Annotated in this window: 106 protein-coding genes and 5 tRNA genes (1 of these 111 only partly in view); 81 read left to right on the top strand and 30 right to left on the bottom strand. The window is 60.4% G+C overall.

Annotated elements, in window-relative coordinates; genetic code table 11:
• The 6 genes from ABQX22_RS08320 to ABQX22_RS08295 form a co-directional block, all read right to left on the bottom strand.
• Positions 1-1,182, bottom strand: partial view of an ABC transporter substrate-binding protein gene (locus ABQX22_RS08320; protein ID WP_349798360.1) — the 5' portion only. 318 nt of this gene lie to the left of the window's left edge; 1,182 of the gene's 1,500 nt are visible here — the first part of the coding sequence; the start codon lies at positions 1,180-1,182; its stop codon lies off the left edge, out of view.
• A complete protein-coding gene (locus tag ABQX22_RS08315) occupies positions 1,179-2,300 on the bottom strand; it encodes an ABC transporter ATP-binding protein (RefSeq protein ID WP_349798359.1) in 1,122 nt (373 codons plus the stop codon). Before ABQX22_RS08315 ends, ABQX22_RS08320 begins: the two co-directional genes overlap by 4 nt.
• The gene (locus tag ABQX22_RS08310; RefSeq protein ID WP_349798358.1) at positions 2,297-3,304 is read right to left on the bottom strand and encodes an ABC transporter ATP-binding protein; all 1,008 of its coding nucleotides are present in this window, start codon (positions 3,302-3,304) and stop codon (positions 2,297-2,299) included. The genes ABQX22_RS08315 and ABQX22_RS08310 overlap by 4 nt, the downstream gene beginning before the upstream one ends.
• Positions 3,301-4,041: a FadR/GntR family transcriptional regulator gene (locus ABQX22_RS08305; protein ID WP_349798356.1), complete on the bottom strand. Its 741-nt coding sequence runs from the start codon at positions 4,039-4,041 to the stop codon at positions 3,301-3,303. The genes ABQX22_RS08310 and ABQX22_RS08305 overlap by 4 nt, the downstream gene beginning before the upstream one ends.
• 484 nt (positions 4,042-4,525) lie before the next feature.
• Positions 4,526-5,329 carry a 2,5-didehydrogluconate reductase DkgB gene (dkgB, locus tag ABQX22_RS08300; RefSeq protein WP_349798354.1) on the bottom strand — a complete coding sequence of 268 codons (804 nt, stop codon included), beginning with the start codon at positions 5,327-5,329 and terminating at the stop codon, positions 4,526-4,528.
• Positions 5,330-5,497: 168 nt separating this feature from the next.
• Positions 5,498-6,070 carry a DUF1003 domain-containing protein gene (locus tag ABQX22_RS08295; RefSeq protein ID WP_349798352.1) on the bottom strand — a complete coding sequence of 191 codons (573 nt, stop codon included), beginning with the start codon at positions 6,068-6,070 and terminating at the stop codon, positions 5,498-5,500.
• A gap of 145 nt (positions 6,071-6,215) precedes the next feature.
• On the opposite strand from ABQX22_RS08295, the gene ABQX22_RS08290 reads away from it, so the two are divergent.
• Complete coding sequence (locus ABQX22_RS08290; RefSeq protein WP_349798350.1) at positions 6,216-7,745, top strand: cryptochrome/photolyase family protein; 1,530 nt, start codon at positions 6,216-6,218, stop codon at positions 7,743-7,745.
• A gap of 144 nt (positions 7,746-7,889) precedes the next feature.
• Here ABQX22_RS08290 and ABQX22_RS08285 read toward each other — a convergent pair whose 3' ends face one another.
• The 3 genes from ABQX22_RS08285 to ABQX22_RS08275 form a co-directional block, all read right to left on the bottom strand.
• Positions 7,890-8,096, bottom strand: a complete 207-nt coding sequence (locus ABQX22_RS08285) for a hypothetical protein (RefSeq protein ID WP_349798346.1) — start codon at positions 8,094-8,096, stop codon at positions 7,890-7,892.
• Between the two features lie 123 nt (positions 8,097-8,219).
• Positions 8,220-8,702 carry a GreA/GreB family elongation factor gene (locus ABQX22_RS08280; protein ID WP_349798344.1) on the bottom strand — a complete coding sequence of 161 codons (483 nt, stop codon included), beginning with the start codon at positions 8,700-8,702 and terminating at the stop codon, positions 8,220-8,222.
• A gap of 39 nt (positions 8,703-8,741) precedes the next feature.
• Entirely contained in the window at positions 8,742-9,143 is a 402-nt protein-coding gene (locus tag ABQX22_RS08275; RefSeq protein ID WP_349798342.1) for a hypothetical protein, read from the bottom strand.
• Positions 9,144-9,273: 130 nt separating this feature from the next.
• On the opposite strand from ABQX22_RS08275, the gene earP reads away from it, so the two are divergent.
• Positions 9,274-10,407: an elongation factor P maturation arginine rhamnosyltransferase EarP gene (earP, locus tag ABQX22_RS08270; RefSeq protein WP_349798340.1), complete on the top strand. Its 1,134-nt coding sequence runs from the start codon at positions 9,274-9,276 to the stop codon at positions 10,405-10,407.
• A gap of 87 nt (positions 10,408-10,494) precedes the next feature.
• Positions 10,495-11,064: an elongation factor P gene (locus tag ABQX22_RS08265; protein ID WP_349798338.1), complete on the top strand. Its 570-nt coding sequence runs from the start codon at positions 10,495-10,497 to the stop codon at positions 11,062-11,064.
• 95 nt (positions 11,065-11,159) lie between these two features.
• On the opposite strand, the gene ABQX22_RS08260 is transcribed toward ABQX22_RS08265, so the two are convergent.
• From ABQX22_RS08260 to ABQX22_RS08250, 3 genes are all read right to left on the bottom strand, one after another.
• The gene (locus tag ABQX22_RS08260; protein ID WP_349798336.1) at positions 11,160-12,179 is read right to left on the bottom strand and encodes an alpha/beta hydrolase; all 1,020 of its coding nucleotides are present in this window, start codon (positions 12,177-12,179) and stop codon (positions 11,160-11,162) included.
• A gap of 30 nt (positions 12,180-12,209) precedes the next feature.
• On the bottom strand, positions 12,210-12,629 hold the full coding sequence (locus ABQX22_RS08255) for an organic hydroperoxide resistance protein (protein WP_349798334.1): 420 nt from the start codon (positions 12,627-12,629) through the stop codon (positions 12,210-12,212).
• Between the two features lie 234 nt (positions 12,630-12,863).
• The gene (locus ABQX22_RS08250) at positions 12,864-13,337 is read right to left on the bottom strand and encodes a MarR family winged helix-turn-helix transcriptional regulator (protein WP_349798332.1); all 474 of its coding nucleotides are present in this window, start codon (positions 13,335-13,337) and stop codon (positions 12,864-12,866) included.
• A gap of 225 nt (positions 13,338-13,562) precedes the next feature.
• On the opposite strand from ABQX22_RS08250, the gene ABQX22_RS08245 reads away from it, so the two are divergent.
• Entirely contained in the window at positions 13,563-14,309 is a 747-nt protein-coding gene (locus ABQX22_RS08245) for a sulfite exporter TauE/SafE family protein (protein ID WP_349798330.1), read from the top strand.
• Between the two features lie 3 nt (positions 14,310-14,312).
• Here ABQX22_RS08245 and ABQX22_RS08240 read toward each other — a convergent pair whose 3' ends face one another.
• Positions 14,313-15,167, bottom strand: a complete 855-nt coding sequence (locus tag ABQX22_RS08240; RefSeq protein WP_349798328.1) for a LysR substrate-binding domain-containing protein — start codon at positions 15,165-15,167, stop codon at positions 14,313-14,315.
• Between the two features lie 97 nt (positions 15,168-15,264).
• Here ABQX22_RS08240 and ABQX22_RS08235 point away from each other — a divergent pair, with 97 nt between their 5' ends.
• Positions 15,265-15,498, top strand: a complete 234-nt coding sequence (locus ABQX22_RS08235; RefSeq protein WP_349798326.1) for a DUF1127 domain-containing protein — start codon at positions 15,265-15,267, stop codon at positions 15,496-15,498.
• Between the two features lie 50 nt (positions 15,499-15,548).
• Positions 15,549-16,796 carry a winged helix-turn-helix domain-containing protein gene (locus ABQX22_RS08230; RefSeq protein WP_349798324.1) on the top strand — a complete coding sequence of 416 codons (1,248 nt, stop codon included), beginning with the start codon at positions 15,549-15,551 and terminating at the stop codon, positions 16,794-16,796.
• A 105-nt stretch (positions 16,797-16,901) separates the two neighbouring features.
• Here the strand turns inward: ABQX22_RS08230 and ABQX22_RS08225 are convergent, their stop codons facing one another.
• Complete coding sequence (locus tag ABQX22_RS08225) at positions 16,902-18,248, bottom strand: class II 3-deoxy-7-phosphoheptulonate synthase (RefSeq protein ID WP_349798323.1); 1,347 nt, start codon at positions 18,246-18,248, stop codon at positions 16,902-16,904.
• 253 nt (positions 18,249-18,501) lie between these two features.
• Between ABQX22_RS08225 and ABQX22_RS08220 the strand changes: the two genes are divergently transcribed.
• The gene (locus ABQX22_RS08220; RefSeq protein ID WP_349798321.1) at positions 18,502-19,257 is read left to right on the top strand and encodes a spermidine synthase; all 756 of its coding nucleotides are present in this window, start codon (positions 18,502-18,504) and stop codon (positions 19,255-19,257) included.
• On the opposite strand, the gene ABQX22_RS08215 is transcribed toward ABQX22_RS08220, so the two are convergent.
• Positions 19,254-20,045 carry a crotonase/enoyl-CoA hydratase family protein gene (locus tag ABQX22_RS08215; protein ID WP_349798320.1) on the bottom strand — a complete coding sequence of 264 codons (792 nt, stop codon included), beginning with the start codon at positions 20,043-20,045 and terminating at the stop codon, positions 19,254-19,256. The two genes, ABQX22_RS08220 and ABQX22_RS08215, sit on opposite strands and share 4 nt — an antisense overlap.
• Positions 20,046-20,459: 414 nt before the next feature.
• On the opposite strand from ABQX22_RS08215, the gene ABQX22_RS08210 reads away from it, so the two are divergent.
• Positions 20,460-22,148: a DEAD/DEAH box helicase gene (locus ABQX22_RS08210; protein ID WP_349798318.1), complete on the top strand. Its 1,689-nt coding sequence runs from the start codon at positions 20,460-20,462 to the stop codon at positions 22,146-22,148.
• 177 nt (positions 22,149-22,325) lie between these two features.
• Here the strand turns inward: ABQX22_RS08210 and ABQX22_RS08205 are convergent, their stop codons facing one another.
• Complete coding sequence (locus ABQX22_RS08205; protein WP_349798317.1) at positions 22,326-23,093, bottom strand: DODA-type extradiol aromatic ring-opening family dioxygenase; 768 nt, start codon at positions 23,091-23,093, stop codon at positions 22,326-22,328.
• A 103-nt stretch (positions 23,094-23,196) separates the two neighbouring features.
• Between ABQX22_RS08205 and ABQX22_RS08200 the strand changes: the two genes are divergently transcribed.
• Positions 23,197-23,853, top strand: a complete 657-nt coding sequence (locus ABQX22_RS08200; RefSeq protein WP_349798315.1) for a thiopurine S-methyltransferase — start codon at positions 23,197-23,199, stop codon at positions 23,851-23,853.
• Positions 23,854-23,917: 64 nt separating this feature from the next.
• On the opposite strand, the gene htpX is transcribed toward ABQX22_RS08200, so the two are convergent.
• Complete coding sequence (gene htpX / locus ABQX22_RS08195) at positions 23,918-24,805, bottom strand: protease HtpX (RefSeq protein ID WP_349798313.1); 888 nt, start codon at positions 24,803-24,805, stop codon at positions 23,918-23,920.
• A gap of 233 nt (positions 24,806-25,038) precedes the next feature.
• Positions 25,039-26,250 carry a pyridoxal phosphate-dependent aminotransferase gene (locus ABQX22_RS08190; RefSeq protein WP_349798311.1) on the bottom strand — a complete coding sequence of 404 codons (1,212 nt, stop codon included), beginning with the start codon at positions 26,248-26,250 and terminating at the stop codon, positions 25,039-25,041.
• 193 nt (positions 26,251-26,443) lie between these two features.
• Between ABQX22_RS08190 and msrB the strand changes: the two genes are divergently transcribed.
• Entirely contained in the window at positions 26,444-26,839 is a 396-nt protein-coding gene (gene msrB / locus ABQX22_RS08185; RefSeq protein WP_349798309.1) for a peptide-methionine (R)-S-oxide reductase MsrB, read from the top strand.
• Between the two features lie 111 nt (positions 26,840-26,950).
• Positions 26,951-27,436, top strand: coding sequence for a glutathione peroxidase (locus tag ABQX22_RS08180; protein WP_349798308.1), 486 nt, complete (start codon positions 26,951-26,953; stop codon positions 27,434-27,436).
• Positions 27,437-27,530: 94 nt separating this feature from the next.
• On the opposite strand, the gene ABQX22_RS08175 is transcribed toward ABQX22_RS08180, so the two are convergent.
• Entirely contained in the window at positions 27,531-29,852 is a 2,322-nt protein-coding gene (locus tag ABQX22_RS08175; protein ID WP_349798306.1) for a hybrid sensor histidine kinase/response regulator, read from the bottom strand.
• Positions 29,853-29,937: 85 nt separating this feature from the next.
• Here ABQX22_RS08175 and ABQX22_RS08170 point away from each other — a divergent pair, with 85 nt between their 5' ends.
• Together ABQX22_RS08170 and ABQX22_RS08165 are read left to right on the top strand one after the other, a co-directional pair.
• On the top strand, positions 29,938-30,831 hold the full coding sequence (locus ABQX22_RS08170) for an ATP-binding protein (RefSeq protein WP_349798304.1): 894 nt from the start codon (positions 29,938-29,940) through the stop codon (positions 30,829-30,831).
• Positions 30,828-31,310, top strand: coding sequence for a GAF domain-containing protein (locus ABQX22_RS08165; protein WP_441005254.1), 483 nt, complete (start codon positions 30,828-30,830; stop codon positions 31,308-31,310). Before ABQX22_RS08170 ends, ABQX22_RS08165 begins: the two co-directional genes overlap by 4 nt.
• 52 nt (positions 31,311-31,362) lie before the next feature.
• On the opposite strand, the gene ABQX22_RS08160 is transcribed toward ABQX22_RS08165, so the two are convergent.
• Positions 31,363-32,136, bottom strand: coding sequence for a hypothetical protein (locus tag ABQX22_RS08160; RefSeq protein ID WP_349798302.1), 774 nt, complete (start codon positions 32,134-32,136; stop codon positions 31,363-31,365).
• Positions 32,137-32,401: 265 nt separating this feature from the next.
• Here ABQX22_RS08160 and ABQX22_RS08155 point away from each other — a divergent pair.
• The 26 genes from ABQX22_RS08155 (at position 32,402) to tssE (ending at position 60,990) form a co-directional block, all read left to right on the top strand.
• Positions 32,402-32,477, top strand: a tRNA-Glu gene (locus ABQX22_RS08155).
• Between the two features lie 4 nt (positions 32,478-32,481).
• Positions 32,482-32,557: transfer RNA gene (locus ABQX22_RS08150), tRNA-Gly, on the top strand.
• Between the two features lie 101 nt (positions 32,558-32,658).
• A tRNA-Glu gene (locus ABQX22_RS08145) sits at positions 32,659-32,734 on the top strand.
• Between the two features lie 4 nt (positions 32,735-32,738).
• Positions 32,739-32,814: transfer RNA gene (locus tag ABQX22_RS08140), tRNA-Gly, on the top strand.
• A 585-nt stretch (positions 32,815-33,399) separates the two neighbouring features.
• Positions 33,400-33,903 (top strand): type VI secretion system contractile sheath small subunit, encoded by a 504-nt coding sequence (gene tssB / locus ABQX22_RS08135; protein WP_349798300.1) that lies wholly within the window; start codon positions 33,400-33,402, stop codon positions 33,901-33,903.
• 34 nt (positions 33,904-33,937) lie between these two features.
• On the top strand, positions 33,938-35,476 hold the full coding sequence (tssC, locus tag ABQX22_RS08130) for a type VI secretion system contractile sheath large subunit (protein WP_349798298.1): 1,539 nt from the start codon (positions 33,938-33,940) through the stop codon (positions 35,474-35,476).
• Between the two features lie 24 nt (positions 35,477-35,500).
• Entirely contained in the window at positions 35,501-36,856 is a 1,356-nt protein-coding gene (tssK, locus tag ABQX22_RS08125) for a type VI secretion system baseplate subunit TssK (protein WP_349798297.1), read from the top strand.
• A complete protein-coding gene (gene tssL / locus ABQX22_RS08120) occupies positions 36,853-37,533 on the top strand; it encodes a type VI secretion system protein TssL, short form (RefSeq protein ID WP_349798295.1) in 681 nt (226 codons plus the stop codon). Before tssK ends, tssL begins: the two co-directional genes overlap by 4 nt.
• Positions 37,534-37,639: 106 nt before the next feature.
• Entirely contained in the window at positions 37,640-39,265 is a 1,626-nt protein-coding gene (locus tag ABQX22_RS08115; RefSeq protein ID WP_349798293.1) for an OmpA family protein, read from the top strand.
• A gap of 18 nt (positions 39,266-39,283) precedes the next feature.
• The gene (locus ABQX22_RS08110; RefSeq protein ID WP_349798291.1) at positions 39,284-39,775 is read left to right on the top strand and encodes an Hcp family type VI secretion system effector; all 492 of its coding nucleotides are present in this window, start codon (positions 39,284-39,286) and stop codon (positions 39,773-39,775) included.
• A gap of 147 nt (positions 39,776-39,922) precedes the next feature.
• Positions 39,923-42,556: a type VI secretion system ATPase TssH gene (gene tssH, locus ABQX22_RS08105; protein WP_349798290.1), complete on the top strand. Its 2,634-nt coding sequence runs from the start codon at positions 39,923-39,925 to the stop codon at positions 42,554-42,556.
• A gap of 2 nt (positions 42,557-42,558) precedes the next feature.
• On the top strand, positions 42,559-45,435 hold the full coding sequence (locus ABQX22_RS08100) for a type VI secretion system Vgr family protein (RefSeq protein ID WP_349798288.1): 2,877 nt from the start codon (positions 42,559-42,561) through the stop codon (positions 45,433-45,435).
• Entirely contained in the window at positions 45,432-45,857 is a 426-nt protein-coding gene (locus tag ABQX22_RS08095; RefSeq protein ID WP_349798286.1) for a hypothetical protein, read from the top strand. The genes ABQX22_RS08100 and ABQX22_RS08095 overlap by 4 nt, the downstream gene beginning before the upstream one ends.
• 124 nt (positions 45,858-45,981) lie before the next feature.
• Positions 45,982-48,027: a lipase family protein gene (locus tag ABQX22_RS08090; protein WP_349798285.1), complete on the top strand. Its 2,046-nt coding sequence runs from the start codon at positions 45,982-45,984 to the stop codon at positions 48,025-48,027.
• A 28-nt stretch (positions 48,028-48,055) separates the two neighbouring features.
• Positions 48,056-48,835 (top strand): hypothetical protein, encoded by a 780-nt coding sequence (locus ABQX22_RS08085; RefSeq protein ID WP_349798283.1) that lies wholly within the window; start codon positions 48,056-48,058, stop codon positions 48,833-48,835.
• Positions 48,832-49,605 carry a hypothetical protein gene (locus ABQX22_RS08080; protein ID WP_349798281.1) on the top strand — a complete coding sequence of 258 codons (774 nt, stop codon included), beginning with the start codon at positions 48,832-48,834 and terminating at the stop codon, positions 49,603-49,605. The genes ABQX22_RS08085 and ABQX22_RS08080 overlap by 4 nt, the downstream gene beginning before the upstream one ends.
• On the top strand, positions 49,602-50,375 hold the full coding sequence (locus tag ABQX22_RS08075; RefSeq protein WP_349798279.1) for a hypothetical protein: 774 nt from the start codon (positions 49,602-49,604) through the stop codon (positions 50,373-50,375). Before ABQX22_RS08080 ends, ABQX22_RS08075 begins: the two co-directional genes overlap by 4 nt.
• A 44-nt stretch (positions 50,376-50,419) precedes the next feature.
• The gene (locus tag ABQX22_RS08070) at positions 50,420-50,752 is read left to right on the top strand and encodes a hypothetical protein (RefSeq protein ID WP_349798277.1); all 333 of its coding nucleotides are present in this window, start codon (positions 50,420-50,422) and stop codon (positions 50,750-50,752) included.
• A gap of 77 nt (positions 50,753-50,829) precedes the next feature.
• Positions 50,830-51,096, top strand: coding sequence for a PAAR domain-containing protein (locus tag ABQX22_RS08065; protein WP_349798275.1), 267 nt, complete (start codon positions 50,830-50,832; stop codon positions 51,094-51,096).
• 72 nt (positions 51,097-51,168) lie between these two features.
• Positions 51,169-52,257, top strand: coding sequence for a hypothetical protein (locus ABQX22_RS08060; RefSeq protein WP_349798273.1), 1,089 nt, complete (start codon positions 51,169-51,171; stop codon positions 52,255-52,257).
• Between the two features lie 305 nt (positions 52,258-52,562).
• Positions 52,563-55,610, top strand: coding sequence for an ImcF-related family protein (locus ABQX22_RS08055; protein WP_349798271.1), 3,048 nt, complete (start codon positions 52,563-52,565; stop codon positions 55,608-55,610).
• Positions 55,607-57,187 (top strand): type VI secretion system protein TssA, encoded by a 1,581-nt coding sequence (gene tssA / locus ABQX22_RS08050; protein ID WP_349798269.1) that lies wholly within the window; start codon positions 55,607-55,609, stop codon positions 57,185-57,187. Before ABQX22_RS08055 ends, tssA begins: the two co-directional genes overlap by 4 nt.
• 24 nt (positions 57,188-57,211) lie before the next feature.
• Complete coding sequence (gene tssF, locus ABQX22_RS08045; protein WP_349798268.1) at positions 57,212-58,975, top strand: type VI secretion system baseplate subunit TssF; 1,764 nt, start codon at positions 57,212-57,214, stop codon at positions 58,973-58,975.
• On the top strand, positions 58,939-60,036 hold the full coding sequence (gene tssG / locus ABQX22_RS08040) for a type VI secretion system baseplate subunit TssG (RefSeq protein WP_349798266.1): 1,098 nt from the start codon (positions 58,939-58,941) through the stop codon (positions 60,034-60,036). The genes tssF and tssG overlap by 37 nt, the downstream gene beginning before the upstream one ends.
• A complete protein-coding gene (tssJ, locus tag ABQX22_RS08035) occupies positions 60,017-60,553 on the top strand; it encodes a type VI secretion system lipoprotein TssJ (protein WP_349798264.1) in 537 nt (178 codons plus the stop codon). Before tssG ends, tssJ begins: the two co-directional genes overlap by 20 nt.
• A gap of 2 nt (positions 60,554-60,555) precedes the next feature.
• On the top strand, positions 60,556-60,990 hold the full coding sequence (gene tssE / locus ABQX22_RS08030) for a type VI secretion system baseplate subunit TssE (RefSeq protein WP_349798262.1): 435 nt from the start codon (positions 60,556-60,558) through the stop codon (positions 60,988-60,990).
• Here the strand turns inward: tssE and ABQX22_RS08025 are convergent.
• The 3 genes from ABQX22_RS08025 to ABQX22_RS08015 form a co-directional block, all read right to left on the bottom strand.
• Entirely contained in the window at positions 60,987-61,994 is a 1,008-nt protein-coding gene (locus tag ABQX22_RS08025) for an ABC transporter substrate-binding protein (RefSeq protein WP_349798260.1), read from the bottom strand. The genes tssE and ABQX22_RS08025 overlap by 4 nt on opposite strands.
• A 111-nt stretch (positions 61,995-62,105) precedes the next feature.
• Positions 62,106-63,704 (bottom strand): rhodanese homology domain-containing protein, encoded by a 1,599-nt coding sequence (locus tag ABQX22_RS08020; RefSeq protein ID WP_349798258.1) that lies wholly within the window; start codon positions 63,702-63,704, stop codon positions 62,106-62,108.
• Positions 63,701-64,309 (bottom strand): hypothetical protein, encoded by a 609-nt coding sequence (locus tag ABQX22_RS08015; protein WP_349798256.1) that lies wholly within the window; start codon positions 64,307-64,309, stop codon positions 63,701-63,703. Before ABQX22_RS08015 ends, ABQX22_RS08020 begins: the two co-directional genes overlap by 4 nt.
• A 288-nt stretch (positions 64,310-64,597) precedes the next feature.
• Here ABQX22_RS08015 and ABQX22_RS08010 point away from each other — a divergent pair, with 288 nt between their 5' ends.
• Positions 64,598-65,503: a LysR family transcriptional regulator gene (locus tag ABQX22_RS08010; RefSeq protein WP_349798254.1), complete on the top strand. Its 906-nt coding sequence runs from the start codon at positions 64,598-64,600 to the stop codon at positions 65,501-65,503.
• 37 nt (positions 65,504-65,540) lie between these two features.
• On the opposite strand, the gene ABQX22_RS08005 is transcribed toward ABQX22_RS08010, so the two are convergent.
• The 4 genes from ABQX22_RS08005 to ABQX22_RS07990 form a co-directional block, all read right to left on the bottom strand.
• Positions 65,541-66,629 (bottom strand): LLM class flavin-dependent oxidoreductase, encoded by a 1,089-nt coding sequence (locus ABQX22_RS08005; protein WP_349798253.1) that lies wholly within the window; start codon positions 66,627-66,629, stop codon positions 65,541-65,543.
• Between the two features lie 305 nt (positions 66,630-66,934).
• Positions 66,935-67,345, bottom strand: coding sequence for a PA2817 family protein (locus tag ABQX22_RS08000; protein WP_349798251.1), 411 nt, complete (start codon positions 67,343-67,345; stop codon positions 66,935-66,937).
• Between the two features lie 248 nt (positions 67,346-67,593).
• Positions 67,594-67,794 (bottom strand): hypothetical protein, encoded by a 201-nt coding sequence (locus ABQX22_RS07995; protein ID WP_349798249.1) that lies wholly within the window; start codon positions 67,792-67,794, stop codon positions 67,594-67,596.
• Positions 67,795-67,983: 189 nt separating this feature from the next.
• Entirely contained in the window at positions 67,984-70,431 is a 2,448-nt protein-coding gene (locus ABQX22_RS07990; protein ID WP_349798247.1) for an acyl-CoA dehydrogenase, read from the bottom strand.
• 386 nt (positions 70,432-70,817) lie between these two features.
• Here ABQX22_RS07990 and ABQX22_RS07985 point away from each other — a divergent pair, with 386 nt between their 5' ends.
• Positions 70,818-71,750, top strand: coding sequence for an ABC transporter ATP-binding protein (locus ABQX22_RS07985; protein WP_349798246.1), 933 nt, complete (start codon positions 70,818-70,820; stop codon positions 71,748-71,750).
• Positions 71,747-72,526 carry an ABC transporter permease gene (locus ABQX22_RS07980; protein WP_349798244.1) on the top strand — a complete coding sequence of 260 codons (780 nt, stop codon included), beginning with the start codon at positions 71,747-71,749 and terminating at the stop codon, positions 72,524-72,526. The genes ABQX22_RS07985 and ABQX22_RS07980 overlap by 4 nt, the downstream gene beginning before the upstream one ends.
• Positions 72,527-72,619: 93 nt before the next feature.
• On the opposite strand, the gene ABQX22_RS07975 is transcribed toward ABQX22_RS07980, so the two are convergent.
• Positions 72,620-73,150, bottom strand: coding sequence for a DUF2062 domain-containing protein (locus ABQX22_RS07975; protein ID WP_349798242.1), 531 nt, complete (start codon positions 73,148-73,150; stop codon positions 72,620-72,622).
• A 152-nt stretch (positions 73,151-73,302) separates the two neighbouring features.
• Between ABQX22_RS07975 and ABQX22_RS07970 the strand changes: the two genes are divergently transcribed.
• The 8 genes from ABQX22_RS07970 (at position 73,303) to ABQX22_RS07935 (ending at position 80,399) form a co-directional block, all read left to right on the top strand.
• On the top strand, positions 73,303-75,519 hold the full coding sequence (locus tag ABQX22_RS07970; protein WP_349798240.1) for a DNA internalization-related competence protein ComEC/Rec2: 2,217 nt from the start codon (positions 73,303-73,305) through the stop codon (positions 75,517-75,519).
• Between the two features lie 114 nt (positions 75,520-75,633).
• Entirely contained in the window at positions 75,634-76,278 is a 645-nt protein-coding gene (locus ABQX22_RS07965) for a MotA/TolQ/ExbB proton channel family protein (protein WP_349798238.1), read from the top strand.
• On the top strand, positions 76,275-76,706 hold the full coding sequence (locus ABQX22_RS07960; RefSeq protein ID WP_349798236.1) for an ExbD/TolR family protein: 432 nt from the start codon (positions 76,275-76,277) through the stop codon (positions 76,704-76,706). The genes ABQX22_RS07965 and ABQX22_RS07960 overlap by 4 nt, the downstream gene beginning before the upstream one ends.
• Positions 76,706-77,701 carry a tetraacyldisaccharide 4'-kinase gene (lpxK, locus tag ABQX22_RS07955; RefSeq protein ID WP_349798234.1) on the top strand — a complete coding sequence of 332 codons (996 nt, stop codon included), beginning with the start codon at positions 76,706-76,708 and terminating at the stop codon, positions 77,699-77,701. Before ABQX22_RS07960 ends, lpxK begins: the two co-directional genes overlap by 1 nt.
• 17 nt (positions 77,702-77,718) lie before the next feature.
• A complete protein-coding gene (locus ABQX22_RS07950) occupies positions 77,719-77,904 on the top strand; it encodes a Trm112 family protein (RefSeq protein WP_349798232.1) in 186 nt (61 codons plus the stop codon).
• Positions 77,901-78,665 (top strand): 3-deoxy-manno-octulosonate cytidylyltransferase, encoded by a 765-nt coding sequence (gene kdsB / locus ABQX22_RS07945; RefSeq protein ID WP_349798230.1) that lies wholly within the window; start codon positions 77,901-77,903, stop codon positions 78,663-78,665. The genes ABQX22_RS07950 and kdsB overlap by 4 nt, the downstream gene beginning before the upstream one ends.
• 46 nt (positions 78,666-78,711) lie before the next feature.
• Positions 78,712-79,731 (top strand): UDP-N-acetylmuramate dehydrogenase, encoded by a 1,020-nt coding sequence (gene murB / locus ABQX22_RS07940; RefSeq protein ID WP_349798228.1) that lies wholly within the window; start codon positions 78,712-78,714, stop codon positions 79,729-79,731.
• A gap of 71 nt (positions 79,732-79,802) precedes the next feature.
• Positions 79,803-80,399: a nucleotidyltransferase family protein gene (locus ABQX22_RS07935; protein ID WP_349798226.1), complete on the top strand. Its 597-nt coding sequence runs from the start codon at positions 79,803-79,805 to the stop codon at positions 80,397-80,399.
• A 67-nt stretch (positions 80,400-80,466) separates the two neighbouring features.
• On the opposite strand, the gene rne is transcribed toward ABQX22_RS07935, so the two are convergent.
• Positions 80,467-83,742, bottom strand: a complete 3,276-nt coding sequence (gene rne, locus ABQX22_RS07930; RefSeq protein ID WP_441005253.1) for a ribonuclease E — start codon at positions 83,740-83,742, stop codon at positions 80,467-80,469.
• A gap of 714 nt (positions 83,743-84,456) precedes the next feature.
• On the opposite strand from rne, the gene rluC reads away from it, so the two are divergent.
• Genes rluC through sppA form a run of 3 tightly spaced genes read left to right on the top strand, consistent with a single transcriptional unit; the run spans position 84,457 to position 87,095 of the window.
• On the top strand, positions 84,457-85,413 hold the full coding sequence (gene rluC, locus ABQX22_RS07925) for a 23S rRNA pseudouridine(955/2504/2580) synthase RluC (RefSeq protein WP_349798222.1): 957 nt from the start codon (positions 84,457-84,459) through the stop codon (positions 85,411-85,413).
• Positions 85,403-86,083 (top strand): HAD-IA family hydrolase, encoded by a 681-nt coding sequence (locus ABQX22_RS07920; RefSeq protein ID WP_349798220.1) that lies wholly within the window; start codon positions 85,403-85,405, stop codon positions 86,081-86,083. Before rluC ends, ABQX22_RS07920 begins: the two co-directional genes overlap by 11 nt.
• A gap of 7 nt (positions 86,084-86,090) precedes the next feature.
• The gene (gene sppA, locus ABQX22_RS07915) at positions 86,091-87,095 is read left to right on the top strand and encodes a signal peptide peptidase SppA (protein ID WP_349798218.1); all 1,005 of its coding nucleotides are present in this window, start codon (positions 86,091-86,093) and stop codon (positions 87,093-87,095) included.
• A gap of 54 nt (positions 87,096-87,149) precedes the next feature.
• Here the strand turns inward: sppA and ABQX22_RS07910 are convergent, their stop codons facing one another.
• Positions 87,150-87,728 (bottom strand): Maf family protein, encoded by a 579-nt coding sequence (locus ABQX22_RS07910; protein ID WP_349798216.1) that lies wholly within the window; start codon positions 87,726-87,728, stop codon positions 87,150-87,152.
• A gap of 106 nt (positions 87,729-87,834) precedes the next feature.
• Between ABQX22_RS07910 and ABQX22_RS07905 the strand changes: the two genes are divergently transcribed.
• From ABQX22_RS07905 to ABQX22_RS07770, 28 genes are all read left to right on the top strand, one after another.
• The gene (locus tag ABQX22_RS07905) at positions 87,835-88,362 is read left to right on the top strand and encodes a YceD family protein (RefSeq protein WP_349798215.1); all 528 of its coding nucleotides are present in this window, start codon (positions 87,835-87,837) and stop codon (positions 88,360-88,362) included.
• A 13-nt stretch (positions 88,363-88,375) separates the two neighbouring features.
• Entirely contained in the window at positions 88,376-88,558 is a 183-nt protein-coding gene (gene rpmF, locus ABQX22_RS07900) for a 50S ribosomal protein L32 (RefSeq protein WP_002552688.1), read from the top strand.
• A 4-nt stretch (positions 88,559-88,562) separates the two neighbouring features.
• Positions 88,563-89,570 carry a phosphate acyltransferase PlsX gene (gene plsX / locus ABQX22_RS07895; RefSeq protein WP_349798209.1) on the top strand — a complete coding sequence of 336 codons (1,008 nt, stop codon included), beginning with the start codon at positions 88,563-88,565 and terminating at the stop codon, positions 89,568-89,570.
• A gap of 147 nt (positions 89,571-89,717) precedes the next feature.
• A complete protein-coding gene (gene fabD / locus ABQX22_RS07890; RefSeq protein WP_349798207.1) occupies positions 89,718-90,656 on the top strand; it encodes an ACP S-malonyltransferase in 939 nt (312 codons plus the stop codon).
• 16 nt (positions 90,657-90,672) lie between these two features.
• On the top strand, positions 90,673-91,413 hold the full coding sequence (fabG, locus tag ABQX22_RS07885; protein ID WP_349798205.1) for a 3-oxoacyl-ACP reductase FabG: 741 nt from the start codon (positions 90,673-90,675) through the stop codon (positions 91,411-91,413).
• Positions 91,414-91,598: 185 nt separating this feature from the next.
• The gene (gene acpP, locus ABQX22_RS07880; protein ID WP_081567453.1) at positions 91,599-91,835 is read left to right on the top strand and encodes an acyl carrier protein; all 237 of its coding nucleotides are present in this window, start codon (positions 91,599-91,601) and stop codon (positions 91,833-91,835) included.
• Between the two features lie 109 nt (positions 91,836-91,944).
• The gene (gene fabF / locus ABQX22_RS07875) at positions 91,945-93,189 is read left to right on the top strand and encodes a beta-ketoacyl-ACP synthase II (protein ID WP_349798202.1); all 1,245 of its coding nucleotides are present in this window, start codon (positions 91,945-91,947) and stop codon (positions 93,187-93,189) included.
• Positions 93,186-94,004 (top strand): aminodeoxychorismate lyase, encoded by an 819-nt coding sequence (gene pabC, locus ABQX22_RS07870; RefSeq protein ID WP_349798200.1) that lies wholly within the window; start codon positions 93,186-93,188, stop codon positions 94,002-94,004. Before fabF ends, pabC begins: the two co-directional genes overlap by 4 nt.
• 3 nt (positions 94,005-94,007) lie before the next feature.
• Entirely contained in the window at positions 94,008-95,228 is a 1,221-nt protein-coding gene (gene mltG / locus ABQX22_RS07865) for an endolytic transglycosylase MltG (protein WP_349798199.1), read from the top strand.
• 19 nt (positions 95,229-95,247) lie between these two features.
• Complete coding sequence (gene tmk / locus ABQX22_RS07860; RefSeq protein WP_349798197.1) at positions 95,248-95,892, top strand: dTMP kinase; 645 nt, start codon at positions 95,248-95,250, stop codon at positions 95,890-95,892.
• Positions 95,885-96,871: a DNA polymerase III subunit delta' gene (locus tag ABQX22_RS07855; RefSeq protein WP_349798195.1), complete on the top strand. Its 987-nt coding sequence runs from the start codon at positions 95,885-95,887 to the stop codon at positions 96,869-96,871. Before tmk ends, ABQX22_RS07855 begins: the two co-directional genes overlap by 8 nt.
• 48 nt (positions 96,872-96,919) lie before the next feature.
• Positions 96,920-97,276, top strand: coding sequence for a PilZ domain-containing protein (locus ABQX22_RS07850; protein WP_349798193.1), 357 nt, complete (start codon positions 96,920-96,922; stop codon positions 97,274-97,276).
• Between the two features lie 14 nt (positions 97,277-97,290).
• A complete protein-coding gene (locus ABQX22_RS07845) occupies positions 97,291-98,076 on the top strand; it encodes a TatD family hydrolase (RefSeq protein WP_349798191.1) in 786 nt (261 codons plus the stop codon).
• A 485-nt stretch (positions 98,077-98,561) separates the two neighbouring features.
• Entirely contained in the window at positions 98,562-99,224 is a 663-nt protein-coding gene (locus ABQX22_RS07840) for a TetR/AcrR family transcriptional regulator (RefSeq protein WP_349798189.1), read from the top strand.
• A gap of 70 nt (positions 99,225-99,294) precedes the next feature.
• Positions 99,295-99,900, top strand: coding sequence for a DUF4823 domain-containing protein (locus ABQX22_RS07835; protein ID WP_349798187.1), 606 nt, complete (start codon positions 99,295-99,297; stop codon positions 99,898-99,900).
• Between the two features lie 9 nt (positions 99,901-99,909).
• The gene (locus ABQX22_RS07830; RefSeq protein ID WP_349798185.1) at positions 99,910-100,473 is read left to right on the top strand and encodes a DUF1285 domain-containing protein; all 564 of its coding nucleotides are present in this window, start codon (positions 99,910-99,912) and stop codon (positions 100,471-100,473) included.
• Between the two features lie 113 nt (positions 100,474-100,586).
• Positions 100,587-101,597, top strand: coding sequence for an aspartate-semialdehyde dehydrogenase (locus tag ABQX22_RS07825; RefSeq protein WP_349798183.1), 1,011 nt, complete (start codon positions 100,587-100,589; stop codon positions 101,595-101,597).
• 117 nt (positions 101,598-101,714) lie between these two features.
• Positions 101,715-104,528 (top strand): FimV/HubP family polar landmark protein, encoded by a 2,814-nt coding sequence (locus ABQX22_RS07820; RefSeq protein WP_349798181.1) that lies wholly within the window; start codon positions 101,715-101,717, stop codon positions 104,526-104,528.
• A gap of 166 nt (positions 104,529-104,694) precedes the next feature.
• Positions 104,695-105,519, top strand: a complete 825-nt coding sequence (gene truA, locus ABQX22_RS07815) for a tRNA pseudouridine(38-40) synthase TruA (protein ID WP_349798179.1) — start codon at positions 104,695-104,697, stop codon at positions 105,517-105,519.
• A 62-nt stretch (positions 105,520-105,581) separates the two neighbouring features.
• A complete protein-coding gene (locus tag ABQX22_RS07810; protein WP_349798177.1) occupies positions 105,582-106,202 on the top strand; it encodes a phosphoribosylanthranilate isomerase in 621 nt (206 codons plus the stop codon).
• Between the two features lie 291 nt (positions 106,203-106,493).
• Positions 106,494-107,414 (top strand): acetyl-CoA carboxylase, carboxyltransferase subunit beta, encoded by a 921-nt coding sequence (gene accD / locus ABQX22_RS07805; RefSeq protein ID WP_349798175.1) that lies wholly within the window; start codon positions 106,494-106,496, stop codon positions 107,412-107,414.
• Positions 107,411-108,715, top strand: coding sequence for a bifunctional tetrahydrofolate synthase/dihydrofolate synthase (folC, locus tag ABQX22_RS07800; RefSeq protein ID WP_349798173.1), 1,305 nt, complete (start codon positions 107,411-107,413; stop codon positions 108,713-108,715). Before accD ends, folC begins: the two co-directional genes overlap by 4 nt.
• Entirely contained in the window at positions 108,702-109,364 is a 663-nt protein-coding gene (locus ABQX22_RS07795; protein ID WP_349798171.1) for an SPOR domain-containing protein, read from the top strand. Before folC ends, ABQX22_RS07795 begins: the two co-directional genes overlap by 14 nt.
• A 234-nt stretch (positions 109,365-109,598) precedes the next feature.
• Positions 109,599-110,186 carry a CvpA family protein gene (locus ABQX22_RS07790; protein WP_349798170.1) on the top strand — a complete coding sequence of 196 codons (588 nt, stop codon included), beginning with the start codon at positions 109,599-109,601 and terminating at the stop codon, positions 110,184-110,186.
• A gap of 12 nt (positions 110,187-110,198) precedes the next feature.
• Positions 110,199-111,707, top strand: coding sequence for an amidophosphoribosyltransferase (purF, locus tag ABQX22_RS07785; protein ID WP_349798168.1), 1,509 nt, complete (start codon positions 110,199-110,201; stop codon positions 111,705-111,707).
• A 21-nt stretch (positions 111,708-111,728) separates the two neighbouring features.
• Positions 111,729-112,940: an O-succinylhomoserine sulfhydrylase gene (locus ABQX22_RS07780; RefSeq protein WP_349798166.1), complete on the top strand. Its 1,212-nt coding sequence runs from the start codon at positions 111,729-111,731 to the stop codon at positions 112,938-112,940.
• 19 nt (positions 112,941-112,959) lie between these two features.
• A complete protein-coding gene (locus ABQX22_RS07775; RefSeq protein WP_349798164.1) occupies positions 112,960-113,736 on the top strand; it encodes an SDR family oxidoreductase in 777 nt (258 codons plus the stop codon).
• Between the two features lie 180 nt (positions 113,737-113,916).
• Positions 113,917-113,989 (top strand) — tRNA-Val (locus ABQX22_RS07770).
• Positions 113,990-113,991 lie beyond the last annotated feature (2 nt).

Here is a 113,991-nt window from a genome sequence, read left to right as displayed (position 1 = left end):
GAAGTTGCCGGACTGTTGTTCGCTGAGCAGCGTGGCGTATTCGGTGGCCACCAGATTGACTTTGAAACCCGCTTCTTCCGCCATGGCCTGAATGATCTGACCCACCTGCTGAGCAATCGGGTTGTTGGCGACTTTCAGCTCTACTTCCAGCGGCATCTTCACGCCGGCTTCGGTCAGCAGTTTTTTGCTTTTCTCTACATCGCGTGCCGGGATCGGCAGGCTCTTGTCGTAATACGGGCTGCTGGTGGGGAAGGGCTGGGCGCTTGGGGCGAACAGGCCTTCGAACACCACCTGGTTGATCGCGTCGCGGTCGATGGCCAGTTCAAAGGCCTGCCGCACGCGCTTGTCCTGACCCACCGGGGTTTTCGAGCGCTCACCGTTGTTGGTGTTGTACATCAGCTGCATGTAGCCCAGGCCCGGGGTGTTGAAGACCTGCAGTTTGCTGTCGGCCTTGGCAGTCTTCACGTCGGTGGGGGCTACACGTTCGATGATGTCCAGGTCACCCGAACGCAGGTTGGCCAGACGCACCGAGGTGTCGGGAATCGGCAGGAAAATCACTTTGTCGAAGTGGTACGCCTGCTTGTTCCAGTAGTTGTCGAAGCGCTCCAGCACGATGCGATCCTGCTGCACGCGCTGAACGAATTTGTACGGGCCGGAGCAGATCGGCTTGGAGCCGACTTCAGTGGCCGAGGCTTTGGGCGCGAGCATCATGCCGGCGCGGTCGGACAGCTGGGAAATCAGCGTGGCGTCCGGCTGCTTGACCTTGATCGCGACAGTTTTCGCATCGATGACGTCCACGCTCTCCACTGACGACAGCTCGCTCTTGCGCAGCGAGTCCGGCAGGGTGCGGGCGCGGTCGAGGTTGAACTTCACGGCGGCAGCGTCGAACACTTCGCCATCGTGGAACGTCACGCCTTCACGCAGGGTCATGGTCAGCGTCTTGCCGTCCTCGCTCCAGTTCCAGGCGGTGGCCAGTTGCGGCACGTATTTGAGCTGCGGGTTGATGTCCACCAGCTTGTCACACAGCGCGGTGTAGACCAGACGGCCCGAGTAGGTGCGCGAGCGATGCGGGTCGAGCACGTCCGGGTCATCCTGAATGCCGATGCGCAGCGTGGATTCGGCAAAAGCAGCGTTCGCAGCGAGGAGCAACAGCGTTCCCGTCATCAGTTTGGCGAATTTCATGGCTGACTCTCCAGAGATAGGGCTTGATGGCTTTTAAACAGATTCAGGCGTTGGCTATAGGCCGCGCTGGGCGTGGGCACCATCAGCGAGCCGGCGCCGGCGTTGGCGATCTCGCGCCAGTAATGGCAGGCGACCTGACGCTCGGCTTCGACGGTTTCAAACACCGGCTTCACGTCGCGACACAGCGGCTTGGCGTGGGGGCAGCGGGTGTGAAAGCGGCAGCCGGACGGCGGCTTGCTGGGGCTGGGCATGTCGCCGCCGAGCACCGGACGCGGGTGACGCAGATCGGGGTGGCTGACCGGCACAGCGGCCATCAGCGCCTGGGTATAAGGGTGGAACGGCGTCTCGAACAGCGCATTGACCGGCGCCAGTTCAACGATCTCGCCCAGGTACATTACGGCCACGCGGTCGCTCATGTGGCGGATGACCGCCAGGCCGTGGGCCACAATCACCAGGGTCAGACCAAACTGATGCTTGAGGTCTTCCAGCAGATTGACCACCTGGGCCTGCACCGACACGTCCAGCGCCGAGACCGGCTCGTCGCCCAGGATCAGCTTCGGTTCGGACGCCAGGGCGCGGGCGATGCCGATGCGTTGCCGCTGGCCGCCGGAAAACTCGTGGGGATAGCGGCTGCCGTGTTCCGGGGCCAGGCCCACGGTGCGCAGCAGTTCAGCGACTTTGTCCTGACGGGCGCTGCGGCTGTCGTCCAGGTGCAGCCAGATGGGCTCGCCGACGATGGCTTCGACGCTCATGCGCGGGTTGAGCGAGGCGAACGGGTCCTGAAAGATGATCTGCAGGTCACGCCGCGCCTGACGCAACTTCTCCGGCGCCAGGTTGGCCAGGTTGCGGCCTTCGTAAATCACGTCGCCGGCAGTGGGTTTGAGCAGGTTCAGCAGCACCCGGCCCAGGGTCGACTTGCCCGAACCGGACTCGCCCACCAGCGCCAGGGTTTCGCCCCTGCGCACGGCCAGCGACACTTCGTTGACCGCTTGCACCGGTGGCTTCTTGCGTTGAAACAGACCCGCTTCGCTGCTGAAATGCTTGCTGACGGCGATGCTTTCCAGAATCGTCGTCTGCGTGTCAGGCAACGGGTTGATGCCAGGTTCGGGCAGGCTCATGCGCTGACTCCCAGGTGCTGTTCCAGTGGAACGCGGATGCAGGCGGCAAAGTGGCCGGGCGACACTTCCACCAACGGTGGACGGGCCTCGCGGCACGCGGCGATGACGAACGGGCAGCGACCGGCAAAGCGGCAGCCGCCGGGCATTTCAGCCGGTGTCGGGACCCGGCCGTTGATGGTCGCCAGCCGACCCTCGCGCGGGCCAATGGACGGCATCGAGCCCATCAGGCCGATGGTGTAGGGGTGCTGCGGATCGTCGAACAGGGTCTTGACCGAGCCGCTTTCCACCACTTGCCCGGCGTACATCACCATCACCTCGTCGGCCACCTCGGCGACCACACCCAGGTCGTGGGTGATCAGGATCATCGAGGTGCCGGTCTCGGCCTGCAGGTTGCCGATCAACGACAGGATCTGCGCCTGGATGGTCACGTCCAGCGCCGTGGTGGGCTCGTCGGCGATGATCAGCGCCGGGTCGTTGGCCAGCGCCATGGCGATCATCGCCCGCTGGCGCATGCCACCCGACAGTTCATGGGGGTAGGCATCCAGACGCTGGGCAGCATCCGGTACGCGGACCTTTTCCAGCATCTGCAGCGCGCGCTGGCGGGCGTCCTTGCTGGACAGGCCTTGATGGCGGATCACGCTTTCGGCGATCTGGTCACCGATGGTGAACACCGGATTGAGCGAGGTCATCGGCTCCTGGAAAATCATCGCCATGCGGTTGCCGCGCACGTCCAGCAAACGGTCGTCGGACATGCCCAGCAAGGTTTCGTCCAGCAGGCTCGACGCGCTGGCGCTCACGTTCGCGGTGTCGGGCAGCAAGCCCATCAGCGCCATGGACGTCACGCTTTTGCCACAGCCGGACTCGCCGACAATGGCCAGCGTCTGCCCCGGCTGCACCTTGAACGACACGGCGTCCACGACGTTGGCCGGGGCGCCCTTGAAGCGCACGGTCAGGTCCGTGACGCTCAGGACCGGGTGTTGGGTGTCGGGATGCTGCTGGCTCATAAGCTCGCCTCAAGATCCTGATGAATAACGTTGTCCAGCGCCTGTTGCAACGCGCGCAGATGGCCGCGCATCGCGCTCGCGGCCTTGACCGGGTCGCGGCTTTCGATGGCAACGACGATATCGTCGTGGTCGTGGCTGTAGGTGCTCAGCCGGTCGGTGTTGCGCGCCCGTTGTCGCAAGTCGCGCCAGACCGGATCGAGCCGGATGGCGTCGAGCATTTCGAAGATGTCCAGCATCAAGCGATTGCCCGCAGCTTCCGCGATGCCGCGATGCAGCGCGCTGTCCCACAGCTCAATGCCTTCGGGGTCGAGTTCATCGGCGGTCTGCTGGCGCGTGGTGCGCTCGGCGAGGCGCCGCAGAATCGCCATTTGCTCGCCGCTGGCCCGTACCGCTGCAAGCGAAGCCAGCGCCGGTTCCAGATGCAGCCGCGCTTCCATGACCTCGCTGAAATTGGTCCGGCTCGACAGCTTGGCAAAACTCATGGACGCGCTAGGCGGGGTTGGGCCGACAAAGGTGCCTTTGCCCTGACGTCGCCAGATCTGGCCTTCGGCTTCCAGCACCGCCAGCGCACGACGGATCGCCCGTCGGCTGACGCCAAAATCCACCGCCAGATCGCGCTCGGTGGGCAATGGCCGCTGGGGGAACGCCGCCTGCTGCGCCACCATCTGCCGCAAGGCATCCAGGGCCAGCTTTGACGCGTTGTCGTGAGCCAGGTCAGTCTCGAACCTTTCCATCATGGTTTCTCGTGACAAGCTGAAAGAGTGTGCAGACACAGAAGCAAACCCCTGAGCCGCAATACAGGAAGGGCTGCAATAGCGATGCCAATCTCAATTGGTTCAGTATGTTTCGGCTGGGTGGGCAGGGCGTTTCACCGCTAGCGGCGAGGTCCGAGCCAATCGCGCAATGGTTCGGAAGGCTGGTTCAGCAGGGGAGGTGATTGGTTCGTGCTGGGGTGAACCAATTTTATGCAGGTATCAGCAAAGTGCCTGATTTTGGTTCGATTGCGTTGTTATGGGGCAGATACCGGTCTTGATCTTGATTCTGGCCGGAGGCCGTGGGAGCTCGGCTTGCCAGCGATCTGCCGGGAACCGGCAGTCAACATGACAACGCGATAACCGCCAGCTGCTGTGTGAACAGTTGTGCTGCCGCTACGCGGCAGATCGCCGGCAAGCCAGGCTCGCACGCCCTCCGGGCAGAATCAGATATCAGCGCTGTCCGACATCAATCCCACTCAGGCTTGAGGTGCTCCGGGCTGGCCAGGCGGTGGCCGCGATCCAGGGTGGCGATCCGGGCCATGTCTTCATCGGTCAATTTCAGCTGGGTGGCCTTCAAGTTGCTTTCCAGGTTGGCGCGCTTGGTCGACGACGGAATGACCGCGTAACCCAGTTGCAGCGCCCAGGCCAGCGTCACTTGCGCGGTGGTCGCGTTGTGGGCTTTTGCGATCTGTTCGATGACCGGATCTTTCAGCACTTCGCCGTAGGCCAGGGTCATGTACGACGTAATCTGAATGCCGTTCTGCTGTGCGAATTCCACCACCTTGCGGTTCTGCAGGTAGGGGTGCACTTCGATCTGGTTGGTGGCGATGTTCTCGGCACCGACGGCGGCGATGGCTTCTTTCATCAATGCGATGGTGAAGTTGGAAATACCGATCTGTTTGGTCAGGCCTTGCTGCTTGGCTTCGAGCAGCGCGCCCATGAACTCGGCAACCGGAACGGCACCTTTGGGCGACGGCCAGTGAATCAGCGTCAGGTCCACAGCGTCGGTCTGCAGTTTCGACAGGCTCTCCTTGAGGCTGGGGATCAGCTTGTCGGCGGCGAAATTGTCGGTCCAGATCTTGGTGGTGATGAACAAATCCTTGCGTGGCACGCCGCTGTCAGCAATAGCTTCGCCCACTTCGGCTTCGTTGCCGTAGATTTGCGCGGTGTCGATGACGCGGTAACCGAGGTCCAGGGCATTGCTCACCGAATCGATGACCACTTGGTCTTTCAAACGGAAGGTGCCGAGGCCGAATACGGGGACAGTCATTGAATGCTCCATCAGGGGTATGTGAGCAATCAGAGGCCCAGTATCTCGGTTCGTTCGGTTCAGGCGCCACAACCCTGTAGGCGCGAACTTGTTCGCGAAGCCGTGCGTTTCAGATGCCAAGGTGAATGATTCGCCAACAAGTTGGCTCCTACAGAGGCTGGCGCCACATTAAACACTCGGTGACGGGCGATTTTCCTTCTTCACAAAATGCTGATGCATGTCGGCCGTCAGCGTTTCGATTCGCTCGCTCAGCTCCTTGGTCAGTTGCGTCAGTTTGGTGTTCTGCTCAAGCAGTTCGAGCATCTGCGCGGTGTTGTGGGCGGCGCGGGTCAGGCGCTCTTCGTTGGCCACCGCAAGCGCTTCGCGGTGCTGGGCGTCAGCATCGGCGTTGGCTTTGTCCCGGGCGGCCTGACGGGTCTGCGCCAGCAGGATCAGCGGTGCGGCGTAGGCCGATTGCAGGCTGAACGCCAGGTTCAGCAGGATGAACGGGTAGACGTCAAACTTCACCAGCCCGGTCATGTTGGCCACGACCCACAGCACCACCAGTGCGGTTTGTGCGCCCAGAAAAGTAGGCGTGCCGAAGAACCGCGCGAACGCTTCGGCCTTGAGCGCGAAGGCGTCGTTGCCGAAGGTCGGCATCAGGTGCTCATGACCCTTGTGAAAACGCAGGTGATCGACCGTTGGCGTCGGTTTGGACGATGCAGGTGCGGGGGCTGAAGCGTCAGGTGCTGCGGTGGTCATGGCGGTTTCCTGTTACCCGAATGTGCCCTCACTATAGGCGCGCCGAATGCGCCGTTGTATCCACTTGTTGCGCCATCGCCTGAACCGCTGCTGAACGCTGCGCGTTTACGTGGGCTCTAAGGGTTTTCCCTGCCGTGATGATCCCATGACGACCCTGCGCCTGATCCTCGGGGATCAACTCAATCCGTGCCACAGCTGGTTCGAGCAATCACGGACCGATGTGGTGTACGTGCTGATGGAAATCCGTCAGGAAACCGATTACGTGCTGCACCACGCGCAGAAGATCATCGCGATCTTCGCCGGGATGCGCGACCTGGCGCGACAGTTGAAGGAGCAGGGCCACCGGGTGCGCTACCTGCACATCGATGACGCGCACAATCGCCAGTCGCTGCCGGACAATCTGGACGGGTTGATCGAGCACTATCAGGCCACCTGTTTCGAATACCAGGCCCCCGACGAATACCGGTTGGACCAGCAATTGGCCGGCTACTGCGCGCAGCAGACCGTCGACTGCCGGATGGTCGACAGCGAGCACTTCTACAGCGCCCGGGATGAAGCAGCGCGGCAATTCAGCGGACGCGCCCAGTGGCTGATGGAAAACTTCTACCGAACGATGCGCACCCGCCACGGTGTGCTGATGGACGCGAATAAGCGGCCGTCAGGCGGGCAGTGGAATTACGATCACGACAACCGCAAGCGCTGGCCCGGCACGCCGTTCGAGCCCGAAGACCTGCGCCCGCGCCACGATCATTCGGCGCTGTGGCGCACGATTGTTGCGGCCGGTGTCGGCAGTTTCGGCGAACCGCAGGCGGAGCGCTTCGCCTGGCCGTTGAACCGCGACGAAGCGCTTGAGCAACTCAAGGATTTCATCGAACTGGCGTTGCCGCATTTTGGCGATTATCAGGACGCCATGAGCACCCAGGCGTGGCGGTTGTTCCATTCGCAGCTGTCGTTTGCGATGAACACCAAGATGCTCAACCCACGGGAGGTGATAGACAGCGCCGAAGCGGCCTACCGCGCGAGTGCGGCGCCACTGGCGGCAGTGGAGGGCTTCATCCGGCAGATTCTCGGCTGGCGCGAATACGTGCGCGGCGTTTACTGGGCGCAGATGCCCGGCTACGACCTGCTCAACGCCTTCGGCCATGAGGCGCCGTTGCCGTCGTATTTCTGGGACGGCAAAACCCGCATGCGCTGCATGGCCCACGCGCTGGGCAGTTCCCTGGAACACGCCCACGCGCATCACATTCAGCGGCTCATGGTAATCGGTAATTTTGCGCTGTTGGCCGGGCTCGACCCGGCGCAGGTGCACCAGTGGTACCTGGGGGTGTACATCGATGCATTCGAATGGGTGGAGCTGCCGAACACGCTGGGCATGAGCCAGTTCGCCGATGGCGGAGTGCTGGCGACCAAGCCTTATGTGTCGAGCGCGGCGTACATCGACCGGATGAGTGACTACTGCAAGGGCTGTCATTACGACAAGAAGCTGCGGATCGGCGAGCGGGCCTGCCCTTATAACGCGCTGTACTGGGACTTTTTCCAGCGCAACAAGGTGAAGCTGGAAGGCAACCACCGGCTGGGCATGGTGTATCGCACGCTGGCCAGGATGGGGGAGGTCGACGTTATCGCGTTGCAGACGCAGGCCGCCACGTGGCGTGGGGATCTGGATGCGCTGTGAGCGCCATATTTTGTAGGAGCGCGCTTGCCCGCGAAAAATTCTTCAGGGCGATAGACGTGCGTTGGGTGTCAGGACGCAATCGCGGGCAAGCGCGCTCCTACAAAGCCGGCATTCGGCTCGGGAAGTAGTAACGTCAATTCGACCTCAATCCACCGGCTCCGGATACAGCGGTTTGGTCTGCTGCATGATGGTGGCGTAGTCGAACACATACTGGCGCCCTGCATGGCTGGTCAGGCGCAGTCTGTCGATCAATAGTCGCTCTTTCTTGTTCAGGTATCTCAACCCTTTGTGGTCACTGGACTTGAGGCGATCACGTTCATGGGCGTCAGGGAAAGTGATGACGTTCGTCATGAAATATCTCCTTTTAATGGGTCCTGTCTCCCGGCTCCATCTTCCGGGTTCACCGTTTGTGTTGCGACGGCCCACCTTACCCACAAAAACTCTGGCGCTTCAACCCTGCAACGGATCAACGGGTCAAAGGATTTGTACGATATTGAACGACTGCCGGGTGCCATTGACGCTGATGTCCAGTTCATCACCTGCGAGCTTGCCCAGCAGGTTCTGGCCCAAAGGGGCCTTGGCGGTGATCACCGTGATCAGGGTCTCTTGGTGACGGACTTTCAGCCCGGCGGCGTCCGGTCCGAGAAACAGCTGCTGAGGCTGCCCGTGGTCCGATTCCAGGGTAATCAGGTCGCCCGCGCGAATGCCGCGCTGCTCATCGTGGGGTTCCAGCACCAGGGCCTGGAAACGCTGCAGCGACTGGCGAATTTCTTCCACCCGGCGTGCCTGACCGGCCGCCAGATAAGACGCCTCCAGGCCCAGCGTGTCGTACTTGTTCTCCGCGATGTTCTCTTCGTGGGTCGCGGTTTCATACGCGGTTTGCGCAGCCCGGGTGGCGACGTCGAGGTCGACTTTCAGCGTGTCGATGATCTGTTGCAAAACCTGTTGCTTGGTCATGGGCATGGATTCTTGCTGTGCGCGCTGGTGTGCATGGGCTCAGCCGCAGAATTGATAAACACTGGCGCGGCTCTTCTCGCTGGGCGCGGTCCGGTCCTGCTGCATCCAGAACTGGCATTTTGGGCCGTTGAACGACTTCTGACGTTCGGCCTGTTCAGCGTCCTGGGCCTGGCGCTGTTCGCTGTCGCGCAGGATCTGCTTGTACTGATCGAACATCGGGGCGTCGGGTGGCGCCGGCGCCTTGGGCGCAGTGGGCGCGGTCAGTTGAGTCGCGGCGTTTTCCAGCGCCCGGGTCTGCTCGGCAGGCAGCAGTTTGAACAGCAACAGCCCGGTCAGGGCAATCGCCATACATCCGAGCCAGATGCCCAGGGCAATGCTGAGCACCAGTTTCAGCGGATGGACCGTGACCGACAGTTCGCGGCGGCGTATCGAGGTAGGCATGACAGACTCCGGACTTGGCATGTGGCTGGATGGACGCGTGATGCGCACGATTGTCGCACGTCCGGGGGCTGGTGATCGTGCGCGGTTATGACGGACAATCCGCACTTTTGAACATCCACAAGGAGCCGGGATGAAAGCCTCTTGGGATATTTTCTGCACCGTTGTGGATAACTTTGGCGACGTCGGCGTGACCTACCGATTGGCGCGCCAACTGGTGGCCGAGCACGGCTTCGAGGTGCGGCTGTGGATCGACGACTTGTCGGCGTTCGCCCGCTTGCGCCCCGGCGCCGACCCTGCGGCCGATCAGCAAGACCTGGACGGCGTGCGTATTTGCCATTGGCCCAGGGAGTGGCGGCCGGTGGAACTGCCGGATGTGGTTATTGAAGCCTTTGCCTGTCGCCTGCCGGCCGCTTACATCGACACGATGCTCGCCAGCGCCAAACGGCCGCTGTGGTTCAACCTCGAGTACTTGAGCGCGGAGGACTGGGTGGCGGGCTGCCACGGTTTGCCCTCGGTTCAGTCTTCGGGCCTGCGCAAATACTTTTTCTTCCCGGGCTTCACCGGCAAGACTGGCGGGCTGTTGCGTGAAGCGCGGCTGCTGGAGCGGCGGCAGGCGTTTCAGACCGATCCCGTGACGCAGCAGGCGTTTCTGCAACAACTGGGCATCGTCCCTGAAACCGGTGCGCGACTGATGTCGCTGTTTGCCTATGAGCACGCGGGCCTGGGCACCTGGCTGGACGCGCTGGCGTTCGATGAGCACAAAACCCATCTGCTGGTGCCCGAAGGACGGGTGTTGGGTGATGTCCAGCGCTGGCTGGGTGTCGATGAACTCAAGGCCGGCGAACTGAATCAGCGTAACGCCCTGACGATTCAGGTGTTGCCGTTCGTGCGCCAGGAGGATTACGACCAGCTACTGTGGTGCTGTAAGTTCAATGTGGTGCGCGGCGAGGATTCGTTCATTCGTGCGCTCTGGGCTGGCAGCCCGCTGATATGGCACATCTATGAGCAGGACGATGACGCGCACTGGGCCAAGCTCGACGCGTTTCTGACGCTGTACCGCGTGGGGCTGTCCGAGCCTGCGGGGCATGCGCTGGCTCAGGTCTGGCACCAGTGGAATGCGGGGCAGGGCATGGGCCAAAGCTGGAAAACGCTGGCGGAACACTGGCCAGAACTGACTGCCCACGCCGAGCGCTGGTGTCTGGAACAGGCATTGCAGGACGATCTGACGACTGCGCTAGTAAGCTTTTATCGAAATTCGCTATGATACGCGGCCTTGTATTAAGCCCTGTACGAAAAGTGGCTTTTCGTACAGGGCTTAGAAAGAACCTTCATCCAAATTCGGATACTCGTAATGAAAACTGGTAAAGAACTCAAACCCGGTACTGTGATCAAGCTGGAAAACGATCCTTGGCTGGTTCAGAAAGCTGAATTCACCAAGTCGGGCCGTAACAGCGCGATCATGAAGACCAAGCTGAAGAACCTGCTGACCGGCTACAAGACCGAAATCGTCTACAGCGCCGACGACAAGCTGGAAGACGTGATCCTCGACCGCAAAGAAGCGACCCTGTCCTTCATCAGCGGCGACACTTACACGTTCATGGACACCACTGACTACACCATGTACGAGCTGAACGCCGAAGACATCGAAGCCGTTCTGCCTTTCGTTGAAGAAGGCATGACCGACGTCTGCGAAGCGATCTTCTTCGAAGACCGTCTGGTTTCCGTAGAACTGCCGACCACCATCGTGCGCGTCGTCGACTACACCGAAGGTTCCGCTCGCGGTGACACCTCCGGCAAAGTGATGAAGCCTGCCAAGCTGAGCAACGGTACCGAACTGCAAGTGGCTGACTTCGTTGAAATCGGCGACCGCATCGAAATCGACACCCGTGACGGCGGTTCCTACAAAGGCCGTGCTAAATAAGCACCCTGTTGTAACGCTGGAACGCAAAAAGCCCCGGCTCGCGAGAGTCGGGGCTTTTTCTTGTCTGCGTTCTGGCGTTGCCGCCACTGCATCTCTTACTTCAGATGAACCTTCAATTCCTGGGAGGCCTGCAACATTGCAGAGCGCACTTCCGGGACCTGGCTGATCACGTTCAACAAACCGTAGTCATGGATCATCCCGTTGTAGCGCACAGCAGTCACCGGCACACCGGCCTGATCCAGCTTGCGGGCGTAGGCTTCGCCTTCGTCACGCAGCACGTCGGAACCGGCAGTCTGCACTAGCGCGGGTGGCAGGCCTTTCAACTGATCAAGGGTCGCGCGAAGAGGCGAAGCATAAATCTCCTCGCGCTGCTTGGGATCAGTGGTGTAGTTGTCCCAGAACCACTTCATCATGTTGCGGGTGAGGAAGTGGCCCTCGGCGAACTGGTTGTAGGAACCGGTATCGAAGTTGGCGTCGGTCACCGGCCACAACAGCACCTGATACCTGATCGCTGGCGTTCCTTTGTCCTTGGCCATCAGGCTCACGACGGCAGCCATGTTGCCGCCGACACTGTTACCTGCGACTGCCAGGCGTTTGCCGTCGACATTGATCTCCTTGCCATGCTCAGCCACCCATTTGGTTGCTGCGTAAGCCTGGTTGATCGCTGTCGGGTAATGCGCTTCAGGCGAAGGCGTGTAGTTGACGAACACCGCCACCGCACCGGAGCCCTCTACCAGATCGCGCACCAGACGCTCGTGGGTCGGGTAGTCCCCAAGGACCCAGCCACCGCCGTGGAAGAACATGAACACTGGCAAGACCCCTTTGACCCCGGCTGGCCGGACGATGGTCAGGCTGATCGGCTGGCCATCGGCAGTGATGGTCTTCTGGCTGACATCGGCCTTGGGCAGCGTCAGTTTCACTCCGGACTGTGCGCCGGTCAGCACCGCGCGGGCATCCTTGGGTGACAACTGCTCGATCGGCTTGCCGGTGCCGGCATTGAGCGCATCGAGGAACGCCTGCGTGTTGTGTTCAACGCCCGTATCAGTGGCGGCGAACGCGTTGCCGATGGACAGCGCGAGAAGCGAGCCAGTCAGAATCTTGCCAAATGTGTTCATGTTCTACTCCTTCGTGGTCGGGGCGGGCGGTTAGACGGTGACGTGCAGACGCACGTCGACGTTGCCGCGAGTGGCGTTGGAGTACGGGCAGACCTGGTGAGCGGCGTCGACCAGCGCTTGGGCATCAGCCTGTTCCAGACCTGGCAGATTGATGTTCAGGTCGATGTCCAGACCGAAGCCGCCAGGGATCTGGCCGATGCCGACATGCGCGGTGATCGAGGTGTCCGCCGGCAGGCTGCGCTTGCTTTGACCCGCAACGAATTTCAGTGCACCGATAAAGCAGGCCGAGTAGCCGGAAGCGAACAGTTGCTCAGGGTTGGTGCCGTCGCCGCCCGCGCCGCCCAGTTCTTTCGGCGTGCTCAGTTTGACGTCGAGGGCGTTGTCGCTGGAAACAGCACGGCCATCACGGCCACCGGTAGCGGTAGCGACTGCGGTATAGAGAACTTGCATGGTGAATTCCTCGTAGGCGGGTTTAGGATGGGCAGTTGCAATTAGTGCTAAATGTTTGCGCGCTAAGCAATTGCAGCGAATGTAGTCCGCTATTAGCTTGTGCGCAAGCTAATTTTGGACTTTTGGGTGTGGCACGCCCTGTAGGTACTGGCGAAGGCTGCGATTACGGAGGGTCAGATAACCCGGAATCGCAGCGTTACACTGCTCGGCAGCGCCTACAGAAGCTGTGCGAAATTAAAGACTGGCCTGAAGGTGATCGCGAAACTCGATCAAATCCTGCTGCATGCGCTGCATTTTCTCGGCGGTAGACCCGCTGGTCACCAGGATGCATTCGGGAATGCTCTCGGCCAATTGCCGCAGCCCCTTGCCTTTTTCAGTCAGGAAAAGCTGCACCACGCGCTCGTCTGCCTTGCTGCGCACGCGGTCGAGGATACCGTCAGCTTCGAGTCGCTTGAGCAGGGGCGTCAGCGAACCCGGATCGGTCAGCAGGCGCGTGCTGATTTCTCCCACAGTAATGCCATCCCGTTCCCACAACACCATCAGCGCCAGATACTGGGGATACGTCACGTTCAGGGCCTGAAGCAGGGGTTTGTAGACTTTGGTCAGCATCAGGGAGGTGGAATACAGCGCAAAACACAGCTGGTTATCGAGCAGTAAAGCCTCGCAAACACCCTCAGCTGGGGCAGTGGAGCTCTCGTCAGCCTTCATTGGCAGCTCTCCATAACAAGATTTAATCCCTAATTTAGTACCGTGATGTTTATTGCACCAGATAAATTCCACATTCGCGCTGAATGGTGATGTTCCGTTCCCCGCCAGTTGATGACATTTGCTGAAGAAACGTCCTGCGTGACGTGAGGATCGAGCCACTTTCGGATTTCCATCGCCGCAACGACTGGTTAGCATGCGCGCAGCATTTTTACGAAGGAGTCGGGTGTGATCGAGCTGGTGATGTACCTGTTGCTGGGCGCTGCGGTCGGCACGCTGGGTGGTCTGTTCGGGATCGGTGGCGGGCTGGTGGCCATCCCTGCACTGGGCGTGTTGTTTGGGCTGGACCAGCAGGAGGCGCAAGGCACGGCATTGCTCATGGTCCTGCCCAACGTGTTGCTGGCGCTGTGGCGCTACAACCAGCGCAACCGGATTTCGGTGCGCAACGCGATGATGTTGATCGTGCCCAGCTTCATCATGTCCTGGCTCACGTCGCTGTGGGCCGTGCGACTGGACCCGCAAACCATGCGCATCGGGTTTGTCGGGTTTCTGGTGGTGTTGACGCTGTTCAATCTGATCCAGATGTACTGGCGCAAGGGCCAGTCCGCACCGCACTTGCGCCACGGCCAATGGCTGTGGGTGTTGGGCCTGGGCTCCGGTGTCACGGCGGGGCTGTTTGGCGTGGGTGGCGGGGTGATCGCCACGCCGATCCTGACCGCCGTGTTCGGCGCCACGCAGGTGGCGGCACAAGGTCTGGCGCTGGCGCTCGCCGCGCCGAGTACCACCATCACCCTGGCCACCTACTCGCTGCACGGCCATGTGAATTGGGCCATGGGCCTGCCGATGGCCATCGGCGGGATGGCCAGTATCAGTTGGGGCGTGGGGCTGGCGCACAGCCTCCCGGAGCGCACGCTGCGCTGGATGTTCTGTGTGTTTCTGGTGCTCTGCGCGATCATGCTGCTGTTTCGTCTTTGACCGTCACAGCTTGAAACCCTCGGCAATGTGCTCGGCCAAACATTCAGTGATAGGCGACGGGTCGTTGGGGTTGCGCAACAGGACGATGCTCGCCGAGGGCAGCGTCGGCAGGTTTTCCTGTTCGCCGAGAATTCGCAGGTCCGGCGTGATCAGACTCTGCAACTGCGCGGTGACCGCCAGCCCGGCGCTGACCACCGCCATGATCGCCGACAGGCTCGCGCTGGTGTAGGCGATCCGGTAGTCACGCTCCATGGCGTCCAGCGCATTCACCGCCCATGAGCGACAGAAGCAATCGGTGTTGAACATGGCCAGCGGCAGCGGCGTCTGCTCGTGCGGGCAAAACCCGACCGCTTCGGCCCACACGAACCGTTCCTGACGCAGGATCTGGCCGATTTCCTTGCCCGGCTCGCGGGTGACGATGCTCAAGTCCAGGTCCTGACGCTGCAGCAGTTGGCTGGAGGATTCGCAGTGCACTTCCACCTGCACCAGCGGATACGCCTGGGCGAAGCGCGACAGAATGCCCGGCAAAAACCGCATCACGTAATCATCCGGCGTCCCGATCTTCACCGTGCCCACCATGTGCGGCTCGCGCAGGGTGTTGAAGACTTCGCTGTGCAACTTGAGGATGCGCCGGGCATAGCCCAGCAGCACCTGGCCCTCGGCGGTCAGGTTCAGCGTGCGGCCGTCCTTCTGGAAAAGCGGGCGCTGCACCACGTCGTCTTCCAGCCGTTTCATTTGCATGCTGACTGCCGACTGCGTGCGGTTGACCACTTCGCCGGCGCGGGTGAAACCGCCCTGATCGGCGATGGCGACGAAGGTACGCAGCAGTTCGCTGTCGATACTCGGGTAGGTGGCCATACATCAATCTCCCAGATGCAGTGCATCATAAACATTCGTTGGATTGATCTTAGTTGCAGCGCGAGAATCTCGCCATCCCCACTTGGAGGGCAACAAGATGAAAAGTCAAAAAGGTTATGTGCTGGTACTGAAAACCCTGTCGCGCGACTCGGTTGTCCACCGGTCGTTGACATCGCTCACGGCGCAGCTCTCGCGCTGGTATCACCTCTACCAGGAGCGTCGGCTGCTGGCGAAGCTGAGCGATGATGCCCTGAAGGACATTGGTTTGAGCCGTGCCGATATCCAGCAGGAATCCGAGCGTCCATTCTGGGACGATCCGATGAAACACTGACAGGCGTGGCGCTGATCAGGTAGGTTTGCACATCGATCAGGAGAACCTGAATGACGGTGCAACCGGCAGTTCAGCAAGCGCTTTCCCTCAAACAGGCACGTCGCGTGGCGCTCGCCGCCCAGGGATTCAACGGGCGGCAGCCGCCGGCGACCATCAAGGCCAACCATGTCGTGCAATTGATCGAGCGCCTGGGCGTGCTGCAGATCGATTCGGTCAACGCAGTGGTGCGCTCGCATTACCTTCCGCTGTTTTCCCGCCTCGGCAACTACTCCCGCACGCTCCTGGATCAGGCGGCGTGGAGTCAGGGCCGGCACCGCAAACTGTTTGAATACTGGGGCCACGAAGCCTCGTTGCTGCCGGTCGCGTTGTACCCGCTGATGCGCTGGCGCATGCAACGGGCGTCGCAAGGCCAGGGGATTTATCAAGGCATGGCCAAGTTCGGCCGCGAGCACCCGACAGTGATTGCGCAGGTGTTGCAGACGGTTCGCGAGCGCGGCGCACTGGGTGCCGGCAGCCTCAGCACCCGTCAGGAGCGCGCCGGACCCTGGTGGGACTGGAGCGCAGAAAAGCAAGCGCTGGAGTGGTTGTTCGCGGCAGGCGAAGTGACCGTGGCCGGGCGGCGCGGCTTCGAGCGTCTGTACGATTTGCCCGAGCGGGTATTGCCGCCTGCGGTGCTCGATCATCCGGACATCACGGGGGCGGAGGCGCAACGCGGTCTGCTGTTGCACGCGGTCAAGGCGCTGGGCGTCGGCACCGAAAAGGACATCCGCGATTACTTCCGCCAGGACCCTGCGCCCGCCAAAGCCGGCCTCGCCGAATTACTGGAATCCGGCGCCATCGAGCAGGTGAGCGTGCAAAGCTGGAAGCAGCCAGCGTACGTGCTGCCGGGGCTCAAAATCCCGCGCAAGGTCGAGGCCAGCGCCTTGCTGTCGCCGTTCGATTCCTTGATCTGGGAACGCGCGCGCACCGAACGGCTGTTCGATTTCCGTTACCGCCTCGAGATCTACACGCCACAGGACCGGCGCATCTACGGCTATTACGTGTTGCCGTTCCTGTATAACGAGCACATCGCCGCCCGGATCGATCTGCGGGCCGAACGCGCGGCCGGGCGCCTGGCGGTGCACGCGGTACACGAAGAAGACAAGGGGCTGGACGAGGAGGGCATGCAGGCCCTGGCGCGAAACCTTCGGCAACTGGCTGACTGGCTGGGCTTGCCGGAGGTGCAGATCAATTGCCAGCGGACCAGTGCGGCGCGGTTGCGGGTGGCGTTTTTGAGTAGTGCAATGCAAGCCCTGTAGGAGCGCGCTTGCCCGCGATGGCAATGTGTCAGGTTCATCTTTGTCGACTGACCTGACGCTATCGCGGGCAAGCGCGCTCCTACAGAAGAGGGAGGTGTTCGGTGATTACCGCCGCACATCCTTCAACGTCTCGGCAATCAGAAAAGCCAGTTCCAGCGACTGGTCAGCGTTCATCCGTGGATCACAATGGGTGTGGTACCGGTCCGACAGGCCATCTTCGGTAATCGGACGCGCACCGCCGATGCATTCGGTGACGTTCTGGCCGGTCATCTCGATGTGAATCCCGCCGGCGTAAGTGCCTTCGGCCTGATGCACCTGGAAGAACTGCTTCACTTCGCCGAGGATCTGCGCGAAGTCCCGGGTTTTGTAACCGCTGCTGGCCTTGATCGTGTTGCCGTGCATCGGGTCGGAGCTCCACAGCACCTTCTTGCCCTCGCGCTCCACGGCACGAATCAGCCCCGGCAAATGATCGGCGACCTTGTTGGCGCCCATCCGCGCGATCAGGTTGAGACGGCCGGGGTCGTTGTCGGGATTGAGGATGTCGATCAGCCGAATCAGGTCGTCGGTGTTCATGCTCGGCCCGACTTTCACCCCGATCGGGTTCTTCACGCCGCGCAGGAATTCAACGTGGGCACCGTCGAGCTGACGGGTGCGGTCGCCAATCCACAGCATGTGCGCAGAGCAGTCGTAGAAATCCTGGGTCAGGCTGTCGCGCCGCACGAAGGCTTCTTCGTAGTTCAGCAACAGCGCTTCGTGGGCCGTGAAAAAGCTAGTCTCGCGCAGCTGCGGCGAGCTGTCCATGCCGCAAGCCCGCATGAAGGCCAGGGTTTCGTCGATGCGGTCCGCCAGTTGGCTGTATTTATCCGACAGCGCCGAACCGGCGATGAAGTCCAGGTTCCACTGGTGCACTTGATGCAGGTCAGCGAACCCGCCCTGGGCGAACGCCCGCAGCAGATTCAGCGTTGCGGTGGACTGGTGATAGGCCTGCAACAGGCGATCTGGGTCCGGCACGCGGCTTTTTTCGTCGAAACCAATGCCGTTGACGATATCGCCACGGTACGCAGGGAAGGTCACGCCATCGATGGTTTCATCGTTGGAGGAGCGCGGCTTGGCGAACTGGCCGGCCATGCGCCCGACCTTCACCACCGGGCAGCCCGCCGCAAACGTCATGACAATGGCCATCTGCAGCAGCACTTTGAAGGTGTCGCGGATTTTTGCGGCCGAGAACTCAAAGAAGCTTTCGGCGCAGTCGCCACCCTGGAGCAGGAACGCGCGGCCCTCGGTGACCTCGGCAAACTGTCGGCGCAACTCGCGCGCTTCACCGGCAAACACCAGCGGCGGGTAGCTCGCCAGGGTCTGTTCAACCCGCAACACGTGTGCCGCATCGGGGTATTGAGGTTGCTGCTGGATAGGCAAGGCCCGCCAGCTGTCGGGGCTCCAGGGTTGGCTCATCATGAACTCGAAGTCAGTGCGATCGGACGCTCATGTTAGCAGGCCGGATTCGGTGAACGCTAAATTGTAGGAGCGCGCTTGCCCGCGATGGCGTTGTGTCTGTTTCACAATGATTGACCGGCCGGACGCTATCGCGGGCAAGCGCGCTCCTACAGGCTTTTTCTCTGCACGCGCTTGCCTGAGGCGGCGGCACCGAGGACAATTCGCGCCTTCGCGCTCGGGATCGAGTGCTCGCCAGGCGATAGGAGCTGTAATGACTGAGGAGCGCGTAGAGCGCGTGCTGGCTGAAGTGCATGATGACTTCGGCATGATTCGCGTGCTTGAGGTGGACGAGTACCGTTTCCTCGAATTCGGTGATGCCATCGAGCAGAGCTGCACGTTCACGGCCGATCCCGCCTGGCTGGAATACGATTACACCCGCGCCATGCTGATCGGCGCGTTGTGTCACGAAGCGCCGGACAGCGCGCTGTTCCTGGGGCTGGGCGCCGGGACCCTGACCCAGGCGTGCATGAAGTTTCTGCCGCTGGAAGACGTCGAAGCCATCGAACTGCGCCCGGACGTTCCGCGTCTGGCCATGGAATACATGGGGCTGGCAGACGATCCGCGGTTGTACATTCGGGTCGGCGATGCCCTCGAGTTGCTGGCCAGCGCCGAATCCGCCGACCTTATCTTCGTCGACCTGTACACCGACACCGGCCCGGGCGTCGGGCACCTGGCGTGGAATTTCCTCGAAAACTGCCAGCAACGGCTCAACCCCGGCGGCTGGCTGGTGATCAATCAGTGGGCTTCCGATGACGGCAAGCCGCTGGGTGCTGCGTTATTGCGTGGGCTTTACCACCGGCATTACTGGGAGTTGCCGGTCAAGGAAGGCAACGTGATCCTCATTGTGCCGGCTGACCTTGAGCAAACCCTGGACTTTGATGCTCTCACCGCGCGTGCTGAACACCTCGCGCCGCAGCTGGGCTATTCGCTGTCGTCGCTGATCAAGGTCCTGCGCCCGGCCAGCTAGTGGCCGGTGAAGTGCGGGGGACGGTGCTCCAGCAGTGCGGTGAGGCCCTCGCTGGCGTCCTTGCTGCCGATCACCTGTTTGACCAGCGCCGGTAATGCCAGCGCGGCCGCCGCTTCGCCTTCCAGCACAGCCTGCCGCGACGAGGCCAGCGTGGCCCTGATCCCCAGCGGCGCGCGGTCGGCGATGTGTTGCGCCAGGCGCAGTGCCGAGGGCAGCAGGTCTTCGCTGGCCATCACCTCCTGCACCAGACCCATGCGGCAGGCTTCGTGGGCATCGAACTCATCACCGGTCAGCAGCCAGCGCATGGCGTTGCCCCAGCCCGCGATCTGATGCAGGCGCAGCGTCGCGCCGCCGAACGCGAACACTCCTCGCTGCACTTCCAGGTGCGAAAAGCGCGTATTGCTGGCGCAGAGATTGATGTCCGAGGCCAGCATCAATTCGATGCCCAGGGTCAGGCAGTAGCCTTGTGCGGCGGCAATCACCGGCTTGCTGACCCTCGGTCCTACGCCTAAACCCCATGGATCGTACCCGCCCTGCGGCACTTTCCAGCCTTCGCTCAGTGCCGGACCCGCTTCAGCGAGGTCCAGGCCAGCGGTGAAATGCTCGCCATGGGCAAACAGCACCGCGACCCGCGCCTGGTCATCGCGTTCGAATTCGCCGTAGGCCAGGCTCAACTGGTTGAGCATCTCCATGTTGAATGCATTGCGCTTGGCGACGCGATCAAGCCCGATAAGCATAATCGCGCCATGCCGCTCACGGCTGACGTTGCCGCTGATAGGGGAGGTCATGTCTGAAATTCCTGCGCGCTATGGATCTGGAAAGGGGCTGACTGGCTCGATAGGTGAAACGATTAAGCTGGAACACCCGTGATACCGGCCTTTAGAAAAGTAGACACTGTCCGAAGTTTGCGCAAAGCCTGTGACAGTTGGACGCAGCACCCGATTTGCCCCGAAAAAAACCCTCACATTTTTGCGCAATTCCGGTATAGTGCGCGCCGGCCTTTAAGAGGGCCCTCGCCACGGTATTGGTCTCCGAAGCCATCTTCGGACCCTCGTTCGCTTGCGAACTATCCTTGACGATCCATTCATCAATACGTTTTCGCAAATCCCCGCCGACAAAGCAGCCAGGGTGACTCTAGGGTCTTACACGGCACGCGCAGCTTTGGAACATGGGTCTTTGCGGATGCACTCAGAGGCAGACCCATGACCCAGGAAACCGGCGGCTTCGCCGCTCTTGAACTTCACCCGAACATTGTTGCAGCCGTTATCGCTACCGGCTACGAAGAGCCATCGGCTATTCAGCAGCAATCGATCCCTATCATTCTTGCCGGTCACGACATGATTGGCCAGGCGCAGACCGGTACCGGTAAAACCGCTGCCTTCGCGCTGCCGATCCTGCACCGCATCGATCCGACCAAGCGCGAGCCGCAAGCGCTGATCCTCGCGCCGACTCGCGAGCTGGCCCTGCAAGTGGCCACCGCGTTCGAAACCTACGCCAAGCAAATGCCGGGCGTCACCGTTGTGGCTGTCTACGGCGGTGCGCCGATGGGCCCACAGCTGAAAGCGATCCGTAACGGCGCGCAAATCGTCGTCGCTACCCCGGGTCGTCTGTGCGACCACCTGCGTCGCGACGAAAAAGTCCTGGCGACCGTGAACCACCTGGTGCTCGACGAAGCGGACGAAATGCTCAAGCTCGGCTTCATGGACGACCTCGAAGTCATCTTCAAGGCCATGCCTGAAACCCGTCAGACCGTTCTGTTCTCGGCCACCTTGCCGCAGTCGATCCGTGCGATCGCCGAGCGTCACCTGCGTGACCCGAAGCACGTCAAGATCCAGAGCAAGACCCAGACCGTTACCGCGATCGAACAGGCTCACCTGCTGGTTCACGCTGACCAGAAGACCTCGGCCGTATTGAGCCTGCTGGAAGTCGAAGACTTCGACGCACTGATCATGTTCGTGCGCACCAAGCAAGCGACCCTGGACCTGGCCAGCGCTCTTGAAGCCAAAGGCTACAAGGCTGCCGCGCTGAACGGCGACATCGCCCAGAACCAGCGTGAACGCGTCATCGACTCCCTCAAGGATGGCCGTCTGGACATCGTTGTAGCGACCGATGTGGCTGCTCGTGGTCTCGACGTTCCGCGTATCACCCACGTGTTCAACGTGGACATGCCTTACGACCCGGAAGCCTACGTTCACCGTATCGGTCGTACCGGCCGTGCAGGTCGCGAAGGTCGCGCACTGTTGCTGGTAACGCCGCGCGAGCGTCGCATGCTGCAAGTGATCGAGCGCATGACCGGTCAGAAAATCGCTGAAGTCCGCCTTCCGGATGGCCAGGCCGTTCTCGATGCACGCATCAAGAAACTGACCAACAGCCTGTCGCCGCTGGTTGCTGATGCCGAATCGACTCACGGTGAGTTGCTGGATCGCCTGACTGCAGACATCGGTTGCAGCCCGCGCGCTCTGGCCGCTGCGCTGCTGCGCAAGGCTACCAACGGTCAGGCACTGACCCTCGCGGCCATCGAGAAAGAACGTCCACTGGTGCCGAACAGCGCTCCACGTGAGCGTTCGGACCGTTCCGGTTCCGATCGTCCCTCGGGCGACCGTCCGGACCGTGGTGATCGTGAGCGTCGCGCTCCAGTGCCATTGGCTGAAGGCCGTGCTCGCTGCCGCACCGCGCTGGGCGCACGTGATGGTATCGCTGCCAAAAACCTGTTGGGTGCAATCCTCAACGAAGGTGGCCTGGCTCGCGAAGCAATCGGTCGCATCCAGGTGCGTGACAGCTTCAGCCTCGTCGAGCTGCCGGAAGATGGCCTCGAGCGTCTGCTGGCCAAGCTGAAAGACACCCGCGTTGCCGGTAAGCAGTTGAAGCTGCGTCGCTATCGCGAAGACTGATCTGCCTTGAGCTGATCGTCTGAAATAAAAAATCCCCGACTGGTTCGGGGATTTTTTTGTCTGCGCGGACTGTAGGAGCGCGCTTGCCCGCGATGGCTTCACTGCATCAGACACATTGGTATCGTCTGATCTGTTTTTCGCGGGCAAGCGCGCTCCTACAAAAGGGGCGCTCAGGCATCACCCAAACCGATAGATATCCATCCCCAGCGCACCCATCGTGAACCCTTGATGCGCAATGCCGAACTCGCCCCCCGAGCCACGGGCGAAATACAGCGGCAATAGATGCTCGTCACTCGGATGGTTACGCGCAGCTTTGGGCGCCTGGCGTCGGTAGTCATGCAGCGCCTCTTCGTCATTGGCTGACAGCTTTTCGATCATCCAGTCCCGGAACGCTTTCGCCCAAGGTTCGACGCTTTCAGGGCCGGCGTGCCAGTCCAGCTCGCGCAGGTTATGGGTGATGCTGCCGGAGCCAATCACCAGGACCTGTTCTTCACGCAACCGGGCGAGTGCCTTGCCCACCCGGGTTTGAAATGCAGGCCCCAGGCGCGAGGGCAGGGAAACCTGAACCACCGGAATGTCCGCCTGCGGGTACATCAACGAAAGCGGCACCCACACGCCGTGATCCAGCGGGCGGGTTGTCTCTATCCGGGCGGGAAGTCCGCTCGCAGCCAGCAACTCCACCACGTGGCCGCTGAGGTCCGGCAAGCCCTTGGCGGGGTACTGCACGGCGAACAGCGCAGGCGGGAAGCCACCGAAGTCGTGCCATGTCTCGGGTGCCGGGTTGCCGTTCACCAGCAGCTCATCGCTTTCCCAGTGCGCCGACATGATCACGATCGCCCGGGGGCGGGGCAGCTCGGCCGCCAGACGTTCCAGGGCAGGGCCGCTGGCGCCGGGTTCCAGCGCGAGCATGGGCGAGCCGTGTGAGATGAAAAGGCTGGGGAACATGTCGGCCATCCTGATAGGTAAGATGCGCCATGATCAGGCAGATCATGGATATCAATCTAATATAAGTTTTCGCGCGGTTTGATCGATTTATCAGGAGCGTTCCATGCAACCCGACTTTTGGCATCAGCGCTGGGCCACGGACCAGATTGGCTTTCATCAGCCTCAGGTGAACCCGCACCTGCAACGATTCTGGCCAGAGCTGGGTGTCAAGAAGGGGGAGCGCGTGTTCGTCCCGCTGTGCGGCAAAAGCGTCGACCTGACCTGGTTGCTGGACCAAGGCCTGTTCGTGGTCGGTGTCGAGCTCTCGGAGAAAGCCATCGAGGTTTATTTCGCTGAACACGACGTGCAACCGCAGGTAGAGGAGCGAGGAGCTTTCAAGGTGTTCAGCCATGAACGGTGCGCGCTGTGGTGCGGGGACTTTTTCAAGCTCACCGCCGGGCATATCGGCGCGTGTTCAGTGGTGTATGACCGTGCGGCGCTGATTGCCTTGCCACCTGACATGCGCTGGCGCTATGTCGAGCACCTCAATAGGCTCCTGCCGGCCGATTGCCGCGGGCTGTTGATCACGCTGGACTACGATCAGTCCCAGGTGGCGGGCCCGCCGTTCAGCGTTGCCGAGGAGGAGGTGATTCAGCTGCTCTCTTCGGAATGGCGTGTGAAACTGATAGCCGAAGAAGATGCGCTACCGACCAGCCGCAAGTTCGTGAATGCCGGCGCGACACGGTTGAGGGAACAGGTCTACACGCTGTTCAGGCGATAAAAAAAGACGAACCGCGGGCAAAAGGAAAGGGCGACCGAGGTCGCCCTTTTTTGCCAGCCGTGGATCAACCGCGACGGCGCAACGCTTCAATGCGGTCTTCGAGCGCAGGGTGGCTCATGAACAGACCGGCCAGACCGTGCTTGAGGCCGCCATTGATGCCGAAGGCGGTCAGGCTGTCCGGCATCTGCACAGGAACGCCTTGTTCCGAACGCAGGCGCTGCAGCGCACTGATCATTGCACCGGTACCGGCAAGGCGGGCACCCGCATCGTCCGCACGGTATTCACGCTTGCGCGAGAACCACATGACGATGGCGCTGGCCAGGAAGCCGAGTACGATTTCAGCGAAGATGGTCGCGATGTAGTACGCGATCCCCTGGCCTTGTTCGTTCTTGAAGATCACTTTATCGACGAAGTTGCCGATGATCCGCGCGAAGAACATGACGAAGGTGTTCACCACGCCTTGTACCAGCGCCAGGGTCACCATGTCGCCATTGGCAACGTGGCCGATTTCATGGGCCAGAACCGCCTTCACTTCATCAGGCGAAAAGCGCTCCAGCAAACCCTGGCTGACCGCGACCAGCGCGTCGTTCTTGTTCCAGCCGGTGGCGAACGCATTGGCCTCGTACGCCGGGAAGATACCCACTTCCGGCATTTTGATGCCAGCGTCCCGGGACAACTGTTCCACGGTTTGTACCAGCCATTGTTCGTGGCGGGTGCGCGGTTGAGTGATGATCTGGGTGCCTGTGCTCATTTTCGCCATCCACTTGGAGATGAACAGCGAGAACAGCGAACCGGCAAACCCGAACACGGCGCAGAAAATAAGCAGCTGATTGAGGTTCAGGTCAACCCCGTTGGCCGCCATGAACCCATTGAAGCCAAACAGGCTCAGGGTGATGCTGGCAATCAGCACGACCGCAAGGTTGGTGGCCAAGAACAGCAAAATGCGCATCATGGTTGAGACGTTCTCCTCGTGAAGAATATGTAACAGGCTGCGGGGTATATAAGGTGATGTCCGCGGCTATTCAACCCGGCGACTATTTCAAACTGTGTCGCCTTGCGTTCCTGGCAGACGACGGACCGAACGTTGTAGGAGCGCGCTTGCCCGCGAAAGCGATCCGTCGGCCACCAACGCACCGGCTGCTGAAATCGCTGTCGCGGGCAAGCGCGCTCATACAAGGCCGACTTTTATTGGCGATAGGACTTGAGGAAGTTACCAATGCGCCCGATCGCCTGCTCCAGATCGTCAACCCGGGGCAGGGTGACGACACGGAAGTGATCAGGCCAAGGCCAGTTGAATGCCGTGCCCTGAACGATCAGCAGCTTTTCGGACAGCAGCAGGTCCAGTGCGAACTTCTCGTCGTTGTGAATCGGGCAGATCTTGGGATCGATGCGCGGGAAGGCGTACAACGCGCCCATCGGTTTAACGCAGCTGACGCCGGGAATGTCGTTGAGCAATTCCCAGGTGCGGTTGCGCTGCTCCAGCAGCCGGCCTGCAGGCAACACCAGATCGTTGATGCTCTGGTAGCCCCCCAATGCCGTCTGAATGGCGTGCTGGCTCGGTACGTTGGCGCACAGGCGCATGTTCGCCAGGATGTCGATGCCTTCGATGTAGCTCTGGGCATTGTGCTTGGGCCCGGAAATCGCGATCCAGCCGGAGCGGAAACCCGCGACCCGGTAGGACTTGGACAACCCGTTGAATGTCAGGCACAGCAAGTCGGGCGCCAGCGATGCGGTGCAAACATGCACGGCGTCGTCGTACAGAATCTTGTCGTAGATCTCGTCGGAAAAAACCACGAGGTTGTGCTGGCGTGCCAGTTCCAGCATGCCCAGCAGCACTTCCCGGGAATACACCGCGCCGGTGGGGTTGTTCGGATTGATGATCACCATGGCCTTGGTGTTGGGCGTGATCTTGGCCTTGATGTCTGCCAGATCGGGCCACCAGTTAGCTTGCTCGTCGCACAGATAATGCACCGGGTTGCCGCCGGACAGGCTCACAGCGGCGGTCCACAGCGGGTAGTCCGGGGCCGGGATCAACACTTCGTCGCCGTTGTTCAGCAGGGCCTGCATCGACATCACGATCAGCTCGGAAACGCCGTTGCCCAGGTAGATGTCTTCGATGCCGACGCCTTCGACCTGCTTTTGCTGGTAGTACTGCATCACCGCTTTGCGCGCGCTGAACAGGCCTTTGGAGTCGCTGTAGCCTTGTGAGGTGGGCAGGTTGCGAATCACGTCCTGAAGGATTTCTTCCGGGGCTTCGAAACCAAAGGGGGCCGGGTTGCCGATGTTCAGCTTGAGGATGCGGTGGCCTTCCTCTTCCAGGCGCTTGGCGTGCTTGAGCACGGGCCCGCGAATGTCGTAACAGACGTTGGCGAGCTTGTTGGATTTGCTGAACTGCATGGTGATTGATCCCGAAAATGGACGACCCGCCGCAGGTGATGAGTGCGGACCGCTGAGCATAACGCCATCAAAATGGGTTTGTGTGCGTGAAACGCGGGTGACAGACTGGCGTTCTGACGAGGCGCAATCATACGTGCCACCCGATCCGTGGAAAAGGCACAGATCGGGCTTTTTCAGTTGTGGAGGTCTACCCGTGGAAAAGCTGGATAAAACCCTGGAAGAGTGGAAGCAGATGCTCGATCCGGAGCAATACAACGTCTGTCGCCTGAAGGCCACCGAACGGCCTTTCAGCGGCAAATACAACAACACCAAGACTGACGGCATCTATCACTGCATCTGCTGCAATGAACCGTTGTTTGATTCGACCACCAAGTTCGATTCCGGCTGCGGGTGGCCGAGCTTCTACGCACCCCTTGAAGGCAGCGCGGTGGTTGAAGTGCGTGACGTCAGCCATGGCATGATCCGAACCGAAGTGGTGTGTTCCAAATGTGACGCCCACCTGGGTCATGTGTTTCCAGACGGTCCACCGCCCACCGGCCTGCGTTATTGCATCAACTCGGTTTGTCTGGATCTGGTGCCGCGCACGTAGGTTTTCGGCTGCAGCCCTGCAAGGTGTATGCGTCGGTATGACGGACGACAATCCAATAGCGCGCGCGTCAGTGGCGCGCTAGCCTGGCCACTCTCATTTCGAGGCACTGCCATGAGCGACACATTGCTAAGCATTCCCGTTCAGACGATCAAAGGCGAGCAGAAGACCCTTGCCGATTACGCGGGCAAAGCGATCCTGGTCGTCAACACCGCCAGTAAATGCGGTTTCACGCCTCAGTACAAAGGGCTCGAGCAGCTTTGGCAGCATTACAAGGACCGGGGTCTGGTGGTGCTGGGTTTCCCGTGCAACCAGTTCGGCAAGCAGGAGCCGGGTAACGAAGGGGCCATCTCGGAATTTTGCGAATTGAATTACGGGGTGAGTTTCCCGTTGTTCAAGAAGGTCGACGTCAATGGCGCCCAGGCGCACCCGTTGTTCGTGCACCTGAAGAAGCAAGCGCCGGGCCTGATGGGCTCCGAGCGCATCAAGTGGAACTTCACCAAATTCCTGATCGGCAAAGACGGCCATCTGGTCAAGCGTTACGCGCCGTTGACCAAGCCGGAAGACCTGAAGGCGGATATCGAGAAGTTGCTTGTCTGACTTCTCCTGCTTTCTGTAGGAGCCAACTGGTTAGCAAAGCCGTATTAAGGCGCACCTTGCACACCGTTTCGCGGATACATTCGCTCCTCCAGGGTCAATCCGCCAGCGCTGCAGGGATCCACTGATCCAGCAAGCTGCTCAGCTCCTCACGGTGAAACGGCTTGGCCAGGTAATCGCTCATGCCGGCCGTTTTGCAGCGCTCACGCTCTTCCGGCATCGCGTTGGCCGTCAGTGCAATAATCGGCAGGTCAAGCCATGCGCTGTTCTGCCGAATCAACCGTGTGGCCTCGTAGCCGTCCATCACCGGCATGTTGCAGTCCATCAGCACCAGATCGAAGGTGTCACGGGCAAGCGCCTCCAGGGCCTCGCCGCCGTGACTGCTGATCACCACCTCGCAGCCCAGCTTGCCCAGCATTCCCTTGGCGACCAACTGGTTCACCGGATTATCTTCCACCAGCAAAATCCGCGCGCGGTGAACCCGAGGGTGCTCACGCCGCAAATGCGCGTTGTCGTGATCGTCGTCCGCGCACAGGGTCCGCGCCAACGTCTGATGGAGACTGAGGCGTCCCAACGGTCTGGCCTGCTGTTGCAGCGGCGCCAGCGCGTTGACCTGCTCGCTGGCCATGAAGTTGCCGTAGGCCGTCACTAGCAGAATCGGAACGGACGTCGAGGGCCGGACATCGACCAGGCAATCCGGACAATCGGTGATCAACAGGTCCGGCGTCAGGTCGTGCCGTGCATTGTTGGCGTCGAAATGCTGGTAATCGATACCCCACGCCGGCAACAGTTGGCCAAGCAATTCCACCAGCCCGCTGCCAGGGGTGCTTACTACCACGACCCGACCTTTAAGGGGCGGCAATACGGGAGCTGGAGCATGAGCCGGTAGTGGCAGGTCGACGCGAAAACGGCTGCCGACGCCACGGCGCGATTCGATGCTCAGTTCGCCCCGCATGGCGCCGCACAGATTGTGAGTGAGGGTCAGCCCCAGCCCTGTGCCGCCGAACTGCCGGGTGATCGCGGCTTCGGCCTGAGTGAACGGCTCGAAGATTTTCGCCTGTGCGTCCTGAGCGATGCCAATGCCGGTGTCGCACACTTCAATGCGCACAGTGTCGTCATGCTGGGTCAGGCGCACGTCGACCCGCCCAACCCGGGTGAACTTCAGCGCGTTGGACAGCAGGTTGCTGACGATCTGCCGGACGCGGGTCGGGTCACCCAGTACCAGCGCCGGAAAATTCGGGTCGATCAGACAGGTCAATTCAACGCTGGGCGCTGCATTCTGTGACAGCAGGTTGGCGGTGTCTTCGATCATCGTCCCGAGATCGAACGCAATGCGCTCAAGCTCAAGCTGACCGGCATCGAATTTCGACAGGTCGAGAATATCGTTCAGCAACTCCACCAGCACCTTGCCCGAGTCATGGGCGATCAGCAGTTGCTGACGCTGTTCGGCGCTCAGCGGCCCATCCATGGACAGGGCCAGCATGCCCAGCAAGCCATTGAGCGGCGTGCGGATTTCATGGCTCATGTGCGCCAGAAAAGCCGTGCGTGCATGGGCCATGTCCAGCGCGGTGCTTCGAGCAATCTCCAGCTCTGCGTTGGACTGGCTCAAGCGAATGTTGCTGTTCTCAAGCTCGAGAGTGCGCGCGTAGACGATGTCCTCCAGCTCATTGAGATGCTCGGTCAGACGGTTCTCTGCATCGCGGCGCCTGCCGAATTCGATGGCCACGCTTTCAAACTGTCGGTTGGCGACCTTGACCATCACACCGATTTCATCTTTCTCATGGCCGGGCGGGCAGGGCAGCGGCGTTTGTGTCGGGCTGCGCGAATCCTTGGCGGCCAGTGCACGGATGACCTTGGTCAACGGCTTGGTCAGGGTGAAGTAGTACAGCCCCGTAAGGATCCCAGCCAGCACCAGACTGCGGACGAATCCGTTGAGCAAGGTGATTTCCGCGCGCTGCAAGAAGTGGCTGCCGAAAGCAAAGGTGTCCACATTCAGGTACAGCGTGCCAATGGAATCATTGGGCAAATGGTCGAGAAACAGCTTGTCCTCGAACTCACGGCTTTTGCCGAACAGGTAATCGCTGACGATTCGATAAGGGCTGCGTGCAACCGGCCGGGAGACTGCAGCCAACAGCACATTGTTGTTGTCGGTCAGCCTGGCCGCGACCACCGCAGGCGAGTGCAGCAGTCCCAGGGTCAGTTCTTGAGCCAGTTCCGAGTCGATGTTGTAGGCAATGCGGGAGGCGGGGTTGTGGCTGATTTGCAGCAGAGAGCGAATTTCCCGATCGATCGAAGCGTCTTCGCTGGCATAATCTATGGCAATTTGTAACAGGCTGAGCAGGGTGCCCAACACGAAGCCAATCAGTACGGTCAGGCGTGCCTGCTTGAACGAGAGCCGTTGGGTGATCGCTATTTCCATAAGGCATTGCTACTTCTTGTGTCCTTTCGCTGGCCAAGCATAGCCGATCAGGCGCTGCCTTTAATCAGTAAATCAAGGAGACATTGTGGATTCTCGGTTGAACGCATTTTTGCAACGGGCCGAATCGGTATTGGCCCGACTGGAGCCCTTGTTGCCAGCGGTCCGCGAGCCGGTGGACTGGGGCCATTCGCTGGCTGCGCGCTGGGTGCATGAAGGGCGCGGGGGGTATCTGATGCCGCTGGACGTCACCCTCGACATGCGTCTGTCTGACCTGATCGGCGTTGACCGTCAACGTGAGCAGTTGGGCCGCAATACGCAGCAGTTCATTGACGGGCTCCCTGCCAACCACGCGTTGTTGTGGGGGTCACGGGGGACGGGGAAGTCTTCACTGGTCCGGGCGCTGCTGGCCGAACATGCCAAGGCCGGGCTGCGCCTGATCGAAATCGAGCGTGACCACCTGGGGGATTTGCCTCGTGTGGTCGAGCTGCTGCAAAAACTGCCACAGCGCTTCGTCCTGTTTTGCGACGACCTGTCGTTCGAGTCGGGCGAGGGCGATTACCGCGTGCTGAAAAGCGTGCTCGACGGCTCGCTCGAACAAGCGCCGGACAACGTCCTGCTGTACGCCACCTCCAACCGTCGTCATCTGGTGCCGGAGAAAGAGAGTGACAACGAGCATTGGAAACGCGGCGAAGACGGCGAGCTGCACCCCAGCGAAGCGGTAGAGGACAAGATTGCCCTGTCCGATCGTTTTGGCCTGTGGCTGTCGTTTTACCCGTTCACCCAGGAGCATTTCCTGGACGTGGTCGAGCACTGGGTAGGCGAGCTGGCGAGCAAATCGGGGCTGCAATGGCAGCGCAATGAAGAGTTGGAAATCCTCGCGGTGCGCTGGGCCACTGGTCGCGGCAACCGCAACGGCCGCTGCGCTTACCAGTTCGCCAGGTATTGGGTAGGTCTGAAAATGTTGGAGCAGCAATCGTGATCGATTTGAATGTGGCAGAGAAGGGGCTGGACGGCTACCGGCTGTTGACCGCACAGCTGGAGTCACTGCTGGCCGATGAGCGTGACTTCATCGCCAACGCAGCGCAGTTCTCGGCGTTTCTGTTCAGTCAGCTGGATGATCTGAACTGGGCAGGGTTTTACCTGAACAAAGCTGACGAACTGGTGCTCGGGCCGTTCCAAGGGCAGATTGCCTGCGTACGTATCCCCTTCGGCCGAGGCGTGTGCGGCACCGCAGCCCAGACGCTAACCACCCAGCGCGTCGAGGACGTCCACGCGTTCCCGGGCCATATCGCCTGCGACAGCGCCTCCAACAGTGAGCTGGTGGTGCCGCTGGTCAAGGACGGTCGATTGATTGGTGTACTGGATCTGGACAGCCCGAGTGTCGGGCGTTTCAGCGAGGAGGATCAGGCGGGGATCGAGCAACTGGCCGCGATCTTTCTGAAATCGACGGACTGTTGACTGCTATCAAGCTTCAAGCGGGTCATGCCCACTTGAAGCTTGAAGCTGTTGCTTAGTCGTAAATGGCCTTTTTCTTCCACTCAGCGTCGGCTTCCACGACTTTCAGGCCTGCCGTCAGCTCATTGTTGTCATCTTCGGTGGGCGCGATGGTGTCGAGTACCATTGCGTTGGCGCGGGCCAGTTGGCGTTCCATCGCGGCCAGGTGTGATTTCCAGGGGGCGGGCTCTGCCTGATTGCGCAGATATTGCACCCCGCGCTCGAAGGCGAGGCGCGCCTGACCCGGCTGCTCCTTGGCCATCGCTTGCTGGCCCAGGTTGTTGAAAAACTCGATGTGCAAGACCACCAACAGGTTTCGGATCTCGCGAATCCAGTGTTTGGCTTCGGTGGTTTGCAGGAGGCCGTCGTGGGCGGCGCGGGTGACCTGACCGTGCATGGCTTCCAACAAAAAGCGCACATCCTTGGCCTTGGCTTCGGTCTGAATCGGTGCCGGCGGGTTGCTGACCGTCAGGTTTTCACCTTGCGCCACCAACGCCTTCAATTCCGTTTCGCGCTCTTGAAGGCGAGGGTTGTTCCGACGCTCCAGGTCGAGCAGGCGGTCGACCACGTTCAATTCCAGACGCACCAACAACAATTTGAGCGCGGGCGTCATGAGCTGGCCTGGGAAGGTCTCGGACAACTCGCTGCAGCGTCGCAAGCGGTCGTTGAGTTCCACCAGGTTGCGGGCGCGCTCGACCTTCTTGTTCTCGTTTACGTGGTTCAAGTAGCCAATGGCGATCAGAAGTACGATGCCCGCTACAACCATCAGCGTGATAATGAGTGGTGTCACCGTAAAAGCCTCGATCAAGTAATGTGCGCCGAGTGTAGTGGCTATGCACTATTGCGGAAAGGTGTGACGGTCGGCTCGCCTCTATATAAGCAGGTGCCCCGTCTGTCTGTATCGGCAGCACATGGGCTAAATAAAGTGCGAAGTCATTGATTTGAATAAATTTTCACGTGGGGGTTGACGCCCTACCAAAGCATCCATAGAATGCGCGCCACTTACAGCGTAAAGCACACCGCAGAGCGCAGTAAGTAGTGAATGTTGTACGTGTGTCCCCTTCGTCTAGTGGCCTAGGACACCGCCCTTTCACGGCGGTAACAGGGGTTCGAGTCCCCTAGGGGACGCCAATTTGCGGGAATAGCTCAGTTGGTAGAGCACGACCTTGCCAAGGTCGGGGTCGCGAGTTCGAGTCTCGTTTCCCGCTCCATTTTTAAGCAGCTTTGCTCCCGGGCAGGGTTGAGTGAAACCAGGCAGCATCTTCGGATAATGCTTTGGACACTGGAACATACACCATATGTTTCAGGCAGCGTCCCCTTCGTCTAGTGGCCTAGGACACCGCCCTTTCACGGCGGTAACAGGGGTTCGAGTCCCCTAGGGGACGCCATATTGCGGGAATAGCTCAGTTGGTAGAGCACGACCTTGCCAAGGTCGGGGTCGCGAGTTCGAGTCTCGTTTCCCGCTCCAAATTCACAAGAACGCCGCTCACCAGAGCGGCGTTTTTGTTTGTGCGCGTTTTAGGGTGCCGGCTTTCCCTCCTAAAAATACAGCGTTGGGGCAACCGTGAGCGATCGCTATAGCGCGCGGGATCATGGCCAATGCCGCTTCGTGAACCTCCTTGGCGCATGCACAGCTTTCCTCTCTTCGGCATGCGAATATTTCGAAATAATCACGCTTCATTTTTCGAGTGACAAGTTTTCGCAATACGCCTGAGAAGCCCCATCTAGAAGGGCTGCAGAATAATGCCAGCTCGTATTTCTAGCTATTTTGTTGAAGCGTTCATGAGAATGAAAAGTAAGAGGTTTCCGAAGGTGGATCGGAAACTTCCTAAGTACGTTTTGGGGGATGGAATATTTGATTGTGATATCTCATCATTGCTTCGCGATTCGGCTCCAGTGTCTCCGTATTTTGGTTTGTCAGGCTTAATTCAGCAAAAAATGCGTTGGTAGTTATATCTTTCGATGAAGTTACGTGCCGGGTTCGGCATGACCGGCGCCGTCGGACAAACAGGTATGACTGCAATATCTTCGTCTCTGTGATCCAGGAGGATCTATGGCATCAAACAGCTTCCAGAATGAAGTCCCCAAAGCGCGGGTTAATATCAAGCTTGATTTGCATACCGGAGGAGCACAGAAGAAAGTCGAGTTGCCACTGAAATTGTTGATGATGGGGGACTACAGTAACGGCAAAGAGCAGCGCCCGTTGTCTGAAAGAAAAAAGATCGACATCAACAAGAACAATTTTGACAACGTACTGGCGGAGTTCTCTCCCTGCCTGAAGCTGGCAGTGCAAAACACTCTGGTGGGGGATGATTCAGACACCTCAGTTGATCTGAGCTTCCAGAGCATGCGCGACTTCGAACCTGAGCAAGTGGCGCGCCAGATACCCCAGCTGCGGGCGTTGCTGGCCATGCGTAACCTGTTGCGGGACCTCAAATCCAACCTGTTGGACAACTCAACGTTCCGCCAGGAACTGGAACGCATCCTGAAGGATGATGCATTGAGCGACGAGTTGCGAGCCGAACTCGCTGTACTGGCGCATAAAGAAAGCCTCTGATTAACACCGGTTTATCCACAAGGAAGTTGCCATCATGTCCGCACCACAGTCCTCCGTACAGTCCCACGGCGCTGCAACATTGCCCGAAGAAAGTCAGGGTGTGTATAACGCATTGTTTGCAAAGATAAACTTGAACCCTGTTATATATTTCAGTGGTATAGAAACCTTTCAAAATAGCGAGGCACTGTCGGAAGTGTCCGTTGATGAAAGAGTCACCGCTGCCGTCAGTGTCTTTCTCGATCTTCTTAAACAGTCTGCTCAGAAGGTTGAACGCCTTGATAAAACCCTGCTTGACGAACATATCGCCTCGCTGGACAAGTTGATCAGTGGCCAACTGGACGCAGTGATGCATCATCCGGACTTCCAGCGTGTTGAATCCACTTGGCGCGGCGTTAAATCGTTGATTGATCAGACTGACTTCCGCCAAAACGTCCGTATTGAATTGCTCGATATCAGCAAGGATCACTTGGTGCAGGACTTTGAGGATGCACCGGAAATCGTCCAAAGTGGCTTGTATATCCAGACGTACACGCAGGAATACGACACACCCGGTGGCGAACCGATTGCGGCGGCTGTTTCAAATTACGAATTCAACAGAGGCCCCCAGGACATCGCGCTGCTGCGAAGCATCTCAAAAGTAGCCGCGGCCGCCCACATGCCATTCATTGGTTCGGTCGGCCCGGCGTTTTTCGGCAAGGAGTCGATGGAGGAGGTCGCGGCCATCAAGGACATCGGCAACTACTTCGATCGCGCGGAGTACATCAAATGGAAGTCATTCCGCGACACTGATGATTCCCGCTACATCGGCCTGACCATGCCGCGAGTGCTCGGCCGGCTGCCGTACGGCCCCGACACGATTCCGGTGCGCAGCTTCAATTACGTGGAAAGCGTCAAGGGACCTGACCACGGCAAATACCTGTGGACCAATGCCTCGTTCGCGTTCGCCGCCAACATGGTTAAGAGCTTCATCACCAATGGTTGGTGCGTACAGATTCGCGGCCCTCAGTCTGGCGGTGCCGTCACGGACCTGCCGATTCACCTCTATGACCTGGGGACAGGCAATCAGGTGAAAATTCCGTCGGAAGTGATGATCCCCGAAACCCGTGAGTTCGAATTCGCCAATCTGGGCTTTATTCCACTCTCGTATTACAAAAACCGGGATTACGCCTGCTTCTTCTCGGCCAATTCTTCTCAGAAGCCTGCGTTATACGACACGCCTGACGCGACCGCCAACAGCCGGATCAATGCGCGCCTGCCTTACATCTTCCTGCTTTCACGTATCGCTCACTACCTGAAGTTGATCCAGCGCGAAAACATTGGCACCACCAAGGATCGCCGCATTCTGGAGTTGGAGCTGAACAAGTGGGTCGGCGGGCTGGTGACCGAGATGACAGACCCGGGGGACGACCTCCAGGCCTCGCATCCCTTGCGTGAAGCAAAGGTCACCGTTGAAGACATCGAAGACAACCCCGGTTTTTTCCGCGTGAAGTTGTACGCCGTGCCGCACTTTCAGGTGGAAGGCATGGACGTCAATTTGTCACTGGTTTCACAAATGCCGAAAGCGAAAGCCTGAACCAGTTCGTAGGGAAACGATGCCATGAAAATCGACCGACCTCTGTGGGCCGCAGGGACCTTGCTGTCTCCCCAGCAATTCCAGCAGCAAGCGCGCTGGGAAGCCTGGACCAATGAGTCTCTTGCCCATCTCTCACGGGTACATCCATGGGGAGTCCAGGCTGCCGAGTTCGATCAGGATGCCCTTCGGCTTGGAAAGCTCAAGGCAACCCGGTTGAAACTACGGATGCCCGATGGGACCCAGATCGATACCGACGAGGTCGATCGGTTACCTGCGGCGATGGCACTGGCCGGGCTGGTTCCTACTGACCCGCAAGGGGTTGTTTTGCTCCTTGCGTTGCCGCTTGAGCATGCCAATGGCAACAACTGCCTGTTTGAGGATGCTCACGCGGATCGACCCATACGCTACCGCCGGGTCTGGCGCCAAGTGCAGGACGTTTATGCCGATGAGCAGCAATCGATTGGCGTCGTTGAATATGTGCTGAGCCTGCGTCTGGACACGGACGAAAATGCCGATTACCTGACCTGTCCGATTGGTCGACTGGTGCGTGACGGGCAGGGTGCCTGGACCCTGGACAGCGCTTATGTGCCGCCCCTGCTCAGCTTCGGTGCTCACCCAGGTTTGCTCACGCAACTGGACAATCTCCTGACCCAGCTTTCCGCCAAGCGCCAGCGACTGATGGGCATGCGTCGAGAGAGTAATCAGCGGATGGCTGATTTCGCCGTGGCCGATGTGTCGTTGTTCTGGCTGCTCAACGCGTTGAACACCTATCAACCCGTCCTGGCGGATCTGGTCGCTTATCCCGCGCGACACCCCGAGCAGGTCTATCTGGAACTGGTCAAGCTGGCTGGAGGCTTGCTGACCTTCTCGCTGGAACACGACATCGACAAGATCCCTGCCTACCGGCACGAGCATCTTGAAACCGTATTTCCTCCGTTGGTGCGCACCCTCTCTACGTTACTTGAGGCCAGTCTCCCTTCCAGAGTCATCGCGCTCGACCTGGAGGAGATCGGTGCCAACCGCTGGCAAGTCACCCTTAACGATCCGCGTTTGCGTGAGCCTGACAGCGCAGATTTCTACCTCTCGGTCCGTTGCCGCTTACCCGCCCCGCAGTTGCTAAGTCAGTTTCCACGCTTGTGCAAGGCAGGTACCCCGGATCAAGTCGATCACCTGATCAACGCGGCGCTTGATGGCGTGCCCATGCAGTCACTCAGCCATGTGCCCGCCGCTATTCCGCTTCGTCTGGAGAATCAATACTTCGCCCTTGACCTCGGTCATGCCAAAGGTCAGGCGGTGCTGGCTGAAGGCGTCTGTGCCTTCTACGTTCCCAGCACGTTGACGGACGTCAAGCTTGAGCTGTTTGCGGTGCTGCGATCATGACGCCGATCGGTACCCAGCGTACGGCAGCATCGGTCGATATCGATGCCTTGCTGCAAGACACTTATTTGCTCGTGGTCGAGTTACGCAACGGCGCTTCTCTCCAGGACGGCATAGCGGTTTGGACACTCTGTGTCCGGCAGGTCGAGCACGTGCGTCAGCAGCTCAAAAGCGCTGGTTTGAGTCAGCGCAACATTGATTACATCAGTCACGCCCAATGTGCCCTGCTGGACGAAACTGTCCTCAGCTGCGCAGCACACGACGCTCGGCAAAAATGGGCCGGCGAGTCATTGCAGGTCAAGTTTTTCGGCCGCCATCAGGCCGGTGATTTTGTGTATGAAGAGATGCGCGAAGTACTGCGTGCACCTGCGCCGAATCTACAGGTGCTGACCGTTTTTCAACGCATCCTGATGCTGGGTTTTTGCGGTCGTTACGCCGACAGGAACAATCCCGAGCGCCAACAGCTGCTGCACGCACTCAATGCGCAGGTCGCCCCGTTCGAGCCTGGCCAAGGCGTGACAACGCAAGTAGGGCAGGGCGCCCGCATGCACTATCTGCGGTGGTTAAGATCGCCGGTAGTACATGGCGTAACGGTAAGTCTGCTACTCGTCAGCGCATGGTGGGCACTGGATCGCCTGCTGGGCGGTCTGGTTACCATGCTGTTGCCCGGTCTGACATGAGGGCCTGGCGATGACACGCACAATGCGGCGAATACTCTTGTTATGGACGGCCGCACTCGTCCTGGCTCTATTGATCATCATCCCCCTTTCTGGCGGGACGCGGACCATGGCCGCGTTAGTGGTGGTGTGCCTCGGGATATTGGGCTGGATTCGGGCGGACAGGCGCGCGGCGCATCTGTTCGAATTGTTCAGCCTGCACGACGGGGGTTCGCTGCCGCCAGCGGCTTATCGTCAGCCGGTCATACTGGTGTGCGGCGACAGTTTGTCCGGTCTGTTCGGAGCAGTGCCTGACGAACACCTGGCGGTGCGCACGACCGCTCAAGGCTGCTACATCCGTATCCCTGCGCTGGAAAGATTGCCGGAAATGGCCGCAGGTATAGAAGCGCTTCGGCCGGACTGGAGCGGGCAGCTCAGCGTCATGATCATCGTCAATCCGGGCGAATACTCCGACAACGACGAGTTGTCCTGCCGACTGCGCACCTTCTGCTATCAACTTTCAGTGCTCTTCAAACGTGGCATGACGCTGCCGCTGATGCTGGTGAGCTACTTGCCTTCCTCGCAAGGCGAGGGAGCGTGGTTCACCTGGGAGGATGGACAGCCAGGGCCCACTGTCCGCGTGGATGGCACTGTTGTTACTCTGGCGGATTGGCAACGGCAGGTAGCGACCGAACACACTCACTGCGACCGGTTGCGGTGCAGCGTTCAGTTGAGCAGCGCAGCCGCCTGGCTGGGCGAGACTGTACTGCCTCAGCTGGCGCTTCGTGACGCACTGCCGCTGGCGTGTGCCATAACCTGGGCACCGTCAATGCCCCGGAATGTGTCCGGCAACCTGTGGCAGCAGTGGCTGCAAGGCAAGACAGCGCTGGTTGACGCTAGCCCTGCAGCATTGGAAGAGGGCGCACTTTTAGCCTTTCCCGACCCTCTGTTGCGTCTGTTACCCACCCGTTTTCGTAGCGCCCCGACTCTTCGCATGGGGGTGGTGGCTTTCTGGATATTCGGGCTTGCCTGTCTGGTGGCCATGGGCAGTTCTGCTTGGCAAAACAAGCTGCTGCTCAGACAAGTCACTGACGACCTGCGGCGTTACTCCGTCATTACCGAACCGGAACGTCGGGACCAGCCGGAATTCGCGCAGCGTGAAGAAGCGCTGACGGCGCTCCGCAATGACGCTATTCGTCTGGACAATTACTACCGGCAAGGCGAACCGCTCGCGCTGGGCATGGGGCTGTACCGCGGTGAACTTCTGCGTGTCCCGCTGCTGAACCTGATAGCCAGTCATCGTCAGCCGCCTGCTGCGATGGCGCCAGCACAACCCGGACATCCGGTTCGGCTCGACAGTCTGTCGTTGTTCCGGACGGGGAGTGCTCAGCTCAAGCCGGAGTCGACCAAGGTATTGATCGAGGCGCTGGTCGACATCAAGGCCCAGCCAGGTTGGCTGATCGTCATTACCGGACATACCGATGCTACGGGTGGCGCCCCGCAGAACCTGCAGTTGTCTCTGGCTCGGGCCGCGGCCGTGCGTGACTGGATGCAGCGCATGGGCAGCATCCCCGACAGCTGTTTTGCCATCCAGGGCCTGGGGGCTACCCAACCCGTTGCCCGCAATGACTCCGAAATCGGGCGCACGGCCAACCGTCGCGTCGATATCCGTCTGGTGCCGGAAACAGGGGCGTGCACACCCCTTGCTGCGGCTACCGGACAGACAACCCCAGTCGCATCGCGCGACGTTCAATAACTGAGAAAGGAACCTCATATGGCTATTCCCGTTTACCTGTGGCTCAAAGACGACGGCGGCGCAGAAATCAAGGGCTCCGTGAACGTACAAGCCCGCGAAGGCACCATCGAGGTGGTCGCTCAGGACCACAGCCTGTACATCCCGACGGACAACAACACCGGCAAGTTGACGGGTGCTCGCATCCACACGCCGTTTCAATTCACCAAGGAGATCGATGCCAGCAGTCCTTACCTCTATAAGGCGGTGAGCAGTGGCCAGACGCTCAAGAGTGCTGAATTCAAGTGGTATCGCATTGATGATGCGGGCCAGGAAGTCGAGTACTTCAACACCCTGCTGGAGAACGTAAAGGTCGTAAAAGTCGCGCCGAAAATGCACGACATCAAGGACCCTGCAAAGGAAAAGCACAACCATCTGGAAAACGTCGAACTGCGCTACGAGAAGGTCACCTGGACCTATAAGGACGGCAACATCATTCACTCTGATTCATGGAACGAACGCCAGAGCGCTTGATGCTGAACAGCCAGCGGACCAACCCGTCCGCTGGCTGCTGATGTGCAGGGTTGAGCGTCCGTGCGCGGACGTTCATCCGTGCACACCCGATGTGATGTCCGGTGCTAAACGCCTGACGCATCCAATCCAGAACAAGGAAGTATCCGCATGGCACAGAGTCCCTCCCGTTTGCTTCGCCGTCTTAACCCTCATTGCGCCCAGGCGCTCAGTGCGGCGGCCTCGTTGTGCCAGAGCCGCGGCCACGCCCTGATAAGCATTGAGCATTGGCTGCTCAAATTGCTGGGGCAAGGCGAGGGCGATTTGACCCTCATTGCACGACGCTACGAGTGGGATATCGATGCACTCTGGAGCGGGCTTCTCAGCCATCTCGATACGCTGCCGCGCAGTGTGCAGAGTAAGCCGCAGCTATGTGGCAAGTTGCAGCAGTTGATCAAAAACGCCTGGCTACGCGCATCGCTGGACGACAACAACGACAGCTTGCGCTCGGCGCATCTGCTGGGGGCATTGCTGGAAACGCCCAGCCTGCTGGTCTGTGAATCCGCGTGGCCGCTGCTCAGCCTGACTGAAGCCCAGCTGGACAATCTGTTCGTGCTGCTGGATCAGCATTCCGATGAGCGTCCACCGATACAAGCGTCTATTGCCGCGGGGTGCGCAGATATGGCATCAGCCTCAAGCGAGCCGGCATCGCCCATGGTGAAAGATTCAGCGCTGGAAAAATTCACGCATGACGTGACTGCCAAAGCGCGAGAAGGACAGATCGACCCCGTCTTTGGCCGGGACGATGAGATCCGTCAGGTCATCGATATTCTCAGTCGACGACGCAAGAACAACCCTATCCTCGTCGGCGAACCTGGCGTAGGCAAAACGGCGCTGGTCGAAGGGCTGGCCTTGCGCATCGTTGAAGGGAACGTCCCGGACAGCCTCAAGCCGGTGAGCGTACGCACCCTCGACATGGGGTTGTTGCAGGCGGGAGCGGGGGTGAAGGGCGAGTTCGAACAACGCCTCAAAAATGTGATCGAGGCCGTCCAGCAATCGGAACAGCCGGTGCTGTTGTTCATCGATGAGGCCCATACCTTGATCGGCGCGGGGAATCAGGCGGGCGGCGCCGATGCCGCCAACCTGCTCAAACCTGCGCTGGCGCGTGGTGAACTACGCACGATCGCCGCTACCACCTGGAGCGAATACAAGCAGTACTTCGAACGTGATGCCGCGCTGGAAAGACGCTTTCAGAAGGTCAAGGTCGACGAGCCGGATGATACCCATGCTTGCCTGATGCTGCGCGGCCTCAAGGCCCGATATGCCACTCACCACGGCGTGCACATTCAGGATGCCGCGATCCAGGCGGCGGTCATCCTGTCGCGGCGCTATTTGACTGGGCGACAGTTACCCGACAAAGCGGTGGATCTGCTGGACACCGCCAGTGCCCGGGTGCGCATGAGTCTGGATTGCGAACCGCAAGTGTTGGTCCGGCTCAGGGCCCGGCAAACCGCTCTGGAACTGGAACAGCAGGCGCTGCAGGACGACGCGCGCGTCGGCGGTGCCAGCGACACCGAACGCCTGGCGTTGATCGCCCTCGAGCACATCGATTTACGGCAGCAGCAAGCCGTTCTGGAAGAGCGCTATCAACTCGAACGGAACCTGACCCTTCAGTTGCTGAGTGCGCGTCAGGCCGACGCGCCCTGCAGTGAAAACTGTGCACAGCTGCAACGGCATTTGGGCGAGGTTCAGGGCAATGACCCTCTGCTTTCGCTGGATGTAAGCGAGCGCAGTGTCGCAGAAGTGATCGCTGACTGGACGGGTGTGCCGCTGGGCAGTTTGCTCAAGGATGAACACGCCGACCTGCTGGCGCTGGAGCAGCAGTTGGGCAAGCGCGTCGTTGGCCAGGAGCTCGCACTGGAGGCCCTGGCTCAGCGGTTGCGTGCTGCCAAGACCGGCTTGACCGAAGAAAGCGCGCCGCTCGGCGTGTTCCTGCTGGTCGGGACCAGCGGTGTGGGCAAGACCGAGACGGCGTTGGCGTTGGCCGACATTTTGTTTGGCGGCGAAAAATCCCTCATCACGGTCAATCTATCCGAGTATCAGGAACCCCACACCGTCAGTCAGCTCAAGGGATCTCCACCGGGCTACGTGGGTTACGGCCAGGGCGGCGTGCTCACTGAAGCGGTGCGGCAAATGCCCTACAGCGTCGTACTGCTCGACGAGGTGGAGAAGGCTCATCGCGACGTTCTCAATCTGTTCTATCAGGTCTTCGATCGCGGCTGCATGCGAGATGGCGAAGGGCGCGAAATAGACTTCAGCAACACCGTCATTTTCATGACCTCGAACCTGGGCAGCGATGAACTGCAAGCCTTCTTGCAAGCCCAGCCCGATGCGGCAGACAGCTCGCTGCATGAGTTGCTGCGACCAATCCTGCGTGAACATTTCCAGCCAGCGCTGCTGGCGCGTTTCCAGACGCTGATTTATCGACCGCTTCAGGCCGACGCCCTCAAGGCTATTGTCGACCTCAAGCTGGCCAGGGTCGGGAAACGCCTTCAGCGGCATTACGGGCTGGAGTATCAGGTTGACGCGGGTCTTCACGATGCGTTGGTTGCCGCCTGCCTATTGCCTGACACCGGCGCGCGCAACATCGACAGCCTGCTCAACCAGCAGATTCTGCCCGTCCTCAGCCAGCAGCTGCTGCAACGTCAAGCCGCCCGGCTGGATACCTCCGGCGTGATCCTCGGTTATAGCGACGAGGAAGGCATTACCCTTAACTTCATTGACGCACCCGCCAAGGAGGCTTGAGCATGCTCAACCCACTGCGTACTTTCTTCGACCACAGCCGGCACACCCTTAACGTGCGCGGCGCCGAAGTGGCTCTGGATGTGCTGGCCTTCCAAGGCGAGGAACGCCTGAGTCAGCCCTTCAGCTTCTGCGTGGAATTCACCTCCAGCGACCACGACATCGGTGCCGGGCAGTTGCTCGGACAACGGGCGGATTTCAGCCTGCACGCGGCGGCCCACGACTTGCCCATTGCCATGCCGTGGGACAGCGCGCCGACACTGCAGCCATTGCGCACGCTGCACGGCGTCATCACCGGCTTCAAACGCCTGTCCGGCTCCAACGACGAAGCCCGCTACCAAATCACCTTGCGACCACGCCTGGCCCTGCTCGAGCGCGGTCGGCAGTACCGGATTTACCAGCACCAGTCCGTGCCGGAAATCGTTGAAAGCGTCCTGCGCAGCCGGCACGGTTTTGAGGGTCAGGACTTCCTGTTCAATCTGGTGCGCGAGTACCCCAAGCGCGAACAGGTGATGCAGTACGGCGAAAGCGACCTGGCGTTTATCAGCCGTTTGCTGGCCGACGTCGGCATCTGGTTCCGCTTCACCCGCGATGAACGCCTCGCCATCGATGTCGTGGAGTTCCACGATGACCAGCGCCACTATCAGTTCGGCGTACAACTGCCGTACCGCTCACAATCGGGACTGGGCGGCAGCGGGCAGGACGGTGTGTGGCAGCTGGAAACCCGGCATCAGGTGGTGGAGCAGCAGGTCAGTTTTCGCGCCTACCATCACCGTGATGCCCTGGCGGACCTGAACGGTGAAGTTGATCAGACCCGTGGTGGCGAGAGCCTGTACGGCGAGGCGTACCACTACGCCGAACCTTACACCGTGCTCGGCGGACGCCTGGATCAGGACGAGGACCTGCAGAGCGAAAGCGGTTTCTTCTACGCCCGCCTGCGCCACGAACGTTACCTGAACGACCAGACCCGGCTTAGCGGCATCAGCAGCAGCGCCGGACTGGCGCTGGGCCAGGTGCTGCAGATATCCGGCGGCGCGCCGCAGGCCTTCGCCCCCGGCGCAGTGCTGGTTCAACTGACCACCCGCGCCGCCCGGGATCGCAGCTTCGAGGTCAGCTTTGAAGCCATTCCCTACGCAGAGCACATCTGCTTCCGACCGCCGCTGCTGGCCAAACCGCAAATCGCCGGCACCGTCCCGGCCCGGGTCAGCAGCCCGCAAACCAACGACCCCTACGGCCACATCGACCTGGAAGGCCGCTACAAAGTCAGCTTCCTGTTTGATCGCGACAGCTGGCAAGCCGGCGAAGAAAGCCTGTGGCTGCGCCTGGCCCGGCCCTACGCCGGCGACACCCACGGCCTGCACCTGCCGCTGATCCCCGGCACCGAAGTGGCCATCGCCTTCGAGCAAGGCGACCCGGACCGTCCCTACATCGCCCACGCCTTGCACGACAGCCAGCACCCGGATCACATCACCCTGGCCAAACGCAACTACACCCGCAACGTACTGCGCACCCCGGCCAACAACAAACTGCGCATGGAAGACCTGCGCGGCCAGGAACACATCAAGCTCAGCACCGAACACAGCGGCAAAAGCCAGCTAAACCTTGGTCATCTGGTGGATGCACACAAGCAGAAACGCGGCGAAGGGTTCGAACTGCGCACCGATGGCTGGGGCGCGATTCGCGGTGGGAAGGGCGTGTTTATCAGTGCCGATGAACAGCCCAAGGCGCAGGGGCAGCAGCTGGATATGCAGGCGGCGATCAATCAACTGGAAAATGCCTTATCCCTGGCTCATTCCCTCGCTAATTCCGCCAGAAGTGCAGGGGTAACCCCCAGCGACACCGAGAGCCAGGAGCGCCTGAACAAAGCACTCAACGGATTGGCGGAATCGGGTGTGCTGCTGCATGCCCCGGCGGGTATCGGCGTGGTCAGCCCCGAAGCCATCTGTGTGGCCTCCAGCACCGAAAGCGTTGGCATCATGGCCGCGCACAACGCCGATTTCAGCGCCGGTCGCAATATCACTGCTACTGCCGAGGACGCCGTTAGCGTGCTCGCCCAAAACGCCGATCTGCAACTCAAGGCCGCGAAGGGTCAAGTCGAGTTGCATGCCTCAAATAACCGCCTGCACCTGCTGGCGAAGACCGACATCAAGATTGAAAGCGTGGAAGGGCGTGTGGAAATCAGCGCCCCGGAAGAATTGCTGCTCAGCTGTGGTGGGGCGTACATCCGCTTGAAAGGCGGTGATATCGAGATGGGAGCCCCGGGCAACATCTACCACAAGTCCACCGTTGTGCAAAAAATGAGTGCAACCAGCCTCACCACGCCAGCAAGCCTGCTGCCTTCGGGTTATGCCGCCACCTACATGTTGAAAGATGAAACACAAACCCCCAAGCCGTTCGTTCGTTATCAAGTCACGACCCAGCAGGGCCAAGTCTTCAACGGGGTGACGGACAAGGATGGGCAAACGATGAGTGTTCATACGTTGCTGCCGGGTGGTTTGAAGGTTGAGTTCCCGCAAGAGAATCTGGACCGTGGCCCAGGCCACTGGGTAACCATTGATGATGACTATCTAGGTCTGAAAAATACCGCGGTCCTCATATTTAATCGTCTGACATCAATGGGCAATGAGGGAAAGCTGTTTGGGTCTGATGGTGAGGATTATAAGAACACCAGGCGGGAAAAAGTTCAGGAGTGGGTACGGTTGCCTGGCGATGCCGAAGTACACGCTTTTGAAAGTTCGGCAGTTCATAAGTATGGGGATAAGAGACGTATCTCCCAGACATTTTTGGAAGGGCCTGACGCTTGGGCCATCAATGGAAGCGCGTGGTATTGGCAGCCAGTTGTGGCTGATGATGTTTATGAAAAAAAGGGGGGCGAGAAGTGAAAGCAAGGTGGATCTTTCTATTCTGGGGCGCACTCGACCTATTTTATATCGGCCGATTTTCCTATGTGAATTATGCGGAGGGTAGAATACCTTTTTACAGTGACGTACAGTCCTTTATTGCCCTGGCGCCGGAGCATGGCTCAGTTTCGGTTATACTTTTCCTGCTGTCGGCAGTACTGAATGTTTCAGTAATAGTTTCGGCCTTCCTGCTGTTTTTTAAACAGAGGAGCGCCCGGATATTTATCTGCTTTCAGACGCCCTTGAGACTGTTGTTGGTTGTGCCTTCGCTCTCATTTCTCCCTTGGCTTATAAATATCAGCGGTGTTACTTCGGCTGTGTTGCTCATTGGTCTACTCGTTATGTCTGAAATTATTAAAGTGCTTTCGATTATTTTTGCGAAAAGAATTACTGCTTCCGGTTGACGATGGGGTCATAGATTTTTCGCGGATATGGATCCCGATATAAAGCTGCATTCGAATTGCTAAGAAAGCAAGTCAACGGTCATCGACTGCCCTGGGATTGGCCGAAGAACATTTAAGGACAGATATGAACGACAGACTTCACCGTACCGACACGCTATGTCCAAACAAGGATGTTTATTGTGGCCCGCAAATAATGCAGTGGGTCGAATTCCAGCTTGTGGATGAGCAGGGCGAGCCGTTGGCGAATATGCCTTACAGGGTCATCAACGCGGCCACTTGCGTGGCTTACGTTCCGGAGTTCACTGGTCAAAGCGACGCCGAGGGTGTGATCCGCCTGGATGATCTGCACCCGTTGGCCGTCACGCTGCTGATCGCGGCCAATCCCTTGGCCGAGGTTCTGCAAACCCGGCGCTTGCGGGCAAAACGCGCTGAACCGCGCAGGCCCCTTACCGGAGATCGTACGCCGCTTTACGGCCCCCAGCGCTCGGGCTTCTCACCCATCGAAGAGCAGTCAAACATGGCAGGCCATGGCTACCACTACCTGCGGATCGGGCAAGTGTGCGACCGATTGCCGACATTCGATCCGCCACTGGCTGATCCAAAGCAACCACCGCCGTATCACTTTCCGGACCGCAATTTCGGTGGCTTCACCGTGGGCGATGATCAGTTGGATCGTCGCCACGTACTGGAAATCTGCCCGCTGCGGGCCTGGTCGCTGGTGCTGCACCACCAGCCCGAATACAGCCTCGCCAATGCCTATAACCTGGGGTTGATGAGCGTTCTTTCGTACAGCAATTACGCCGAAGGAACACGCGGCTCGGTCACCCATTTTTTTGAACAGCAGTGCCTGGACTTGTCTCGCACGCCGGAGGTGTGGGATGGCACCTCGCAGCCTTGTCTGGTGCACGACGTACCCTTTGATGATCGCTACACAGTGGCCAAGGCGTTGGATACCCGACGGGCCGAGCCGCCGGAAGGACATACGCAATTGTTTTACGCCATCAATGCTGCGCAGGTGTTAGTGGCATGGCGCGGTACAGAAATGGGTGCCCCATTTACGGATTTGGCCACTGACTTGACGCTGCGTCCGGTGAGCACTGGGGTGAAGGCAGCCTGTCAACCCAGTGTGCCCTGTGCGAACCTGACTTCGGAGGGGAAGGTACATTTGGGATTTCGGGACTCCTACGTGTTGGCCCGCAAAGCTTATGCCATAGATTTAGGCAAAACGATTCCCGGAGAGGCTGAGGAGAAAGAGCTATTTATATGCGGCCACAGCCTCGGTGGAGGTCTTGGGCTGATTCAGGCGGCGGCGCTCAAAGACAAGAATCCGCTGCTCTACACCTATGGCATGCCGCGCACTTTCACCCTCAAGGCTGTAAATAGCTTAAGTGAGATAAAGCACTTCCGTCACGTCAACGATATCGACACCATCCCCAGCGTGCCGCCCGAAGCGGAGCTGGATAACCATCTCTACAACCTTTACGGCCCAGTGGGCACGACCCTCGGATTCGCCTGGTCGGTGTTGCAACTGGCGACCAGTCCGGTGTTCAAGCAGGCCGACCCCTACTGCCATCACGGCCAAATTGCTACGTTTCTGCAGACCGTGCAGCACACGACGGAGGCCAGAGGCTCTTCCTACGCCGCATATCGAAGCAAGGACGGGCTAGGCGCCCCTTACTACAACTCCATTACCTCGCGGTTGCCGGCACAGGCCAAGCTGTTTGTCGTGCCAAGCCTGAGTGTGGAAGCCGACCAAAAGGCTGAACAGGATCAAAAAGGTTTTACCAAATCCCTGAATGCGGAAAGCCGGGCGGCCTTCTTTCCTCCCAATCGTAACCTGAAAAAGGGCAACGTGATGGGGCTCACCAGACACTTCATGGTCGAGTATTACGCGTACCTCTTCCATCAGTTACTGGAATCAATAAATCCCATACGTGATCCGCTACTGAAGTTGCAAGACGACAGAGAAAAATTCAAGCAGCAAATGACGAAATATTCTGAGCGGATTCCGAAACAGGAATATGAGTTCCATGGGCAACTCCTCGATCTACAAACACGTGTCAGCAACACATTGCAGGTGACCTGGCAAAGCGAAGGCGGTACTGAAGCTTTAGAGCGTTTCGATGCCATCGCCGATCCGAAATCCGTTTACCCAAAGTCGTACGGTTGATTCGGTAATTAAAGTCGAGGAGAACGCGATGACATACAAGGTTTATATTTTTTTTATAGCGGGACTTGTGAGCCTGGTCGGCTGCGCCAAAGACCGAAGTCTCTCACCTCCGCCAGATACCGAGTACATCACGGTGACCGTAAAGGTGCCTGATGAATTAACCGCTGAAAGCATGAAGATGCTGTATCGATCGTCGATTTGTAAATTTATTACCTATGACTCGCGCGGCCAGAAGGTTGAGTTGGATGGTTATAAGAAAATGGACATGCAGCCGCTGCGTCGAGGTCAAAGCGATCTTTATGAGGCAAAACTGCCAGTCGACGGCGGCGGAGCCTGTGGGTGGCGTTTAAGCAATGTTACCTTTGGTGTTGTTTATGGAAATCCTGCCCGCTTTGGTATAAATGCAGTTACTGGCGGTGGCGGTGGCGGCGGCGTTGTGGTGATATTCGACGATCACGATTCTCCCCGCGGCGGTGCTGACGTTGAGGTCGATGGGGATCTGACTGTAACGAAAGACTATTACCCTTGGGTTAAAGAGAATTTTTTGGATGGATATTCAAAAATAGTTAGCTTGGCAGGGGAGGGGTATATTTATGCAATGTACAAAGCGCGAACAGCACGGCAAGTATATTTCGAGCCAATTTTTCACAAAAATTTTGCGCTTTATTCTACTGGACCAAAAGTGAAGAAAGAGGGTAGCTATAGATCCTATACCTATCCGGACGGCAGCGTGTACGCTGACGGCCGGTCGCACCCGAATTTCCTGAGATTGCAAACCATCCGCTTGAAAGCGGAGGGCAAGCAATGAAGCGAGTGTTTATCGCTGTATCACTAACGTCACTTTTCAGCTTGGCCGGTTGCGCCAAGGACCGAAGTTTCTCACCTCCGCCAGATACTGAATACATCACGGTGACCGTAAAGGTGCCTGATGAATTAACCGCTGAAAACATGAAGATGCTGTATCGATCGTCGATTTGTAAATTTATTACATATGATTCGCGTGGCCAGAAGGTTGAGTTGGATGGTTATAAGAAAATCGACATGCAGCCGCTGCATCGCGGTCAAAGCGATCTTTATGAGGCTAAACCACCCGTTGACGGCGGCGGCGCCTGTAGATGGCGTTTGAGCAATGTTACTTTCGGGGTCGTTTATAAGGATCCCGCTCGTTATGGCGAGATTGTAGTCTCCGGTGGAGGTGGAGGTATCGTGGTGATATTCGACAATCATGATTCACCTCGAGGGGGCGCGGATATAGAAGTTGACGGGGATTTGACGATAAAGAAGGACTACTATCCATGGTTGAGTGAGTCTTTTTTGAATGGCCACCGAAAGTTCATCAGCCTCGCGGGCGAACGCGGCATTTATTTGATGTATAAGGCCAAGCAGGCTCGCAGTGTATATTTCGAACCAGTTTTACACTCTGACTTTATGCTTCGCTCAACGGGACCGAAGGTAAAAAAAGATGGAAATTATAGATCGTTCCAATACCCCGATGGCAGCGTATACACAGACAACCGCTGGCACCCGAATTTCCTGAGATTGCAAACCATCCGCTTGAAAGCGGAGGGCAAGCAATGAAGCGAGTGTTTATCGCTGTATCACTAACGTCACTTTTCAGCCTCGCCGGCTGCGCCAAAGATTACAGCCTGGCTCCGCCCGAAGACAATGAATACGTCACAGTAACGATAAAAGTGCCGAGTGAACTGGTGGCGGAAACGATGAACGTAATGTATCGGTCACCAGTTTGCAGGCGCACTTCTTACGGAGCCAGTGGACAGCGGTTTGAGTTGGATGGATTCCATAATGTTGATATCCAGCCGGAACGTCAGGGTCAGAGCGACCTTTATCAGGCAAAACTGCCAGTTATTGGTGGTGGAGCATGCCGGTGGGGTTTGAGTAACTTAACGTTTGGAGTGAGATATCGTGATCCTACTCAGTATGGCGGGGGTGTTATTTTCGGCGGAGGGGGGGGCGTAGTGGTGATGCTCGACCAAAATAACGCGCCGCGTGGTGGGGCTAATATAGCAGTCGAGGGAGATTTGATACTCAAAAAGGATTATTATCCTTGGTTTAGTGAATCTTTCTTGGATGGTTATAATAAATTTATTAGCTTGGCCGGTGAGGGCGATACATACCTTATATACAAAGCGCCGCAGGCGCGTAGTGTTTATTTTGAGCCAGTTTTACATTCGAATTTTATGCTGCGCTCGGTCGGGCCTAAGGTGAAAAAAAAGGGAAACTACCGATCTTTTACTTATCCCGATGGCAGCGTATACGCCGACGGCCGCTCGCACCCTAACTTTTCGAGGCTGCAAGCCATTCGCCTGAAAGCGGAGAGCAAACAATGACATCCGAATTCACTTCTATCTAATTTATCAAGGTGGCTAAGCATATGAGCTACAGCTTTAGAGTAGCTATTGTCATTATCTTCAGCACACTCGCTGGATGTTCGGTGCCACCTCAACAATGTATGACTTTTCGCACAGTCAAAGAAGAAGGCGCTAACACAGGTATGGCCTTTGTCCGCTATCTCATCACGACGCAGGAAGGTGAAACCTATCGTGGAGTAACGAATAAAGATGGGTTCACCAGCACAGTTTCTACACGCTTTCCTGATGATGTGAAGATAGAGTTTCCTCAATCCGTCTCAAAAACCTCAGCAAGGAGCATCCCTTCAAGCAAAGTACAGCTAGGTCCGACGCCAGGTCATGGCAAATGCACTTGACTGCATTTCGCTTCGGTTTCAGAAAGTAAATTATGCGCACCGGCCACGCACACTACGCGAATAATGGAGTTAATTTTATGTCCCAAGGATTTGTTTTACTAGGCGATAAAACCAGCCATGGCGGTCAAGTAATTACCGCAAATTCGATGACAATTATAAACGGCAAGAAAGCCGCCTTGGTCGATGATCTGGTCAGTTGTCCCATTCCGGGACACGGGGTAAACCCGATTGTTGAGGGTTGCGGCGAACATATCGACAATGGAAAAGAGGTAGCGGTCAATGGCTGCCAAAGTGCCTGCGGCGCCGAGTTGATTTCCAGCGTTTCCGATTATGTGGTGGGTTGAAGCATGGGCTGGAATCGTCAACCCGCCACGGTAGTGCCCGCACCCGCATCGCCGCGCGTGGGACGGTGGGTAATGACGGCCGGCTTGGCTGGAGTCGTCAGCACATTGCTCTTTTTCATGCATGCCTCACGGCGAATGCCACTGCTGGAAGGAATAAACGTCTGGACAGTGTGCGGGATGCCTTTGCTGATATGGGTATTGGCATTGGGTGTTCGCGCCTATTTTTACGGAGGGGCTTTGGACGAGCATCGGTTCCTCGATGACGAAGCGCAGACTGCCCAGGATGCGTGGCAATCCTGGGCGAATCGCTACCTCGCCGTACATGCCAGCTGTGTGCTGTTGCCTGATCAGGTTACCGGGAAGGCGCTGATCGAGGACTCTGGCGATTTTCCTTCCCGCAAAGGAGAGGCTCGGCGCATTGCGGGTTTGCCAACGCAAGAATGCAGTGTAGGGGCAGCATTGGAGCAGGTGTCGCAGACATTGGGCCCCGTACTTAAAGCCATACCTGTGGAAAGAGAATTGCACGTCACGCTGCTGACCGATGTCAGCGCTGATCATTACGACGCGTTGCGCGCGATATGGGAACAATCCTGGACGGATGCTTTGCGGCGAACCGCCCCCACTGCGGTCAACGTCATGGCTGAGTTGTCTTTGGGGTGGATCGACCAGACGTTGAAGTCGGCCAGCGCTGCCTTCGAATTGATCGTGGTCCTGCAAGTGCGGGGGGGCGGGGCGTATTCAGAGGGGGTGGCGGCATTGCTGATGTCACCTGACAGTCTGGCAAATGTCGGCGCCCTGCCGATAGTGGGCGGCTTGTCCAGACCTATGCCACTAGACATCGTGGATCTGGAAAAAGAGTTAGCGCAATTCTTTGGTACTCAGACCAGCGCTATAAAAGCGATGGGGTTGCTGGCTGACAGCGTTGAGTGGGAGGGCACCCCTGGCAAAGTCATTGCGCAAGGCCGCCTTCAGGGTTCAGCACTCGAGGCAAAACAGCAATGGATTTACGAGTCACTCTGCGGCCAGCCAGGGCCTTTGGGGCATTGGTTGTTGACTGCGCTGGCGCTGGAAATGGTGCGGCATCAGCAACACCCCCTGTTGGTACTCGCCAAGGATCAATCGCATTGGATTAGCACAATCACCACAGGAGAGTGGGCATGAAGTCTTCGAGTAATCCCTGGCGTGTGGCCGGCATAGCGGCGATATCCGCCGCGCTGATGACAGCGCTGGGGTGGGCGATCGCGACATACGGTGAGACGCTGGGATTGGTCGAGGGGCATCATAAGCTGTTCGCTTTTCTCTTTATTATTTTTATTTCTGTCATTGGTTGTCTGGCACCACGCGTGTCGGGTCACATCAATCGTCTTCGACACCGCGAGCAAGGCCGAGCTGACAGTGTTTACCCCGAGGTAAACAAGTCCCCAGTGCCCCCTGGAAATGGAGCGGTGGACATTTCGGCGCTGCGCTTGCACCTCCGCCAAACCCACGGCCCCCTCTGGCGCCACAAAACCCGAATCCTCCTCATCATCGGTGAACCCGCCCAAATCGAAGCCATCGCCCCCAGCCTCGCCGAGCACCACTGGCTGGAAACGCAACACGCAGTCTTGCTCTGGGGCGGCAGTGCCCAGACCTCGCTGACCGAGCGCTTCGAGCAGTGGCGCCGCTTGCGTCGCGGGCGTGCGCTGGACGGCGTCGTCTGGGCGGTCGATAACACCCAGAGCGCTAACGCGACGTTCATGGCGGCGGGTGTGCGCCACGTCCAGGCGCTGGCCCGCGAGCTGCACTGGCAACTGCCGCTTCACTTATGGCAGGTCTGCGACGGTGCGTGGCCGCAACCCCAACGCGCGACCGAACCGGTCGGTTGTCTGTTGCCGCCACGCTTTACGCCGGCGCAGTTGGAAGCCTCTTTGACGTCGCTGCAACAACCGTTGCGCGAGCAGGGCATCGCGCAGATGCAGGGTGATGCGGATCACGACTTTCTGCTTCGGTTATCCCGCGACCTCGGCGCCGAAGGCATCGCTCATTGGCGTCGGGCGCTTGAGCCTTTCATCCGCACGTTTGCCCGTGGCGTACCGCTGCGAGGGTTGTGGTTCAGCTTGCCGCTGCCTCCGGGCAACGCGACCGCACAGCACCACTGGCCTGCCGAACCGAGCTGGCAAGGCGTGCTCAACGACAATGCGCTCAAAGGCCGGCGCCTGGGCTGGACCGCGCCGCGCGTCGGCTATGTGTTGATGCTGTGCCTGGCGGCGATGTGGGGGGCGGGGTTGCTGATGTCGTTCGTGAGCAATCGCGCGCACATCGAGCAGCTGCACACCTCACTTGCCACGTTGCAGCAACCCGCTGACGGCGACGCACAGTTGCTGGCGTTGAATGAGTGGGTACGTGAACTGGCGCGTCTGGACTATCGCGTACAACACGGCGCGCCCTGGTATCAACGCTTTGGCCTGAACCAGAACCAGGCTTTGGTGAGCGCGTTGTGGCCGCAGTACATCGAGGCCAACAACCGGCTGATGCGTGATCCGGCGGCGGCAAACCTGGAACGGAAGCTTATCGCCCTGGTGAAGCTGCCGCCTGACAGTCCAGAACGTCTGACCCAGGCCCCCGCCGCCTACGAGCAACTCAAGGCTTACCTGATGATGGCCCGTCCGGAGAAAACTGACGCAGCCTTTCTGGCCAAAGCCCTGGGCAGCGCCGAACCCGCGCGTGAAGGTCTGACGCCGGGCGTATGGCAAGGCGTGTCGCCTGGGTTGTGGCAGTTTTACAGCGAGCAGTTGGCGGCCCACCCGGACTGGCGGATCGAGCCAGACGCGGTATTGGTGACTCAGGTTCGGCAGATCCTGCTTGGCCAACTGAGCCGGCGTAACGCCGAGGCCAGTCAGTATCGGAGAATCCTCGACGCCGCCGCCGAGCAGTATCCCCCGCTGGGACTGGCAGACATGGTGGCCGACACAGACGTCTCGATACTGTTCTCCAGCACCGCGAGCGTGCCCGGCGTTTTCACCCGAGAGGCGTGGGAAGGCCAGGTGCGTCCAGCCATTGATGACCTCGCCCGGACGCGGCGGGAAGTCATCGACTGGGTCCTCAGCGACCAGCCGGTGGACATCGCTGCCGACCTCACGCCGGACAGGCTCAAGCAGCGGCTGACCGAGCGTTATTTTCAGGATTACAGCAGTGCGTGGCTGAGCTTTCTCAACACACTGCGCTGGCAGAAGACTGACAGCCTGGCCGACGTCATCGATCAGTTGACGCTGATGAGCGATGCGCGCCAATCCCCCTTGATCGCCCTTATGAACACGCTGGCCTATCAGGGGACGGCGAGCAACCAAGAGGCCGTCGGCAGTGCGCTACTCACTTCGGCGCAGCAACTGATCGGCAAGCAGAAGATTCCTGAAATAGGTCCAGTCAAACAACCGGAAAACAGCCCGCTCGACGCCACCTTCGGCCCGCTCCTGGCGCTTGTCGACAAGGGTGCCGAGGGTCAAAGCGACGATGATCATTTAAGCCTGAAAACCTTCCTGACCCGCGTGACTCGGGTGCGACTGAAACTGCAGCAGATCACGCACTCGGCCGATCCGCAGGACATGACCCAAGCCCTCGCACAAACCGTGTTTCAGGGCAAAAGCGTCGACCTGACCGACACGCAGTCCTACGGCAGCCTGGTGGCCGCCAGCCTCGGAGACGAGTGGTCGGGGATCGGCCGCACGCTGTTCGTCGAGCCACTTGAACACGCCTGGCAGCACGTGCTGCAACCCTCTGCCGCAGGGCTTAACAGCCGCTGGCAGCGGGCAATCGTGAGCGACTGGGACGCGGCGTTCAACGGCCGCTATCCGTTTGCCGCCACCGGTAGCGATGCCTCGTTGCCCATGCTGGGACAAATGATCCGCGCCGACTCCGGGCGCATCGAGCAATTTCTCCAGCGTGAACTGCAGGGGGTGCTGCGCAAGGACGGCAGCCGTTGGGTGGCCGATACCCGTAATAGCCAGGGCTTGCGTATCAATCCGCACTTTCTCGCAGCGATCAACCGGCTCACTGATCTGGCCGATGTGCTGTACACCGACGGCGGCATGGGCCTGAACTTTGAGCTGCAGGGCAAAGCGGTTCGCGACGTGGTGCAGACCCGCTTCACCTTGAACGGTGAGCAGCATCACTACTTCAACCAGAAAGAACGCTGGCAGCGCTTCCGTTGGCCGGGGACCAGCGACCACCCTGGCGCCAGTCTGACCTGGACCAGCGTCAACACAGGCGAGCGTCTGTTCGGCGAATACCAAGGCACCTGGGCGCTGATCCGTCTGCTGGAGAGCGCGCAGATGACGGCGCTGGACGACGGCGACAGTCGCTACCGCATCGTCCTCCCCGCCCCCGATGGGCTGAACCTGACCTGGCACCTGCGCACCGAACTGGGCGCAGGGCCGATGGCATTGCTGACGCTGCGGCAGTTCAAACTGCCCCGGCAGATTTTTCTGAGTGATGCCGCCAACGCACAGCCGCTTGTGCAGAATGAGGCCTACGAATGAGCCTGCAGACATTAATCACCGCCTGCCTGAGTGAACGCGACCCGTTAAGCCTCGCCCGAGAGCACGCTGCTGGCTGGGAAGCCTGGCTGCTGCCGGTCAATGCGGACTCGGCTGTCGGGCAGGACCCTGGCTATGACGACGACTTCCAGCGCATGCGCGAGGAGGTCAACAAGCTGTCCGGGGCCGACGCCGACCACGTCATTCAGATGGCGGAAAAGCTTTTGAAACACACCTGCAAAGACCTGCGGGTGGCCACCTACTACCTGTGGGCGCGGCTGCAAAAAGACGGGGAGGCGGGACTGGCTGACGGTCTGATGCTGCTGGCGGCCATGATCGAACGTTACGCCACCGACGTGCTGCCCCAGCGGCCCAACAGTCGCAAGATGGCGCTGGAGTGGTTGGCGGGCAGCAAGGTGCTCGACAGCCTTTCCCTGTATCCCGAAGTGGTTCGGGAGTCGGCCGAGCGCACTGCCGCAGCGTTGGCCTGGCTTGAGAGTGGACTGGAAAACTGGCCCGAGGAACAGCGCCCGGCATTGGGCGCTCTGTATGCCGCGTTGAACAATCGACTGCCGCACGCCGGCGCCGCGGATGCTTCGGCTGCACACGCCAGTGCGCATCATGAGTCCAATGGCCAGACAGCGTTGCCATCAATGGCGGCCATTAAGTCTGCCCGGGACCTGTTGGACAGCGGCCGAACACTCGCCATTTATCTGCGCGAGCAACCGCACGGGTGGCTGGCGGCGCACAGGCTGATGAAAAGTCTGCGCTGGGACACCGTGCATCAGACGCCGCCCCAGCAAGCCTGCGGCAATACGCGGTTGGCGCCGCCCCGTGGCGACTACCGTGCCCAACTCAAGCGGCTGTACCGGCAACAGAGCTGGAGCGAACTGCTGGATCAGATCGAGCGCATGTTCGCCGAGGGGGTCAATCATTTCTGGCTGGACCTGCAGTGGTACCTGTATCAGGCGCTGAGCAAGCAACCTGCGCCGCAAGACGGTTGGGCCGCCGTCGTCAAACGCGATCTGGGCCTGTTTCTGCAGCGCCTGCCGGGCGTGGAAGAGCTGTGCTGGAGCGACGGCACGCCCTTCGCCGACGAAGCCACGCGGGAGTGGATCGCTCAGGATCTCAATAGCCCCCGCCCCCAGCCGTGGTCACCCGCTGTCGCCATGCCGACGGCTGATGCCGAGATTCTCTTGCACGAGGAGGAGGCGATGGCCTTGGCCGAACGCGAGGGTATCGAGCCGGCGCTGGCCTGGCTGAACACACGCCCCGGCGTGCACACCGGGCGTCAGCGGTGGTTGCTGCGTCTGCTGATGGCCCGGGTCGCCGAGCAATGCGGTCACACCGACCTGGCGTGGCACCTGCTGGGCGAACTGGACGCCGAGGCGCTGCGCCACGGCCTGGCCAAGTGGGAACCGGCGCTTGATTTCGACGTGAAGGCGCGCTTGCTCAAACTGCTGCGCGTGAAGGTGTCACGCAACGATGCAGACAGACCCGCGTTGACCCGTCGCTCGGAGGCGCTGCTGGCTGCAGCAGTGGCCATCGATCCCGTGCGCGCCGCCATGCTGTGTGGCTGAACCTCTCTCAAAAGGAACTTGAGCATGGACAATCTGACCCTGCGCTATTTTGATGCCGAAATGCGCTACCTGCGGGAGGCTGGCAAAGAGTTCGCCCAGGCATTCCCGGACCGTGCGGCACAGCTGAACCTGGACAAGCCGGGGTCCCAGGACCCTTACGTCGAGCGACTGTTCGAGGGATTTGCCTTTTTGATGGGACGGCTTCGCGAGAAGCTCGACGATGATTTACCGGAGCTGACCGAGGGCCTGGTGAGCCTGCTCTGGCCCCATTATCTGCGCACGATCCCGTCGCTTTCGATTGTCGAATTAGTGCCTGATCTGACGCAGACCAAGGGCTGTCAACTGATCGGCAAGGGCTTTGAAGTGCTGTCCCGGCCCATCGGCCCACAACGCAGCCGCTGCCGCTACACCACCACGCAGGACCTGACGCTGCGGCCGATGGCCCTGGACGTTGTGCGAATGGCCCACGAACCTGATGGTCGCAGTGTCCTGCGCCTGCGCTTTTCCTGCAGCGCCATGACCGATTGGCGCCAGATCGACCTGCGCCGCATTGCGCTGTACCTGAATGCCGACGCACCCATTGCCAATGCGCTGCATCAAGCCCTCACGCTCAGTACCCAGGCGTTGTACGTGCGTCTGCCGGGCGGGGGCGATCGCCAGCGGCTGGACGGATATTTCGCGCCAAAGGGCTTCAGTGAAGAGGATCAACTCTGGCCCAAGGGCGACAGCGCGTTCAGCGGTTACCAACTGCTGCTGGAGTACTTCAGTTTTCGCGAGAAATTCATGTTCGTCACGCTTCATGGGCTGGACCAACTGAGCCTCTCTGAGAGCACGCCGTGGTTTGAACTGGAGGCGGTGTTGAGCGAACCGTGGCCCCACGCGTTCGAGCTGAGCACCGAGCACATTCGCCTGCATGCCGTTCCGGTCATCAATCTGTTCGAGCTGGAAGCGGACCCGCTGATTCTCGACCCCTTGCAAACTGATTACCTGCTGCGGCCGATGCGCCTGCAGGACGGCCATACCGAAATCTATTCGGTGGACCGGGTGACCGGCTCGAAAAACGCCGAACGACACGATTTTGTGCCGTTCACCAGCTTTCGCCACAAGGGCGGCATGCTGCGCGACGAAGCGCCGGAGCGGTACTTCCACACCCGGCTCAAGCGTGGCGCCAACGGGCTGCATGAAACCTGGTTGATCCTGGGCGGCGAAGGCTTCGAGGAAGATCAGCTGCGCACCCATGAAAGCCTGTCGCTCCGCATGACCGGCACCAACGGACAATTGCCGCGCAAGGCCCTGCAGAGCACGGTACTCGACACCCTCGTGCAGTCCCCCCAGCCAGGTCTTCGTGTGCGCAATCTGTGTGCGCCGACCCTGCCGTGCTACCCGCCCAATCGCGATCGCTTTCACTGGCGCCTGCTCAGTCATCTGGGGTCCAACTTCCTGCCGATGCTCGACAGCGCCGAGGTCCTTCGCGGGACGCTGGCGCTGTACGACTGGACCGGCAGCGAGCTGAACCGACGCCGACTGGCGGCGATCGTCGAGGTCAGTCATCACCTGATTCAGCGCTTTGAAAGAGGCTTTCTGCTGCGCGGCGTGGACATCGAAATCACCCTGGACGCCAACGGTTTTGCGGGCGAGGGCGACATCAGCCTGTTCGGTGAAATGCTCAACCGCTTTTTCGGGCTGTACGCCGATATCCACCTGTTCAACCAGCTCACGCTGATCCTGCAACCCACCGGGAAGTGCCTGCGATGGAACGAGAACCACAATCAGCGAATTCCCGGCTGAGGGCCGGCGGCGTGCTGGACGCGCTCAAGGGGCGGGTGGGCGAGGCCCATCTGTATCGCTTTTGCCAGCTGCTGGAGCAATCGCTGCCGAACCATCCGCCGCTGGGCAGTACCGAACATGTGTCGGACGATCCGGTGCGGTTTCGGCCGGACCCTGGCATGGGATTCCCGGCGGGGGAACTGAAGGCCATCGAGCTGTCGGACGATGACCCCCGACGCCCGGCCACGGTCCGCACCCGGCTGTTGGGGCTGTACGGGGTGGATTCGCCCCTGCCGACCGCTTTTCTGGACGACATTGCCCAGCGCCGGGAGGGGCATGAGGCGCTGGAAGCCTTCCTCGACATTTTCAATCACCGGATATTCACCCAGTTCTACCGAATCTGGCGCAAGTATTCGTACCCCGCGTCCTTTGAACCGGGCGGTACTGATGCAACCTCGCAATGCCTGCTGGGGCTGGTTGGCCTGGGCATTCCAGGCAGTGCCCGGCAGATCGCCACGCCGATGTCGCGCTTCCTCGCGTTGCTGGGCGTGATGCGCCTGCCCACCCGCAACGCTGAAGGTGTCGTCGCTCTGGTCAAGCTGCTGGCGCCCGCAACACAGGCAACAGTCACCGCGCATTGGCCGCGGCAGATTCCCCTGCGGCACCCGGCAAGCCTGTCCGCTCAACGTTCGGTGAGCTTGTCCCAGTGCATGCCGCTGGGCAGTGTCGGGCATGACGCCAGCAGCCAGTTGCACCTGGCGCTGTTCACCGAACATCCCGACGAAGCGCAGGGTTGGTTGCCGGGCGGTCAGTTGCACAAGGACTTGCTGGTCCTGCTGCGGGTTTACCTGGGCTGGCGCTGCACCGCCAAACTGCAACTCTCACTGCCTTTGCGCAGCCTGCCGTTGCCCGCGCTCGGACGCTCGCCCGTCCGGCTGGGCATGACCGGCGTGCTGGGTCTGGGCAACGACGCCTGGCCGATCTCAAGCCACGACACCGTCACCGTCAATCTGGGCCGATACGAAGGCCTGCGCAGCAACCCACGGAACAGGGAAATACAGCATGTCGCGTACCGTTTGTAATGCATGGATCCCCCTCGCACTGACCGCAGTGCTTGGCGGGTGTGGGCTGGTGCAGAGCGTGAAGGACACCACCACGTCCACGACCGAAGCCATTTTCTACAAGCAGGTGAAAACCCTGCACCTGGACCTCAGTGCCCGGACGGCAATGAACACCGAGGCGACGGACATGAGCGCGTTGTCAGTGCCGACCCTGGTGCGGATCTATCAACTACGCGACAGTCAATCGGTGCAGAAGGCAACCTACGACCACGTGGTGGATGAGGGGCATCACGTGCTGGGCGCCGATTTGCTCGATGAACACTCGGTGGTGGTCAAGCCCGACGAAGGGGGGCAGCTGGATGTACCGCTTAGCAAGGACGCCCGGTTTGTCGCAGTCGTGGCGCTGTTCCGTGACCCAGACCTGAGCAGTCAAAGCTGGCGGCTGATGCTGACGCGTGACGAACTGGATCCGGATCGGCCGCGGGTCATTGAATTGGGGGACAACCGTCTGGCCCTTCGTCCGCTGGCGAAGGACTGACCATGGCTGAACTCAATCCTTCGCTCTACGAAATGCTCCTGCAGAACTTTACTGGCGAACTGGACCTTCATCGGGTCGACGAAGCCGACCAGCACACCTTGTCGGTGCTGGACAATCTGCAGCGCATTCTCAACAGCCGTGCCGGGACGCTCAGTCATTTGCCCGACTACGGCCTGCCGGACATGGGCGTGGTTTTGCAAGGCTTGCCCGCGACCGCCCACGGCCTGATGCAGATCATGGTCGACACGCTCCTCAAGTACGAACCGCGGCTGGCAGCGGTGAACATCGAGCTGTTGCCGCAGACCCGGCCGGGTCATCTGGAATACGCCCTGGATGTGCAACTCAAGGGGGGACGCCGCGCTATCTTCGGGACCACCGTGGCGCCCGAAGGCAATGTGGTGGTCCGGCACCTCAAGCGTCTGGCGACCCGGGATTAGCGCGTGGCTTGCGCTTCGGAAGGGGTCGCAGATGCAGCGGCGGCGGTGCGCACCGCATTGAAGCTCTTGTCATAGCCTTGGGAGACATCGACATGGCGGTTGAGAATGCCTTCGCGCTGGTAAATATCGGCTGTTTCCTGGAGGCCTTTGATCACGCTGTCATCAATGTCCACAGGCTCCATGCGTGTGTCTTTGGCGGTCGCCAGATGCACTTCCACCGGCAGCCCGGTGACCTTCGCCTGAGCAGCAGCGTATTCGGCCGGGTGCGCGTTGGTCCAGCGATAGGCGCGGTCGACCCGTGCCACAAAGTCGTCAAGCTGTGCACGCTTGTCGGCGATGGCTGTGCTGGTCGCGGCGAGGTAGGAATGATTGGTCAGCAATTCGCCGCCGGTGGGCAGGATGCGCGCGTCATGTTGGATGGCGACTGTGGTGTAGGGCGCCCAGGTGGCCCAGGCATCGGCGTCGCCGTTATCGAGCACGAGACGGGATTCGCTGGGCAGCAGGTCGATGAATTTCACGTCGCTGGTTTTCAAACCTGCTTCGTTCAGCGCACGAATGGCCAGGTAGTGTCCAATGGAACCGCGCCCGGTGACGATGCGCTTGCCCTTGAGGTCGGCCACGGTCTTGACCGGCGAGTCGTTGCGCACGATCAGCGCCGTGGTGTAACGGCCTTTGACGTGGGTGATGCTCGCCACTTTCAACGGCGCACCGGCCCCGAGGGCAAACACGTAGGGCGCATCGCCCAGCGCGCCAATGTCGACGGCGCCGGCGTTCAGCGCCTCACCCAAGGGCGAGGCGGAAGGGAATTCGGAAAATTTGATCTCGTACGGTACGTCCTTCAGCTCGCCGGACACGTCCAGCAGCACTTTGAGCGCGGACTTCTGATTGGCCACCAGCAAAGGCGCAAGCTCAGCGGCCTGAGCGGTGAAGGGCAGATTGAGCAACAGCAACGCGGCCAGGGTCAGGCGTGCGGCGGGGGCGCGAAAATCGAGGTGCAAACGCATAGGGTCAAGCTCCAGCAAACAAAACAATGTCGAGTGATTAACCTCCGCCTGGTGAAGGGGTCGGATAATGAGCGGGGCAGGGCGCAAGGCGAGGCCTCGCGCCCTAGTGGATCAGATGACGTAAAACCCGTGGGTGCCGTCGCGGCCAAGTTGCGCGATCAGACCGAATTCCCAGTCCAGATAAGCTTGCATGGCTTCACGCGGTGCGTCAGTGCCTTCATACGGCCGGCGATAGCGGTCGATTCGCGGCGACGCGAGCTGGCTTTCCCCGGTTTCGCCCTCGTAACCGGCGGCGAACCACGCCGGCGTACCGCCCTGGAGCAGGAACACCGGCTTGCCGGTCAGGGCTTCGACGTCCTTGACGGCCAGGCGCGCGAGCCGACTGCTGCCGCAGGTCAGGACGTAGCGCTCAGCGGTGGGGGTCTTCGCCAGCGCATCCTGCAATTGCGCCCGAAGGACCCACCAGGCACCGGGGATGTGGGCTTTCACGTAATTGGCGCTGGTGGTGAAATCCAGCACTGCGACATCGGTTTCACTGCGCCACTGAGCGAGGGTTTCGGCGCTGATTGTCTCCACGTTGGGCGGCGTCGGGATCGGCGCGTGCCACTCGCCTTTCTCGCTGAAATCTTCCGGGTGCAGGTCGTCGATTACGAACACTTCCCACCCCAGCTGCGCGAGCCAAGAGGCCGACATATTGGCGCGCACGCCGTCATCATCCACCAGCGCAATCCGCGCGCCGCGCACACTGGCGTAGTGATCAGTCTCCTGGACCAACTGCCCGCCCGGCGCCGAGCGCGCGCCGAGCACATGGCCGGCCGCAAATTCTTCCGGCGTGCGGACATCGAACAGGTACGTCGTACGGCCGGCCTCAGCGTGCCAGCGTTGAAGGTCGGCGCGGTTGCCACGCTGCACGCGGGCCTTGTCAGCCACCTTACGGGCATCGGCCGCGGCGACGGCGCGCGTGTCAGCGCTGACTTCGGCAAATCGCCGTGCCTGGCCACGGTCCAGCGTTTGTCCGGCCAGCAACCAGCCAATGGTGCCGTTGCGCAACGCCGAAATCGGGTTTGGCAAACCCGCGTTGACCAGCGACTGGGTGCCGATGATGCTGCGGGTGCGACCGGCGCAATTGACGATGATCCGGGTGTTCGGGTCCGGCGCCAGTTCCCGGGCGCGCAGCACCAGTTCCGCCCCCGGCACGCTGATCCCGGTGGGGATGCTCATGGTTTGGTATTCGTCGTAGCGGCGGGCGTCGAGCACCACCACGTCGGCGTTGGATTCAATCAATTTCAACACGTCCTCGGCGGCCAGCGATGGCGTATGACGCTCATGCTCCACCAGTTCGCCAAAGGCCTTGCTGGGCACGTTGACGTCGATGAACAGCTCGCCCCCGGCATCGCGCCAGCCCTGCAGACCGCCTTCCAGCAATCCGACGTTGCTGTAGCCCAGGTCCTGCAACCGTTGTTGCGCGATCCGGGCCAGCCCTTCGCCGTTGTCGTACAGGGTGATTGCGGTATCCCGAAGCGGAATCCGCGACAGAACCTCCAATTCCAGCTTCGACAGCGGAATATTGGCCGCGAACAACGGGTGAGCTTCAGCGAACGGCGCTTCTTCGCGCACATCGACCAGCGCCACTTCTTCTTTGGCGAGCAACGCCTTGCGAATGTCGCTGAAGGATCGGGTCTTGGCGGTGGGGGGCTGAGTGTGAGTCATCGGGCTTGGTTCTCTTTGGACAGGTCCCAGATATTCGGGAGAAAGGCGTTCGAGTAGCCGGAAATAAACAGTTTTTCAGTGCCGTCCGGTTGGTAGACCGCACGGCGTACGGCGCCGATGTTGGCGCCGTAGACGTGAATGCTGATCGACACCTGGTCGTCGAACGCGTTGCTGACCTGGTGAATGTCGTTGCTGCGGGGTGAAAGGGTTTCAACCTGGCCTGGCTCCAGACGAATCGGCGAGCCTTGTTTTTCCAGTCGTCCGTCGGCGTCGCGTGCATAGCCCTGGGAGTATTCAGCGCCGCGCAGCATGCCGATCAGGCCCCAGACCCGGTGGTCGTGAATCGGCGTGGTCTGACCCGGTGCCCAGACGAAACTTACAATCGAAAATCGCTGGCGCGAGTCGGCGTGCAGCAGGAATTGCTGATAGCGCTGAGGGTCGGGGACGGCGCATTCATCCGGCAACCAGTCGTCGAAGCTGACCAACTGGCCCAGCAGCGTTGAACTGCGGTGCAGCAGGTCCCCTTCGCGCGGGTTGCTGTCGATCAGTTCAGCGAGAGCGCCGATGAATGCCCGCAGGCGTTCCGGGTGTCGGGTTTGCGTCATCTTGAGTCCATTGCGGGTTTAAGGCATGGCTAGATATAAACATAATGAGTGGCGCTAATATGCTACTTTTTAATGATTAGGTTATAACCAAAGGGTCTTTGATAGCGGTTAGTTGTAGAACATGTGTAGGAGCGCGCTTGCCCGCGATTACGGTACGGCAGGACACCATGTGTTGTCTGATACACCCCAATCGCGGGCAAGCGCGCTCCTACAGATGCGTGTCATGCCAAGCTATCTACCTTCACTCATCGGGATTATCGTGTCCCCTATTTTCTATGTGCGGTCCGAATGAAAATTGATGATATCGACGCGTTTGTAGCGGTCATTCGCTGTCAATCGATCAGCCACGCAGCTGCATCGCTGGACCTGACGCAACCGGCCATTACACGTCGGGTGCAGAATTTCGAACAGGCCCTGGGCGTCGAACTGTTCGACCGCAACACCAAGCCGCTCAAGCCGACCTCCATGGGTGTGCAGGTGTATCAGAAGTGTCTGGCGATCCTGCGCGAAATGGACTCATTGCGCGAGCTGGTCGCCCGTGACACACCGCCCAGTGGCTTGTTACGCCTCGGTGTGCCGCAGACCATCGGCGACGTGGTGTTGCTCGACGCGCTCAAGCACCTGCGCGCGCAGTTCCCGGAGCTGCGGGCGCAAGTGGTCACAGGGTGGGGCAGTCAACTGATCGGCAAAATCGAGAACGGTGAACTGGACGCCGCCGCTGCGTTGTTTCCCGCCGGCAAGATATTTCCGGACAACATCGTCGGCGAATCCATCGGCAAGATGGAGCTGGTGGTGGTCTGCGACAAGGCCAGTCTGTCGAAGAAATCGCTCGGTCTGGCGGATTGCTATAACCGTGGCTGGGTGCTTAACCCGGACGGCTGCGGGTTTCGCGCAGGGCTGCAGCGCACGTTGGCCGATCAAGGGCTGAGCCTGAGGGTCAACCTGGAAACCTTCGGCACCGAACTGCAACTAGGTCTGGTGGCAGACGGCATGGGGCTGGGCCTGGTGCCGCGCCCTTTGCTTGAGCGCAGCGTCCATCGCGATCTGTTGGCGGTCCTGCCCCTCAAGGATTTCAAGCCGGTGATGGATTTGTGGCTGATCTACCCGCGCTTTCTCGGCAACCTTCAGGCGCCGGTGTCATCGTTCGGCCATTTGGTGGCCGAGTCGTTGAAACAGGCCCGTGACGCGGCGTGACCGAACACCTGCCGCAGGATGCGCCCGGCGTTGACGATCAGGCCACTTTTTCGCGCTGTTCCTGTTCCCGTCTGGCGACGAGTTCGCGGGTCAGGGGGATGAGTTTCTTGCCGTAATCGATGGCATCTTCCAGCGGGTCGAAGCCGCGGATCAGAAAGGTGGTAATGCCCAGGTCGTAGTAATCCAGCAGGGCTTCGGCGACCTGTTCAGGGGTGCCCACCAGCGACGTCGAATTGCCTTTGGCGCCCAGCAGTCCGGCGATCCCGGTCCACAGTCGTTTGTCCAGCCGGGCGCCTTGGGCGGCAGCGGCCAGCAGGCGGCGCGATCCTTCATTCGGCGGTTCCTTGCGCACGAAACCATTGGCCTGGGCCCCTGCCTTGGCTATTTCGAGAATACGGTCGGCGCGGGCCCAGGCCTGTTCTTCGGTGTCGGCCAGGATCGGCCGCAGCGACAGGCTGAAACGCAGCGTGCGGCCGTGTTTGGCGGCTTCGGCGCGGACCTGTTTGACGATGTCGCGCACTTGTTCGTACGTCTCGCCCCACAGCGCGTACACGTCGGCGTGCTTGCCCGCCACTTCAATGGCCGCAGGTGAGGCGCCGCCGAAATACAGCGGGATGTGCGGTTGCTGTGGCGATTTCACTGCCGAGTAGGCGCCTTCGAACTGGTAGTAAGTGCCGTGATGGTCGAACGGCGTTTGACGGGTCCATTCCTGACGCACCACGTTCAGGTATTCATCGGTACGCGCGTAGCGTTCGTCCTTCCCGATATAGCTGCCGTCGGCGCGCAGTTCCACGTCGTCACCGCCAGTAATAATGTGCACCGCCGTGCGGCCGCCGTTGAACACATCCAGCGTCGCAAACTGGCGAGCGGCGACTGTCGGCGCGATAAAGCCCGGCCGGTGGGCCACGAGAAATTTCAGCCGGGTGGTGACGCTGGCGGCATGTGCGGCGACGAATGCGCTGTCCGGGCTGTCGGAATGGTAGGCCACCAGTGCCCGATCAAAGCCTGCCTCTTCGTGGGCCCTGGCGACTTTTTCAACGTAGTCCGGCTGGATGGTCGGGCCACTGCGGGGATGGATTTCCGACCCGGGTTGCGTGGCGATGTAACCGATGAATTCAACGCTCATGAACATTCCTTCCCGTCTTTGGCATTCTTCAGACGTGCCCTGTCGACATTGCGCCTGTGCGAACACGCAACATAGGGGTAGAAGGAGCGGCTGTGAAATTCGATTTAGCGCTAAGCTAATTATAAAAAAAATGCATTTAATGCATTTTTAAGATCAGGATTTTTTGTTGCGCTGCGGACCTGTTTCTGGGATCGAGCTTGCTCGCGATCAGCGGCTGTCGCGGGAAATCCAATGGATTCACCACACCATCGCGAGCAAGCTCCCTCCCACACAAACGCCGGAAATTGTGTGGAATAGCCCTTACATCAATGCTTCTGCGCATCCTTGGCCATGGTCAGGAATTGCTTTTCCTGATTCCAGTCGAAGGGTTCGTCATTTTGCTGGGCTTCGTAACGGCGCTCTTCCAATGCCGTGTACAGATCGATTTCATCATCGGGCATGAAATGCAGGCAGTCGCCGCCGAAATACCAAAGCAGGTCGCGGGGCACCAGGTGCGCGATCTGCGGGTAGCGCTGGATCACCTGACACAACAGATCCTGGCCCAGGTACTGGCTTTCGATGGGTTCTTGCGGGAGGAGGGTCATCAGCTCGTCATAGCGTTCGATGAACAGCTCATGACTTTCTTCGGGAACCTGTTCGGCTTCACCCAGCGCGACCAGGATGCTGCGCAGATGCGCCAGCAGGGTAAGAGTGTGGTCGAGATTGGCGTCGGCCATGGTGGGTTCCTCAGGGACAAAAACAGGCGCGAGAGTATAGAGCCCTCGCCAAATCACCGATACCCCAGCGAACGCTGGCAGTACGGCAACTGCTTTTGCTTTACTGCAGCTGCAAGCTTCAAGCTTCAAGCTTCAAGCCTCAAGCCTCAAGCGATTAGCTTCTAGCTTCTAGCTTCTAGCTTCTAGCTTCTAGCTTCTAGCTTCTAGCTTGCAGCTTGCAGCTTGCAGCTTATAGCTTGCCCCTGCTCCTAGTGCCACAGCCCCGCCAGATACTGATGGCCCGCATCAGTCAGCGTCATTTTGAAAGAGTGATCGGTGTGGGGCTGTCGCGTGACGAAGCCGGTAAGCAGAAGGATTTGCAGCGTAGGGCCCGGTCTGCCGCGCTGGATATTTCGCCCGGCGGCGATCTCGGAGAGCATGCAGCGGTGTGAGATGCGTTGGTCGATCATGGTGCTACCCCTTACTTGTTTTCTTATTGTTGGGGGCAGTGTAGGACAATCCATGAGGCGTGGGGTAGACCGCTCGGCGGGGAAGGCAGGTGATCCCATGTAGGAGCGCGCTTGCCCGCGATTGGGATGTGCCAGCCGCCAAGACGTTGCAGATGTATCGCAATCGCGGGCAAGCGCGCTCCTACAGAGTTAACGAACTTTTCCTTCGCCCAGCGTCAGTGCTTCCTTATCAAAATCATCCACATCGATCACCTTGCGCCGCACAGCCTGCAGTTCGCGCAATTTCAGCGCTTCACCGGCCTGCAACACACCCGCGTTCAGCGCGGCATCGATCAATGGCTCCCCGGCCTGCGGGGTGACCTGGCCGCTTTTTACCGCGTGATGCAATGTGCTCTGCAGCGGCCGGCTGGCTTTCAGCAGATCGCTGGCGTGTTGCAGAGCACCGACCGCGTCGTTCGGCGAGGTCGGGCGATAGCAGCCGGCGAGCAGCGATTCCAGCGCAGGGTCACCTTTGGCGCGGCCCAGAATTTCAGCCACCTCGGCATCCAGGATGTCCGACGGGCCCTTGTGCCGACGACCGAACGGAAACACCACCCCGCGCAGCAACGCACCCAGCAGCCGGTTCGGGAAGTTGCGCAGCAGTTCATCCAGCGCGCGTTCGGATTCGCCCAGCGCCTCTTCCATGGACCAGCGGAACAAAGCACTCAAGTGCTCCGGGTAATTCAGATCGTGGTAACGCTTGAGCGCCGCCGAGGCCAGGTACAGGTGGCTGAGCACATCGCCCAGACGCGCCGACAGCCGCTCGCGCCGTTTCAGTTCGCCACCCAGCAGCATCATGCTCAAATCCGCCAGCATCGCGAATGCCGCCGCCTGACGATTCAAGGCGCGGAAGTAGCCCTGGCTCAAGCGGTCGCCCGGCATCGATTCGAAATGGCCAAAGCCGAGGTTGAGAATGAAGGTGCTGGCGGCGTTACCCACCGCGAAACCGATGTGTTGCAGCAGCAGGGTGTCGAACTCGGCCAGCGCCTGATCCTGATCTTCACGCCCCACCAACGCCATTTCCTTGAGCACGAACGGATGGCAGCGGATCGCACCCTGGCCGAAGATCATCAGGTTGCGAGACAGAATATTCGCGCCTTCCACCGTGATGAAGATCGGCGCGCCCTGCCAGTTGCGACCCAGATAGTTGTTGGGCCCCATGATGATGCCCTTGCCGCCGTGCACGTCCATGGCGTGGGTAATGCACTCGCGGCCGCGTTCGGTCAGGTGGTACTTGAGGATCGCCGACAGCACCGACGGCTTTTCCCCCAGATCCACCGCGTTGGCGGTCAACATGCGAGCGCTGTCCATCAGCCAGGCGTTGCCACCGATGCGCGCCAGGGATTCTTGAATCCCTTCGAACGCGGCCAGCGGCACGTTGAACTGCTCGCGGATCTGCGTGTACTGGCCGGTGACCAGGCTGGTGAACTTGGCTGCACCCGTGCCCACGGCAGGCAGCGAAATCGAACGCCCCACCGACAGGCAATTCATCAGCATCATCCAGCCCTTGCCGAGCATGTCCTGGCCGCCGATCAGGAATTCCAGCGGGATGAACACATCCTTGCCGGAATTCGGGCCGTTCATGAACGCAGCGCCGAGCGGCAAGTGGCGTCGACCGATGTCCACACCCGCCGTGTCCGTCGGAATCAGCGCCAGGCTGATGCCCAGGTCTTCTTTCTCGCCCAGCAGGTGCTCGGGGTCATACGCCTTGAACGCCAGGCCGAGAAGGGTGGCGACAGGGCCGAGGGTGATGTAACGCTTTTCCCAGTTCAGGCGCAGACCAATGACTTCTTCACCTTCCCACTGGCCCTTGCAGATGATGCCGGTGTCCGGCATGGCGCCGGCGTCGGATCCGGCCAACGGCCCGGTGAGGGCGAAGCACGGGATGTCGTTGCCCCGTGCCAGACGCGGCAGGTAGTGATTGCGTTGTTCGTCGGTGCCGTAGTGCAGCAGCAATTCGGCGGGGCCGAGGGAATTGGGGACCATGACCGTGGACGCCAGATCGCCGCTGCGGGTGGCCAGCTTCATTGCCACTTGCGAGTGCGCGTACGCCGAGAAACCTTTGCCGCCGTATTCCTTGGGAATGATCAGGGCAAAGAAGCCATGCTCCTTGATGTGGGCCCACGCGGCAGGCGGCAAGTCCATGGCCTGACCGATTTCCCAATCGGTGACCATGGCGCACAGCTCTTCGGTCGGGCCGTCGATGAACGCCTGTTCTTCGGCGCTCAGCTGGCTTTTCGGGTAAGCCAGCAGGGTATTCCAGTTGGGCCGACCGCTGAACAGTTCGCCGTCCCACCAGACCGTGCCGGCATCGATGGCGTCGCGTTCGGTTTGCGACATGGGCGGCAGGACTTTCTTGAACCAGCGGAACATCGGCGCGCTGAAATGACGACGACGCAGGTCCGGCAGCGCCAGCGGTAGCACGACCGCCAGCCACAACAGCCAGAGCAGCGTCATCAACGGGGCATGGGCGTGGCTGAACACGCCCATGGCCAACAGGTAAACCGCCACCACGCCCAGCGCGGGCAGCGGTGCAACACGACGATGAGCCAGCCAGGCCACGCCGACCACCAAAACCGGAATCCACAACCACAACATAAAAGACGTCCTCCGTGATGACGGTGATGACGCATCACCCTCAGGGAACCAGGCAAATGGCTCTGGCCCGCGCATCGATAGTGACCTCCGGCCGTCAGGGGAGTTCGTGGGCTGGCCGATGCAGGCGAAGGTGTGGCTCGAACGCGGCCTTCTCGCGCTAGACTGTCGCGCGCGAAAGACCACAGCCCTGATTAATAAGTACTATCAACCGATGTTGCTGTACTTGCGCAGCCCCGGCACGCAACATTGCCGCCGGTTGCGTCCCTGCACTCGGGATGTCTGGACGCACGGGCGTGCGAGCGTGACCGCTGCCGCCATTGCAGCGAACCTTTCGCCGCCGCACTCACTCTTTATCATTCTTTCCCTCATTTGGTGCTCTTACAGTCATGAGTTCTGCTCTGTCCATCCGGCAGCTAACCAAGACCTACGGCAACGGTTTCCAGGCCCTGAAGGGCATCGATCTGGACGTCGCCGAGGGTGATTTCTTCGCCTTGCTCGGCCCCAACGGTGCCGGCAAATCCACCACCATCGGCATCATCTCGACGCTGGTCAACAAGACCACCGGGACCGTGAACATCTTCGGTCACGACCTGGACCGCAACCCGGCGCAGCTCAAACGCTCGATCGGTGTCGTGCCTCAGGAATTCAATTTCAATCAGTTCGAAAAGACCTTCGACATCGTCGTGACCCAGGCCGGGTATTACGGCATCCCGCCCAAGATCGCCAAGGAACGCGCCGAGCAGTACCTGACGCAACTGGGGCTGTGGGACAAGCGCGACACGCCTTCACGGTCGTTGTCCGGGGGGATGAAGCGTCGCCTGATGATCGCCCGCGCCCTGATTCACGAGCCGCGCCTGTTGATCCTCGACGAACCCACCGCAGGCGTGGACATCGAGCTGCGTCGTTCGATGTGGACCTTTCTCACCGAGCTCAACGAGAAGGGCATCACCATTATCCTCACCACGCATTACCTGGAAGAAGCTGAGCATCTGTGCCGCAACATCGGGATCATCGACCACGGTGTCATCGTCGAGAACACCGGCATGAAGCAACTGCTGAACACCATGACGGTCGAGACTTTCCTGCTGGATCTGAAAGACTCCATGACCACGCCACCGCATTTGACGGGATATCCGGCACGCCTGGTGGACAGCCACACGCTCGAGGTGCAGGTCGACAAGACGGTCGGGATCACCGAGCTGTTCGCTCAGCTGGCATCGATGAACATCCAGGTGTTGAGCCTGCGCAATAAATCCAATCGCCTCGAGGAGCTGTTCGTGTCGCTGGTGGAAAAAAATCTGCAGAAGGTGGCCATATGAGCTCCGAACTGCGCCCCAACCTGATCGCCCTCAATACCATCGTTTACCGGGAAATCCGCCGTTTCATGCGGATCTGGCCGCAGACCCTGCTGCCCCCTGCGATCACCATGGTGTTGTACTTCGTGATCTTCGGGAACCTGATCGGCCGGCAGATCGGTGACATGGGTGGCTTCACCTACATGCAGTACATCGTGCCGGGCCTGATCATGATGTCGGTGATCACCAACTCCTACGGCAACGTGGTGTCGAGTTTCTTCGGCGCCAAGTTCCAGCGGTCCGTCGAGGAGCTGATGGTCTCGCCGGTTTCGCCGCACACCATTCTGATCGGCTACACCCTGGGTGGCGTGCTGCGTGGTCTGATGGTCGGGGTGATCGTGACGATCCTGTCGATGTTCTTCACCGACCTGCAGGTGCATCACCTGGGCGTGACGGTGGTGGTGGTCGTGCTGACGGCAACGATCTTCTCGCTGCTGGGGTTCATCAACGCCGTGTTTGCGCGCAACTTCGACGATATCTCGATTATCCCGACGTTCGTGCTGACGCCGCTGACGTACCTGGGCGGCGTGTTCTATTCGATCAACCTGCTGCCGCCGTTCTGGCAGACCGTGTCGATGGCCAACCCGGTGCTGCACATGGTCAACGCCTTTCGCTACGGCATTCTCGGTGTGTCGGACATCAAGATCAGCATTGCGCTGGCGTTCATGATTGTGGCAACTATCGTCCTGTACCTGGGATGCGCGCGGTTGCTGGTGAGTGGGCGGGGGATGCGCCAATAAGGCTGGCTTTGTAGGAGCGCGCTTGCCCGCGATTGCGGTGTGTCTGCACCCTTTCGGTTGTCTGACATTCTGCAATCGCGGGCAAGCGCGCTCCTACACCTGATCACGTTTTTCCCGCTTTAATTGCCTCAACCGCCACTGCCGCCCCACCCACCAGCGCCAGTAGGCCATCGTCAGAAAATACCCCATCACCCCCAGCACCACGCCGGCCACTACCGATCCCAGCAGGAACGGTTGCCACAAGGTGGTCAGCTGGCCGCTGATCCATTCCCAGCTCATCTCATCTGGAAAATGCCGCGGCGGCAGGCCCATCAGCAGCGCGCCGATCTTGTAGGTGCAATAGAACACCGGCGGCATGGTCAACGGGTTGGTCAGCCAGACCAGACTGACGCCAATCGGCAGGTTGCCACGCACCCAGATCACCAGCAGAGCCGCCAGCAGCATCTGCAGCGGAATCGGCATCAGCGCTGCGAACAGTCCCATTCCCATCGCCCGTGCGACCGAGCGTCGATTCAGGTGCCACAGGTTCGGATCGTGCAGAAGGCGGCCAAAAAACCGTAAGGATTTGTGTTCCCGGATGCTGTTCGGATCGGGCATGTAACGCTTGATCAGATGGCGTGGCATACGGTTATCCGGATGATGGGCAGGGAAGTGGGGGCAAAGTATGCACGGATACTGAACCCTGAAAATTCAGACTTTGTGACAATTAATAAAACTGTCACGGGCAGGGTGCGCTAAGCCGAGGGGAGGATTTCGTCGCAAACAGGGAAGAGACCATGCGCACAGGGATGCTGGGGCTTGCATTGGGGCTGTTGGCCCTGCGTTTTTTACCGGCCTTGCCGCCTGTCTGGTTGCTGATCGTAATGCCGGTCGTCGCGCTGATGATGTTGCCCTTTCGCACCTATCCGTTGGCGTTCTTTCTGTTTGGCCTGACCTGGGCCAGCGTTTCCGCGCAGTCGGCACTGGATGACCGGCTCGACGTGCGACTGGATGGCCATACCCTGTGGCTCACGGGGCAGGTGGTCGGCCTGCCGCAGCAGGTCGATGACGTGGTGCGCTTCCAGCTCATGGACCCGCAGTCCCGCCGCGCTGATCTGCCCGCCCTGATCCGCGTCGCCTGGTACGGCGGGCCCCCCGTACGCAGCGGCGAGCAGTGGCGCCTGGCGGTAAAACTCAAACGCCCCGCCGGTCTCGTCAATCCCGACGCGTTCGATTACGAGGCCTGGTTGTTGGCGCAGCGCATTGGCGCCACCGGCACCGTGCTCGACGGGCAGTTGCTGGCCGCGACGGCGCCATCCTGGCGGGACGCGCTCAGGCAGCGTTTATTGAGCGTGGACGCGCAGGGCCGAGAAGGTGGGCTGGCGGCGTTGGTGCTGGGCGACGATTCGGGGCTGAGCACCGCCGACTGGCAAGTCCTGCAAGACACCGGCACCGTGCATTTGCTGGTGATTTCCGGCACCCACATCGGTTTGCTCAGCGGTTTGCTCTATGGCCTGATCGCCGGGCTGGCACGATGGGGCGTGTGGCCTCGCGTCATTCCCTGGCTGCCGGCGGCGTGTGGGCTGGCGTTTGCCGGCGCCTTGGCGTACGGCTTTGTGGCGGGCTTTGAAGTGCCGGTGCGGCGCGCCTGCGTGATGATCGGCATGGTGCTGCTGTGGCGCCTGCGTTTGCGCCATTTAGGTGTGAGTTGGCCGGTGTTGTTGTCGCTCAATCTGGTGCTGCTGGTTGAACCCCTGGTCAGCTTGCAGCCGGGGTTCTGGCTGTCTTTCAGCGCGGTCGGCATCCTCCTCGTGATCTTCAGCGGTCGCCTGGGCGCCTGGCGTTGGTTGCAGAGCTGGACCCGCGCGCAATGGTTGATCGCCGTCGGCCTGCTGCCGATATTGCTGGCGCTCAACCTGCCGATCAGCCTCAGCGGACCGGCCGCCAACTTGCTCGCGGTGCCGTGGGTCAGCCTCGTGACGCTGCCGCTGGCGCTGCTGGGTACGGCGCTGCTGATAATCCCGTGGATGGGCGAGGGGCTTTTGTGGCTGGCGGGCGGTTCCATGGAAGGGCTGTTTCGCTTCCTGACGCTGGTCGCCGGGTGGGCGCCCGCGTGGACCGGCCCCCGAGTGCCGCTGTGGGCCTGGTGCGTTGGGCTGTTGGGCGGCCTGTTGCTGCTGATGCCCAGCGGTGTGCCCATGCGCTTGTTTGGCTGGCCTATGCTCTTGCTCTGTGTGTTCCCGCCGCTGAAAACCGTACCGCAGGGGCGGGTTGAGGTGTTGCAGCTGGACGTCGGCCAAGGCCTCGCCATCCTATTGCGGACCCGAGAGCACAGCCTGTTGTACGACGCAGGGCCGCGTTTTGGTGAATTCGATACCGGGCAGCGCGTGGTGCTTCCGGCCCTGCGCCGGGCGGGGATTGAACAGCTCGATGTGATGCTGCTCAGCCACGCCGATGCCGACCACGCAGGCGGTGCGCAGGCCATCATTGAGTCGCTGCCGGTTCAGCGCGTGCTGGCAGGCGACGTCGGAAGATTGCCATCCGCCTTGCAGGCAGAGTCCTGTCGTAACGGCGAATCCTGGACCTGGGACGACGTCACGTTTTCCACGTGGATCTGGGAGAAGGCTGCCGCGGGCAATCAGGGCTCCTGCGTGCTCAGCGTCGAGGCCAACGGCGAGCGCTTGCTGCTAACCGGCGATATCGATGTCGACGCCGAGCGCGCACTGTTGGACGATGGTTTCGAGGTGCGGGCCGACTGGCTGCAGTCCCCGCACCACGGCAGTCGCAGCTCCTCGTCCAAGCGCTTTCTGCGAGAAGTCGCGCCCCGTGGCGTGTTGATTTCAAGGGGCCGCACCAACAGCTTCGGTCATCCGCACCCGCTGGTGATGTCCCGTTACCGATGGATGGGCATCGCCCCCTACGACAGTGCAGAACTGGGGGCAGTCAGTTTGCAATTGGGGGCCTACAGCGAGCCCCGGGCCGAGCGTAGGACACGACGCTTCTGGCGCGAGTGAAAGGGCCGGTTATTCATCGCGAGGTTCGGCGCGCCCACGACCCTATGTTAGAGTGGCGCCACTTTTTTTCAGGGGGTGATTGCTGTGTGGGAACTGGTCAAATCTGGTGGCTGGATGATGCTACCGATCATTCTGAGTTCCATCGCTGCCGTCGGCATCATCATCGAACGCCTGTGGACACTGCGCGCCAGTCGTATCACGCCGCCGCATCTCCTCGGTCAGGTGTGGCGCTGGATCAAGGATAAACAGCTCAACAGCGACAAGCTCAAGGAGCTGCGCGCGGATTCACCGCTGGGCGAGATCCTCGCCGCAGGCCTGGCCAACTCCCGTCATGGTCGCGAGATCATGAAAGAGTGCATCGAAGAAGCGGCCGCCCGGGTCATCCACGACCTTGAGCGCTACCTCGCGACCCTTGGCACCATCGCTGCCATGGCCCCGCTTCTGGGTCTGCTCGGCACCGTGCTGGGGATGATCGACATTTTCAGTTCATTCACCAGCTCCGGCATGACCGGCAATGCCGGGATGCTGGCCGGCGGTATCGCCAAGGCGCTGATCTGTACTGCCTCGGGCCTGACCGTGGCGATCCCCGCCATCTTCTTCCATCGCTACCTGCAAAGCCGCGTCGACGAGCTGGTGGTCGGCATGGAGCAGGAGGCGATCAAACTGGTTGAAGTGGTGCAGGGCGATCGGGACGTGGATCTGGTTGACGTCACCGTGCCAGACAAGCCTGTCGGCAAGTCCGAGGGCAAGAAGAAGTGAAATTTCGCCGCCGCAAGCCTCGGGAGACCATCGACATCAACCTGGTGTCGCTGATCGATGTGGTGTTCATTCTGCTGCTGTTCTTCGTGGTGACCACCACCTTCACCCGTGAAACCCAGATGCGCGTCGAGTTGCCGCAAGCGGTCACCGGCGCGTCGGCCGATGACATCGACAAGAAGCACGTCGACATCACCATCAACGCCGACGGGGTGTATTCAGTGAACAACACGCTGCTCCCGGACAGCCATCTGCAAACCCTGATCGATGCCCTGCAAAAAGAGTCAGCCGGCGATACCAGCCTGCCATTGTCCATCAGCGCCGATGGCAAGACGCCCCATCAGGCGGTTATCACCGCCATGGACGCCGCCGGCAAACTTGGGTTCGCCCATCTGCGCATGACCACGGTCGAGGCCGCATCGGCTAACTGATGGCGCTCACTGACCGACTGCTCAACGCCTGGTACGACGGTCATCCGGCCCTGGCCCTGCTTCGCCCGCTGGAATGCCTGTATCGGCGGGTGGTGGATAGAAAGCGTGCGCGTTTTGTCGCGGGCGAGGGTGACATCTACACGGCGCCGGTGCCGGTGATCGTCGTCGGCAACATCACCGTCGGCGGTACCGGCAAGACACCGCTGATCCTGTGGATGATCGAACACTGTCGCAGCCGGGGCCTCAAGGTCGGCGTTGTCAGCCGTGGCTACGGCGCCAGACCGGCGAGTTTTCCGTGGCGTGTCTTGCCGCAGCAACGTGCCGACGAGGCGGGCGACGAGCCGCTGCTGATCGTGCAGCGCACAGGCGTGCCGCTGATGATTGATCCTGACCGGGCGCAAGCGGTTCGCGCGCTGCTGGCAGCTGAACCCCTCGATCTGATCCTGTCCGATGACGGCCTGCAGCATTACCGCCTCGCTCGGAATCTTGAGCTGGTGCTGATTGATGCCGCACGCGGGCTGGGCAATCGCCGTTGCCTGCCGGCCGGTCCACTGCGTGAGCCGGTTGAACGGCTGCAAAGCGTGGATGCGCTGTTGTACAACGGTGCCGCGGCTGATCGCGACGATGGCTACGCTTTTCAACTCCAGCCCTCGGCACTGGTCAACCTGCTGACCGGCGAGCGCCGTCCGGTCCAACATTTTCCTCCGGGCCAGGCCGTCCATGCGGTGGCCGGGATCGGGAATCCACAACGTTTCTTCAACACCCTCGAAGGACTACACTGGCGGCCTGTGCCACACCCGTTTGCCGATCATGCCGTCTACAGCGCCGAGGCCCTGGCTTTCGAGCCTTCGCTGCCGTTGATCATGACCGAGAAAGACGCCGTGAAATGCCGCGCCTTTGCCGGCGCAGACTGGTGGTATCTGGCCGTGGAGGCCGTGCCTTCCGCAGCCTTCGGCCAGTGGTTCGATTCGCAGTTAAACCGTCTTCTGCCATGACTCGCTCAGGATTACCTATGGACACCAAATTGCTCGACATCCTTGCTTGCCCGATCAGCAAAGGCCCGCTCAAGCTCAGCGCCGACAAAACCGAGCTGATCAGCAAAGGCGCTGGCCTTGCGTATCCGATTCGCGACGGCATCCCGGTGATGCTGGAAAGCGAAGCCCGTACCCTGTCCACCGAAGAGCGTCTGGATAAATGACCGCAGTCTTCACCGTCGTCATCCCGGCGCGTTACGGCTCCAGCCGCTTTCCGGGCAAGCCTTTGAAGGTCATCGCCGGCAAGCCGATGATCCAGCATGTCTGGGAACAGGCCCGCAAAAGCAGCGCCGAGCGCGTGGTGGTGGCCACCGACGACCCGCGCATCGTGCAGGCCTGCCAGGCGTTCGGCGCTGAAGTGCTGATGACCCGCGACGATCACAACTCCGGCACCGATCGCCTGGCCGAAGTCGCCACGCAACTGGGGCTGGCGCACGATGCCATCGTGGTCAACGTGCAGGGTGACGAGCCGATGATCCCACCGTCGGTGATCAATCAGGTGGCGGACAACCTCGCGGCCCATCCCGAGGCGCGCATGTCGACGCTGGCTGAGCCCATCGACGATGTGGCCGTGTTGTTCAATCCCAACGTGGTCAAGGTCGTGTCGGACATTAACGGTCTGGCCCTGACGTTCAGCCGGGCACCTTTGCCCTGGGCCCGCGATGCCTTGGCCCTGGACCGGGATCAAATGCCCGAAGGCGTGCCGTTCCGTCGCCACATCGGCATTTATGCCTACCGTGCCGGTTTTCTCCATGACTTCGTTGGTTGGGGGCCGTGCTGGCTGGAAAACACCGAACACCTGGAACAACTGCGTGCCCTGTGGCATGGCGTGCGTATCCACGTGGCGGATGCGCTGGAAGCGCCGCCGGCGGGTGTCGACACGGCCGAAGACCTGGAACGCGTTCGGCGTTTGCTGGAGGCTTGATGTTTTTTCGTTTTGACGTGTTGGCCTGCGTGATGCAGGTCTGCCCATGACCTTGCAGGTTCAAACCGACGTTTCCTTGAAACCCTTCAACACCTTCGGCGTCGATGTCCGGGCGCGTCTGTTTGCCCAGGCCGACAGCGATGAAGACGTGCGTCAGGCGCTGGCCTATGCGCAACAGCACAAGCTGCGCCTGTTGATCATCGGCGGTGGCAGCAACCTGCTGTTGACCGCCGATGTCGACGCATTGGTGTTGCGCATGACCAGTCGCGGCATCCGGATCGTCCACGAAGATTGCGACCAGGCCGTGGTCGAGGCCGAAGCAGGGGAGCCTTGGCATCCTTTCGTGCTGGACATGCTGGCGCGCGGGCTGGCCGGGCTTGAAAATCTCAGCCTGATTCCCGGGACGGTCGGCGCCTCGCCGATCCAGAACATCGGCGCTTACGGCGTCGAGATCAAGGACATCTTTCACAGCCTCACCGCGATGGACCGGCAGACCGGCCAGATGCGCGAGTTCTCGCTCGAAGACTGCGCCTTTGGCTACCGCGACAGCGTGTTCAAGCATGACGCGGGGCGCTGGCTGATTTTGCGTGTGCGGTTTCGCCTGACCTACAGCGCGAACCTGCATCTGGACTATGGCCCGGTGCGTCAGCGTCTGGACACGTTGGGGATCAAGCAGCCGACGCCGAGGGACGTCAGCCGCGCAGTCTGTGCCATCCGCAGCGAAAAGCTGCCGGACCCTGCGACGCTGGGCAACGCCGGCAGCTTCTTCAAGAATCCGCTAGTGTCCGCCGAATTGTCTGAGCGCCTGAAGCAGGCGCATCCTGGCCTGGTCAGTTATCCACAGGCCGATGGCCGCGCCAAACTGGCGGCTGGCTGGCTGATCGAGCAAGCCGGCTGGAAGGGCTTTCGTGACGGCGACGCGGGGGTGCACGAGCTGCAATCGCTGGTGTTGGTCAACTACGGCTCGGCAACGGGCGCTCAATTGCTTAGCCTGGCGCGCCGGATTCAGGGCGATATCGCCGAACGGTTCGGCGTCGAACTGGAAATGGAACCTAACCTCTATTGAGCCCAGGCAGGGTTTCATGACCTGGCCGTGGTGTGACAAAGTCGTGCGTTGAGCGAGGGGAGGGCCTGAGCATGCGTGAAACCCTGTGCGCCATTGTGCTTGCCGCAGGCCAAGGCAGTCGCTACCGGCAGATCGCCGGTGAGCACCGCAACAAGCTGTTGGCGCAATGTTCAGGCCGCGATGGCACTGAGCGCGCGGTGCTGGAGCATGTCCTGTCCACTGTTCGTCCCTTGGTCGACAAGTGCGTGGTCGTCACGCGGCCCGACTATGTCGGTGTGGCCGAGCTGGGTTTGCAACACGGCTGTGAGGTGGTGATCCTGGATTCGCCTGGCATGGGCGACAGCATCGCCGCTGCCGTCGCGGCGCAACCCGATCACCGGGGCTGGCTGATCGTGCTGGGTGACATGCCGTTCATTCATGTCGATACCCTCAAGCAAGTCATTCACTCACTGGATCACGAGGCGATCAGCGTGCCTGTGCTGGCAGGCCAGTACGGGCATCCGGTTGGTTTCGGCCGGGAGTTTGGTCCAGCGTTGATGACGCTCGCAGGAGAGAAGGGCGCCAAGCGGTTGTTTCGCGGTGCCACCGTCAAGGATATCGTTGTTGATGATCCTGGCGTGTTGTGGGACATCGATGTGCCTGCCGCTCTGGAATTCCTGCCTCGATAAGCCTGAATCGGAGGTATAAAAAAACCCCACCTGCTCACACAGGTGGGGTTTTTTCATTCAGCGAGGATCAAGCGAGCGGTTTAGGCTCATTGCTTTCTTCCCGCTCTGCGGCCTCTTTCAGCAGGCGTTCAGCTTCAAGGCGGCGACGACGAACTTCACGAGGATCGTTCGGCGCGCGACCGCTGCTGCTGACAGGCAGTGCAGGCGCTTCTTCGGCAGCAGCAGGCTCGGCAACGGCCGGCTCAGCAACAACCGGGTCGGCGACTGTCGGTTCAACAACTACCGGTTCAGCTACCACGGGTTCAGCAGTCACTGGCGACGCGACGATTTCCGGCGCAGCCAGTGCAGCCGGCGCTTCGAACGGTGCAGCTTCGCTGATGACCGGCTGAACAGGCGCAGGCTCTGCGGCGGGTTTAGTCACGGCAGTTTCAGCGGCGACTGGCACTTGAACCGGTCCCTGTTCGGTTTCGACTGCAGGCGCTTCGACCGCATGCGCTTCAGCTACCGGCGCTTCAACTGTAGGCGCTTCAACCACAGGCGCTGGAGCCGGCTTCGGTGCTTCGGCAACGACTGGCGCTTCAACAGCGGCCGGTGTTTCGAACAGCTCAGCCTGGGCCGCCGCTTTGACCTGGCGTTCGAACGGAGCCAGGGTGGCGTCGAAAGGCGCGACCTCGACTTCTGGCGCCAGGGCAGGGCGAGGAGTCGCCTGAGCCGCAGGTGCTTCGATGGCCGGTACTTCTACCGCAGTGGTTTCGACCGCTGGCGATTCAACCGCCGGCAATTCAACCTGAGTGTCTGCGGTTGCGTTGGCACGCTCAGCCTGACGGTGAGCCTCTGCTTCGGACGGCGCGCTGATGACGGTGTTGGCGATGGCTGCATTGACGGCCACTGCGGCGGCGACATCGTTGGCCTCGGCTTCTTCGCCTTCTTCACTGCCTTCAGAGCCTTCGATCACATCACCGTTGGCATCACGCTGACGCTCGCGACGGTTGCTGCGACGACGCTGACCACGGGAGCGGCGGCGTGGACGATCGCCTTCGGTATGTTCCTGGCTGTCGTCCTGTTGCTCTTCGTTCAGCACCACTTCTTCTTCAGTCTCGGCCGCTACCGGCTCTGGCTGTTCAACACGTGGCTGACGCTCTTCACGCGGTGCACGAGGCTGACGCTCCTCACGCGGTGCGCGTTCCGGACGCTCTTCCCGTGGCACGTTGACCGCAGCAGGTTCCGCGTCCAACGGCTCGCGCAGTTCACGGACCGGACGATCTTCGCGGGATTTGCGGTCTCCACGGGGAGCGCGCTCCTCACGCGGGGCGAGAGCCGGACGCTCTTCACGGGGTGTGGTGGTTTCTTCGCGGGCTTCACGGGGTTCGCGTGCTGGACGCTCTTCACGTGGCGCACGTTCCTCGCGCGGTGCCCGTTCTTCACGTGGCGCACGCTCTTCGCGCGGGGCGCGATCTTCACGGGCTTCACGCGGGGCGCGTTCTTCGCGAGGCTTGCGTTCTTCATCACGGCGGCCGTTACGGCTGCGGCTCTGTTGACGACCGTTGCGACGCTCCTCGTTACGGGCAGGACGCTCGGCGGCGGCAGGCTTCTCCACGACAACCGGTGCTGCAGGCTCTTCCTTGGTGGCGAACAGGCTCACCAGGGATTTCACCAGGCCTTTGAACAGGCTTGGCTCATGAGGTGCAGGCGTGGCAACCGGCGCTGGCGCGGCGACTTCGGTCGGGACCGGCGCGTTGGCGCGGGCAGGCGCGGTCTTCACGGCGGCTTCCTGGCGAACCAGGGTGCGGGTGGCAGCGGCCGGCGGTGCGACTTCTTCCACTTCGGCCGCGGCCGCAGCGATCTCGTAGCTCGTCTGCAGGGTGTGGGCTTCCGGGCTGTCATCACGCAGGCGCTGCACTTCGAAGTGCGGCGTTTCGAGATGATCGTTCGGCAGGATCACGATGCGGGCACGGGTGCGCAGTTCGATCTTGGTGATCGAGTTGCGCTTCTCGTTGAGCAGGAACGCGGCAACCGGGATAGGGACCTGAGCACGCACTTCGGCAGTACGGTCTTTCAGGGCTTCTTCTTCGATCAGGCGCAGGATCGCCAGGGACAACGACTCGACGTCACGGATGATGCCGGTGCCGTTGCAGCGAGGGCAGACGATGCCGCTGCTTTCACCCAGGGAAGGACGCAGGCGTTGACGGGACATCTCCAGCAGGCCGAAGCGCGAGATGCGGCCCACTTGAACGCGGGCACGGTCGGCTTCCAGGCTTTCGCGGACTTTTTCTTCCACGGCGCGCTGGTTCTTGGCCGGCGTCATGTCGATGAAGTCGATGACAATGAGGCCGCCGATGTCACGCAGACGCAGTTGACGGGCGATTTCTTCAGCCGCTTCAAGGTTGGTCTGCAGTGCGGTTTCTTCGATGTCGCTGCCTTTGGTGGCGCGCGCCGAGTTGATGTCGATGGACACCAGGGCTTCGGTCGGATCGATGACGATGGAACCGCCCGACGGCAGCTCGACGACACGCTGGAAGGCGGTCTCGATCTGGCTTTCGATCTGGAAGCGGTTGAACAGCGGAACGCTGTCTTCGTAGAGCTTGATCTTGCTGGCGTACTGCGGCATCACCTGACGGATGAACGTCAGCGCTTCTTCCTGAGCCTCGACGCTGTCGATCAGCACTTCGCCGATGTCCTGACGCAGGTAGTCGCGGATGGCGCGGATGATGACGTTGCTTTCCTGGTAGATCAGGAAGGGTGCGGAGCGATCCAGCGAAGCTTCTTTAATGGCGGTCCAGAGTTGCAGCAGGTAATCGAGGTCCCACTGCATTTCTTCGCTGCTGCGGCCCAGGCCGGCAGTGCGCACGATCAGGCCCATGTCGGCAGGCGCGATCAGACCGTTCAGCGCTTCACGCAATTCATTGCGCTCTTCGCCTTCGATACGGCGGGAGATACCACCGGCACGGGGGTTGTTCGGCATCAGGACCAGATAACGACCGGCCAGGCTGATGAAGGTGGTCAGGGCTGCGCCCTTGTTGCCACGCTCTTCTTTTTCGACCTGAACGATGACTTCCTGGCCTTCGGTCAGGACATCCTTGATGTTGACGCGGCCTTCGGGGGCTTTCTTGAAGTATTCGCGGGAGATTTCTTTGAGGGGCAGGAAGCCATGGCGCTCAGAGCCGAAATCGACAAAAGCGGCCTCAAGGCTCGGCTCGATACGAGTGATCCGGCCCTTGTAGATGTTGGCCTTCTTCTGCTCGCGGGCCCCGGACTCGATGTCCAGGTCGTATAGGCGCTGGCCGTCTACCAGCGCAACACGCAACTCTTCGGGTTGAGTTGCGTTAATCAGCATTCTTTTCATGTAGTACCGTCGGTTTCCGGGCTGCCGGAAACGGCGTTCGGCACACACGACTTCTCACGGTCGGTGTCAGGGCACGTCAAGAGTGGTTGGACACTCCAGTGTCTAGCGAACATGGGCCAAAGGGGCCTGGCTCGCGACGACGTTTCCTGCTTGCTGTGGTGACAAATGACACCCTGTCAGCAAAAGCTTTGTCAGGAGGAGGAATCAACGATCGGCTGCGGACGATATGAAGCGTCTTGATAAAGCCTTGCTACGCAGTCCGACTGTTGTGCGTCTCCACCCCACACGTATCCCTGATAATTCGGGTGCTGCCGCGCGCTGAATCCGCAGCGGGTTTGCATTTACCGCGATCCTTCGATGGGAAGTTCGCGCGTCATGGCTCAAATAAGGCATGGTTTCCGAAGTATTCGCCCGGAGGTGCCTGCAAACGACTGCACTTTGTGAACTGGCCTTGAACATGGGCCTCGATGACGAGTGACTCACTCTGCGATCGGGCTTGTTTCAGGCCTCATGTCACCTGCGCTTGTTACGTATGCAGGCTTCCGTTGTCACCGAAAGCCTCGTAGGACGGCCTCGCGCCCTCGTGAATTGCGTTGGTCACGGCCGGTTGTCATACCGTTGATCCGATGTCCAGGCCGCTTTTGGCGGCGTTCGCGACTATAGCAGCAATCATTAAGTGCTTCAAATCCATAAAAAATTGTTATGATTTGCGCCATGACGAATATCACCCCTCCAACCCCCAGTGTCCAGCTGGTTGAGGTTGCGCCGGAGCTTGCCGGTCAACGCATCGATAATTTCCTGATCACGTACTTGAAGGGCGTTCCCAAAACCTTGATTTACCGCATATTGCGCAAAGGCGAAGTGCGAGTGAACAAGGGGCGGATCAAGCCCGAGTACAAGCTTCAGGCGGGCGACATTGTGCGCGTTCCACCCGTTCGGGTGCCGGAGCGCGACGAGCCGGTGCCGGTGGCTCAGGGGCTGTTGCAGCGCCTTGAAGCGGCGATTGTCTATGAAGACAAGGCGCTGATCGTGCTCAACAAGCCCGCAGGCATCGCGGTTCACGGTGGCAGCGGCTTGAGTTTTGGTGTGATTGAAGCCTTTCGTCAGTTGCGTCCCGATGCCAAGGAGCTGGAACTGGTCCACCGGCTGGATCGTGACACCTCGGGCCTGCTGATGATTGCCAAGAAGCGCAGCATGTTGCGCCATCTGCACGAGCAACTGCGGGGCGACGGTGTCGACAAGCGCTACATGGCGCTGGTCCGTGGCAACTGGGCGACGTCGGTCAAGCAGGTTCGTGCGCCATTGATGAAAAGCAATCTGCGTTCGGGTGAGCGGATGGTGGAGGTCAATGAAGAGGGCAAGGAAGCATTGACCCTGTTCAAGGTACTTCGTCGCTTTGGCGATTTTGCGACGATGGTCGAGGCGCGGCCCATTACCGGCCGCACCCACCAGATCCGCGTCCATGCACTTCACGCAGGTCATGAAATAGCCGGCGACACCAAATACGGCGACGAAGGCTTCAGCAAAGAGATTCGGGACCTGGGCGGCAAGCGCCTGTTCCTGCACGCTTACGCATTGACCGTGCCCATGCAGGACGGTACTGCCTTGAAAGTGGAAGCGCCCGTCGATGAGATGTGGGCCAAGACCGTGGAGCGATTGAGTGCGGCCTGATTATGACCTGCTGATTTTTGACTGGGATGGCACGCTGGCCGATTCCATTGGTCGGATTGTCGACGCAATGCGCGAAGCTGCCGTGCTGTCAGGTCGGCCTGTTCGGGATGATCTGTCTATAAAAGGCATCATCGGCCTCGGTCTGCCCGAAGCGATTCGTACCCTTTATCCTGATATTTCCGGCAATGACCTGATCGATTTTCGTCAGGTCTACGCTGACCGCTACATGGCGATGGATGCCGAACCGTCGAAGCTGTTCGATGACGTGCAGGCATCACTGGATCATTTTCGCGCCCAGGGTTACCGGATGGCCGTTGCCACGGGGAAGGCGCGCAGAGGCCTGGACCGGGTGCTGAAAGCCCACGGCTGGACCGAGTATTTCGACATCACCCGCGCTGCGGATGAAACGGCCAGCAAGCCTGATCCCCTGATGCTGCACGAGATACTTGAGCACTGCGGCGTAAGGCCTGAAAAAGCCCTGATGGTCGGCGACTCATCGTTTGACCTGTTGATGGCGCGCAACGCCGGCATGGACTCGGTTGCGGTGGGTTACGGTGCGCAGGCACTGGATTCGCTGCGAACCTATCAGCCGCGACTGGCCATCGACCATTTTTCTGAATTGCGCACCTGGCTGGGTGCGCGCAGCGTTGAATCTTCGTTGTTGGAGTGATTGATTTATGTCGGACGAATGGAAAGCAACGGGTTCGCGGAGCGACGATGAAGTTGTTAACGCAAAGGCTGACGCGAAAAGCTGGAAGCTGCTGGAAAAGACCCTGCTGGCCGGTGTGCAGGAGCAGCGTCGTTCTCGCCGCTGGGGGATTTTCTTCAAATCCCTGACCTTCCTTTATCTGATCGCAGCGCTGTTTATCTTTTCGCCGCTGATGGATTTTGAAAAGGGCGCATCCCGCACCTCGAGCCACACGGCGTTGATCGACATCCAGGGCATGATCGCCGACAAGGAAGCGGCCAGTGCCGACAATATTGTCACGGCATTGCGGGCGGCTTTTGATGACGAGAAAACCAAGGGTGTGATCCTGCGCATCAACAGCCCGGGCGGCAGTCCGGTGCAGTCGGGCTACATCTATGATGAGATTCGTCGTCTGCGCGCGCTGAAGCCCGACATCAAGGTGTACGCGGTCATCAGTGATCTCGGTGCATCAGGTGCTTACTACATTGCCAGCGCTGCGGATCAGATCTATGCGGACAAGGCCAGTCTGGTGGGTTCGATCGGTGTGACGGCTGCAGGTTTCGGTTTTGTGGGCACCATGGAGAAGCTGGGTGTGGACCGCCGGACCTACACGTCGGGCGAGCATAAGGCTTTTCTGGACCCGTTCCAGCCGCCCAAGCCGGAAGAGACCGCGTTCTGGCAGAGCGTGCTCGACACCACCCACAAGCAATTCATCGCCAGCGTGAAAGCCGGTCGCGGTGATCGCTTGAAGGACAAAGAGCATCCGGAGCTGTTTTCCGGTCTGGTCTGGACTGGCGAGCAGGCCGTGGCGCTAGGCCTGGTCGATGGGTTGGGCAGTTCCAGTTCGGTCGCGCGTGACGTGATTGGTGAGAAAGACATCGTCGATTACACCGTTCAGGAGTCACCGTTTGATCGCTTCTCCAAAAAGCTGGGCGCGAGCATGGCCGAGCAGATTGCGATGTGGGCGGGCTTCAACGGACCAAGCTTGCGCTGATTGGCGTTTGAGCGGCAGCAAACCCGGCCATTGGTCGGGTTTGTTCGTTGAGGATCAGGGCAGCTGTACGCCTTCATTCAGCAACATGTCCACCAGCCTTATTAAAGGCAAGCCGATGAGGCTGGTGGCATCAGGGCCTTCAGTGGCCCGGAACAGGCTGACGCCCAAGCCTTCGGCCTTGAAGCTGCCCGCGCAGTCGTAAGGCTGCTCGGCGTGCAGGTAGCGTGTGATGCAGGCGTGGTCCAGATCGCGCATGTGGACTGTGAAGCTTACGCAATCAACCTGACAGTCGCCGGTGTCACTATTAAGCAGCGCCAGCCCCGTCAGGAATGAAACGCTTCTGCCGCTGCTGGCTGAAAGCTGTTCCAGTGCACGCTCGAACGTGTGCGGTTTGCCAAGAATCTGGTCGTCCAGCACCGCCACCTGATCGGAACCGATGATCAGGTGCCCGGGATAGCCCGTTGCCAGGGCCTGGGCCTTTTCCTTCGCGAGTCTGCGCACCAGCGCCATGGCAGGCTCGTCGGGGTGCCGGGTTTCATCGATGTCCGGCGACGCACAGATGAATGGCAACTGCAGGCGATCGAGCAATTCCCGGCGATAGGGTGAGCTGGAGGCGAGGAGCAAAGGCAGCATGAGGTTCTCCGTAACATGAAAGTCGAGTGTAATCAGTGGCTCGCACTACGAACAGACAGGAATTTCCTTTGACACTTACAAGGCTCGTCCCTAGAATGCTGCGCCTATGTTGAATGACCCGATTCCACCTCACGTTGACCCGCGCAAATTAGCTGACCGTGGCACTACTCTTCAGGGAGCAGTACCGCTGGCTGATTTGGAGAGACTCTGCGACCCGCTTGCTGACAATCTCGGTACAGTGCAGGCGAAATTCGTTTTTGAACGAGACGAACGCCGGTCTGTGGCTATCCACAGTACCATCGACGTTGAAGTCAAAATGGTTTGCCAGCGTTGTCTTGAGCTGGTCACCCTGCCGATCCACAGCGAATGCAGTTATGTCGTGGTGAAGGAGGGTGCAAACACCCAGTCGTTGCCGAAAGGCTATGACGTGCTGGAACTCGGCGAAGATCCATTGGATCTGCTGGCCCTGATCGAGGAGGAGCTACTGCTCGCCTTGCCCATTGTGCCGTTGCATGATCCGAAAGAATGCCAGCCGCCGGCGGGCCTCGATGAGCCCGAGCCGAGCGAGGACGAGGTAACGCGGTCCAACCCGTTCAGTGTATTGGCGCAGTTAAAGCGTGACCCAAACGTTTAGGAGTTAATCAATTATGGCTGTTCAGCAGAACAAAAAATCCCGCTCTGCCCGTGACATGCGTCGTTCTCACGACGCTCTCGAGGCAAGCACCCTGTCTGTGGAAAAGACCACTGGTGAAATTCACCTGCGTCACCACGTATCGCCAGAAGGCGTATACCGTGGCCGTAAAGTGATCGACAAGGGCGCTGACGAGTAATTTCTTGTCCGCTCCGGTCATCGCGATCGACGCAATGGGCGGGGACTTCGGTCCCCGCAGCATTGTTCAGGCCAGCATTGCCTGCCTGCTCGCTACACCCTCGCTCCACCTGACCCTCGTTGGTCAAGCTCCCCTTATTGAAGACTTGATTGCCCGCCATTCCGGTGTGGATCGCTCGCGCCTGCTCGTTGTTCATGCCGCAGAGGTCATCTCCATGGATGATCGCCCGGCGCTGGCACTGCGCGGCAAGCCGGATTCGTCCATGCGCGTGGCCCTGCAGCTGGTGGCCAGCGGCCAGGCCCAGGCGTGCGTCAGTGCCGGAAATACAGGCGCCTTGATGGCGTTGTCGCGTTTCGTGCTCAAGACGCTGCCCGGTATCGACCGCCCGGCGATGGTCGCCGCCATTCCGACGCAGCGCGGTCATTGCCAGTTGCTGGACCTGGGGGCGAATGTCGACTGTACCGCGCAACACCTTTATCAGTTCGCGGTGATGGGCTCGGTGCTGGCGCAGACGCTGGGGGTGAATCACCCGAAAGTGGCGCTGCTTAACGTCGGCACGGAAGACATCAAGGGCAATCAACAGGTGAAGCTTGCCGCGACATTGCTGCAAGCCGCTCAAGGGCTCAATTACGCCGGTTTCATAGAGGGCGACGGTCTCTATCGGGGCGAGGCGGACGTGGTGGTGTGCGACGGCTTTGTGGGCAACGTGCTGCTCAAGTCCAGCGAAGGGTTGGCGACCATGATCGGCGAGCGCATCGAAACCCTGTTTAATGGCAGCCCCTTCACCAAAGCGATAGGGCTGCTGGCAACGCCGTTACTGAAGCGCCTGAAGGACGATCTTGCGCCAGCGCGACTCAACGGCGCGAGTTTTCTCGGGTTGAACGCGATTGTGGTCAAGAGCCATGGTGCGGCTGGCGTTCAGGGCTTCCAGAGCGCGATTGAGCGTGCCCTTGTGGAAGTTCGGGAAAACCTGCCAGAGCGCCTTGGGGAGCGTCTGGAGGCATTGCTGTAGGTGTCTGGATGCGGTGTAAATCGCGACATCCGCTAAAATGTGACGCCAGTGACTGGCTGGTCATCCAAATGACCAACTGTTTCGCATAGAATTCTCGCGCACGGCCAAGGCCGGGCGTTTCTACGACAATAATCAGGGGCTTGTTTAATGTCTGCATCCCTCGCATTCGTCTTTCCAGGGCAAGGTTCGCAATCACTCGGCATGCTAGCCGAGCTGGGCGCTCAGTACCCGTTGGTCCTGGAGACGTTCAAAGAAGCCTCCGCTGCATTGGGCTACGATCTCTGGGCACTGACCCAGGAAGGCCCTGAAGAGCAGCTCAATCAAACCGACAAAACCCAGCCGGCGATCCTGACCGCGTCTGTTGCGCTGTGGCGTGTATGGCTGGCTGAAGGCGGTGCGCGTCCGGCTTTCGTCGCCGGCCACAGCCTGGGTGAATACAGTGCGCTGGTGGCGGCCGGCAGCCTGTCACTGGCTGACGCGGTAAAGCTCGTAGAGCGTCGCGGTCAGTTGATGCAGGAGGCCGTGCCTGCCGGGCAGGGCGGTATGGCTGCGATTTTGGGGCTGGATGATGCAGATGTCATCGCCGCCTGCGCTGAAGCCGCCCAGGGCGATGTGGTCAGCGCGGTCAACTTCAACTCGCCCGGCCAGGTGGTCATCGCCGGGGCAAAGGCAGCGGTCGAACGCGCCATCGAGCTGTGCAAGGCCAAGGGCGCCAAGCGTGCGTTGCCTTTGCCGGTCAGCGTGCCGTCCCATTGCGAGCTCATGCGTCCTGCGGCTGAGCGTTTTGCCGAATCGGTCGCCGCCATCGATTGGCAGGCGCCACAGATTCCCTTGGTGCAAAACGTCAGCGCCAGCGTTGTCTCCGATCTGGACACGCTGAAGACTGATTTGCTGCAACAGCTGTACAAGCCTGTGCGTTGGGTCGAGTCGATCCAGACACTGGCAGCCAGTGGCGCCGTCCAACTGGTCGAATGCGGGCCGGGCAAAGTGCTGGCCGGTCTGAACAAGCGTTGTGCCGAAGGCGTGACGACTTACAACCTCAATACCCCAGACGCTTTCGCCGCCACCCGCGCGGCGTTGGCTTGATTAAGGAGACGCTTGCATGAGCCTGCAAGGTAAAGTTGCATTGGTCACCGGTGCCAGCCGCGGCATCGGCCAGGCCATTGCGCTGGAGTTGGGCCGTAATGGCGCGACCGTTGTTGGTACCGCGACCTCCGAAGCAGGTGCCGAACGCATCACCGCAAGCTTCAAGGAGCACGGTATCGAGGGCTTCGGCCTCGCGCTGGACGTCTGCAGCAACGAGTCGGTCAGCTCGACCCTGGCAACCATTCAGGAGCGTGTTGGCGCGCCATTGATCCTGGTCAATAACGCCGGTATCACACGTGACAACCTGATGATGCGCATGAAAGATGACGAATGGCATGATGTCATCGACACCAACCTGAACAGCCTGTATCGCCTGTCCAAGGGGGTCTTGCGCGGGATGACGAAGGCCCGTTGGGGTCGAATCATCAGCATTGGTTCTGTAGTGGGTGCCATGGGCAACGCAGGCCAAGTAAACTATGCCGCCGCGAAAGCGGGGCTCGAAGGTTTCAGCCGCGCCCTGGCGCGTGAAGTGGGTTCGCGGTCAGTGACCGTGAACTCGGTGACCCCCGGGTTTATCGACACTGATATGACCCGTGAGCTGCCACAGGCACAACGTGATTCCCTGACGACTCAGATTCCTCTGGGTCGACTGGGGCAGGCCGAAGAGATCGCGCACGTGGTCGCTTTTCTTGCTTCGGAAGGTGCAGGCTACGTTACCGGGGCTACAATCCCCGTGAACGGCGGCATGTACATGTGACGGGCCGCTTCAAAAAAATGTAATACGGGCTGCCTAAAATCCGTTATAAAGCTGAAATCTTTTAACGGGCAGAAGGCGATGGGCGTAGCGGGATTTGCGTTTAGCTTGAAATTCGCAAAACCTCTTCTATACACTTACCCATCGGCCTGCTGCCTGAATTTGTCCACTAGGAGTTAAAACACGGTATGAGCACCATCGAAGAGCGCGTCAAGAAAATCGTTGCCGAACAACTTGGCGTCAAGGCAGAGGAAGTCACTAACACTGCTTCTTTCGTTGAAGACCTGGGTGCTGACTCTCTTGACACCGTTGAGTTGGTAATGGCTCTGGAAGAGGAATTCGAGACTGAAATCCCTGACGAAGAAGCCGAGAAGATCACCACTGTTCAAGCTGCTATCGATTACGTTACTGCCCACCAGGCATAACAGTTTGTAGTCGTTGCTTGCTGTCGTGGAAAAACCGCACTGCCCCCCGGCGTGCGGTTTTTTCTTTAAGAACGCGGCAGCGTGTCGTCATTAAAAGAAGGAGAGTCCTGTGTCGCGTAGACGCGTCGTGGTCACCGGTATGGGTATGCTGACGCCATTGGGCACCGATGTGCCGAGTACCTGGCAAGGCATTCTGGCTGGCCGCAGTGGCATTGGCCTTATCGAACACACGGACCTTTCGGCCTACAGCACCCGTTTCGGTGGATCTGTCAAAGGCTTCGATGTCGAGCAGTACCTGTCGCTCAAAGAAGCCCGCAAGCTTGATCTGTTCATTCAGTACGGGTTGGCGGCAGGCTTTCAGGCCGTTCGCAATGCGGGGCTTGAAGTCAACGATTCCAACCGCGACCGCATCGGTGTGGCCATGGGTTCAGGCATCGGCGGCCTGACCAATATCGAAGACACCAGTCGTATCCTGCATCAGTCGGGCCCTCGGCGGATTTCGCCGTTTTTCGTGCCTGGCTCGATCATCAACATGATTTCCGGTTTCCTGTCCATTCACCTCGGTGCACAGGGACCTAACTACGCCATCGCCACAGCGTGTACCACCGGTACGCACTGCATCGGCATGGCCGCGCGTAATATCGCGTATGACGAAGCCGACGTGATGATTGCCGGCGGCGCCGAGATGGCAGCCTGCGGTCTGGGCATGGGCGGATTCGGTGCCTCACGGGCGCTGTCCACGCGCAACGACGATCCTGCCCGGGCCAGTCGGCCGTGGGACAAGGGTCGCGACGGTTTCGTGCTCTCCGACGGTGCCGGTGCGCTGGTCCTGGAAGAGCTGGAGCACGCCAAGGCACGGGGCGCCACCATCTACGCCGAACTCATCGGTTTCGGCATGAGTGGCGATGCGTTCCACATGACCTCTCCACCAGACGATGGCTCGGGTGCGGCACGCTGCATCACCAACGCCCTGCGTGACGCCAAGGTCAATGTCGAACACGTGCAGTACATCAACGCACACGGCACCTCGACGCCGGCCGGTGACCTGGCCGAAGCGAACGCCATCAAGTCCGTGTTCGGCGATCACGCTGCCAAATTGGCGGTCAGCTCGACCAAATCCATGACCGGGCATTTGCTGGGCGCTGCGGGCGCAGTGGAAGCCATCTTCAGCATCCTGGCAATCAACGGCCAGGTGGCGCCTCCGACCATCAACCTCGATGAGCCGGACGAAGGATGCGACCTGGACTTCGTGCCGCATGAAGCGCGCAACATGCCGATCGATGTGGTCTTGTCCAACTCGTTCGGTTTCGGTGGGACCAACGGCTCTCTGGTGTTCCGCCGGTTCGCCGAATGACCTTGTGCTGGATCGATGGCGTCCCGGCCGACACCCTGTCCGTCAAGGATCGAGGGTTGGCCTACGGGGATGGCTTGTTCGAGACGGTGTTGGTGAAATCCGGCAAGCCAGTGTTGTTCGAGCGTCACCTGCATCGACTCGCGTCCGGCGGCCAGCGCCTGACGCTGGCGCTGGACCTGACGCTCCTGCGGCGTGAATGCTCGCTGTTCGCCGCTCAGATGGGCCAAGGAGTGATGAAGCTGATCGTCACCCGTGCAGATGGTCAGCGCGGGTATGCCCCCGCAACCGATGCAGTGCCTCGCCGCATACTTCAAGGCAGCCTGCTGCCAACCTATCCCGAGGCGCACGCCAACGAAGGCATTCGTCTGTTCCCCTGTCAGACTCGTCTCGCCGAGCAGCCTCTTCTGGCCGGTCTCAAACACTTGAACCGTCTTGAACAGGTCATTGCTCGCGGCGAATGGCAGGACAGTGTCCATGCCGAAGGGCTGATGCGGGACACCTCCGGTCGTTTGATTGAAGCGGTGTACAGCAATCTGTTTCTGGTCAAGAACGACATCCTGCTGACCGCCGACCTGAGCCGATGCGGTGTGGCCGGCGTCATGCGTGCGGAGTTGCTGGATCAGGCGCAATCGGCAGGTGTCCAGGTCAGGATCACTGACCTGCAGATGGCCGATCTTGAGCAGGCCAGTGAAGTGTTCGTCTGTAACAGCGTTTACGGCGTGTGGCCGGTTAGGGCTTTTGAGCACCAGAACTGGCCGGTTGGTCCGCTCACCCGTAAACTGCAAAATCTTGCCTGCAGGCTTCTGGATATCTGATTCGTGATCCGAAAATTATTGGTCTTGCTGGAAACCGGTATTGTCCTGGGGGGATTGTTGTTGGGGCTGGCGTTCTGGCAGCAGAACACGGCATTGAATCAAACCCTCAACCTGACTCAGGAACAGCTGCTGGACGTCCCGGCAGGCTCCTCGCCTACCGGGGTGCTCAACCGCTTGCAAGCGGACGGCGTGATCAAGGACGCGTTCTGGCTACGTGTCTATTGGCGGTTCAACCTTGCCGAACAGTCGCTGCACAGCGGCGAGTACCGCATGAGTCCGGGCATGGACGCCAAGTCCCTGCTGACGTTGTGGCAGAAAGGCGAAGTCGTGCAGTACAGCCTGACGTTGGTCGAAGGCTGGAATTTTCGTCAGGTGCGCGCAGCCCTCGGCAAGCAGGAAAAACTCGAGCAGACCCTGGCCAACCTCAGCGACAGCGAGTTGATGACCAGATTGGGACATCCCGGCGTGTTTCCGGAAGGCCGTTTCTTCCCCGATACCTATCGCTACGTGCGCGGCATGACCGACGTTGAGCTGCTCAAGCAGGCCTATAACCGCCTCGATGAAGTGCTCAACGAAGAGTGGGAAAAACGCGCCGCCGCCGCACCGTATGACAACCCTTATCAAGCCCTGATCATGGCCTCGCTGGTGGAAAAAGAAACGGGCGTGCCTCAGGAGCGCGGGCAGATCGCCGGTGTGTTTGTGCGCCGCCTGCAACAAGGCATGATGCTGCAGACCGATCCCACCGTGATCTACGGGCTGGGCGAGCGCTACACCGGCAAGCTGACCCGCGCGTTTCTCAAGGAAGCGACGCCGTACAACACCTACGTGATTTCCGGCTTGCCACCGACCCCGATTGCGATGGTGGGCCGTGAAGCGATTCACGCGGCGATGAACCCGGTGGAGGGCAGCAGTCTTTATTTCGTCGCGCGTGGCGATGGCAGCCATGTGTTCTCCGCCAACCTGGATGCGCATAATGCGGCGGTGAAAGAGTTTCAGCTAAAACGTCGCACCGACTACCGATCCAGCCCCGCGCCGGTGACTGTTCCAGCGCCGGTGGTTGAGCCTGCATCGCCTGCCGTGCCGGTGGCGCCCGCTGAGGCATCGATGCCGGGATCGGACAGTGCCGCGACGCCGCCACCCGCTTCGGGCTCAGCCGCTGAAAAGCCCGCGACGGCACCGGATGACGCCGATAAACGTGAAGACCGCGGGCAAGCGCCGCAATGAATCTGATTAAGGACCGTCTGTGACTGGCTTGTTTATTACCCTGGAAGGTCCGGAAGGCGCGGGCAAAAGCACCAACCGCGAGTACCTCGCCGACTGTCTGCGTGGCCGGGGCATCGATGTAGTGATGACCCGTGAGCCCGGCGGCACGCCGCTGGCAGAGCGGATTCGCGAGCTGCTGCTGGCACCGAGCGACGAGGTCATGAACGCCGATGCCGAGCTGTTGCTGGTCTTCGCCGCGCGGGCACAGCATTTGGCCGAAGTCATCAAACCGGCACTGGCCCGTGGCGCGGTGGTGCTATGCGACCGGTTTACCGATGCCACCTACGCGTACCAGGGCGGGGGTCGTGGCTTGTCGATCGAACGCATTGCCACCCTGGAGCATTTTGTACAAGGCGCCTTGCGCCCGGATATGACGCTGGTGTTCGATCTGCCGGTGGAAATCGGCCTGGCACGGGCCACGGCCCGCGGCCGACTGGATCGTTTCGAGCAGGAAGGTCGCGCGTTCTTCGAGGCGGTCCGCAGCACCTACCTCAATCGCGCCGCCGCCGCTCCAGAGCGTTATCGGTTGGTGAACGCTGCCTTGTCGCTGCCAGAGGTGCAGGCCTCGCTTGATGCGCTGCTGCCTGAGCTGCTGAACCTGCTGGCGGGACGCGCCCGTGGCTGAGGCCTACCCGTGGCAGGACAGCCTGTGGCAGCAGATGGCCGGCCGCGAGCAGCACGCGCATGCCTACCTGCTGCACGGCCCGGTGGGGATCGGCAAGCGTGCGCTGGCCGAACGTTTGATGCACCGCTTGCTGTGCCAGCGTCCGGTCGGGCTGGATGCGTGCGGGAGCTGCAAATCCTGCCTGTTGCTCAAGGCCGGCAGCCATCCCGACAACTACATCCTGGAGCCCGAGGAAGCCGACAAGGCGATCAAAGTCGATCAGGTGCGTGATCTGGTCAGTTTCGTGGTACAGACCGCACAGATGGGCGGGCGCAAAGTGGTGTTGATCGAGCCCGTCGAGTCGATGAACATCAATGCGGCCAATGCGTTGCTCAAGAGCCTTGAAGAACCCTCGGGCAACACCGTGTTGCTGCTGGTCAGCCATCAGCCGAGCCGTCTGCTGGCGACCGTGAAAAGCCGATGCGTGCAGCAGGCCTGTCCGCTGCCCAGCGAAGCCATGAGCCTGGCCTGGCTCGCCGATGCCTTGCCGGGGTCAAGTGACGAGGAGCGGGTCGAGCTGCTGACCCTGGCGGCCGGTTCGCCATTGGCCGCCGTTAGCCTTCAGGCGCAGGGCGTGCGTGAACAGCGTGCGCTGGTGGTCGACGGCGTGAAAAAGTTGCTCAAGCACCAGGTCTCGGCGACGCAATTGGCCGAGGGCTGGAAAGACATTCCCCTGCTGCTGCTGTTCGACTGGTTCTGCGACTGGTCCCACCTGATCCTGCGCTACCAATTGACGCAGGATGAAGACGGCCTGGGGCTGACCGACATGCGCAAGGTGATTCAGTACCTGGCGCAGAAATCCGCCCAGGGCAAGGTGCTGTCCATGCAGGACTGGGTCTTGGCCCAGCGGCAGAAAGTCATGTCCAAGGCGAACTTGAACCGAGTTCTGCTGCTCGAAGCGTTATTGGTGCAGTGGGCAGAGCTGACCGGTCGAGGGTAGACTGGCCTGCGCTGCGCCACACAAACGGATCACCCACGGGGAGTCACGATGAGTTTGCCACTGAGTCCAGGTCCACGTAATGGCATTCTGTCCCTGACCATCAAGGACAAGTCAGTCCTTTACGCCGCGTATATGCCCTTCATCAGGAACGGCGGGCTGTTCATCCCAACCAGCAAAAGCTACAAGCTGGGTGACGAGGTGTTCATGCTGCTGAACCTGATGGACGAGCCGGAGAAAATCCCGGTGGCCGGCAAAGTCACCTGGATCACGCCCAAGGGCGCCCAAGGTAACCGCGCAGCCGGCGTGGGCGTGCAGTTCAACGACGGCGACAACACCGCGCGCAACATGATTGAAAATTACCTGGCCGGCGCCCTCAAGTCCGACCGTCCCACTCACACGATGTAAGTTGCCACGCTCCCATGCTCGTAGATTCCCATTGCCACCTCGATCGTCTTGACCTCACCGAACACGCAGGCTCCCTGGATGCGGCGCTTGAAGCGGCGCGGGGCAGGGGTGTCGGGCATTTTCTCTGCATTGGCGTGAGTGCCGACAACGCAGGCGCGGTCAAGGCGCTGGCCGAGCGGTACGACGACGTGGATTGCTCGGTAGGGATTCATCCGCTGGACCTCAAGCCGGGCGAAGCGCCTGCGCTGGAGTGGTTGCTGGCTGAGCTGGATCACCCGCGCGTGGTGGCCATCGGCGAAACCGGCCTGGATTATCACTACGAGCCCGAAGCGGCTGACCTGCAGCAGGCTTCGTTTCGTTTGCACCTGCAGGCCGCAAACATCACGGGCAAGGCGGTGATCGTACACACCCGTGGCGCCCGTGCCGACACGCTGACCCTGCTGCGCGAAGCGGCGTTGCCCCAGGGCGGCGTGCTGCATTGCTTCACTGAAGACTGGGAGATGGCCAAGGCCGCGCTGGACCTGGGCTTTTATATTTCCTTGTCGGGCATCGTCACCTTCCGCAATGCCGAAGCGCTGCGGGACGTGGCCAGCAAAGTGCCGGCGGATCGGCTGCTGGTGGAAACCGATTCGCCGTATCTGGCGCCTATCCCGTACCGGGGCAAACCCAATCTGCCTCAGTACGTGCGCGAAGTGGCGGAGTTTCTGGCCATGTTGCGCGGCGAAAGCTACGAGCGCTTTGCCGAGCAGACTACCGACAACTTCCGCCGTCTGTTTCCACTGGCTCACGTCAGCGTCTGAAGCAGTAAATCGCAGGCAAAAAAAACCCGGGTTCTGGGGGGTGAATCCGGGCTAAGACCATTAGGAGTAAAACAAAGACACGCTGTCCGTCTGTGTCTTTACTGGCGCGCCATTTGGGGGAGATGCCACGTCAGCGACTGTAAGTATTGGTCAGATTCAGCCGACGTCCAGCGCTGTTTGTACGTTTTTTAAACAGTTTTGGAATACCCCGCCCGGTCTTGATACCCCAAACCCAACCCTCGATGTTGATTCTCCGCGACCTGCCTGAAAGTTCTTCGATTTGGCCTGACGGCGCCCTTAACTGCGCCCCGAGAATTTTCAGCACCGTGCGGTCACACTTTTTACAGTCTTGCGATTGGCGATCATTTCGCGAGCGCTTGTCTGGTTCTGGCAGTCAATGTGGTCGGAGAACGGATGATCCGTGCAATTTGATAAGAGATAGGCATAATGTGCAGCTTCGATTTGGAACCCACAGTCGCCTTCCTATGCAGAAAGAACCTCGTAAAGTCCGTGAGTTTCGGCGTCGTGAGCAGGAAATTCTCGACATCGCGCTCAAACTTTTCCTCGAACAGGGCGAAGACAGCGTCACGGTCGAAATGATCGCGGATGCGGTCGGTATCGGCAAAGGCACGATCTACAAACACTTCAAATCCAAGGCCGAAATTTACCTGCGCCTGATGCTCGACTACGAGCGCGATTTGAATGAGCTGCTGATGTCTGCCGACGTCGACAAGGACAAGGAGGCGCTGTCCCGCGCCTACTTCGAGTTCCGCATGCGCGATCCGCAGCGCTACCGATTGTTTGATCGCCTGGAAGAAAAGGTAGTCAAGGGCAGTCAGGTGCCAGAGATGGTGGGCGAACTGCACAAGATCCGCGCCTCCAACTTTGAACACCTGACGCTGCTGATCAAGGGCCGTATCACCGAAGGCAAGCTTGAGGATGTGCCGCCGTATTTTCACTACTGCGCGGCATGGGCATTGGTGCACGGCGCCGTGGCGCTTTATCACTCTCCGTTCTGGAGCAATGTGCTCGAAGATCAGGAAGGCTTCTTCCAGTTCCTGATGGACATCGGCGTGCGCATGGGCAACAAGCGCAAGCGTGATGGCGACCCGGCTCAACAGCCCAAGCCGGAAATCTCCGACAGCTGACTGAAGTGGCGCAAAAGCTGCATTAGACGACCATTCGCCGGTTTTCCGTCGCCGGCCTTTGGAGAGAATGATGCGTAGCCTGCTGTTAGTACTGGCGCTGTTGGCTTTGAGTGGTTGCATGCACGTGAGCGATATGGCGCAGGGCGCGCGTGATGAACTCAGCGACGCCGGGCTGCTGGATCACAGCTCTACCCGCCGGGTCAGCAACTGGCGCTTGCAGCCGGACTCTTTCATCTTTATCGCCCAGGGTGCATTTGTGCCGCCGGGTGGCGCTTATCCCCGTCCCAACGTCGTCGCCGAAGAAGCCTTCAAGGGCTTCGTCGAGTATTTCCCTATGGTCCGCCGGGCCAAGGGCCCCGAAGGTCTGGACGAGGCGATGAACGAAGCGCGGGCGGCAGGCGCTCACTACCTGTTGTACACCCGGTTTGCTCGGGCCGATGACCGCATTGGCAACTTCGATGAGTGGTCCGATCAGGAAGCCCTCGACCGGCTGGGCATCGACAGCGGTGTCATTCAACTGATGTTGATCGAAACCAATACCCGTTATCTGATCGATTCAGCGCGCATTCACAGCCGCGGCGGGTTGCTGACTCTGCATGACACCAAACCTGAAGATTTGCTTGGTCCGCCCATGGAAGACTACGCTCGTAGCCTCATTGGTGTAGAGCGTCGCTAAGGAGCAAGCATGAGTGATCCGGGCAAGGCCGACGATTTGTTGGCGCAGATCGCAGGTTCCGGCAAGGGGTTGCCGCCGGTGCACCTGTGGAATCCGGCTTTTTGTGGCGATATCGACATGCGCATCGCCCGGGACGGCACCTGGTACTACCTGGGTACGCCTATCGGCCGAAAACCCATGGTGCGCTTGTTCTCCAACATCATTCGCCGGGACGGTGACAGCTACTTTCTGATCACCCCGGCGGAGAAAGTCGGTATCACGGTCGACGACGCGCCTTTCGTCGCGGTGCTGCTGGAGGTGCAGGGGGAGGGCGAGCAGCAGGTGCTGCGTTTTACCACCCATGTCGACGACAGTGTAGAGGCAGGCCCCGACCATCCACTGCGGGTCACGATCGACCCGGTCACGCAAACGCCGTCGCCTTATCTGTTGGTGCGCAGCAACCTCGAAGCGCTGATTCATCGCAACGTGTTCTACCAACTGGTGGATCTGGCGGTCACGCGGGAGATCGACGGCGAGCGTTGGCTTGGTGTGTGGAGCAACGGTCAATTCTTCACGATCGGTCTGGAGCCATGAGGTCGGACCTCGCCAAACGTCTCGTCCACCGCCCTGGCTGCAGTGCCCGTTCAATTGCCTGTCGTGTGATCGGCGGGTACAGTGCCGCTCCCTGATTTTCCTGAGGTTTTTGCATGAGCCAGTCCTTTGATATCGCCGTTGTCGGCGCCACCGGTACTGTCGGCGAAACCATCGTCCAGATTCTTGAAGAATTCGAGTTCCCGGTTGGCACGCTTAATTTGCTGGCCAGCGCCGAATCTGCTGGCCACTCGGTACCTTTTCGGGGCAAGAACGTCCGTGTGCGCGAAGTCGATGAATTCGATTTCGGCAAGGTCCGGTTGGCGTTCTTCGCGGCGGGTCCGGCCATTACTCGTAGTTATGCAGCCCGCGCTACTGCCGCCGGCTGCGCGGTGATTGATCTGTCCGCCGGCCTTGCCGTCGAGCAGGCGCCCAATATCATTCCTGAAATCAACGCCGCGCTGCTGGCCGGCCTGACCAGGCCGTTTCAGGTCGCGTGTCCGAGCCCGAGCGCGGCAGCCCTGGCGTTGGTCATTGCCCCACTGCGCGATGTACTCGACGTGCAGCGACTCAGCGTCACGGCTTGCCTGGCCGTCTCGAGCCAAGGGCGCGAAGGCGTGACCGAGCTGGCGCGGCAGACCACCGAGCTGCTCAATATCCGTCCGCTGGAACCCAAAGTGTTTGATCGGCAGATGGCGTTCAACGTGCTGGCGCAAGTCGGTACGCCAGACGCCCAGGGCCATGTCCCGCTGGAAAAACGTTTGGTTGCCGAGTTGCGCGAGTTGCTGGCGCTGCCTTTACTCAAGGTTTCTGCAACGTGCATTCAGGTGCCGGTGTTTTTCGGCGACAGTTTCAGCGTGTCATTGCAGGCCGCAGGCCCGGTTGACCTCGCAGCGGTCAATGCACTGTTCGACGCGGCGCAGGGTGTGGAGCTGGTCGACGCCGGGGATTATCCGACCGCAGTAGGTGATGCTGTCGGGCAGGACACGGTCTATGTAGGACGTGTCCGCCAGGGTATCGACGATGCGTCGGAACTCAATTTCTGGGTCACGTCTGATAATGTGCGCAAGGGCGCGGCGCTCAATGCTGTGCAGGTGGCGCAATTGTTGATAAAAGACGTTGTGTAAAAGATACTTGCCGACAATTCGAAGAATCATTCTAGCTGTGGCGTGACGACACGCCCAACGCCCTAGCAGGCTTTATCTTCTCGGTTGCCGGGGAATTTTTAAAACAAGGGATGGGCTATGGTTCAGGTTCGTAAACTGGTATTAGCAATCGCTACGGCTTCGGCGCTGTCATCCGGTATGGCAAACGCGCTCGGGCTCGGTGGTCTGACCGTCAAGTCGACGCTCAATCAACCGCTGCTGGCCGAAATCGAGCTGACACAAGTGCAGGACCTGAACGCTGCGCAGGTAGTGCCCAGCCTCGCCACCTCTGCAGAGTTCGCCCAGGCGGGCGTAGGACGAACGGCCATCTTGGATGACTTGACGTTTACGCCGGTCATCAACGCCAACGGCCGAAGCGTCCTGCGCATCACCTCGACCAAACCGGTCCGTGACCCGTATGTGAAATTCCTCGTGCAGGTGCTGTGGCCCAACGGCCGGGCACTGCGCGAATACAGCCTGTTGCTCGACCCGCCAAAGCCAGCCCCGGAAGCTGCCGTCCCGGCTGCGCCTGCCGCTCAATTGCCGTCGACCGCACCAACACCGGCGCCCGCCCAGGCCGAGCCTGCCACACCGCCATCGGCGCCCGCTGCTGCCGAACCTGCCGCACCGGCCAAACCTGAATTCACCCAATACACCACGCTCAACAACGACACGTTGTGGGAGATCGCCGAGCGCGTGCGCAATGGCGGCACCGTTCAGCAGACCATGCTGGCGATCCAGGCGCTGAACCCGGACGCGTTCATTGCCGGCAATATCAACCGGTTGAAAAAGGGCCAGGTGTTGCGCCTGCCAAGCCCCGCGGAATCGACCGCAATGCCGCAGCCGCGCGCGGTTGCCGAAGTCGCTGAACAGAACCTGGCCTGGCGTCAGGGCCGCCGTTTGCCAAGCGGCGCCCGTCAGGTCGATGCCACGCGCCGCAACCGTGCGGACGCTGCGCCTTCGCAGATCGATGCCAAGGACAATCTCAGTCTGGTGTCCGCCACCGCAAGGCCCGGCGACAAAGGCGCTGCGGGTGATGCCGCCCTGGCCAACAAACTGGCCACGACCCAGGAAAGCCTGGACAGCACGCGCCGCGACAACGACGAACTGAAAAGCCGCATGGGCGATCTGCAAAGTCAGGTCGACAAGCTGCAGCGGCTGATTCAACTGAAAAACGACCAGTTGGCGAAGATGCAGGCCGCTGGCGCTGCCGTGCCGCCGCCCGTGGTTGACCCCGCCAGCACGGTCAGCCCCAACAGCGTGACCAACCCTAACAACGCGGCCAATCCGGCGAGCGCCGCTGATTCTGCGATGCCGGCCACTGTGGTGCCGAACCCTGCGATCCCGGACGTACCGGGCAAGCTGCCGAACGAAATCGCGCCGGAAGATGCGTTGCCGGTGGACGGCGCTACCGTCAGCGCCGCCACGCCGGAGCAACCGCTGGCCGTTACGCCTGCCGAGCCTGAAACCGACGCGTCCAATAATCCGTTCAACAAGCTGCTGGCCAGCCCGTTATTGCTTGGGCTGGTGGGTGGCGGTGCACTGCTGATCCTGTTGTTGCTGCTCCTGCTGCTGGCGCGCCGTCGTAACGCACAGGTCGAAGCAGAGAAACACCGGAAGATGGCCCGCGCCCTGGCAGAAGAATCCGAGTTCGGTTCTGACATGGATTTGCCGCAAAGCAGCTTCGAAGGCCTGGAGGTACCCCCTCCTGCCCCAAAGTTGCAGCCGGCGCCGACCGTAGTGGCCGAGCCGGCCCGCGAACACCCGGCTGATGCGCTGGTTCAGGCTGAAATCCACATTGCATACGGACGCACCAATCAGGCCGTCGAGTTGCTGGAAGAAGCTCTGCGCGAAGAGCCTCACCGCAGCGACCTGCGCCTGAAACTGATGGAGATCCATGCTCAGCAGGACGACCAGGCCGAGTTTGTCGCCCAGGAGCGCAAGCTGGTGGCCACCGGTCAGAACCACGCTGAAGCCCAGGAGTTGAAAAGCCGTTACCCGGCCATGGCAACGGCGTCTGCCGTCGCGGCTGCTGCAGCGGCGGCGGCTGTCCTGGCGTCGCAGTCGGATGCCCGGTACGTCGAAGACCTGATGCGCGACGATGCGCCTGAAGCTGAAACGGCGCCGGTTGTTCAAGCCCCTGTCGCGCCAGCCCCGGCGCAGGAGCCTGATGATTTCGACACCGCGTTCGATTTGAGCCTGGACGAACTCGAAGCAGCATCGCCGACCCATGTGGAGGATCGTTCTGCTGATCCGAAGCTCGATGATCTGGATTTTGACGCGCCGCTGAAGCACGCGGCGTCTGCCGATCTGGATTTCGATGCCATCCTGCGTGAACAGACTGAAGCCTCGACCACCAAGCCGGATGACCTGGCTGACTTTGACCTGGACCTGTCCGACGACGCGCCGGCACTGAAAGCCGAGGATGACTACCTGCTCGGGCTGGACGATGAGTTGCGCGAGTTGCCTGCCTTCGACGAGACACCGGACTTCGGCCCGCTAAACGCCAAGACGGACACGGAGGACGATCTTGACCTGCCGGAAGACTTCGACCTGTCGCTGGCCGACGAGATCGAAACCGAGCAGGCCTCGGCCGCTTTCGCGTCGGAAATCGACGACGTCAACGCCGAGCTTGAGCGCTTGTCGCAAAGCCTCGAGCAACCGCCCATCGCCAAGCCGTTTGATAGCACGCCGACGTTTACCGCAGAGGACGCATTGCTGGCCGATGACGACGAACCGGAGTTCGATTTCCTGTCGGGCACTGACGAGGCGGCGACCAAGCTTGACCTGGCGCGTGCCTACATTGAAATGGGCGACGCCGATGGCGCGCGTGACATCCTCGACGAGGTCGTGGCCGAAGGCGACGATGGTCAGATCTCCGAAGCGCGCGAGATGCTGTCGCGTCTAGCCTGATCTGAAGGCTGTACCGCAAACGACCGCTTCGGCGGTCGTTTGCATTTGTGGGTGGCGCGCGTGGCGTCTTTTTTCTGCCGCCGTATAATGGCGCCCCTTGCGCATCTCCACAGGCTTTAAGTTCTTGGCAACCACATACGACGAGGCACAGACAGCTGCAGCCGAAATGGCAGCTGAAGGGTATTCCCGCATCGCACTGGGCGTTGAATACAAAGGGTCGCGCTACAGCGGCTGGCAGCGTCAGGCATCGGGCGTGACCACCGTGCAGGAAACCCTGGAAAACGCACTGGCCAAAGTGGCCGATTCACCTGTCAGCCTGATGTGTGCCGGGCGCACCGATGCCGGGGTCCACGCCTGTGGCCAGGTGGTGCATTTCGACACCCGTGCCGAGCGGACCATGAAAGCCTGGACCATGGGCGCCAATATCAATCTGCCCCACGACATCAGCGTGACCTGGGCGAAGGTTGTCCCGGCGCATTTCCATGCCCGTTTCAAGGCCATCGCCCGACGTTACCGCTACGTGATCTACAACGACCCGATCCGACCGGCGCACCTGAACCAGGAGATCACCTGGAACTACCGCCCCCTGGACGTCGAGCGCATGGCGCTGGCGGCGGATTACTTGGTCGGCACCCATGATTTCAGTGCGTTTCGTGCCGGGCAGTGCCAGGCCAAGTCGCCGATCAAGCAGTTGCATCACCTTCGGGTGACCCGCCACGGCAAAATGATCGTGATCGATGTGCGCGCCAATGCCTTTCTGCACCACATGGTGCGCAACATAGCCGGCGTGTTGATGACCATCGGGACAGGGGAGCGACCGGTGGAATGGATGCATGAAGTGCTGGAAAGCCGCATCCGTCGCACGGGGGGTGTAACCGCGCATCCGGCGGGCCTGTATCTGGTGGGTGTCGAGTACCGGGATGAGTTTCCACTGCCCGAGCGCTACATCGGTCCGCACTTTCTGACAGGCTTCGCCGAACTTGACGGCTGACGCCTGGAAAAGCATTTGTTAACATCCGGGACTTTCAGCAAAGACCCGAGGGTTTTCACGACATGTCAGCCGTTCGCAGCAAGATCTGCGGGATTACTCGCATAGAAGACGCGCTGGCCGCCGTTGAAGCCGGCGCCGATGCCATCGGATTCGTGTTTTACCCCAAGAGCCCTCGCGCGGTCACGGTTCAACAGGCGCGCGCCATCATTGCTGCGCTGCCGCCCTTCATTTCTACCGTTGGGCTGTTCGTCAATGCCAGTGCCTGCGAGCTGAATGAGACACTCGATGCCGTGCCGCTGGACCTGCTGCAATTTCATGGTGACGAAACCCCTGAGCAGTGCGAAGGCTTTCATCGCCCGTTCATCAAGGCGCTGCGGGTCAAGGCCGGTGATGACATTGCCGCCGCCTGCAGGCTGTATTCCGGCGCCAGCGGCATTCTGCTGGATACTTATGTCGCCGGCGTCCCCGGCGGGACAGGCGAAACCTTCGACTGGGCGCTGATTCCCAAGCAATTGAGCAAACCCATTATTCTCGCCGGTGGCCTGACCTCAGCGAACGTGGCACAGGCCATCGCTCAGGTGCAGCCCTACGCAGTGGACGTCAGCGGCGGCGTCGAGAAGAGCAAAGGCATCAAGGATCACGACAAGATTCGCGCGTTCATGAGTGCGGTGCACGGCGCGTAAACAGCCGCCCGGCAGTCGGGTTCGGAGCGCGATGTGACGGTCGGCGCACGGGTGCCGTCCACTAGCCTGCCGCCGCAGATTGCGGGCAGGTCCAAATGTATGAGCGAAGACGTCAGGCGTCTCGCTGCAGGAAGTTGAGGGTAGCGCTCCGAGTGCGGGTGCGGCAGGTCAGGCTTCAGGCCGATCGCTGCGTCAGCAGGTGACGAACGTTACACATGAATCTAGCTTAAGGGCATGCGCGTGGCACAAGCCGCCACTGCGCTCGAGCCACCGGTATTGGAGAAAGAAAGCATGAGCAACTGGTTGGTAGACAAACTGATCCCTTCGATCATGCGTTCCGAGGTCAAGAAGAGCTCGGTACCTGAAGGGCTTTGGCACAAGTGCCCTTCCTGCGAGGCGGTCCTGTACCGGCCGGAGCTGGAAAAGACCCTCGATGTTTGCCCCAAGTGCAACCACCACATGCGTATCAACGCGCGCTCGCGCTTGAACATCTTTCTGGACACCGAAGGTCGCGAAGAAATCGGCGCTGACCTGGAGCCGGTGGACCGCCTCAAGTTTCGCGACAGCAAGAAGTACAAGGACCGCCTGACCGCCGCGCAGAAACAGACCGGCGAAAAAGACGCGCTGGTCTCCATGAGCGGCACATTGCTGGGCATGCCGGTAGTGGCCGTCGCCTTTGAGTTCTCCTTCATGGGCGGCTCGATGGGCGCCATCGTCGGTGAACGCTTCGTCCAGGCCGCCAACTACGCGCTGGAAAAACGCTGCCCCATGGTGTGCTTCGCCGCTTCCGGTGGTGCGCGCATGCAGGAAGCCCTGATTTCCCTGATGCAAATGGCCAAGACCTCCGCAGTGCTTGCGCGCTTGCGTGAAGAAGGCTTGCCGTTCATCTCCGTGTTGACCGACCCGGTCTATGGCGGCGTTTCCGCCAGTCTGGCGATGCTGGGTGACGTGATCGTCGCCGAACCGAAGGCCCTCATCGGTTTTGCCGGTCCTCGCGTCATCGAACAGACCGTGCGCGAAAAACTGCCTGAAGGCTTCCAGCGCAGCGAATTCCTGCTGGAGCACGGTGCAATCGACATGATCATTCATCGTCAGGAACTGCGTCAGCGCCTGGGCAATGTCCTGGCGCAGATGATGGGGCTGCCGACACCGAAGTTCATCGCACCCAAGATCGAACCGATCGTCGTTCCGCCTGTTCCGGCCAACCTATGACCCAACGTGCTCTGGCCGATTGGCTCGCGTACCTCGAGCAGTTGCACCCGTCGGCCATTGACATGGGGCTGGAGCGCTCGCAACAGGTGGCGCTCAAGCTGGGGCTGACCCGGCCTGCGCCGCGGGTGATCACGGTCACCGGCACCAATGGCAAGGGCTCCACCTGCGCGTTCGTTGCCCGGTTGCTGCAAAGCCAGGGTTTGAAAGTGGGTGTCTACAGCTCCCCGCATCTGCTGCGTTACAACGAGCGGGTGCAGGTGCAGGGCGTCGAGGCCACCGATGCGCAGCTGTGCGACGCCTTTGCCGTGATCGAAGCAGCGCGCGGCGACATTTCCCTGACCTACTTCGAGATGGGCACCCTCGCGGCGTTCTGGCTGTTCGAGCAGGCGTCGCTGGATGCCGTGGTGCTGGAAGTGGGACTGGGCGGGCGTCTGGACGCGGTGAACTTGGTGGACGCCGACCTGGCACTGGTCACCAGTATCGGTGTTGATCATGCCGAGTGGCTGGGCGATACGCGCGAATCAGTGGCGTTCGAAAAGGCCGGGATTTTTCGGGAAGGGCGTCCCGCCTTGTGTGGGGACATCGACCCGCCTGCGTCGCTGCTTGAGCGGGCCCAGGCGCTGAATTGCCCGTTGTCGTTGCGCGGCCACGAGTTTGACCTGACCATCGTCGGCGACAGCTGGAACTGGTTCGGCACCGACGAAAACGGCCAGCGTATCGAACTCTTGAATTTGCCATTGCTGGACCTGCCGATGCAGAACGCCGCGCTGGCGCTACAGGCATACCTGCTGCTGGGCTTGCCGTGGGAGGCCGGTTCGATCCGCACGGCATTACTCGCCACCCACGTGACAGGCCGTCTGGATCGGCGCGCGTTCCGCTGGCAGGGCAAGGACCTGACTGTCTTGCTGGACGTGGGACACAACCCCCACGCCGCGTACTTTCTGGCTGAGCGCCTGGCGCAGCGGCCGGTTGCCGGCAAGCGTCTGGCGGTGTTCGGCCTGCTCAACGACAAAGACCTGCGTGGTGTCTTGACCGCGATGGCCGACAGTATGGAAAGCTGGGCGGTCGCGCCGCTGCCCACAGCGCGCAGTCGGCCTGCCGAGGAAATCGCTGCAGCGTTGCAGAGCCTCGGCGCCCAGGTCTCGTCTTACCCGGACATTGCGCAGGCACTTGAAGCACAATGCGCGCACGCGACAGTCGACGATGAGATTGTGCTGTTCGGGTCTTTTTATTGCGTTGCCGACGGGCTGGAATGGCTGAGTCGGCATGCCACGGAGGAAGTTGCAAATGGCTTTGCTTGATAAGGCTTACAAGCAACGAATGGTCGGTGCCCTGGTGCTGGTCGCGGTCGCAGTGATTTTCCTGCCGATGCTGTTCTCGCGTCAGGACGAGGCACGCCATGTGCAAGTCGACGCACCCGCTGCGCCGCAAGCGCCTGCTGCACCACAGGTCAAAGTCGACCCGGTCAGCGTGCCCGAGCAAACACCCTTGCCGCAGGAGCCGGTGCCAAGCGACGAAGAGGTGGCTCAACAGAACGCCCAGCCCACGATGCCCATCGCGCCTGCGCCAAACAAACCGGTGTCGCAAGCGGCGCCCGCTGCCAAGCCAGCGCCTGCTCCCGCACCGGTGGCGAAACCGGCGCCGGCTGCGGCAACACCTGCGCCCGCGGCGTCTGCGGCGTCCACCGAAAGCCGTGTGGATGCCAATGGCCTGTCCGTCAGCTGGTCGGTGCAACTGGCCAGCCTGTCCAATCGGGCCAACGCCGACAACCTGCAGAAAACCCTGCGCACCCAGGGCTATAACGCCTACATCCGCACGTCCGACGGCGTGAACCGGGTCTTCGTCGGGCCGTTGATCGAGCGTGCCGAAGCCGATCGCCTGCGCGATCAGCTCGACAAGCAGCAAAAGCTCAAGGGCATTGTCGTGCGGTTCCAGCCAGAGCGGCGTTAACGGTCATGCGGTCCCTGTAGGAGCGAATTCATTCGCGAAGCTTTGTTCCAGGCGCTGTCTATCTATCGGCCGGGACACCGTTTGCGAATAAATTCGCTCCTACCGTTTCGGGACGACCATTTATGTGTCCGGTCAACCATTGACCCCGTTAATCAGCCCCCACTGAAATACCCGCTTACCGCCGGGGCGGCGCTCTGCTAAAATGCGCCGCCTTATCCGTCTGTAGGCGTGAACGTGCCATTTACTCCGGTTGACTGGGCGATCCTTGCGATTGTCGCCATCTCCGCCTTGATCAGTCTCAAGCGAGGCTTCGTCAAAGAAGCACTGTCCTTGCTGACCTGGATCATCGCCGGAGTGGTTGCCTGGATGTTCGGCGGGTCGCTGTCGCAGTACCTGGTCAATTACATCGATGCACCTTCGGCACGCGTGATTGCGGGCTGCACCATTCTTTTTGTCGCCACACTGTTGGTCGGCGCCATGGTCAACTTTCTGATTGGAGAACTGATACGCGTCACCGGCCTGTCCGGGACCGATCGTTTTCTGGGTATGGTCTTCGGCGCGGCGCGTGGAGGCCTGCTGGTTGTAGTGGCGGTCGGGCTGTTGAGCCTGGGCCCCGTGCAGCAGGATCAATGGTGGCAGCAGTCAAAGCTGCTCCCGCAATTTGTCATGATCGCTGACTGGTCGAAAAACCTGATTCTCGGGTTGTCCAGCAAGTGGTTAGCCAGCGGAATCAGCGTACCTGTTGATATTCCGTTCAAGGATCACCTCCTGCCGCCTACAACGCCGCAGGATGTGCTCGGTAAATCCAGTTCCACTAAGTAGGGGTTGTGTCGCATGTGTGGCATCGTCGGTATCGTCGGCAAGTCGAACGTCAATCAGGCGCTGTATGACGCGCTCACCGTCCTCCAGCACCGCGGCCAGGACGCTGCCGGTATCGTAACCAGCCACGACGGCCGGTTATTCCTGCGCAAGGACAACGGGTTGGTCCGTGATGTATTCCACCAGCGCCACATGCAGCGGCTGGTCGGGCACATGGGCATCGGTCACGTGCGTTACCCCACGGCGGGCAGCTCGACGTCCGCCGAAGCTCAACCGTTCTACGTCAACTCGCCGTATGGCATCACCCTGGCCCACAACGGCAACTTGACCAACGTCGAGCAGCTGGCCAAGGAGATCTACGAGTCTGACCTGCGCCACGTCAATACCAATTCCGACTCGGAAGTCCTGCTGAACGTGTTCGCCCACGAACTCGCCGTGCGCGGCAAGTTGCAGCCCACCGAAGAGGACATCTTCGCCGCCGTGACCGACGTGCATCACCGCTGCCGTGGTGGCTATGCGGTAGTCGCGATGATCACCGGCTACGGCATCGTCGGCTTCCGCGACCCGGACGCCATCCGCCCGATCGTGTTCGGCCAGCGGCACACGGACGAAGGCGTCGAGTACATGATCGCCTCCGAAAGCGTTGCCCTCGACGTGCTCGGCTTCACCCTGATTCGCGATCTGGCGCCGGGTGAGGCGGTCTACATCACTGAAGACGGCAAGCTGCACACCCGTCAGTGCGCGACCAACCCGAAATACGCCCCCTGCATCTTCGAACACGTCTATCTGGCGCGTCCGGACTCGATCATCGACGGCATCTCCGTCTACAAGGCGCGTCTGCGCATGGGCGAGAAGCTGGGCGACAAGATCCTGCGCGAGCGTCCGGATCACGACATCGACGTGGTCATCCCGATTCCCGACACCAGCCGGACCGCCGCGCTTGAGCTGGCGAACCATCTGGGCGTCAAATTCCGCGAAGGCTTCGTCAAGAACCGCTACATCGGCCGCACGTTCATCATGCCGGGCCAGGCGGCACGGAAAAAATCCGTGCGCCAGAAGCTCAACGCCATCGAGCTTGAGTTCCGTGGCAAGAACGTGATGCTGGTGGATGACTCCATCGTGCGTGGCACCACGTGCAAGCAGATCATCCAGATGGCCCGTGAAGCCGGCGCCAAGAACGTGTATTTCTGCTCCGCGGCCCCGGCCGTGCGCTTCCCCAACGTCTACGGCATCGACATGCCGAGTGCTCACGAGCTGATCGCGCATAACCGCACCACCCAGGACGTGGCCGACCTCATCGGTGCCGACTGGTTGATCTATCAGGACTTGACTGACCTGATCGAAGCGGTGAGCGGCAGCAAGAAGATCAAGATCGATAACTTCGATTGCTCGGTCTTCGACGGCAAGTACGTGACCGGTGATATCGACGAGCATTACCTGAACAAGATCGAGCAGGCGCGCAATGACGCCTCCAAGGTCAAGACTCAGGCCGTGAGCGCGATCATCGATCTGTACAACAACTAATTCAGACAAGGAGTAGACGGCATGACTCAGGAATGGGATGCCGGTCGACTGGACAGCGATCTTGAAGGCGTGGGTTTCGATACCCTCGCTGTTCGCGCCGGTCAGCACCGTACGCCGGAAGGCGAGCACAGCGATCCGTTGTTCTTCACTTCCAGCTACGTGTTCCGAACGGCGGCAGACGCGGCAGCGACTTTTGCCGGTGACAAGCCGGGCAACGTTTATTCGCGCTACACCAACCCGACCGTGCATTCGTTCGAAGAACGAATGGCTGCGCTTGAAGGGGGCGAGCAGGCGGTGGGCACCTCCACCGGCATGTCCGCCATCCTCGCCACCGTGATGAGCCTGTGCAGTGCAGGCGATCACGTGCTGGTGTCCAAGAGCGTGTTCGGTTCGACCATCAGCCTGTTCGAAAAGTACTTCAAGCGCTTCGGCGTGCAGGTCGATTACGTGCCGCTGGCCGAATTGTCCGGCTGGGACGCGGCCATCAAGCCGAACACCAAATTGCTGTTCGTCGAGTCGCCCTCCAACCCGCTGGCTGAGTTGGTCGACATCGCTGCCCTGGCTGAAATCGCTCACGCCAAGGGTGCATTGCTGGTGGTGGACAACTGCTTCTGCACCCCGGCCTTGCAGCGTCCTTTGCTGATGGGCGCAGACGTGGTCACGCATTCGGCGACCAAGTTCATCGACGGCCAGGGCCGGGCGATGGGTGGCGTGGTCGTCGGGCGCACCGAGCACATGAAAGAAGTGGTCGGTTTCCTGCGCACGGCCGGGCCGAGCCTGAGCCCGTTCAACGCCTGGCTGTTCCTCAAGGGCCTCGAAACCCTGACCATCCGCATGCGGGCCCACTGCCAGAGCGCGCTTGAACTGGCGCAGTGGCTGGAGCAGCAGGACGGCATCGAGAAAGTGCATTACGCCGGTCTTGAAAGCCACCCGCAGCACGAGTTGGCCAAGCGTCAACAGAAGGCTTTCGGTGCGGTGGTCAGTTTCGAAGTGAAGGGCGGCAAGGACGGCGCCTGGCGTTTCATCGACGCCACGCGCCTGATCTCCATCACGGCCAATCTGGGCGACACCAAGACCACCATCACGCACCCGAGCACCACGTCCCACGGCCGTCTTTCGCCGCAGGAACGTGAGTCCGCCGGGATCCTCGACAGCCTGATCCGGGTTGCCGTGGGTCTGGAAGATGTCGCTGACCTCAAGGCCGATCTGTCGCGCGGTCTGGCCGCACTGTGATTGCGCGTGAGGGCTGACGTTGACTGATTACGTGATGGACGCCGTTGCTGTCCACAATGGCCGGGTCGCACTGGTCACCGGCGCGGCGCGAGGCATCGGCCTGGGGATTGCAGCCTGGCTGATTGCCGAAGGCTGGCAGGTTGTGCTGGCCGATATCGATCCCCGGCGTGGGCCGATTGTGGCTGACGTGCTGGGGGAAAACGCCTCGTTCGTGGTCATGGACGTCGCCCGCGAAGAGCAAGTAGCGGCCGGCGTGGCCCATGTGCTGGGCCGGTTCGGGCGTCTCGATGCGCTGGTGTGCAACGCGGCGGTCGCCGACCCGCACAACACCGTACTGGAAAGTCTGGAGCTTTCTCACTGGAACCGCGTGCTGGCGGTCAACCTCAGCGGTCCCATGCTGCTGGCCAAGCACTGTGCGCCTTACTTGCGCGCCCACTGCGGCAGCATCGTGAATATCGCGTCCACCCGTGCCCGTCAATCTGAAGCCGATACCGAGGCCTACGCCGCCAGCAAGGGCGGCGTGCTAGCGTTGACCCATGCCCTGGCGATCAGCCTGGGGCCTGAGGTGCGGGTCAATGCGGTCAGTCCCGGCTGGATTGACGCCCGTGACCCCTCTGCCCGTCGGGCCGAGCCTTTGTCGGACGTCGACCACGCCCAGCACCCGGCCGGCAGGGTAGGGACGGTGGAGGATGTCGCGTCGATGGTCGCCTGGTTGCTGTCCCGGCACGCCGGGTTCGTCACAGGTCAGGAATTCGTGGTGGACGGCGGCATGAGTCGCAAGATGGTCTACGCGTAATGCAGCGCTGCAAGCGGTAAGCTTCAAGCTGTAAGTAAAAGCGAGTCCAGGTGGCTCGCTTTTTTGCTTTTGGCTTGCCGCTTGAAACTTGCCGCTTGAGGCTGCTGTTAAAAAAACTTCAAGCAGGCTATTGACTTAGCATCATCACCTGCGTAAATTTCGCGGCCTCAACGAAGCAAAGGGTGATTAGCTCAGCTGGGAGAGCAGCTGCCTTACAAGCAGCGGGTCGGCGGTTCGATCCCGTCATCACCCACC

This window comes from Xanthomonas sp. WHRI 1810A (assembly GCF_040202885.1).
Taxonomy (GTDB): Bacteria; Pseudomonadota; Gammaproteobacteria; order Pseudomonadales; family Pseudomonadaceae; genus Aquipseudomonas.
Note: the sequence above shows the minus strand (reverse complement) of the source record. Positions and strands in the feature narration are given on the sequence as shown.

Excerpts from the sequence above, each read along its gene's own strand:
- ABQX22_RS08315 (WP_349798359.1), bottom strand. The coding sequence starts at position 2,300 with ATGAGCCTGCCCGAACCTGGCATCAACCCGTTGCCTGACACGCAGACG.
- ABQX22_RS08310 (WP_349798358.1), bottom strand. The coding sequence starts at position 3,304 with ATGAGCCAGCAGCATCCCGACACCCAACACCCGGTCCTGAGCGTCACG.
- ABQX22_RS08305 (WP_349798356.1), bottom strand. The coding sequence starts at position 4,041 with ATGATGGAAAGGTTCGAGACTGACCTGGCTCACGACAACGCGTCAAAG.
- dkgB (WP_349798354.1), bottom strand. The coding sequence starts at position 5,329 with ATGACTGTCCCCGTATTCGGCCTCGGCACCTTCCGTTTGAAAGACCAA.
- ABQX22_RS08295 (WP_349798352.1), bottom strand. The coding sequence starts at position 6,070 with ATGACCACCGCAGCACCTGACGCTTCAGCCCCCGCACCTGCATCGTCC.
- ABQX22_RS08290 (WP_349798350.1), top strand. The coding sequence starts at position 6,216 with ATGACGACCCTGCGCCTGATCCTCGGGGATCAACTCAATCCGTGCCAC.
- ABQX22_RS08285 (WP_349798346.1), bottom strand. The coding sequence starts at position 8,096 with ATGACGAACGTCATCACTTTCCCTGACGCCCATGAACGTGATCGCCTC.
- ABQX22_RS08280 (WP_349798344.1), bottom strand. The coding sequence starts at position 8,702 with ATGACCAAGCAACAGGTTTTGCAACAGATCATCGACACGCTGAAAGTC.
- ABQX22_RS08275 (WP_349798342.1), bottom strand. The coding sequence starts at position 9,143 with ATGCCTACCTCGATACGCCGCCGCGAACTGTCGGTCACGGTCCATCCG.
- earP (WP_349798340.1), top strand. The coding sequence starts at position 9,274 with ATGAAAGCCTCTTGGGATATTTTCTGCACCGTTGTGGATAACTTTGGC.
- ABQX22_RS08265 (WP_349798338.1), top strand. The coding sequence starts at position 10,495 with ATGAAAACTGGTAAAGAACTCAAACCCGGTACTGTGATCAAGCTGGAA.
- ABQX22_RS08260 (WP_349798336.1), bottom strand. The coding sequence starts at position 12,179 with ATGAACACATTTGGCAAGATTCTGACTGGCTCGCTTCTCGCGCTGTCC.
- ABQX22_RS08255 (WP_349798334.1), bottom strand. The coding sequence starts at position 12,629 with ATGCAAGTTCTCTATACCGCAGTCGCTACCGCTACCGGTGGCCGTGAT.
- ABQX22_RS08250 (WP_349798332.1), bottom strand. The coding sequence starts at position 13,337 with ATGAAGGCTGACGAGAGCTCCACTGCCCCAGCTGAGGGTGTTTGCGAG.
- ABQX22_RS08240 (WP_349798328.1), bottom strand. The coding sequence starts at position 15,167 with ATGGCCACCTACCCGAGTATCGACAGCGAACTGCTGCGTACCTTCGTC.
- ABQX22_RS08235 (WP_349798326.1), top strand. The coding sequence starts at position 15,265 with ATGAAAAGTCAAAAAGGTTATGTGCTGGTACTGAAAACCCTGTCGCGC.
- ABQX22_RS08230 (WP_349798324.1), top strand. The coding sequence starts at position 15,549 with ATGACGGTGCAACCGGCAGTTCAGCAAGCGCTTTCCCTCAAACAGGCA.
- ABQX22_RS08225 (WP_349798323.1), bottom strand. The coding sequence starts at position 18,248 with ATGAGCCAACCCTGGAGCCCCGACAGCTGGCGGGCCTTGCCTATCCAG.
- ABQX22_RS08220 (WP_349798321.1), top strand. The coding sequence starts at position 18,502 with ATGACTGAGGAGCGCGTAGAGCGCGTGCTGGCTGAAGTGCATGATGAC.
- ABQX22_RS08215 (WP_349798320.1), bottom strand. The coding sequence starts at position 20,045 with ATGACCTCCCCTATCAGCGGCAACGTCAGCCGTGAGCGGCATGGCGCG.
- ABQX22_RS08210 (WP_349798318.1), top strand. The coding sequence starts at position 20,460 with ATGACCCAGGAAACCGGCGGCTTCGCCGCTCTTGAACTTCACCCGAAC.
- ABQX22_RS08205 (WP_349798317.1), bottom strand. The coding sequence starts at position 23,093 with ATGTTCCCCAGCCTTTTCATCTCACACGGCTCGCCCATGCTCGCGCTG.
- ABQX22_RS08200 (WP_349798315.1), top strand. The coding sequence starts at position 23,197 with ATGCAACCCGACTTTTGGCATCAGCGCTGGGCCACGGACCAGATTGGC.
- htpX (WP_349798313.1), bottom strand. The coding sequence starts at position 24,805 with ATGATGCGCATTTTGCTGTTCTTGGCCACCAACCTTGCGGTCGTGCTG.
- ABQX22_RS08190 (WP_349798311.1), bottom strand. The coding sequence starts at position 26,250 with ATGCAGTTCAGCAAATCCAACAAGCTCGCCAACGTCTGTTACGACATT.
- ABQX22_RS08180 (WP_349798308.1), top strand. The coding sequence starts at position 26,951 with ATGAGCGACACATTGCTAAGCATTCCCGTTCAGACGATCAAAGGCGAG.
- ABQX22_RS08175 (WP_349798306.1), bottom strand. The coding sequence starts at position 29,852 with ATGGAAATAGCGATCACCCAACGGCTCTCGTTCAAGCAGGCACGCCTG.
- tssB (WP_349798300.1), top strand. The coding sequence starts at position 33,400 with ATGGCATCAAACAGCTTCCAGAATGAAGTCCCCAAAGCGCGGGTTAAT.
- tssC (WP_349798298.1), top strand. The coding sequence starts at position 33,938 with ATGTCCGCACCACAGTCCTCCGTACAGTCCCACGGCGCTGCAACATTG.
- tssK (WP_349798297.1), top strand. The coding sequence starts at position 35,501 with ATGAAAATCGACCGACCTCTGTGGGCCGCAGGGACCTTGCTGTCTCCC.
- tssL (WP_349798295.1), top strand. The coding sequence starts at position 36,853 with ATGACGCCGATCGGTACCCAGCGTACGGCAGCATCGGTCGATATCGAT.
- ABQX22_RS08115 (WP_349798293.1), top strand. The coding sequence starts at position 37,640 with ATGGCCGCGTTAGTGGTGGTGTGCCTCGGGATATTGGGCTGGATTCGG.
- ABQX22_RS08110 (WP_349798291.1), top strand. The coding sequence starts at position 39,284 with ATGGCTATTCCCGTTTACCTGTGGCTCAAAGACGACGGCGGCGCAGAA.
- tssH (WP_349798290.1), top strand. The coding sequence starts at position 39,923 with ATGGCACAGAGTCCCTCCCGTTTGCTTCGCCGTCTTAACCCTCATTGC.
- ABQX22_RS08100 (WP_349798288.1), top strand. The coding sequence starts at position 42,559 with ATGCTCAACCCACTGCGTACTTTCTTCGACCACAGCCGGCACACCCTT.
- ABQX22_RS08090 (WP_349798285.1), top strand. The coding sequence starts at position 45,982 with ATGAACGACAGACTTCACCGTACCGACACGCTATGTCCAAACAAGGAT.
- ABQX22_RS08085 (WP_349798283.1), top strand. The coding sequence starts at position 48,056 with ATGACATACAAGGTTTATATTTTTTTTATAGCGGGACTTGTGAGCCTG.
- ABQX22_RS08080 (WP_349798281.1), top strand. The coding sequence starts at position 48,832 with ATGAAGCGAGTGTTTATCGCTGTATCACTAACGTCACTTTTCAGCTTG.
- ABQX22_RS08075 (WP_349798279.1), top strand. The coding sequence starts at position 49,602 with ATGAAGCGAGTGTTTATCGCTGTATCACTAACGTCACTTTTCAGCCTC.
- ABQX22_RS08070 (WP_349798277.1), top strand. The coding sequence starts at position 50,420 with ATGAGCTACAGCTTTAGAGTAGCTATTGTCATTATCTTCAGCACACTC.
- ABQX22_RS08065 (WP_349798275.1), top strand. The coding sequence starts at position 50,830 with ATGTCCCAAGGATTTGTTTTACTAGGCGATAAAACCAGCCATGGCGGT.
- ABQX22_RS08060 (WP_349798273.1), top strand. The coding sequence starts at position 51,169 with ATGACGGCCGGCTTGGCTGGAGTCGTCAGCACATTGCTCTTTTTCATG.
- tssA (WP_349798269.1), top strand. The coding sequence starts at position 55,607 with ATGAGCCTGCAGACATTAATCACCGCCTGCCTGAGTGAACGCGACCCG.
- tssF (WP_349798268.1), top strand. The coding sequence starts at position 57,212 with ATGGACAATCTGACCCTGCGCTATTTTGATGCCGAAATGCGCTACCTG.
- tssG (WP_349798266.1), top strand. The coding sequence starts at position 58,939 with ATGGAACGAGAACCACAATCAGCGAATTCCCGGCTGAGGGCCGGCGGC.
- tssJ (WP_349798264.1), top strand. The coding sequence starts at position 60,017 with ATGTCGCGTACCGTTTGTAATGCATGGATCCCCCTCGCACTGACCGCA.
- tssE (WP_349798262.1), top strand. The coding sequence starts at position 60,556 with ATGGCTGAACTCAATCCTTCGCTCTACGAAATGCTCCTGCAGAACTTT.
- ABQX22_RS08025 (WP_349798260.1), bottom strand. The coding sequence starts at position 61,994 with ATGCGTTTGCACCTCGATTTTCGCGCCCCCGCCGCACGCCTGACCCTG.
- ABQX22_RS08020 (WP_349798258.1), bottom strand. The coding sequence starts at position 63,704 with ATGACTCACACTCAGCCCCCCACCGCCAAGACCCGATCCTTCAGCGAC.
- ABQX22_RS08015 (WP_349798256.1), bottom strand. The coding sequence starts at position 64,309 with ATGACGCAAACCCGACACCCGGAACGCCTGCGGGCATTCATCGGCGCT.
- ABQX22_RS08010 (WP_349798254.1), top strand. The coding sequence starts at position 64,598 with ATGAAAATTGATGATATCGACGCGTTTGTAGCGGTCATTCGCTGTCAA.
- ABQX22_RS08005 (WP_349798253.1), bottom strand. The coding sequence starts at position 66,629 with ATGAGCGTTGAATTCATCGGTTACATCGCCACGCAACCCGGGTCGGAA.
- ABQX22_RS08000 (WP_349798251.1), bottom strand. The coding sequence starts at position 67,345 with ATGGCCGACGCCAATCTCGACCACACTCTTACCCTGCTGGCGCATCTG.
- ABQX22_RS07995 (WP_349798249.1), bottom strand. The coding sequence starts at position 67,794 with ATGATCGACCAACGCATCTCACACCGCTGCATGCTCTCCGAGATCGCC.
- ABQX22_RS07990 (WP_349798247.1), bottom strand. The coding sequence starts at position 70,431 with ATGTTGTGGTTGTGGATTCCGGTTTTGGTGGTCGGCGTGGCCTGGCTG.
- ABQX22_RS07985 (WP_349798246.1), top strand. The coding sequence starts at position 70,818 with ATGAGTTCTGCTCTGTCCATCCGGCAGCTAACCAAGACCTACGGCAAC.
- ABQX22_RS07980 (WP_349798244.1), top strand. The coding sequence starts at position 71,747 with ATGAGCTCCGAACTGCGCCCCAACCTGATCGCCCTCAATACCATCGTT.
- ABQX22_RS07975 (WP_349798242.1), bottom strand. The coding sequence starts at position 73,150 with ATGCCACGCCATCTGATCAAGCGTTACATGCCCGATCCGAACAGCATC.
- ABQX22_RS07970 (WP_349798240.1), top strand. The coding sequence starts at position 73,303 with ATGCGCACAGGGATGCTGGGGCTTGCATTGGGGCTGTTGGCCCTGCGT.
- ABQX22_RS07965 (WP_349798238.1), top strand. The coding sequence starts at position 75,634 with ATGATGCTACCGATCATTCTGAGTTCCATCGCTGCCGTCGGCATCATC.
- lpxK (WP_349798234.1), top strand. The coding sequence starts at position 76,706 with ATGGCGCTCACTGACCGACTGCTCAACGCCTGGTACGACGGTCATCCG.
- ABQX22_RS07950 (WP_349798232.1), top strand. The coding sequence starts at position 77,719 with ATGGACACCAAATTGCTCGACATCCTTGCTTGCCCGATCAGCAAAGGC.
- kdsB (WP_349798230.1), top strand. The coding sequence starts at position 77,901 with ATGACCGCAGTCTTCACCGTCGTCATCCCGGCGCGTTACGGCTCCAGC.
- murB (WP_349798228.1), top strand. The coding sequence starts at position 78,712 with ATGACCTTGCAGGTTCAAACCGACGTTTCCTTGAAACCCTTCAACACC.
- ABQX22_RS07935 (WP_349798226.1), top strand. The coding sequence starts at position 79,803 with ATGCGTGAAACCCTGTGCGCCATTGTGCTTGCCGCAGGCCAAGGCAGT.
- rne (WP_441005253.1), bottom strand. The coding sequence starts at position 83,742 with ATGAAAAGAATGCTGATTAACGCAACTCAACCCGAAGAGTTGCGTGTT.
- rluC (WP_349798222.1), top strand. The coding sequence starts at position 84,457 with ATGACGAATATCACCCCTCCAACCCCCAGTGTCCAGCTGGTTGAGGTT.
- sppA (WP_349798218.1), top strand. The coding sequence starts at position 86,091 with ATGTCGGACGAATGGAAAGCAACGGGTTCGCGGAGCGACGATGAAGTT.
- ABQX22_RS07910 (WP_349798216.1), bottom strand. The coding sequence starts at position 87,728 with ATGCTGCCTTTGCTCCTCGCCTCCAGCTCACCCTATCGCCGGGAATTG.
- ABQX22_RS07905 (WP_349798215.1), top strand. The coding sequence starts at position 87,835 with ATGTTGAATGACCCGATTCCACCTCACGTTGACCCGCGCAAATTAGCT.
- rpmF (WP_002552688.1), top strand. The coding sequence starts at position 88,376 with ATGGCTGTTCAGCAGAACAAAAAATCCCGCTCTGCCCGTGACATGCGT.
- fabD (WP_349798207.1), top strand. The coding sequence starts at position 89,718 with ATGTCTGCATCCCTCGCATTCGTCTTTCCAGGGCAAGGTTCGCAATCA.
- fabG (WP_349798205.1), top strand. The coding sequence starts at position 90,673 with ATGAGCCTGCAAGGTAAAGTTGCATTGGTCACCGGTGCCAGCCGCGGC.
- acpP (WP_081567453.1), top strand. The coding sequence starts at position 91,599 with ATGAGCACCATCGAAGAGCGCGTCAAGAAAATCGTTGCCGAACAACTT.
- pabC (WP_349798200.1), top strand. The coding sequence starts at position 93,186 with ATGACCTTGTGCTGGATCGATGGCGTCCCGGCCGACACCCTGTCCGTC.
- ABQX22_RS07850 (WP_349798193.1), top strand. The coding sequence starts at position 96,920 with ATGAGTTTGCCACTGAGTCCAGGTCCACGTAATGGCATTCTGTCCCTG.
- ABQX22_RS07845 (WP_349798191.1), top strand. The coding sequence starts at position 97,291 with ATGCTCGTAGATTCCCATTGCCACCTCGATCGTCTTGACCTCACCGAA.
- ABQX22_RS07840 (WP_349798189.1), top strand. The coding sequence starts at position 98,562 with ATGCAGAAAGAACCTCGTAAAGTCCGTGAGTTTCGGCGTCGTGAGCAG.
- ABQX22_RS07835 (WP_349798187.1), top strand. The coding sequence starts at position 99,295 with ATGCGTAGCCTGCTGTTAGTACTGGCGCTGTTGGCTTTGAGTGGTTGC.
- ABQX22_RS07830 (WP_349798185.1), top strand. The coding sequence starts at position 99,910 with ATGAGTGATCCGGGCAAGGCCGACGATTTGTTGGCGCAGATCGCAGGT.
- ABQX22_RS07825 (WP_349798183.1), top strand. The coding sequence starts at position 100,587 with ATGAGCCAGTCCTTTGATATCGCCGTTGTCGGCGCCACCGGTACTGTC.
- ABQX22_RS07820 (WP_349798181.1), top strand. The coding sequence starts at position 101,715 with ATGGTTCAGGTTCGTAAACTGGTATTAGCAATCGCTACGGCTTCGGCG.
- truA (WP_349798179.1), top strand. The coding sequence starts at position 104,695 with ATGGCAGCTGAAGGGTATTCCCGCATCGCACTGGGCGTTGAATACAAA.
- ABQX22_RS07810 (WP_349798177.1), top strand. The coding sequence starts at position 105,582 with ATGTCAGCCGTTCGCAGCAAGATCTGCGGGATTACTCGCATAGAAGAC.
- accD (WP_349798175.1), top strand. The coding sequence starts at position 106,494 with ATGAGCAACTGGTTGGTAGACAAACTGATCCCTTCGATCATGCGTTCC.
- folC (WP_349798173.1), top strand. The coding sequence starts at position 107,411 with ATGACCCAACGTGCTCTGGCCGATTGGCTCGCGTACCTCGAGCAGTTG.
- ABQX22_RS07795 (WP_349798171.1), top strand. The coding sequence starts at position 108,702 with ATGGCTTTGCTTGATAAGGCTTACAAGCAACGAATGGTCGGTGCCCTG.
- purF (WP_349798168.1), top strand. The coding sequence starts at position 110,199 with ATGTGTGGCATCGTCGGTATCGTCGGCAAGTCGAACGTCAATCAGGCG.
- ABQX22_RS07780 (WP_349798166.1), top strand. The coding sequence starts at position 111,729 with ATGACTCAGGAATGGGATGCCGGTCGACTGGACAGCGATCTTGAAGGC.